Source organism: Pseudomonas sp. SDO524_S393 (assembly GCF_054071875.1).
The window spans coordinates 1-94,202 of record NZ_JBSVVZ010000019.1; the positions used below are offsets into that span (position 1 = coordinate 1).

At 60.8% G+C, this 94,202-nt stretch carries 100 protein-coding genes, 2 tRNA genes, 2 pseudogenes and 1 riboswitch; of the genes and pseudogenes, 52 read left to right on the top strand and 52 right to left on the bottom strand.

The window, feature by feature from the left end; all coding sequences use genetic code 11:
• Positions 1–350 precede the first annotated feature (350 nt).
• Both ACW9IB_RS10635 and pobA read right to left on the bottom strand, forming a co-directional pair.
• Positions 351–1,868 carry an MDR family MFS transporter gene (locus ACW9IB_RS10635; protein ID WP_457364646.1) on the bottom strand — a complete coding sequence of 506 codons (1,518 nt, stop codon included), beginning with the start codon at positions 1,866–1,868 and terminating at the stop codon, positions 351–353.
• 74 nt (positions 1,869–1,942) lie between these two features.
• Entirely contained in the window at positions 1,943–3,127 is a 1,185-nt protein-coding gene (gene pobA, locus ACW9IB_RS10640; protein ID WP_457413639.1) for a 4-hydroxybenzoate 3-monooxygenase, read from the bottom strand.
• 188 nt (positions 3,128–3,315) lie between these two features.
• Between pobA and ACW9IB_RS10645 the strand changes: the two genes are divergently transcribed.
• Complete coding sequence (locus ACW9IB_RS10645; RefSeq protein WP_457364647.1) at positions 3,316–4,203, top strand: helix-turn-helix domain-containing protein; 888 nt, start codon at positions 3,316–3,318, stop codon at positions 4,201–4,203.
• Here ACW9IB_RS10645 and ACW9IB_RS10650 read toward each other — a convergent pair.
• Both ACW9IB_RS10650 and ACW9IB_RS10655 read right to left on the bottom strand, forming a co-directional pair.
• Positions 4,196–4,372 (bottom strand): hypothetical protein, encoded by a 177-nt coding sequence (locus ACW9IB_RS10650; RefSeq protein ID WP_457364648.1) that lies wholly within the window; start codon positions 4,370–4,372, stop codon positions 4,196–4,198. The genes ACW9IB_RS10645 and ACW9IB_RS10650 overlap by 8 nt on opposite strands.
• A gap of 100 nt (positions 4,373–4,472) precedes the next feature.
• Positions 4,473–5,378, bottom strand: coding sequence for a LysR family transcriptional regulator (locus tag ACW9IB_RS10655; RefSeq protein WP_457413557.1), 906 nt, complete (start codon positions 5,376–5,378; stop codon positions 4,473–4,475).
• Between the two features lie 107 nt (positions 5,379–5,485).
• On the opposite strand from ACW9IB_RS10655, the gene ACW9IB_RS10660 reads away from it, so the two are divergent.
• Positions 5,486–6,352 carry an MBL fold metallo-hydrolase gene (locus tag ACW9IB_RS10660; RefSeq protein WP_457413558.1) on the top strand — a complete coding sequence of 289 codons (867 nt, stop codon included), beginning with the start codon at positions 5,486–5,488 and terminating at the stop codon, positions 6,350–6,352.
• A 34-nt stretch (positions 6,353–6,386) separates the two neighbouring features.
• A complete protein-coding gene (locus tag ACW9IB_RS10665; RefSeq protein ID WP_457413560.1) occupies positions 6,387–7,001 on the top strand; it encodes an NAD(P)-dependent oxidoreductase in 615 nt (204 codons plus the stop codon).
• A gap of 113 nt (positions 7,002–7,114) precedes the next feature.
• Here the strand turns inward: ACW9IB_RS10665 and ACW9IB_RS10670 are convergent, their stop codons facing one another.
• On the bottom strand, positions 7,115–7,993 hold the full coding sequence (locus ACW9IB_RS10670; protein ID WP_457413561.1) for a LysR substrate-binding domain-containing protein: 879 nt from the start codon (positions 7,991–7,993) through the stop codon (positions 7,115–7,117).
• 110 nt (positions 7,994–8,103) lie between these two features.
• On the opposite strand from ACW9IB_RS10670, the gene ACW9IB_RS10675 reads away from it, so the two are divergent.
• From ACW9IB_RS10675 to ACW9IB_RS10690, 4 genes are all read left to right on the top strand, one after another.
• Positions 8,104–9,729 carry a 5-guanidino-2-oxopentanoate decarboxylase gene (locus ACW9IB_RS10675; RefSeq protein WP_457413562.1) on the top strand — a complete coding sequence of 542 codons (1,626 nt, stop codon included), beginning with the start codon at positions 8,104–8,106 and terminating at the stop codon, positions 9,727–9,729.
• A complete protein-coding gene (locus ACW9IB_RS10680) occupies positions 9,726–11,168 on the top strand; it encodes an aldehyde dehydrogenase family protein (protein ID WP_457413563.1) in 1,443 nt (480 codons plus the stop codon). The genes ACW9IB_RS10675 and ACW9IB_RS10680 overlap by 4 nt, the downstream gene beginning before the upstream one ends.
• Before the next feature lie 107 nt (positions 11,169–11,275).
• Positions 11,276–12,463: a cyanate transporter gene (locus ACW9IB_RS10685; protein WP_457364655.1), complete on the top strand. Its 1,188-nt coding sequence runs from the start codon at positions 11,276–11,278 to the stop codon at positions 12,461–12,463.
• Between the two features lie 137 nt (positions 12,464–12,600).
• Positions 12,601–13,536: a LysR family transcriptional regulator gene (locus ACW9IB_RS10690; protein ID WP_457413564.1), complete on the top strand. Its 936-nt coding sequence runs from the start codon at positions 12,601–12,603 to the stop codon at positions 13,534–13,536.
• Positions 13,537–13,539: 3 nt separating this feature from the next.
• On the opposite strand, the gene ACW9IB_RS10695 is transcribed toward ACW9IB_RS10690, so the two are convergent.
• Together ACW9IB_RS10695 and ACW9IB_RS10700 are read right to left on the bottom strand one after the other, a co-directional pair.
• Positions 13,540–13,902 carry a 5-carboxymethyl-2-hydroxymuconate Delta-isomerase gene (locus ACW9IB_RS10695; protein ID WP_457364657.1) on the bottom strand — a complete coding sequence of 121 codons (363 nt, stop codon included), beginning with the start codon at positions 13,900–13,902 and terminating at the stop codon, positions 13,540–13,542.
• 55 nt (positions 13,903–13,957) lie between these two features.
• Entirely contained in the window at positions 13,958–14,881 is a 924-nt protein-coding gene (locus tag ACW9IB_RS10700) for a LysR substrate-binding domain-containing protein (protein WP_457364658.1), read from the bottom strand.
• A 60-nt stretch (positions 14,882–14,941) separates the two neighbouring features.
• On the opposite strand from ACW9IB_RS10700, the gene ACW9IB_RS10705 reads away from it, so the two are divergent.
• Positions 14,942–15,190 carry a hypothetical protein gene (locus tag ACW9IB_RS10705; protein WP_457413566.1) on the top strand — a complete coding sequence of 83 codons (249 nt, stop codon included), beginning with the start codon at positions 14,942–14,944 and terminating at the stop codon, positions 15,188–15,190.
• Positions 15,191–15,195: 5 nt separating this feature from the next.
• On the opposite strand, the gene ACW9IB_RS10710 is transcribed toward ACW9IB_RS10705, so the two are convergent.
• On the bottom strand, positions 15,196–15,342 hold the full coding sequence (locus ACW9IB_RS10710; RefSeq protein WP_457413567.1) for a hypothetical protein: 147 nt from the start codon (positions 15,340–15,342) through the stop codon (positions 15,196–15,198).
• Between the two features lie 198 nt (positions 15,343–15,540).
• Here ACW9IB_RS10710 and tcuC point away from each other — a divergent pair, with 198 nt between their 5' ends.
• Positions 15,541–16,845 carry a tricarballylate/proton symporter TcuC gene (tcuC, locus tag ACW9IB_RS10715; RefSeq protein WP_457364661.1) on the top strand — a complete coding sequence of 435 codons (1,305 nt, stop codon included), beginning with the start codon at positions 15,541–15,543 and terminating at the stop codon, positions 16,843–16,845.
• Positions 16,845–17,603 carry a substrate-binding domain-containing protein gene (locus tag ACW9IB_RS10720; protein ID WP_457413568.1) on the top strand — a complete coding sequence of 253 codons (759 nt, stop codon included), beginning with the start codon at positions 16,845–16,847 and terminating at the stop codon, positions 17,601–17,603. Before tcuC ends, ACW9IB_RS10720 begins: the two co-directional genes overlap by 1 nt.
• On the opposite strand, the gene ACW9IB_RS10725 is transcribed toward ACW9IB_RS10720, so the two are convergent.
• The gene (locus ACW9IB_RS10725; protein ID WP_457364748.1) at positions 17,595–18,497 is read right to left on the bottom strand and encodes a LysR family transcriptional regulator; all 903 of its coding nucleotides are present in this window, start codon (positions 18,495–18,497) and stop codon (positions 17,595–17,597) included. The two genes, ACW9IB_RS10720 and ACW9IB_RS10725, sit on opposite strands and share 9 nt — an antisense overlap.
• 343 nt (positions 18,498–18,840) lie before the next feature.
• Here ACW9IB_RS10725 and ACW9IB_RS10730 point away from each other — a divergent pair, with 343 nt between their 5' ends.
• From ACW9IB_RS10730 to ACW9IB_RS10745, 4 genes are all read left to right on the top strand, one after another.
• Positions 18,841–19,122: a ribbon-helix-helix domain-containing protein gene (locus tag ACW9IB_RS10730; RefSeq protein WP_457413569.1), complete on the top strand. Its 282-nt coding sequence runs from the start codon at positions 18,841–18,843 to the stop codon at positions 19,120–19,122.
• The gene (locus ACW9IB_RS10735; protein WP_457413570.1) at positions 19,119–19,436 is read left to right on the top strand and encodes a type II toxin-antitoxin system RelE/ParE family toxin; all 318 of its coding nucleotides are present in this window, start codon (positions 19,119–19,121) and stop codon (positions 19,434–19,436) included. Before ACW9IB_RS10730 ends, ACW9IB_RS10735 begins: the two co-directional genes overlap by 4 nt.
• A gap of 75 nt (positions 19,437–19,511) precedes the next feature.
• Positions 19,512–20,354, top strand: coding sequence for a hypothetical protein (locus tag ACW9IB_RS10740; protein WP_457413572.1), 843 nt, complete (start codon positions 19,512–19,514; stop codon positions 20,352–20,354).
• A gap of 128 nt (positions 20,355–20,482) precedes the next feature.
• Positions 20,483–20,695, top strand: a complete 213-nt coding sequence (locus ACW9IB_RS10745) for a cold-shock protein (RefSeq protein ID WP_457413573.1) — start codon at positions 20,483–20,485, stop codon at positions 20,693–20,695.
• Positions 20,696–20,787: 92 nt separating this feature from the next.
• Here the strand turns inward: ACW9IB_RS10745 and ACW9IB_RS10750 are convergent, their stop codons facing one another.
• From ACW9IB_RS10750 to ACW9IB_RS10760, 3 genes are read right to left on the bottom strand one after another with little or no spacing between them, the layout of a single operon-like run.
• Positions 20,788–21,813: a histone deacetylase family protein gene (locus ACW9IB_RS10750; protein WP_457413574.1), complete on the bottom strand. Its 1,026-nt coding sequence runs from the start codon at positions 21,811–21,813 to the stop codon at positions 20,788–20,790.
• Between the two features lie 10 nt (positions 21,814–21,823).
• Positions 21,824–23,053, bottom strand: a complete 1,230-nt coding sequence (locus ACW9IB_RS10755; RefSeq protein ID WP_457413576.1) for a Zn-dependent hydrolase — start codon at positions 23,051–23,053, stop codon at positions 21,824–21,826.
• A 13-nt stretch (positions 23,054–23,066) separates the two neighbouring features.
• Positions 23,067–24,386 (bottom strand): MFS transporter, encoded by a 1,320-nt coding sequence (locus tag ACW9IB_RS10760; protein ID WP_457413578.1) that lies wholly within the window; start codon positions 24,384–24,386, stop codon positions 23,067–23,069.
• 157 nt (positions 24,387–24,543) lie between these two features.
• Between ACW9IB_RS10760 and ACW9IB_RS10765 the strand changes: the two genes are divergently transcribed.
• Complete coding sequence (locus ACW9IB_RS10765) at positions 24,544–25,479, top strand: LysR family transcriptional regulator (protein WP_457413579.1); 936 nt, start codon at positions 24,544–24,546, stop codon at positions 25,477–25,479.
• A gap of 42 nt (positions 25,480–25,521) precedes the next feature.
• Here ACW9IB_RS10765 and ACW9IB_RS10770 read toward each other — a convergent pair whose 3' ends face one another.
• The gene (locus tag ACW9IB_RS10770) at positions 25,522–26,154 is read right to left on the bottom strand and encodes a hypothetical protein (protein WP_457413581.1); all 633 of its coding nucleotides are present in this window, start codon (positions 26,152–26,154) and stop codon (positions 25,522–25,524) included.
• Positions 26,155–26,431: 277 nt separating this feature from the next.
• Between ACW9IB_RS10770 and ACW9IB_RS10775 the strand changes: the two genes are divergently transcribed.
• Entirely contained in the window at positions 26,432–27,658 is a 1,227-nt protein-coding gene (locus ACW9IB_RS10775; protein ID WP_457413582.1) for an MFS transporter, read from the top strand.
• A gap of 83 nt (positions 27,659–27,741) precedes the next feature.
• Here the strand turns inward: ACW9IB_RS10775 and hepT are convergent, their stop codons facing one another.
• The 7 genes from hepT to dapA form a co-directional block, all read right to left on the bottom strand.
• Entirely contained in the window at positions 27,742–28,173 is a 432-nt protein-coding gene (gene hepT, locus ACW9IB_RS10780) for a type VII toxin-antitoxin system HepT family RNase toxin (protein ID WP_457413584.1), read from the bottom strand.
• Entirely contained in the window at positions 28,163–28,558 is a 396-nt protein-coding gene (mntA, locus tag ACW9IB_RS10785; RefSeq protein ID WP_457413585.1) for a type VII toxin-antitoxin system MntA family adenylyltransferase antitoxin, read from the bottom strand. The genes hepT and mntA overlap by 11 nt, the downstream gene beginning before the upstream one ends.
• A gap of 118 nt (positions 28,559–28,676) precedes the next feature.
• Positions 28,677–28,766, bottom strand: a tRNA-Ser gene (locus ACW9IB_RS10790).
• A gap of 83 nt (positions 28,767–28,849) precedes the next feature.
• Positions 28,850–29,563: a phosphoribosylaminoimidazolesuccinocarboxamide synthase gene (gene purC / locus ACW9IB_RS10795; RefSeq protein WP_010212191.1), complete on the bottom strand. Its 714-nt coding sequence runs from the start codon at positions 29,561–29,563 to the stop codon at positions 28,850–28,852.
• 27 nt (positions 29,564–29,590) lie between these two features.
• A complete protein-coding gene (locus ACW9IB_RS10800) occupies positions 29,591–30,349 on the bottom strand; it encodes an MBL fold metallo-hydrolase (protein WP_457413587.1) in 759 nt (252 codons plus the stop codon).
• Positions 30,350–30,353: 4 nt separating this feature from the next.
• Complete coding sequence (gene bamC, locus ACW9IB_RS10805; protein ID WP_457364676.1) at positions 30,354–31,469, bottom strand: outer membrane protein assembly factor BamC; 1,116 nt, start codon at positions 31,467–31,469, stop codon at positions 30,354–30,356.
• A 17-nt stretch (positions 31,470–31,486) separates the two neighbouring features.
• The gene (dapA, locus tag ACW9IB_RS10810) at positions 31,487–32,365 is read right to left on the bottom strand and encodes a 4-hydroxy-tetrahydrodipicolinate synthase (RefSeq protein ID WP_457364677.1); all 879 of its coding nucleotides are present in this window, start codon (positions 32,363–32,365) and stop codon (positions 31,487–31,489) included.
• A gap of 273 nt (positions 32,366–32,638) precedes the next feature.
• Between dapA and ACW9IB_RS10815 the strand changes: the two genes are divergently transcribed.
• Positions 32,639–33,199: a glycine cleavage system protein R gene (locus ACW9IB_RS10815; RefSeq protein WP_457364678.1), complete on the top strand. Its 561-nt coding sequence runs from the start codon at positions 32,639–32,641 to the stop codon at positions 33,197–33,199.
• A gap of 10 nt (positions 33,200–33,209) precedes the next feature.
• The gene (locus ACW9IB_RS10820; RefSeq protein ID WP_457413589.1) at positions 33,210–33,683 is read left to right on the top strand and encodes a peroxiredoxin; all 474 of its coding nucleotides are present in this window, start codon (positions 33,210–33,212) and stop codon (positions 33,681–33,683) included.
• A 69-nt stretch (positions 33,684–33,752) separates the two neighbouring features.
• Here the strand turns inward: ACW9IB_RS10820 and ACW9IB_RS10825 are convergent, their stop codons facing one another.
• Both ACW9IB_RS10825 and ACW9IB_RS10830 read right to left on the bottom strand, forming a co-directional pair.
• Positions 33,753–34,823: an AI-2E family transporter gene (locus tag ACW9IB_RS10825; protein ID WP_457413590.1), complete on the bottom strand. Its 1,071-nt coding sequence runs from the start codon at positions 34,821–34,823 to the stop codon at positions 33,753–33,755.
• Positions 34,824–34,854: 31 nt separating this feature from the next.
• On the bottom strand, positions 34,855–35,094 hold the full coding sequence (locus ACW9IB_RS10830) for a sulfurtransferase TusA family protein (RefSeq protein ID WP_010212198.1): 240 nt from the start codon (positions 35,092–35,094) through the stop codon (positions 34,855–34,857).
• 94 nt (positions 35,095–35,188) lie between these two features.
• On the opposite strand from ACW9IB_RS10830, the gene ACW9IB_RS10835 reads away from it, so the two are divergent.
• A complete protein-coding gene (locus tag ACW9IB_RS10835; RefSeq protein WP_457364682.1) occupies positions 35,189–36,622 on the top strand; it encodes a M48 family metalloprotease in 1,434 nt (477 codons plus the stop codon).
• A gap of 67 nt (positions 36,623–36,689) precedes the next feature.
• Here the strand turns inward: ACW9IB_RS10835 and ACW9IB_RS10840 are convergent, their stop codons facing one another.
• From ACW9IB_RS10840 to rpoE, 4 genes are all read right to left on the bottom strand, one after another.
• Positions 36,690–38,126 (bottom strand): DegQ family serine endoprotease, encoded by a 1,437-nt coding sequence (locus tag ACW9IB_RS10840; RefSeq protein ID WP_457413591.1) that lies wholly within the window; start codon positions 38,124–38,126, stop codon positions 36,690–36,692.
• A 234-nt stretch (positions 38,127–38,360) separates the two neighbouring features.
• Positions 38,361–39,323, bottom strand: a complete 963-nt coding sequence (locus ACW9IB_RS10845; RefSeq protein WP_457413593.1) for a MucB/RseB C-terminal domain-containing protein — start codon at positions 39,321–39,323, stop codon at positions 38,361–38,363.
• A gap of 16 nt (positions 39,324–39,339) precedes the next feature.
• The gene (locus tag ACW9IB_RS10850; protein ID WP_457413594.1) at positions 39,340–39,927 is read right to left on the bottom strand and encodes a sigma-E factor negative regulatory protein; all 588 of its coding nucleotides are present in this window, start codon (positions 39,925–39,927) and stop codon (positions 39,340–39,342) included.
• Between the two features lie 32 nt (positions 39,928–39,959).
• The gene (rpoE, locus tag ACW9IB_RS10855; RefSeq protein WP_123715030.1) at positions 39,960–40,541 is read right to left on the bottom strand and encodes an RNA polymerase sigma factor RpoE; all 582 of its coding nucleotides are present in this window, start codon (positions 40,539–40,541) and stop codon (positions 39,960–39,962) included.
• Positions 40,542–41,000: 459 nt separating this feature from the next.
• On the opposite strand from rpoE, the gene nadB reads away from it, so the two are divergent.
• Positions 41,001–42,605, top strand: coding sequence for an L-aspartate oxidase (nadB, locus tag ACW9IB_RS10860; RefSeq protein ID WP_457413595.1), 1,605 nt, complete (start codon positions 41,001–41,003; stop codon positions 42,603–42,605).
• Between the two features lie 547 nt (positions 42,606–43,152).
• Here nadB and ACW9IB_RS10865 read toward each other — a convergent pair.
• The 7 genes from ACW9IB_RS10865 to ACW9IB_RS10895 all read right to left on the bottom strand — a co-directional run bounded on the left by ACW9IB_RS10865 (position 43,153) and on the right by ACW9IB_RS10895 (position 48,863).
• The gene (locus ACW9IB_RS10865) at positions 43,153–44,166 is read right to left on the bottom strand and encodes a hypothetical protein (protein WP_457413597.1); all 1,014 of its coding nucleotides are present in this window, start codon (positions 44,164–44,166) and stop codon (positions 43,153–43,155) included.
• Positions 44,167–44,222: 56 nt separating this feature from the next.
• On the bottom strand, positions 44,223–44,615 hold the full coding sequence (locus ACW9IB_RS10870) for a hypothetical protein (protein WP_047281081.1): 393 nt from the start codon (positions 44,613–44,615) through the stop codon (positions 44,223–44,225).
• A 334-nt stretch (positions 44,616–44,949) separates the two neighbouring features.
• Positions 44,950–45,291, bottom strand: a complete 342-nt coding sequence (locus tag ACW9IB_RS10875) for a hypothetical protein (protein ID WP_016782041.1) — start codon at positions 45,289–45,291, stop codon at positions 44,950–44,952.
• A 15-nt stretch (positions 45,292–45,306) separates the two neighbouring features.
• The gene (locus ACW9IB_RS10880) at positions 45,307–46,095 is read right to left on the bottom strand and encodes a Rha family transcriptional regulator (RefSeq protein ID WP_457413599.1); all 789 of its coding nucleotides are present in this window, start codon (positions 46,093–46,095) and stop codon (positions 45,307–45,309) included.
• A gap of 187 nt (positions 46,096–46,282) precedes the next feature.
• Positions 46,283–46,813, bottom strand: coding sequence for a hypothetical protein (locus tag ACW9IB_RS10885; RefSeq protein WP_457413600.1), 531 nt, complete (start codon positions 46,811–46,813; stop codon positions 46,283–46,285).
• 75 nt (positions 46,814–46,888) lie between these two features.
• Complete coding sequence (locus ACW9IB_RS10890; protein WP_457413601.1) at positions 46,889–47,305, bottom strand: BRO-N domain-containing protein; 417 nt, start codon at positions 47,303–47,305, stop codon at positions 46,889–46,891.
• A 109-nt stretch (positions 47,306–47,414) separates the two neighbouring features.
• Positions 47,415–48,863 carry a tyrosine-type recombinase/integrase gene (locus tag ACW9IB_RS10895; RefSeq protein WP_457413602.1) on the bottom strand — a complete coding sequence of 483 codons (1,449 nt, stop codon included), beginning with the start codon at positions 48,861–48,863 and terminating at the stop codon, positions 47,415–47,417.
• Positions 48,864–48,906: 43 nt separating this feature from the next.
• On the opposite strand from ACW9IB_RS10895, the pseudogene ACW9IB_RS10900 reads away from it, so the two are divergent.
• Positions 48,907–49,098, top strand: a pseudogene (locus ACW9IB_RS10900) (L-aspartate oxidase); the annotation flags it as partial.
• Here the strand turns inward: ACW9IB_RS10900 and ACW9IB_RS10905 are convergent.
• The gene (locus ACW9IB_RS10905; protein ID WP_457413604.1) at positions 49,067–49,513 is read right to left on the bottom strand and encodes a protein YgfX; all 447 of its coding nucleotides are present in this window, start codon (positions 49,511–49,513) and stop codon (positions 49,067–49,069) included. The pseudogene ACW9IB_RS10900 and the gene ACW9IB_RS10905 sit on opposite strands and share 32 nt — an antisense overlap.
• The gene (locus ACW9IB_RS10910; RefSeq protein ID WP_176999181.1) at positions 49,497–49,751 is read right to left on the bottom strand and encodes an FAD assembly factor SdhE; all 255 of its coding nucleotides are present in this window, start codon (positions 49,749–49,751) and stop codon (positions 49,497–49,499) included. Before ACW9IB_RS10910 ends, ACW9IB_RS10905 begins: the two co-directional genes overlap by 17 nt.
• A gap of 140 nt (positions 49,752–49,891) precedes the next feature.
• Here ACW9IB_RS10910 and ygfZ point away from each other — a divergent pair, with 140 nt between their 5' ends.
• On the top strand, positions 49,892–50,833 hold the full coding sequence (gene ygfZ / locus ACW9IB_RS10915) for a CAF17-like 4Fe-4S cluster assembly/insertion protein YgfZ (protein ID WP_457413605.1): 942 nt from the start codon (positions 49,892–49,894) through the stop codon (positions 50,831–50,833).
• A gap of 36 nt (positions 50,834–50,869) precedes the next feature.
• Positions 50,870–51,691: an HDOD domain-containing protein gene (locus tag ACW9IB_RS10920; RefSeq protein ID WP_457364689.1), complete on the top strand. Its 822-nt coding sequence runs from the start codon at positions 50,870–50,872 to the stop codon at positions 51,689–51,691.
• Here the strand turns inward: ACW9IB_RS10920 and ACW9IB_RS10925 are convergent, their stop codons facing one another.
• Together ACW9IB_RS10925 and ACW9IB_RS10930 are read right to left on the bottom strand one after the other, a co-directional pair.
• Entirely contained in the window at positions 51,692–53,077 is a 1,386-nt protein-coding gene (locus tag ACW9IB_RS10925; RefSeq protein ID WP_457413606.1) for a sensor histidine kinase, read from the bottom strand.
• Positions 53,070–53,741, bottom strand: a complete 672-nt coding sequence (locus ACW9IB_RS10930) for a response regulator (protein ID WP_457413608.1) — start codon at positions 53,739–53,741, stop codon at positions 53,070–53,072. The genes ACW9IB_RS10925 and ACW9IB_RS10930 overlap by 8 nt, the downstream gene beginning before the upstream one ends.
• Positions 53,742–53,976: 235 nt before the next feature.
• Between ACW9IB_RS10930 and ACW9IB_RS10935 the strand changes: the two genes are divergently transcribed.
• From ACW9IB_RS10935 to ACW9IB_RS10955, 5 genes are read left to right on the top strand one after another with little or no spacing between them, the layout of a single operon-like run.
• Positions 53,977–55,269, top strand: a complete 1,293-nt coding sequence (locus ACW9IB_RS10935) for an OprD family porin (protein WP_457364692.1) — start codon at positions 53,977–53,979, stop codon at positions 55,267–55,269.
• A 48-nt stretch (positions 55,270–55,317) separates the two neighbouring features.
• Positions 55,318–56,301, top strand: a complete 984-nt coding sequence (locus tag ACW9IB_RS10940) for a Bug family tripartite tricarboxylate transporter substrate binding protein (protein WP_457364693.1) — start codon at positions 55,318–55,320, stop codon at positions 56,299–56,301.
• A gap of 60 nt (positions 56,302–56,361) precedes the next feature.
• On the top strand, positions 56,362–56,820 hold the full coding sequence (locus tag ACW9IB_RS10945) for a tripartite tricarboxylate transporter TctB family protein (RefSeq protein WP_457364694.1): 459 nt from the start codon (positions 56,362–56,364) through the stop codon (positions 56,818–56,820).
• Position 56,821: 1 nt separating this feature from the next.
• A complete protein-coding gene (locus ACW9IB_RS10950; RefSeq protein WP_457364695.1) occupies positions 56,822–58,336 on the top strand; it encodes a tripartite tricarboxylate transporter permease in 1,515 nt (504 codons plus the stop codon).
• Positions 58,329–59,366: an AbrB family transcriptional regulator gene (locus ACW9IB_RS10955; protein WP_457364696.1), complete on the top strand. Its 1,038-nt coding sequence runs from the start codon at positions 58,329–58,331 to the stop codon at positions 59,364–59,366. Before ACW9IB_RS10950 ends, ACW9IB_RS10955 begins: the two co-directional genes overlap by 8 nt.
• Positions 59,367–59,492: 126 nt before the next feature.
• Here the strand turns inward: ACW9IB_RS10955 and ung are convergent, their stop codons facing one another.
• Entirely contained in the window at positions 59,493–60,185 is a 693-nt protein-coding gene (gene ung / locus ACW9IB_RS10960) for a uracil-DNA glycosylase (RefSeq protein WP_457413609.1), read from the bottom strand.
• 136 nt (positions 60,186–60,321) lie between these two features.
• Here ung and ACW9IB_RS10965 point away from each other — a divergent pair, with 136 nt between their 5' ends.
• The gene (locus ACW9IB_RS10965) at positions 60,322–61,434 is read left to right on the top strand and encodes an enoyl-CoA hydratase/isomerase family protein (protein WP_457413610.1); all 1,113 of its coding nucleotides are present in this window, start codon (positions 60,322–60,324) and stop codon (positions 61,432–61,434) included.
• Here ACW9IB_RS10965 and ACW9IB_RS10970 read toward each other — a convergent pair.
• Positions 61,431–61,793 (bottom strand): hypothetical protein, encoded by a 363-nt coding sequence (locus ACW9IB_RS10970; RefSeq protein ID WP_457364699.1) that lies wholly within the window; start codon positions 61,791–61,793, stop codon positions 61,431–61,433. The two genes, ACW9IB_RS10965 and ACW9IB_RS10970, sit on opposite strands and share 4 nt — an antisense overlap.
• Positions 61,794–62,107: 314 nt before the next feature.
• Positions 62,108–62,209, top strand: a riboswitch (guanidine-I (ykkC/yxkD leader).
• 60 nt (positions 62,210–62,269) lie between these two features.
• On the opposite strand from ACW9IB_RS10970, the gene ACW9IB_RS10975 reads away from it, so the two are divergent.
• The 12 genes from ACW9IB_RS10975 (at position 62,270) to ACW9IB_RS11030 (ending at position 74,147) form a co-directional block, all read left to right on the top strand.
• The gene (locus tag ACW9IB_RS10975) at positions 62,270–63,337 is read left to right on the top strand and encodes a putative urea ABC transporter substrate-binding protein (RefSeq protein ID WP_457413611.1); all 1,068 of its coding nucleotides are present in this window, start codon (positions 62,270–62,272) and stop codon (positions 63,335–63,337) included.
• Between the two features lie 12 nt (positions 63,338–63,349).
• Positions 63,350–64,165, top strand: a complete 816-nt coding sequence (locus tag ACW9IB_RS10980) for an ABC transporter permease (RefSeq protein WP_457364701.1) — start codon at positions 63,350–63,352, stop codon at positions 64,163–64,165.
• Entirely contained in the window at positions 64,162–64,926 is a 765-nt protein-coding gene (locus tag ACW9IB_RS10985; protein WP_457413613.1) for an ABC transporter ATP-binding protein, read from the top strand. Before ACW9IB_RS10980 ends, ACW9IB_RS10985 begins: the two co-directional genes overlap by 4 nt.
• Positions 64,923–65,648, top strand: coding sequence for an urea amidolyase associated protein UAAP1 (locus ACW9IB_RS10990; protein WP_457413614.1), 726 nt, complete (start codon positions 64,923–64,925; stop codon positions 65,646–65,648). Before ACW9IB_RS10985 ends, ACW9IB_RS10990 begins: the two co-directional genes overlap by 4 nt.
• 9 nt (positions 65,649–65,657) lie before the next feature.
• Positions 65,658–66,287 (top strand): urea amidolyase associated protein UAAP2, encoded by a 630-nt coding sequence (locus ACW9IB_RS10995; RefSeq protein WP_457413615.1) that lies wholly within the window; start codon positions 65,658–65,660, stop codon positions 66,285–66,287.
• 177 nt (positions 66,288–66,464) lie between these two features.
• Positions 66,465–70,088, top strand: coding sequence for an urea carboxylase (gene uca, locus ACW9IB_RS11000; protein WP_457413618.1), 3,624 nt, complete (start codon positions 66,465–66,467; stop codon positions 70,086–70,088).
• A 47-nt stretch (positions 70,089–70,135) separates the two neighbouring features.
• Entirely contained in the window at positions 70,136–70,348 is a 213-nt protein-coding gene (locus tag ACW9IB_RS11005; RefSeq protein WP_457364706.1) for a cysteine-rich CWC family protein, read from the top strand.
• Entirely contained in the window at positions 70,348–71,040 is a 693-nt protein-coding gene (locus ACW9IB_RS11010; RefSeq protein WP_457413619.1) for a pseudouridine synthase, read from the top strand. Before ACW9IB_RS11005 ends, ACW9IB_RS11010 begins: the two co-directional genes overlap by 1 nt.
• Positions 71,041–71,343: 303 nt before the next feature.
• Positions 71,344–72,228, top strand: a complete 885-nt coding sequence (locus ACW9IB_RS11015; RefSeq protein ID WP_457364708.1) for an alpha/beta fold hydrolase — start codon at positions 71,344–71,346, stop codon at positions 72,226–72,228.
• Between the two features lie 228 nt (positions 72,229–72,456).
• Positions 72,457–72,530: transfer RNA gene (locus ACW9IB_RS11020), tRNA-Gly, on the top strand.
• A 754-nt stretch (positions 72,531–73,284) separates the two neighbouring features.
• Positions 73,285–73,749, top strand: coding sequence for an ImmA/IrrE family metallo-endopeptidase (locus ACW9IB_RS11025; RefSeq protein ID WP_457413620.1), 465 nt, complete (start codon positions 73,285–73,287; stop codon positions 73,747–73,749).
• Positions 73,746–74,147 carry a hypothetical protein gene (locus ACW9IB_RS11030; RefSeq protein ID WP_457413621.1) on the top strand — a complete coding sequence of 134 codons (402 nt, stop codon included), beginning with the start codon at positions 73,746–73,748 and terminating at the stop codon, positions 74,145–74,147. The genes ACW9IB_RS11025 and ACW9IB_RS11030 overlap by 4 nt, the downstream gene beginning before the upstream one ends.
• Positions 74,148–74,168: 21 nt before the next feature.
• On the opposite strand, the pseudogene ACW9IB_RS11035 reads toward ACW9IB_RS11030, so the two are convergent.
• A pseudogene (locus ACW9IB_RS11035) lies at positions 74,169–74,395 on the bottom strand (DUF2514 family protein); the annotation flags it as partial.
• 342 nt (positions 74,396–74,737) lie between these two features.
• Here ACW9IB_RS11035 and ACW9IB_RS11040 point away from each other — a divergent pair.
• From ACW9IB_RS11040 to ACW9IB_RS11050, 3 genes are all read left to right on the top strand, one after another.
• The gene (locus tag ACW9IB_RS11040; protein ID WP_457413622.1) at positions 74,738–75,127 is read left to right on the top strand and encodes a hypothetical protein; all 390 of its coding nucleotides are present in this window, start codon (positions 74,738–74,740) and stop codon (positions 75,125–75,127) included.
• Positions 75,128–75,443: 316 nt separating this feature from the next.
• Positions 75,444–75,725 (top strand): BrnT family toxin, encoded by a 282-nt coding sequence (locus ACW9IB_RS11045; RefSeq protein ID WP_457413623.1) that lies wholly within the window; start codon positions 75,444–75,446, stop codon positions 75,723–75,725.
• 3 nt (positions 75,726–75,728) lie between these two features.
• The gene (locus ACW9IB_RS11050) at positions 75,729–76,097 is read left to right on the top strand and encodes a BrnA antitoxin family protein (RefSeq protein ID WP_457413624.1); all 369 of its coding nucleotides are present in this window, start codon (positions 75,729–75,731) and stop codon (positions 76,095–76,097) included.
• A 74-nt stretch (positions 76,098–76,171) separates the two neighbouring features.
• Here ACW9IB_RS11050 and ACW9IB_RS11055 read toward each other — a convergent pair whose 3' ends face one another.
• Complete coding sequence (locus tag ACW9IB_RS11055; protein WP_457413625.1) at positions 76,172–77,365, bottom strand: MFS transporter; 1,194 nt, start codon at positions 77,363–77,365, stop codon at positions 76,172–76,174.
• Positions 77,362–78,525: an MFS transporter gene (locus tag ACW9IB_RS11060; protein WP_457413627.1), complete on the bottom strand. Its 1,164-nt coding sequence runs from the start codon at positions 78,523–78,525 to the stop codon at positions 77,362–77,364. The genes ACW9IB_RS11055 and ACW9IB_RS11060 overlap by 4 nt, the downstream gene beginning before the upstream one ends.
• A gap of 95 nt (positions 78,526–78,620) precedes the next feature.
• Between ACW9IB_RS11060 and ACW9IB_RS11065 the strand changes: the two genes are divergently transcribed.
• The 4 genes from ACW9IB_RS11065 to ACW9IB_RS11080 all read left to right on the top strand — a co-directional run bounded on the left by ACW9IB_RS11065 (position 78,621) and on the right by ACW9IB_RS11080 (position 80,956).
• Complete coding sequence (locus ACW9IB_RS11065) at positions 78,621–79,550, top strand: LysR family transcriptional regulator (protein ID WP_457413628.1); 930 nt, start codon at positions 78,621–78,623, stop codon at positions 79,548–79,550.
• Between the two features lie 17 nt (positions 79,551–79,567).
• Positions 79,568–79,885, top strand: a complete 318-nt coding sequence (locus tag ACW9IB_RS11070; RefSeq protein WP_457364714.1) for a hypothetical protein — start codon at positions 79,568–79,570, stop codon at positions 79,883–79,885.
• Positions 79,886–79,964: 79 nt separating this feature from the next.
• Positions 79,965–80,465 (top strand): methylated-DNA--[protein]-cysteine S-methyltransferase, encoded by a 501-nt coding sequence (locus tag ACW9IB_RS11075; protein WP_457364715.1) that lies wholly within the window; start codon positions 79,965–79,967, stop codon positions 80,463–80,465.
• Positions 80,466–80,545: 80 nt separating this feature from the next.
• Positions 80,546–80,956: a low affinity iron permease family protein gene (locus tag ACW9IB_RS11080; protein WP_457413630.1), complete on the top strand. Its 411-nt coding sequence runs from the start codon at positions 80,546–80,548 to the stop codon at positions 80,954–80,956.
• 56 nt (positions 80,957–81,012) lie between these two features.
• Here ACW9IB_RS11080 and ACW9IB_RS11085 read toward each other — a convergent pair whose 3' ends face one another.
• The 8 genes from ACW9IB_RS11085 to ACW9IB_RS11120 all read right to left on the bottom strand — a co-directional run bounded on the left by ACW9IB_RS11085 (position 81,013) and on the right by ACW9IB_RS11120 (position 88,140).
• On the bottom strand, positions 81,013–81,540 hold the full coding sequence (locus ACW9IB_RS11085) for a DUF4142 domain-containing protein (protein ID WP_457413631.1): 528 nt from the start codon (positions 81,538–81,540) through the stop codon (positions 81,013–81,015).
• Between the two features lie 119 nt (positions 81,541–81,659).
• Positions 81,660–82,301 carry a LysE family translocator gene (locus tag ACW9IB_RS11090; RefSeq protein WP_457364718.1) on the bottom strand — a complete coding sequence of 214 codons (642 nt, stop codon included), beginning with the start codon at positions 82,299–82,301 and terminating at the stop codon, positions 81,660–81,662.
• A 53-nt stretch (positions 82,302–82,354) separates the two neighbouring features.
• Positions 82,355–82,765: a fosfomycin resistance glutathione transferase gene (gene fos, locus ACW9IB_RS11095; protein WP_457364719.1), complete on the bottom strand. Its 411-nt coding sequence runs from the start codon at positions 82,763–82,765 to the stop codon at positions 82,355–82,357.
• 108 nt (positions 82,766–82,873) lie between these two features.
• Positions 82,874–84,205 (bottom strand): MFS transporter, encoded by a 1,332-nt coding sequence (locus ACW9IB_RS11100; RefSeq protein ID WP_457413632.1) that lies wholly within the window; start codon positions 84,203–84,205, stop codon positions 82,874–82,876.
• A gap of 59 nt (positions 84,206–84,264) precedes the next feature.
• Complete coding sequence (locus ACW9IB_RS11105; protein ID WP_457364721.1) at positions 84,265–85,206, bottom strand: hydroxymethylglutaryl-CoA lyase; 942 nt, start codon at positions 85,204–85,206, stop codon at positions 84,265–84,267.
• Positions 85,203–86,396: a CaiB/BaiF CoA transferase family protein gene (locus ACW9IB_RS11110; RefSeq protein ID WP_457364722.1), complete on the bottom strand. Its 1,194-nt coding sequence runs from the start codon at positions 86,394–86,396 to the stop codon at positions 85,203–85,205. The genes ACW9IB_RS11105 and ACW9IB_RS11110 overlap by 4 nt, the downstream gene beginning before the upstream one ends.
• A 158-nt stretch (positions 86,397–86,554) precedes the next feature.
• The gene (locus ACW9IB_RS11115; protein ID WP_457364723.1) at positions 86,555–87,466 is read right to left on the bottom strand and encodes a LysR family transcriptional regulator; all 912 of its coding nucleotides are present in this window, start codon (positions 87,464–87,466) and stop codon (positions 86,555–86,557) included.
• Positions 87,466–88,140, bottom strand: coding sequence for an NAD(P)H-binding protein (locus ACW9IB_RS11120; protein ID WP_457413633.1), 675 nt, complete (start codon positions 88,138–88,140; stop codon positions 87,466–87,468). The genes ACW9IB_RS11115 and ACW9IB_RS11120 overlap by 1 nt, the downstream gene beginning before the upstream one ends.
• A gap of 94 nt (positions 88,141–88,234) precedes the next feature.
• Here ACW9IB_RS11120 and ACW9IB_RS11125 point away from each other — a divergent pair, with 94 nt between their 5' ends.
• On the top strand, positions 88,235–89,422 hold the full coding sequence (locus ACW9IB_RS11125; RefSeq protein WP_457413634.1) for an MFS transporter: 1,188 nt from the start codon (positions 88,235–88,237) through the stop codon (positions 89,420–89,422).
• On the opposite strand, the gene yiaY is transcribed toward ACW9IB_RS11125, so the two are convergent.
• Positions 89,389–90,537, bottom strand: a complete 1,149-nt coding sequence (yiaY, locus tag ACW9IB_RS11130; protein ID WP_457413636.1) for an L-threonine dehydrogenase — start codon at positions 90,535–90,537, stop codon at positions 89,389–89,391. The genes ACW9IB_RS11125 and yiaY overlap by 34 nt on opposite strands.
• Positions 90,538–90,660: 123 nt before the next feature.
• Between yiaY and ACW9IB_RS11135 the strand changes: the two genes are divergently transcribed.
• Complete coding sequence (locus ACW9IB_RS11135; RefSeq protein WP_457413637.1) at positions 90,661–91,677, top strand: DUF4917 family protein; 1,017 nt, start codon at positions 90,661–90,663, stop codon at positions 91,675–91,677.
• A 138-nt stretch (positions 91,678–91,815) separates the two neighbouring features.
• Here ACW9IB_RS11135 and ACW9IB_RS11140 read toward each other — a convergent pair whose 3' ends face one another.
• Positions 91,816–92,343, bottom strand: a complete 528-nt coding sequence (locus ACW9IB_RS11140; protein WP_457364728.1) for a helix-turn-helix domain-containing protein — start codon at positions 92,341–92,343, stop codon at positions 91,816–91,818.
• A gap of 106 nt (positions 92,344–92,449) precedes the next feature.
• Between ACW9IB_RS11140 and ACW9IB_RS11145 the strand changes: the two genes are divergently transcribed.
• Positions 92,450–93,232: an aldolase gene (locus tag ACW9IB_RS11145; protein WP_457364729.1), complete on the top strand. Its 783-nt coding sequence runs from the start codon at positions 92,450–92,452 to the stop codon at positions 93,230–93,232.
• A 28-nt stretch (positions 93,233–93,260) separates the two neighbouring features.
• Positions 93,261–94,133, top strand: a complete 873-nt coding sequence (locus ACW9IB_RS11150) for a dihydrodipicolinate synthase family protein (protein WP_457413638.1) — start codon at positions 93,261–93,263, stop codon at positions 94,131–94,133.
• Positions 94,134–94,202: the final 69 nt, after the last annotated feature.

A 94,202-nucleotide genomic window follows, 5' to 3' on the forward strand; every position in this document is an offset into this window, starting at 1 on the left:
TTCGCGAGCAAGCCCGCTCCCACAATTTGGATCTTCTATATCAGGCAGATATCAATCGGCTCTGGCTTTTGATTTTGATCTTAAGCGCCCCATCAAACACGTTGGCCGGAATCTGACGGGAATTTGGGGGGTAAACCGGCAGGACGCCGGTTTAGCCGCCCCGCGCCATGGATGGCGCGTGGCGGCGGCCCCCCGAATTTCCGTCGGATTACGGGTACACCGAGCCTGAGCGAGGTGCCGAGTGTTGGGGCAAGAGCCCTTTTGGTTACTTTTGGGGCTTTTCCAAAAGTGACCCGCCGTAAGGGCGGAACCAATATCAGCCATCACCCAAATAACGGATATGCCCCCACTCAGCGCACCTTATCCTCACGCCCCCGCAACACCCGATTGGGCATGGCAACCGCCGCCGCCAACCCCAGCAAAGACACCCCCGCACTCACCCACAACAAATGTCGAAACGTCACCGCCAACTCCCCCCGCAGGGCATCCCGGGCCGGTCCCGGTGCAGCGTTGAGGCCATCGAGCAGCACATTGCCAGAGCCGCCCTCGACCATCAGCGAATCCCCGGCCAGGTGGGCAAAACTGGAGTCCTGCAACAGCGCCAGCAACAACGCCGACATGCACGCCACCCCCACTGCCCCGCCCAACGACCGAAACAGGTTGGTGGTGCTGGTGGCCACACCGATATCACGTTGCTCCACCGAATTCTGCGAACCCACCAGCGAGGTCGGAAACTGCATGCCGGCGGCGATCCCGCACAACAGCATGAACACGCCGGTCAGCCACACGTCCTGCGGAGCACTGAAGGCCATGCCGACAATCGCCAGCGGGCTCAGCAGCGCTCCGCCGAGAATCATCGGTTTATAACGCCCGGTCACGGAGGTCAGGCGCCCGGCGGTATACGCGCCGATCGGCAGGCCCATCGCCAAAGGCAACAGGTGCAAGGCGGCGCTGTCGGCCCCCGCCCCGGTCACGGTCTGAAAGCGCAGGGGCATCAGCACGGTCAGGGAAATCGCCTGGAAGCTGGTGAAGAAAATCGTGCACCAGCACAACACCGCACTGCGGTTGGCGAACAGGTGCATCGGCAGCAACGGCTCGCGGGCACGACGTTCGTGCCACACAAACACACTCAGGGCCACCAGCGCACACGCCAGCAAACCCAGCACCTCATCATCGCGCCAGGCATGGCCCTGGCCGATTTCGGTAATGCCCAGCAGCAACGCGGTCAAACCGATGATCATCAGCACCGTGCCGAGGTAATCGATGATCGGCTTGCGTTGCGGCATCGGCAGCCCTACCAGGGTGCGATGGGCCACATACCAGGCACCGGCGCCCAGCGGCAGGTTGATCAGGAACACCCAGCGCCAGGACAGGTATTCGGTCATGTAACCGCCCAGAACAGGACCGGCCACGCTCGCCACCGCGTACATGCTGCTGAAATAGCCCTGGTAACGCCCGCGCTCGCGAGGCGGGATGATGTCGCCGATGATCGCCTGGCTCACCGAGACCATGCCGCCGGCCCCGATGCCCTGGAGGACCCGCGCCAGTACCAGTTGTTCCATGCTTTGCGCCAGGCCGCAGAACAGCGACGCCAGGGTGAACACGCCCAGGCCGATGAGCATCATCGGGCGCCGTCCGTACAGGTCGCCGAGCTTGCCGTAGATCGGCACCGCCACCGTCATCGCCACCATATAGCCGGAGATCACCCAGGCCAGCAGGTTGACGTCATGGAATTGCGCGGAGATGGCGGGCATGGACACGGCGACGATGGTCTGGTCCAGGGCCCCCAGGAAAATGGCCATCATCAGGGCAGCAAGCACGCTGCGTACGGCGGGAAGAGGCTGGGCAGGCTGATTGAGGTTGGTCACGGCAGAACCTTCGAGCAGAGCCCGCGGGAAAGGAAAGGCCCGCGGGAATGCTCGCTATCTTACTCGATAGCTGGCTACTCGATAGCCTCGTAAGGAAGCCCGACGTAATTTTCTGCAATGGTTTTGCGACCCGCCTGCGAGTGGACGAAGTAATCCAGCTCGCTCTCGGCAATCCGCTGGCTAAAACCATCCGCCTCAGGAAAGCGATGCAGCATCGAGGTCATCCACCAGGAAAACCGTTCGGCCTTCCACACGCGTCGCAGGCAGATCGACGAGTATTTTTCCAACAATTCCACCCGCCCCTCGCGATACACCTTGAGCAGGATCCGGTACAGCGTACTCACATCACTCGCCGCCAGGTTCAGGCCCTTGGCCCCGGTGGGCGGCACGATATGCGCGGCATCCCCCAGCAGGAACAGACGCCCGTACTGCATCGGTTCCACCACGAAGCTGCGCAGGGGCGCGATGCTTTTTTCGATTGAAGGCCCGGTGACCAGCCCGGCAGCCAGTTCCTCGGGCAGGCGGGTTTTCAGTTCGTCCCAGAAACGCTGGTCGGTCCACTCATCCAGCGCTTCTTCGACCGGCACTTGCAGGTAATAGCGGCTGCGGGTCGGCGAACGCATGCTGCAGAGGGCAAACCCGCGCGGGTGTCGCGCGTATACCAGCTCGTCGTGCACCGGCGGCGTGTCCGCGAGCAGACCGAGCCAGCCAAAGGGGTAGACCCGTTCGAATACTTGCAGCGCTTCGCTTGGAATCGACTGACGCGCCACGCCGTGAAAGCCGTCGCACCCGGCGATGTAATCGCACTCCAGGCGGAACGCTTCGCCCTGGTGTTCGAAGGTCAGCCAGGGCTGATCGCTCTTCAGGTCATGGGGCTGCACCCTGGACGCTTGATAAAACGTGGTGATGCCAGCAGCGGCGCGGGCGGCCATCAGGTCGCGGGTGACTTCGGTCTGGCCGTAAATCATGACGGACTGGCCGCCGGTCAGGCCTTTGAGGTCGATGTGGATGCGCTGGCCATTCAACGCCAGCTCGAAGCCGTGGTGCACCAGCCCTTCGGTGTCCATGCGCTGGCTGACGCCGGCCTCGCGCAGCAGGTCGACCATGCCCTGTTCCAGCACACCGGCACGGATACGGCCCTGCACATGGTCGGCGCTCTGGCGTTCGAGGATCAGCGTCTGGATACCGGCGTTGTGCAACAACTGACCGAGCAGCAGTCCGGAAGGACCGGCGCCAATGATGGCGACTTGGGTTTTCAGCGTTTTCATTATTTTTATGGCCCGCAAGCTTCACCGAACGGATTGGGTGAAAGAGTTGTCATTGATCTGGTTGCTGGCATTTTTCACTTGAGTGGCCGGCATAAGAAGGTGAAAACTGAGACAAAGCCTGCGCTTTTCGCCAATCGGGGCGATTACCGAACCACTATCCTGAGTATCGGATTGAAACCATGACCAAAACTGCCAGTTCCGCGATTCCGGTCTTCAAGCTGTACGGGGAAAACCAGCAATGGCCCACCCCGGATTTGTTGCACTGCGAAACCATTTCCCGACGCAGCCGGGAATACCAGTGGGAAATCCAACCCCACCGGCACGCGGATCTGTGCCAGCTACTGTACGTGCACAAGGGTCAGGCCCAGCTGGAAATCGAAGGCCAGCGCACCACCCTGAACGAAGCCTCGCTGCAAGTCCTGCCGCCGTTGTGCGTGCACGGCTTTCGTTTTTCCGAAGACGTCGAAGGCTATGTGGTGACGTTGTCCGCGCCGCTGGTCAGCCATTTGCAGGCGCAGTTGGGCACCACGGTGGACGGCCTGCAAGCGCTGGGCAGCTACCCGGCGGGCAAGGACAGTGACTACCTCAACAGCCAGTTCGCCCGTTTGCAGGCCGAATACGCCGATGAACAACCGGCGCGAGACATGATGATGCACGCCCTGGTCAGCGTGCTGCTGGTATGGATCAGCCGCCAGGCCATCCAGCGCCGGCACCCGCGCGCGCCGCGTGGGCGCGAGTATTTCAAGCGCTTCACTCAGTTGGTCGAACAGCATTATCGCGAGCACCCGAAGATCGAAGACCTGGCCCATAAACTGGGGATCTCGGTGTCCCACCTGAACGGTACGTGTCGGGAGTTGGGCGGGCAGCCCGCGTTGCAGATCATGCATGACCGCCAATTGCTGGAAGCCAAGCGCCTGCTGACCTACACCAGCATGACCATCAACGAGATGTCGGAAGTGCTGGGGTTTTCCGACCCGACCAACTTCTCGCGGCTGTTCCGCCGACGCGTCGGGTTCTCACCCAAAGCCTTTCGCGAACAGTTGAAAGCGGAACAGGCGACTACCTGAGCGCGCTGAAACTGCCGGTGTGCGGAACGCAGTGATCCTGATGACAGCTGATCGCAAAGGTCGGCTGCATGCGGGTCTGCTCCACGCGGTAGGCCGCAGTGCCATACAGCGCACTGGCCAAGGCGCAGAGGGTGAAAATCATCAGGTACTTTCTGGTTTTGATGCCCATGGCGAAGACCTCTGAGCGGATCTACACGGTGCTGTTTAAAGCATAGGCCAGCCAGGGCGAGTTGCCATTATTGGACGACATTCAATCAGTTTATGTCGGCTCAGAGACCGATATCCCACGCCGGCTCGTCGGGAAAGCGCAGCACCAAAAAATCCAGCAGGCTGCGCAGGGCCTGGGGCATGTGTTTGCGCGATGCATACACCGCATAGATGTTCATCTGCCGGGGTTCGGCCTCGGGCAACAGGCGCACCAGTTCCCCGCGACGAATGTAATCTCCCGCCTGGTAACTGGGCAGCATCGCCACCCCTGCCCCGGCCAGGGTCACGTGCAACAGGGTGCTGGCCTCATTGGCCGTGATCGTACCGAGCACCGGCACCGACACCGGCTCACCGCCCTCCTCGAAATGCCACAGGCTGCGGCCGAAATAGGAATGGGTCAGGCAGTTGTGCTGCGTCAGGTCTTGTACGCTCTGCGGCGCCGGATGTTCCCGCAGATACGCCGGCGAGGCACATACCACGGAACGGCAGACCGTCAGGCGCCGAGCGATCAGATTGGGGTCCAGCTCGGTGCTGGTGCGGATGGCCAGGTCGATACGCTCATCCACCAGGTTGACGGTGCGGTCGAGCATTTGCAGGTCGACGGTCACCAGCGGATAACGCTTGACGTAGTCGGCAATGGCGCCGGCCAACTGGGCCTGGCCGAACGAGGTACTGACGCTCAGGCGCAGCAGGCCCCGAGGCGCTTCATCGGGTTCGCTGACGGCGGCCTGCATGTCACTGCACAGCTCCAGCAGTTGCCGGCAACGCGGCAAGGTTTCGCTGCCCGCCGCCGTGAGGCTCAGCTTGCGCGTAGTGCGGTGCAGCAGGCGCGCGCCAACCCAGTCTTCCAGCTCGGCCAGGTAGCGTGAAATCACCGGACGCGACAGGTCCAGATGGTCGGCGGCGGCGGACTGGCTACCCAGGTCCACCACCGTGACAAACACGCGCATTGCTTGAAGACGGTCCATGATTTGCCCGATTTTAGAAACAAACTATGTTCCAGCATCGCATTTTTAGTTGGGTTTGGTGCAACTAAGCTCTGTCCATCCTTTGAACCGATGGATGGAGCTGCCCGATGTTGTCCACCTTCAAACGCTTGACCCTGGCCACCGCCGCCCTGGCGTTCGCCGCCCATGCCGCCGCGGCGGACCTGACCCTCGACGTCTACAACCCTGGCGAAGCCGCGATCTTCCCGGTCACTTCGGTGCTGGTCAGCGGCGCCAGGGACGCGATCCTGGTGGACGCGCAATTCGGCAAAAGCCAGACCGAGCAAGTGGTGCAGAAAATCCGCGCCAGCGGCAAGCACCTGACCACCATCTATATCAGCCATGGCGACCCGGACTACTACTTCGGCCTCGACACCCTGACCGCAGCCTTTCCCGAGGCCAAGGTGCTGGCGCCCAAGCCGGTGGTCGATCACATCAATGCCACCGTGGCCGCCAAGCTGGAGTTCTGGGGCCCGAAAATGGGCGCCGACAAACCGGCGAAAACCCTCGTGCCCCACGTGCTGGAAGGCCACCGCCTGAACCTTGAAGGCCAGACGCTGGAGGTGATCGGCCTGGACGGCGCGCAGCCGGACCGCAGCTTCGTATGGATCCCGTCGATCAAGGCCGTGGTCGGTGGCGTAGTGGTCGCCCAGGGCATCCACGTGTGGATGGCCGACACCCAAAGCGCACAGTCCCACACAGACTGGCTGGATACCCTGGCGCGCATCCGGCAACTGAACCCGCGCACAGTGATCCCGGGGCACTTCCTGGGCACGCCGTCGCCAACCTCAGTCGGTTTCACCGCCGACTACATCAAGGCCTTCGACACCGAAACCGCCAAGGCCAAGGACGCCACCGCGCTCATCGCGGCGATGAACAAGCGTTACCCGAACCTGGCCGACGAAAGCTCGCTGGAGCTGAGCGCCAAAGTCGCCAAGGGCGAAATGAAGTGGTGAAACGTCTTACACCTTAACCGTACTGGAGAACGTCATGAGCAAGATTGCAATCATTGGGGCGACAGGCCGTGCCGGTCGCGAACTGCTGGAAGAAGCACTGCGCCGCGGGCACAGCGTGGTGGCTATCGCACGTCACGTCGAGTCCATCGCGGCAAAGCCGGGCGTTACCGTCAAGCAAGCCGACGCCTTGAATACCGGCGAGCTGCAACAGGCGATCAGCGGCAGCGACGTGGTGATCAGCGCCGCGCACTTTGCGACCGTGCCGCCCGAGTCCGTGATCGGCCCGGTGAAAAAAGCCGGCGTGAAACGCCTGCTGGTGGTGGGCGGTGCCGGTTCGCTGCTGTTGCCGGGCGGCGGTCGTGTGATCGACAGCGAAGGCTTCCCCGAGGAATACCGGGCCGAAGCCAGTGCGGGAGCGGCGTTTCTCGCGGTGCTGCGTGAAGAAAAAGAGCTGGACTGGAGCTTCCTCTCACCGTCGGCGGAATTCACCGAAACTGCGCGCACCGGCACATTCCGCCTGGGCCAGGATGATTTGCTGGTAAGCGGTGAAGGTCGCAGCTGGATCAGCTTTGCCGACTACGCGATTGCGTTGATCGATGAAGTGGAAGCACCGAAGCATTCGCGCCAGCGTTTCACGGTGGGCTACTGATCCAGCCCGCCTGAAACGGGCTTGCTCTCGTGAGGGGCTGCTTCGCAGCCCAGCGCGGGACAAGCCCGCTCACCACAATCAGCCCCACATTGATTGCTCCCATCGCTTGTCTTTCACTGACCTGCACATTGCGCCTGGTCGACCAACCACGCCATCAACGCTTCCAGCCCCGCCGAAGGCTTGGAGCCCGGCGGATACACCAGGTAATAACCCATCCCCGTCGGCACCCGCAGTCCAAACGGCATCACCAGGCGCCCGGCCTTCACGTCCTCGCCGATCAGTGCACTGTCGCCCATCGCCACGCCGGAGCCTTGGGACGCCACGGTCATCGCCAGGTCGAGCGTCTCGAAATGATGCCCCTGGGCCAGGTTGCTCAAGCGCGTGTTCGCCGCCGCCAGCCATAGCGCCCAGTCTCGCTCGTCGCGCGTGGGGTGCAGCAATACCTGTTGCTGCAGGTCCGCAGGTGTGTGCAGGGCGCCCAGCAGCGCCGGCGCGCAAACCGGGGTCAGTTGTTCATCGAACAAGTGCCGCGCCTCGGCCGATTGCTCGGCGATGGGCGCATAGATCACCGCCGCGTCGAATTGCTCCCGGCGAAAGTCCACCGTGTAGGCCACCGTGGTGGTCAGCTCGACCGGCACATCCGGGCGCTCCTTCTGCCACTGCATCAGGCGCGGCAACAGCCAGCGCATCACGCAGGTGGAGGCCTTGAGCTGCAAGGTGGCGCGACGGCTGCCGATCTGCTCCACCGCATCACCGATCAGGCCAAACACCTGTTGCGCACGCAAAGACCATTCGCGCCCCTCTTCGGTCAGGCTCAAGCCACGTGCCTGACGCTGGAACAAGGCGTAGCCCAAATGGCTTTCCAGCCCGGCAATCTGCCGGCTCACGGCACCCTGGGTGATATGCAGGCGCTCGGCGGCATGGGTGAAGTTGCAGCACTGGGCCGTGACCCAGAAAGTATGCAGCGCAGGCAAGGGAGGCAGGCGTTTCATCGGGCTAAGCCATGACGTGAGGACATGGCTAGTATGACTTTTTATCGATTGTTGCCGCTACGGGGCAGCCGGTCCAATACCGCCTCGAACCCATAACAAGAGCGACCTTTATGGCGACCTGCGGCGAAGTGTTGGTCAACCTGCTGGAAGGCTACGGCGTGGACCAGGTGTTTGGTATCCCCGGCGTACACACCGTGGAACTGTATCGTGGCCTGGCCCGTTCCAGCATCCGTCATGTCACCCCGCGTCACGAACAGGGCGCCGGCTTCATGGCCGACGGCTACGCGCGCACCAGCGGCAAACCCGGGGTATGTTTCATCATCACCGGCCCTGGCATGACCAACATCACCACCGCCATGGGCCAGGCCTATGCCGATTCGATCCCGATGCTGGTGATCTCCAGCGTGCAGTCACGCAGCCAGTTGGGCGGTGGGCGCGGCAAGCTGCACGAACTGCCGAACCAGGGCGCGATGATGGCCGGCGTGGCCGCGTTCTCGCACACCTTGATGTCAGCCGCAGAACTGCCCGGCGTACTGGCACGGGCGTTTGCCTTGTTCCAGGCCGGGCGGCCGCGCCCGGTGCATATCGAGATCCCGCTGGATGTACTGGTGGAAAACGCCGACGCCCTGCTCGGCAGCGAGCCGGTCAGCGTGACACGCGCCGGGGCGGCGCCCGCGGCGGTCAAGCAGATGGGCCAGTTGCTCGCGGCGGCCAGGCGCCCGCTGATCCTGGCCGGCGGTGGCGCCATCGATGCCGCGCCCGAGCTGACCCGCCTGGCCGAAACCCTCGGCGCGCCGGTGGCACTGACCATCAACGCCAAGGGCATGCTGCCCGCCGCGCACCCGCTGTTGATCGGCTCGACCCAGACCCTGGTCGCCACCCGCGCGCTGGTGGCCGAAGCGGATGTGGTGCTGGCCATCGGCACCGAACTGGCGGAAACCGACTACGACGTGACGTTCGCCGGCGGTTTCGAGATTCCCGGCGCGCTGCTGCGCATCGATATCGACCCGGACCAGACCGTGCGCAACTACGCACCGCATATCGCCCTGGTCGCCGATGCGCAGATCGCAAGCGCAGCCTTGCTGACCGAGCTGGGCAACAAGCCACTGGCACCACGCAACGCCGACTGGGGTGTCCAGCGTGTGGCGCGGCTGTGGGCCGAACTGGCTCCGTCATGGGACGCCGCCACCCGTGCGCAAACCCTGTTCCTTCATACCGTCCTGCAAGAACTGCCCAACGCCGTACTGGTGGGTGACTCCACCCAGCCGGTTTACAGCGGCAACCTCACGTTGAACCTCGACCATCCGCGTCGCTGGTTCAACTCCTCCACTGGCTACGGCACCCTGGGCTACGCGTTGCCTGCCGCCATCGGCGCCTGGCTGGGGCGTGGCGACGGGCAACCGGTGGTCTGCCTGATCGGCGATGGCGGCTTGCAATTCACCCTGCCGGAACTGGCCAGCGCCGTGGAGGCGCGAACCCCGGTCATCGTGCTGCTGTGGAATAACCACGGGTATGAAGAGATCAAGAAATACATGGTCAACCGCGCCATCGAGCCGGTGGGTGTAGACATCTACACACCGGACTTCATCGGCGCGGCCAAGGCCCTGGGCTGCGCCGCCGAAAGCATCCAGGGCCTCGCGCAACTGCGCAGCGCCCTGCGCGCCGCGGCTGATCGCCAGGGGCCGACGCTGATTGAAATCAAGCAGGGACATTGGATGAAGGAGGTGGCGGTATGAACGCAGTGTTGAACGGTGTGTACATCGGCCGCGAGTGGCGCGTGGGCCATGCCGTACTGGACGTGATCAACCCGGCCACCGAGGCCCCGCTGGCCCAGGTCAGCGTCGGCGATGCGAACGCCGTGACCCAGGCAGTCGACGCCGCCAGCGCGGCATTTATCGACTGGTCGAAAAGCACCGGCCGTGATCGTGGCGCGCTGCTGCGCAAGATCGCCCAAGGCGTGCGTGAGCAACGCGAACAGCTGATGCACGTGCAGGCGAGCAACAACGGCAAGCCGTTGTTCGAAGCGGGTATCGATGTAGATGACGTGATCGCCACGTTCGACTATTACGCCGGTGTCGCCGAGGCCATGGACGACGGCCAGGACGCTGCAGTGGCCTTGCCCAGCGACGCATTCAGTGCGCGCCTGCGCCGCGAACCCTGCGGCGTGGTGGGGCTGATCGTGCCGTGGAATTTCCCGATGGTGACCACCGCCTGGAAGCTCGCCCCGGCATTGGCCGCCGGCTGCTGCGTGGTGCTCAAGCCATCGGAGGTGACGCCGCTGGCAGAGTTGCAATTGGCGCACATCATCAACGCAGCCGGGCTGCCGGCGGGTGTGTTCAACCTGGTCTGCGGCACGGGCCTGGCGGTGGGCGCCCCGTTGGCGGCGGACCCTCGCGTGGCGAAGATTTCGTTCACCGGCAGCAATGCGGTGGGTGTGCAAGTGATGCAGCGCGCCGCCGAAACCGTCAAGGGTGTGAGCCTGGAATTGGGTGGCAAGTCCTCTTTGCTGGTACTGGCCGATGCCGACCTCGACCTGGCCGTTGAACTGGCCTGCGGCGGCGGTTTTTTCAACGCCGGGCAAATCTGTTCGGCCACCAGTCGTGTGCTGGTGGCTGACAGCCTGGCGGATGAATTTCTTGAGCGTTTGCAGGCGCGGGCTGAAGGCATTCGCGTCGCTGAGCCGTTTGCTGACGACGTCGAAATGGGCGCATTGATCAACCGCGCGCAGTATGAGCGCGTGCTCGGGCATATCCAGCGTGGCATCGCTGATGGCGCACGCCTGTTGTGCGGCGGCGAGCGCCCGGCGCAGCTGGAGAAAGGCTTTTTCATCCGCCCGACGGTATTTATCGATGTGCCGCTGGACAGCGCACTGTGGAACGAAGAAATCTTCGGCCCGGTGCTGTGCGTCCGCCGTTTTGCCACGGAGGAAGAAGCCATCGCCCTGGCCAACGACAGCGACTTCGGCCTGGTGGCCAGCGTGGTCAGCCGCCATGCGCAAACCAGCGAACGTGTGGCCAACGCCCTGCAGGCCGGGTTGGTGTGGATCAATGCACCGCAAGTGATCTTCCCGCAGACCGCGTGGGGCGGTTACAAGCAGAGCAGCATTGGCCGTGAACTGGGGCCGTGGGGGCTGGCGGCGTTTCAGGAGATCAAGCACGTGGTGCGGGCGGTCTGATGAGGTACATGAGCCGCTGCAATTTTTAGATGGCCCCTGCGATTTTCTCGTTTGCCCCCCTTCCCCCGGCGTGGCCTGATTCGCCCTTGATCCTTCAAGGCCCGCCCATGGAAAACGTTCACGCAAAACCCGTCACCGCCGTCTGGCTGATGATCAGCGTCGTGCTGGTCGCACTCAATCTGCGCCCGTCGATGGCCGCCGTCGGTCCGTTGTTGTCATCGATTCGTGGCGATGTGCCGTTGAGTTTCAGCAGCGCCGCCCTGCTGACCATGCTGCCGGTCATGGCCATGGGCCTGGCGATGTTTTTCGGCATGGGCCTGGCCAAGCGCTTGGGCGAGCATCGCAGCATTGTCGCGTCACTGCTGGTGATCGGTGTGGCCACGCTGTCACGGCTGTTCCTGGGGTCGGCGCTGGAGTTGATCGTCAGCGCCATCGCCGCCGGGGTGGGCATCGCGCTGATCCAGGCGTTGATGCCGGCGCTGATCAAGTCGCGGTTCAGCGACAACGTTTCACTGTTCATGGGCTTGTACGTCACCGCAATCATGGGCGGCGCGGCGCTGGCCGCCGGGTTTGCCCCGTTCGTGCAGGCGCAGACCGGCAGCTGGCGCATCGGCCTGGCCATCTGGACGGTGCTGGCAGTGCTGGCCCTGGTGTTCTGGCTGGCACAACGTTCGGCTTTGCCGCCCCTACCTCAGGCTGAATCCGGCCCTCAGGAAAGCTTTTTCGGCAACGCCCGCGCCTGGTTGCTGGCGATCTTCTTTGGCCTGGGTACGGCGTCCTACACCTGCGTGCTTGCGTGGCTGGCGCCGTACTACGTAGAGCACGGCTACAGCGAGCAACAGGCCGGCCTGTTGCTGGGTTTTCTGACGGCCATGGAGGTAGTGTCCGGCCTGGTCACACCGGCCCTTGCCAACCGCCGCCGGGATAAACGCGGGGTGGTGGCGGTACTGCTGGTGCTGATCATTCTCGGGTTCTGCGGGCTGATCATGAGCCCTTTGCACCTGAGCCTGGTGTGGACGTGCCTGCTGGGCCTGGGTATTGGCGGGTTGTTCCCGATGAGCCTGATCCTGTCGCTCGATCATCTGGACAACCCGCGTCGTGCCGGTGGTCTCACCGCTTTCGTGCAAGGCATCGGCTACCTGATTGCGGGCCTTTCGCCGTTGATCGCGGGGATGATTCGCGACCGCTCCGGCAGTTTCGAAGGCGCCTGGTGGTCGCTGACAGCGGTGATCGTCGTGATGCTGTTGATCGTCACGCGCTTCAATCCAGCGCATTACCCACGGCACATCCGCTGACGTCGTGTTGCAAACATTATTTGTCCCACGTCACACATAGAAACGCCCTACGGCGCTTTCTATTGGCACGCCCGTTCCGTTAAGCTTTTGCGCTGGCTTGTACTGAGTTCGGTACAAAGCGTTGACGGACGGAACCGATGCTAAACAGTAACTTGCTCAGAAAGCTGGATATGCAGGACTTGATGGTGTTTATCGCCGTCTACGACCAGAGCAGCGTTACCGACGTGTCTGAAACGCTGTTTGTCAGCCAGTCCACCGTGAGCTACAGCCTCAAGAAGCTGCGCACCAGTTTTGAAGATGAGCTGTTTATCAATACCCGGGCGGGCATGCGGCCGACCGACAAGGCCACCACCATGTATGGCCACGTGCAGAAGATCCTCGAAAGCATCAACCTGTGCCATGCCGGTGGCCCGGCGTTCGACCCGACCCGCACGGCGGTGACCTTCAATGTGTGCGCGCCGGAATACTTCGAGCAGTTGATCCTGCCACGCCTGCTGAAGAACTTTGACCGCGCCGACCTGCCGGTAATCGTCAATGTGCAAAAGCTGGAAACCGACATCCCCGCCGACGACTTGCGCGAAGGCCGCCTCGACCTGGTGATCTGCTTCGGCCCGCACTTTCACCGCGCCCATAAAGACTTCAAGACCCGGATGCTGCTGGAGGATGATCTGGTGTGCGTGTTCGATAAGCGCGCAGCGCCCCGGGAGCCGGCGTTCAGCCTGCAATCCTTCGTGGAACGGCGCCATGTGTTCCCCACGCCGTGGACATCCGACACCAACATGATCGACGGCTGGCTGGCGCGCCAGGCGCACAAGCGCCAGATCATCGCCCGCGCCAACAGCTACAGTGCGGCGCTAAAGATGATTACCGGCACCGACTTTATCGTCACCCTGCCCCGCCGCGTGCAGAGGTTGCTGGCGCCGGAGCCGGTGTTCGGCCATTGCGAGGCGCCCAATGGGCTGCCGGGCTTCACCCTGGATATGCAGTGGAATGAATCCAGCGGGCAGGACAGCGCCAACGCCTGGTTTCGCGAACAAGTGGTGAAGGTGTGTGCCGATCAGGGGTTGTTGTAGCCCTTAGCCGACGGCGACCTTGCTGTAGGAATCACGGTCGATGTCCAGCAGTTCCACGCTCAATTGGACTTGCATGCCCTCCGGCCACGGGCCCAGGTCCTGCAACACGGCCAGCAGGCTTTCCGACAGTTGTTTCTTGACCTGCGGCGAGCGTCCACTGAGCAAGGCCAGGCGAACCGCAACGAACCCACGGAGGTTCAGGCCCGTGCCCACGCGAAAGCTTTCGACCTTCACCGAACGGCTCTTGATATCGAACTCGGCGCCGAACTGACCAGACGCCACCAGCGCGTGGTTCAAACGCAACAGGGCCTTGTCGGTGTCCAGTTGCGTCAGGTTGGCGGTGTATTCCAGGTGCAGGTGCGGCATGGGATTCTCCGAGGCTTACGTGGGAAAGCGCGTACATATACCACGGAAAGAAACCTCAGACCTTGTTCGCCAAGTCGCGATCACTCATGAACGCCTCCAGCCGCGAACGCACCCAGCGTTCGGCGGGATCGGTGTCCACATGGCTGAGCCAGACCATGGACAGGTCCAGGGTCGGCGTCTGGAAGGGGAACGGCTCACAGAACAGGCTGCCCGACAGTGCCATGGCTTCGGCGGTGTAGTCCGGCAGGCTGGCGATCAGGTCGGTACCGGCCAGCAGCGCCGGCAAAGCGCTGTATTGCGGCACCGACAGCACCACATGGCGCTTGCGACCGATTTCCGCCAGCCACTCATCGGCAAACCCGGCCACGTTGGCGGTGTGGGACACCAGCACATGGGGCCGCGAGCAATATTCATCCAGGGTCAACGGGGTGTCCGAGGCATCGGCCCGCAGGATTCGCGGATGGATATGGCGCAGCAACTTGCGCTTGGCATTGGCCGGCAGGCCGCGGGTCTGGGTGATACCCACGGTGATATCACCGGAAGCAAGCAGGTCGGGGATGCGCCAGTAATCCACATGCTGTACCACGAACACCACTTGCGGCGCTTCCCGGCGCAAGCTGCGCAACAAGGGCGGCAGCAGGCCGAACTCGACATCGTCGGACAGGCCGATGCGGAAGGTCATGGTGCTGATGGACGGGTCGAAATCGTGGGTCAGGCTCAAGGCCGAGGACAGCGAATCCAGGGCGGGCGACAGGTGCTGGATAATCTCTTCGGCCCGCGCGGTAGGCTCCATGCGATGGCCGACGCGGATGAACAGGGGGTCGTTGAACAGGGTACGCAAGCGGTTGAGGGCCGAGCTGATGGTGGGTTGGCCGAGGAACAGTTTTTCCGCGACCCGCGTGACGTTGCGTTCGAGCATCAGTGCTTCGAAGACCACCATCAGGTTGATGTCGGCCTTGCGTAATTCGTTGCGATTCATCGGCGCCTGCCCCTTCCCCAAGAACAAGCCGCAGTTTAGAAAGCCGGTGGGACCGCGTCTATGTGCGCACTGTTCATCGCGCGGCTTTGGGACTATAAATCAGCTCTCGAAGGTCGCAGGAACACCACCGTGCTGGTCATTCTCGCCCTGGCCACTCTCGTGGCGGGGTTCTGTCTCTGGGTTATCCGGTTTGTCGCCCACCCCACCGCCCGCACGTTGTTGCGGGTGTTCGTCGGGTTGTGCCTGGCGGCGGTGGTGGCCTTTCTGGTGTTAGCGTCGGGCTTTCCTGTTTCGTTATTAGTCTCCTGAAACATTCATGGCTTCAGCGGGCGTTCCTGGTCCCTCTCGGAAAGCTCCGTACCGTCGTCCGGATGCTTCCAGGTCTGCGGTTTTTCCTCTTCATGACGATGCCGGGGTTGCTCACGCTCCGGCTCGCCCTCGCGCTTGCGTTCATCAGCCATTGCCACCTCCTGTCCGTAAGAATGGGTCACAGGTTCAAGCATAGAACAGGGCCTGTATTTTGGACGGCCCGAACGATTGATAGCCTGTACGCATCAATACTTCCAAATAACTCACTTAACATTTCTAAATGTGTCAGCCACTATCGAAGGTCTTAAGCGAAACAAGCACTTCAAAAAGAACGCTGGAGACACAAAACCATGACTAGCCCTTCCCGGCCCGACTCTGCCCGCTCGAAAGTTGGTGCGGTATTCCGCGTTACTTCGGGCAACTTCCTCGAACAGTTCGACTTCTTTCTGTTCGGTTTCTACGCCACCTACATCGCTGCCGCGTTCTTTCCTGCCGCCAATGAGTTTGCGTCATTAATGATGACCTTCGCCGTGTTCGGTGCAGGCTTCCTGATGCGCCCACTGGGCGCGATTATTCTGGGCGCCTATATCGATGACGTCGGTCGTCGCAAAGGGTTGATCGTGACCCTGTCGATCATGGCCAGCGGTACGCTGTTGATCGTGTTGGTTCCCGGTTATCAGACCATCGGCCTGTGGGCCCCGCTGCTGGTGCTGCTGGGTCGTCTGTTGCAAGGGTTCTCGGCCGGTGCGGAACTGGGCGGCGTCTCGGTCTACCTGGCTGAAATGGCCACTCCGGGTCGCAAAGGCTTCTACACTGCCTGGCAATCGGGCAGCCAACAGATTTCCATCGTGGTGGCCGCCGCACTGGGTTACGGCCTGAACGTATGGATGGCACCGGCGGTGGTAGCCGATTGGGGCTGGCGCATTCCGTTCGCCATTGGCTGCGTGATCATCCCGTTCATTTTCATCCTGCGTCGCAACCTGCAGGAAACCGAAGAGTTCGCCAGCCGCAAGCATCGCCCGACCATGCGTGAAGTGCTGGCCACTCTGGCCAAGAACTGGGGCGTGGTGATCGGCGGCATGTTGATGGTGGCCATGACCACCACCGCGTTCTACCTGATCACCGTGTACGCACCCACCTTTGGCAAGACCGTGCTGCAATTGAGCACCTCCGACGCCCTGCTGGTGACCTTGCTGGTGGCCCTGTCGAACTTCGTCTGGCTGCCGATCGGCGGCACCCTGAGTGACCGCTTTGGCCGCAAGCCGGTGTTGCTGGTGATGACTGCTCTGACGGTCATCACCGCTTACCCGGCGCTGTCGTACGTGGTGAATGCGCCGAGCTTCGGCCACATGCTGGAAACCCTGCTGTGGTTCTCGTTCCTGTACGGCATGTACAACGGCGCAATGATTCCGGCCCTCACCGAAATCATGCCGGTGGAAGTGCGCGTGGCGGGTTTCTCGCTGGCCTACAGCCTGGCGACCGCGATCTTCGGCGGCTTCACCCCGGCCATCTCCACCTGGTTCATCCACGTGACCGAAGACAAGGCTTCGCCGGCCTACTGGATGATGTTCGCCGCCGCCTGCGCGCTGTGCGCGACCCTTGCGCTGTACCGCCGCGCCAGCAACCGTGGGCAGGCAATGCAGGGGGCCGCGTGATGAAACCTCTGCTCAAGGCCCTGACGGCCCTGGCCCTCGGCGCTCTGGCGCTGACGGCCCAGGCCGAGCAACTCAAGGTGATGACCTCGGGCGGCTTCACCGCTGCCTACAAGCTGCTGGGCCCGCAATACGCCAAACAGAGTGGCGACACACTGGACACGATCCTCGGCCCGTCGATGGGCAAGGCGCCGGAAGCGATTCCCAACCGTCTCGCCCGGGGCGAGCACGCCGATGTGGTGATCATGGTCGGCTATGCCCTGGATGACTTGATCAAGCAGGGCAAGGTCGACAAGGCGTCCCGCGTGGAACTGGCGGATTCGCGTATCGGCCTGGTGGTCAAGCAAGGCGCCGCCAAGCCGGCCATCGGCACCGACGCCGAACTCAAGGCCGTGCTGAGCCAGGCAAAGTCCGTGGCGTACTCCGACAGCGCCAGCGGCGTGTATGTCGAGAAAGAGCTGTTCAAAAAACTCGGCATGCCCGCCAAGGGCACCATGATCGAACGCCTCCCGGTGGCCGAACAGGTCGCCAAGGGGGATTACGAAGTGGGCTTGCAACAGGTGGCGGAATTGCTGCCGGTGCCGGGCGTGACCTATGTGGGCAAGATTCCCGAGGACGTGCAATCGGTAACGCGTTTTGCGGCAGGTATTCCGGTGAATGCCGAACACCCGGAACAGGCCAGGGCGCTGCTGCACTACCTGGCCTCCCCCGAGGCGCAACCCGTGGTGCAATCCACCGGCCTGGATTCGGTTTCACGCTGACCGGAACGGCATTTCCCGCACCAATCGTTCCAACTCCAGCGCCGCCGGCGGCAGTGTCCGCCCGCGGCGTTTGATCAAGCCCACATTGCGCATGACCTGCGGTTCCACCAGCGGCACGCTGACCAGAATCGGGTGCTCTCCCGCCGGCATGGCAATCGACGGCACCATCGCCACGCCCAGCCCCGCCTCCACCAGCCCGATCATGGTGGTCACGTGGTGCGTCTCGCAGATACTCGGCTTTTTCACCCGCACGCCGCGCAGGGCCTGGTCCAGCAGGAAGCGGTTGCCTGAGGTTTTGTCCACGGTGATGTAGTCATGCTCGTAGGCTTCGGCCCAGCTCACGCTCTCACGCTCGGCCAACGGGTGATCACGGCGACAGGCAAGCACGTAGCGCTCTTGCAACAGCAACTCGAACTCCACCTCATCGGCCAGGCTGCCGCTGAAGCTGACGCCGAAATCGGCCTCGCCACTCTCCACCGCGTTGCACACCTCGCCAGCGCTGGCGTCCAACACCCGCAGGCGAATTTTCGGATAGAGCTTGTGGAATTCGGAAATCACGTGGGGCATGAAGTAATACGCCGTGGACGGCACGCAGGCGATGGTGACATTGCCCATGCGCGTCGAGGCGACGTTGCTGATGCCCATCAGCGCGACATCCAGGTCATCGAGCATGCGCTCGACCTGCGGCAGGAAGGCGCGGCCCACCATGGTCAGGCTGACCCGCCGCGTGGTGCGCTCGAACAACTTCACATCGAGGGCGGACTCAAGCTTTTCGATACGCCGGCTGAGGGCCGGCTGCGAAATCCGGATGGCTTCGGCGGCGCCGCGAAAACTGCCCTTGTCTACCACGGCGCGAAAAGCCTGGAGGTCGTTGAGGTCGAAGTTGATGATCACGGCGATGGCCAGGTTGGTCGAGGGGATGGGCATTATCATATGGCGTGCGGGCCGGCGCCATGCGTGGCGGCGCCGGTAGTGTCGAATAACCCTGCTACACATATGAAGTCATACTTATCAGGGACTTATTCGCTGGCCGGCGCTACGCATTTTTTGGAAAGGAACAATACTTCCAGCTTCACCCGACCACACAGAGTCATTGCCGCTCATGGAAACCTGCCAGCACTCAAGCCCTTTTTGGGCTGACGACGAAACACCGGACATCGGTATCGACCAGTTGCTCCTTGCATCACGCCAGTGGTCGAGTAGGATTGAATCCTACCCACTCTCGGCGGACCTCTCGATGCGCTCAACCCAACAAATGAGCATTACCCTGCCTGTGGAAATGGCTGCCATGGTCAAGGCCAGGGTCGCTGCCGGCGAATACGCCAGCGAAAGTGAAGTCATACGCGATGGCCTACGGGTGTTGCTGGCCCGTGATCGCGCCATGGAGCAATGGCTGCACGACGAGGTGATCCCCTCCGCAGTCGCCCTTGAGACTAACCCCGCTCGGGCACTCACCACCGAACAGGTACGCGAACACATGATGGCCAAACGTAAGCGAAAAGGCATTTCCAGGCCGTGAGCTACGCGGTCATCTTTTCGCCCGAGGCCCTGGCACAGCTTGATGCACTTGAAGACTACATCAGCGAAAACGGTTCCCCTCACGTAGCGACGCGCTTTATCGACCACCTCATCGACTACTGCGAAAGCCTTTCCCTGTTCCCTCTACGCGGCACCTGTCGCGATGACCTGCTACCCGGGCTGCGCGTCACTCATTTTCGACACGCCACGGTCATCGCGTTCCGAGTTGACACCCACACCCAGACGGTGTCGATCCTGGGAGTGTTTCATGGCGGGCGTGATTACACGACACTGTTGCACGACGATGCGCGCTAGCTTCGCACTTGCATCCCCACAGCCGGACCAGAGTAATCAATGACGAAAACAACCAGAAAAATGCAAGGCTTTCGCATGCTGAGGCGAGCACTGTGGGGCGTCAGCCTGCTGTGCATCGCCTGCCTCGGCTTTTTCGCCTGGCAGAGCTTCTACCCGGTCAGCGCTGCCGCCGGCTGGAGTGTGCAGGTGGTGCATCGCGACGTACCCAAGGTCGCCTCGCTGATGCCGTTGCCGGATGGCTCATTGATGGTCAGCCAGGAACTCGATGACGCCAAAGGCAGCATCGTGCGCCTGCACCTCGACGGCACACGCGAAGTGGTGGTGGGCAACCTTTCCAAGCCCGATGGCATGTTCGCGACCCGGGGTGGTTGGGTATTCAGCCAGGAGTCCGGTGGAGCGCCCGTCAGCTTTCTCAAGGACGGCAAGGTCACTGAGCTGTTTCGCGGCGAAAACGTGCAGGGCCTGTGGGATGAAGGCGATGATCTGTACGCCATCGAAGACCGCCGGGATGAAGGCCGGATCCTGCGTTATCGCTGGAGTGACCAGTCCCTGAGCGTGCTGCGCGACCGCCTGGAGGAAGGCGAGTCCATCGTGCGCTGCACGGATGGCCGCATGCTCTACACCGAGAAGAAAAAAGGCGTGGTGCGCGAACTCACCGACGACGGTCACGATCCTGTGGTGCTGAGCGGGTTGAATCAGCCGACGTTTCTGATGTGCGATGAACGTGGCTTATGGGTCAACGAAGACGCCACACACCGCGCGCGCTTGCTGCTCATCGATAAACAGGGGCACCAACAGACGATTCTTTCGTTCCTCAAAGCGCCACAGTCGATTGTCCCCACGGGCCGGGGGAGCTACCTGTTGGCCGAAGGCGGCCGGGACCGAGTGCTGGAACTGCGTTCCTCGGAACAGCCCTGATGAATGTCGGCCTACCGCTGGTCTCCCGACGCGTTGACGAGTCGAAGCTTCGAGACTTTCATTAAAGTGACCGCATCCGGCAATTCGTCGGCGTGCAGCGGGATACAAGGGTTTCGAGGATACGAAGAATGAGCGAGAGACAAAACGGCACGGTGAAGTGGTTCAACGACGAGAAGGGCTACGGCTTCATCACACCGGAGAATGGGGCTGACCTGTTCGTCCATTTCAGGGCGATCGAAGGCAGTGGATTCAAGACATTGAAAGAAGGACAGAAGGTCACGTTTGAAGCGGTGCAGGGCCAAAAAGGCCAGCAGGCCGACAAGGTACAGGTGGTGACCTGAGGAGCGTGTCATCCACAGTGTAAAAGCCTGCCGAACATCCGGACCAGCAGGCTTTTACAAGTTCACGTACCGTCAAGTTGCGCCGAGCAGCCTTATTTGACCCACGCCTGCGGGTGGCTGAAAAACGCTTGGGCGTTGCTGTCCAGCGTTTCGAGGTGATAACCGCCCTCCTGTACGATCACACAGGGCAAGCCAAGCTCGCGGATCCGCTCACCCAGGCGGGCAAACCCTTCGCGCGTCACCGCTACCTTGCTTTGCGGATCCAGCTCGTAGATATCGAAACCCAAAGACAACACCAGCACCTGCGCCGAAAAATTCTTCACCGCCGCCAACGCGCGCTCCAGTTGTTCGAAGAACACTGCTTCGCTTGCACCGTGAGGCATCGGCAAGTTCAGGTTGAAGCCTTCACCGGCGGCGCTTCCCCGCTCATCGGCAAAGCCGGCAACGCCAGGGTAGAAGTTGGTGGGGTCGCCATGGATCGACACGTACAGCACATCGTCGCGCTCGTAGAAAATTTCCTGGATACCCTGGCCGTGATGCATATCGGTGTCGAGCACGGCCACCCGCTGGAAACCTTCGCGTAGAACCTGCGCCGCGACGGCGGCGTTGTTGATGTAGCAGAAACCACCTGCCGCATCGAAACGAGCGTGGTGACCCGGCGGGCGGCACAGGGCATAGGCAGCCGGTGCGCCATCGAGAATATCCCGGGCGGCGGCGACGGCACTCTGGGCCGACCAATAGGCAGAGCGCCAGGTCAGCTCGCCGACCGGACAACTGCCATCCGCCAGGTAACGCGCGGCTTGGGCGAGAATGCCGCGCAGCGCATTGGGCTCGCGCACGAAAATATTGGACATGACTTCATCGCCCCAGTCTTCGGGGATTTCCTTCCAGCGCGCGTGCGCTTCCTGGAGGAAGGTCAGATAGGCCGCACCGTGTACCGCCAACAGCGGGTCGAGGCCATGATCCAGCGGTTGAAGAATCTCGAACCCCAGGTTTTGCGCAGCCTGCAAGAGGTTACGGGCACGCTCGGGGACTTCCTGGGGCGTGCGCATCTGGCCACGGGAGTAATAGCTGCGCGGATGATGCAGCAGTTGTTCGGGGTGGAAAAACGTACGCATGACACTCTCCTTACTGAACCTGACCGGCGCGCTTCAATACCGCGTTGAGCAACACATCGGTGCCCTGACGTACGTCCTCGGGCAATACATCTTCGGCTTCGTTGTGACTCAAGCCGCCCACGCACGGAATGAAGACCATCGCGGTGGGGCAATAGCGGGCCAGGTGAATCGCATCGTGGCCGGCACCGCTGACGATGCGTTGCTGGCTGTAGCCCAGCGTATCCACCGCGTCCTGCACACAGGCAACGCATTCGGCGTCGAAGGGTGTAGCCGGGCTGATCCAGTGCGGGCTAACCGTCACGCTCAGGCCACGGTGTTCGGCGATAGCCTGCAACCGCTGGCGTACCTGTTGCTCCATGGCGTCGATCTCAGCGTCGCGATGGTGGCGCAGATCGATCGTGAAACTCAGCAATCCGGGAATGGTGTTGCGCGAGGATTTGGCGATGCTCAACTCGCCCACGGTGGTCAGGCCCTCCGGGGCAAAATCCGTCGCCAGCTGTTCCACCGCCTGGATCATCTGCGCGGCGCCGTACAAGGCATCCTTGCGCAGCGGCATCGGTGTGGTGCCAGCATGGGCCGCCATGCCATCGACCCGCACGTCGAGCCAGCGAATCGCCTGGCCACCGGTGACCACGCCGATGCTCTTGGCGTTGTCTTCCAGGATCGGACCCTGTTCGATATGGGCTTCGAAGTAAGCATCCACCGTACCACCCAATGGGCGTAAACCGTTGTAGCCCGTGGCCTGCAGCGCCTGGCCAACGCTGATGCCGTCGACGTCCGCTGTGGCCAGCGCCTTGTCCAGCGCCAGGGTACCGGTGAATACCGCCGAACCGAGCATGGCCGGAGTAAAACGAGCGCCTTCTTCGTTGGTCCAGACCGCGATTTCCAGCGGCTTTCGCGTGCGGATCCCGTGATCATTGAGGCTGCGGATCACTTCCAGACCAGCCAGCACACCGTAGACACCGTCGAAACGCCCGCCTTCGGGCTGAGTGTCGAGGTGGCTGCCCATCATCACAGGGGCTGCATCAGGCTCGGTGCCGGCCCGGCGGGCAAACAGGTTGCCGATGGCGTCCACGCTCAGGGTCAGCCCGGCGGCGTTACACCAGTGGCTGAACAGTTCGCGTCCGGCCTGGTCTTGCGCGCTCAACGCCAGGCGGCAACTGCCGCCGCGCGCTGTGGCACCGATCTCGGCCATGGCCATCAGGCTTGCCCACAGGCGCTCGCCATTGATCTTCAACATCACTCACTCTCCTTCAAACACTGTGGGCCATTTCGTGACGATGGGCAGTGGCGTGGCGGCGCGACAACGCCAGTACACACACCAGCGAGACCGTCGCGATCAAGCTGTAAAACACTGCCATTGGCCACCACTGGCCCTGATATTCATGGGCCAGCCAGGTGCCGATCAACGGCGTCAGACCCCCGGCCAGCGCACCGCACACCTGATAGGCCAGGGAGATCGCGGTGTAACGCACGCGGGTTTCAAACAGCCCGCTGACAAAGCCCGCGATCACTGCGTAAAACGACGCCATGCACACCACCGCCAAGGCGATGCCGAGGATGATCAAGGGCGCCTGGCCGCTGCTGACCAGCACGAACATCGGATAAGGCGAGGCCATGGCCAGCAGCGTCATCGCGCACAGAAAGCGTGTGGCGCCGACCTTCTCCGCCACCCACGCCGCCAGGGGCTGGACGCAGAACTGGATAATGGCCACGAAGAACAGACACTCCAGAATCAGCGAACGCGGCAGGCCCAGTTGCTGGGTGCTGTAGGCAATCATGAAGGTGTTGGTGAAATACACACCGGCGATGCCCAGGGTGTTGGCGCCGATGCACAGCAACAGTGGACGCCAGGCGCTGCGCAGCACCTCGATCACCGGGGCCTGGTCCTGCTTGATCGCACGGGCTTTTTCCGCCAAGGCCTGGTCTTCGAGGAACTCCGGCGATTCATTCACGCCCAGGCGAATCGCCAGGCCGACGATCAACAACAACGCGCTGGCAAGAAACGGCACGCGCCAGCCCCACGACAGCAAGTCGTCTTCGGGCAAACGGGTTACCGCGCTGAACGCCAGCAGCGACAGGATCAAACCCGCCGGGCTGCCCAACTGGGCGAATGAGGCAAAGAAGTTGCGGCGCCCCTTCGGCGCATGCTCACCGGCCATCAACACCGCCCCACCCCACTCTCCGCCGACCGCGATGCCTTGCACCACGCGCAGCAAGATCAACAGCACCGGCGCGGCCATGCCGATTTGCGCATAGGTCGGCAACAGGCCGATGCACACCGTGACCACTCCCATCATGACCAGGGTGATTACCAGGGACTTCTTGCGACCAATACGGTCGCCGATATGCCCGAACACAATGCCGCCCAACGGCCGAGCGAAGAACCCTACGGCAAAGGTGCCGAAGGCAGCCATGGTGCTGAACAGTTTGTCTTCGGACGGGAAAAACAGTTGGCCGAACACCAGCGCGGCGGCGGTGGCGTAGATGTAAAAGTCGTACCACTCGATCATGGTGCCGATAAAGGCGGCGGCCGCAGCACGGCGTGGCTGGGGCGAAGCGGAAGGCTTCATGGGACGGGCTCCTTTGGTTATTTTTCTGGCAGGAGAAAGGTCAAACGCATGCGCTCTGGTGGCGCTTGTCAGGGGTGATTTATCGGCCCGGGGCTATGATTAGTCAATTTTCTATTTATTATTCAAATTATAAATCATGCTTATTATTGGGTTATCCATGGCTGAACCCCGCCGCGACATTCACCCCCTGCTCAACGATCGCCTGGATTGGAACCTGCTGCGCACCTTCCGTGTGATCGGCCAGGAACTGAGCATCAGCCGCACCGCCGCGCGCCTGCACCTGACCCAGCCCGCCATCAGCCAAGCGCTCAAGCGCCTGGAAGAACAGCTCGACTGCCAACTGATCGCCCGCCGTGGCCCACGCTTTGTACTCACTGAAGCCGGCGAGCAGATCTTTGCCATCGCCGGCGAGATGTACGGCCAGGTCTCCCAAATGAGCAACGCCTTGCAGAAACCCGGTGACGAAGTGATCGGCAAGGTGCGTTTGTTGATGATCAGCCGGATCAACTCGGACATCTTCGATGAATGCCTGGCGAACTTTCACCGTGAACATCCGCGCGTCGACCTGGAAGTCGAGGTGATGCGCAGCTCGGACATCGTCGCCGCGCTCCTGGAAAAAACCGCCACCCTGGGTCTGAGCCTCAATCGCAGGGCTCAGCCACGCCTGGAACAGCACCTGTTCCTGCGCCAGCGCTACGCATTTTTCTGCGGGCGGCACCACCCGCTGTTTGGCCGCAGCGGCCTGGCCGAGGGGGATTTGCAGTCAGAGAACTTCGTGAGTTTCACCAGCGACCAGATCGGCGGGATGCTCTCGCCGCTGACGATCTTCCGGGATCAACAAGGGTTCAGCGGACGGATCGTCGCGTCATCCTCCAGCCTGGAAGAGGTCCGGCGCCTGGTGATTGCCGGGTTTGGCCTCGGCTGCCTGCCCATTCATGTGGTGGCCGAGGATGTGAAAAACGGCCTGCTCTGGCGCTTGCCGCCGGATGAAGGGATAGCGGACGTGGATATCCACCTGCTGTGGAACCGGGAACAAAAGATGAGTCGGGCGGAGACGGTGTTCATCGAAAGTATTTTGCCGCGGCTGAAGTGATTGGCAGCCGCTCCGGCAACCTGCGCAAGCGTTTATCGGACCTCAGGCATCGACCATCAGGCTGGCGAGCCCACGGTTCAACGTCACCTCGCTTGTGACCAGATCGAGCTTTTGGGGCTGGGTGACAATCTTCCAGCCGCCGTTTCTGTAATAAAGAAAATTAAACCCGTTAGGCGCAGGCAAGGTTCCGGTGTTCCTGCCGTAATCTTCAAACACAACCATTGATTGAATCGGCTGCCCCTGATTACTGATGTGCTGGTTGACCGCCGCCTGGGTGGGATGTTGATTGTGGTAAACCCGGATCCTGGAGTTGTCCCCTGGGGTTGGCGTCACCACCAGCGCGCAGCCATTCATGGCGGCGGTGAACATGAAAGGGTATTCGGGGTTGTATTTCGGCAGATCGACGAATCCGGGCATGCCCATGCCCTGGATGAAAGGACACCAGTAAGCACCGATGCCTACGTCAGCGTGACTGACATTGCCCACCGGCGTTAACACCACCTGCTTCGCTTCATTGCCTCCAACGAAGTCAAAAGTGCCCATTTTCATCATGTTCAGCACAGTGGTTCTCTGACCCGACAGCGCATCCTTCTGGAAGAAAGAGACACTGTTGATGGCGGTGTCCCTGATGTAGACCAAGGGGTTGGCCCTGAAGGCTGCGTTATGATTATTCATGGTGTGCACCTCGTGGTTCAGATGATAGGAGTGAGGATCGCGCGCTACACCCCTTCCTGAAAAACACCCCGGTGAATCGATTTATTCCCGTCCTGGGCACACCTTCTGCACGACTCGGCACCGCTTCAGAGCGGCTGCACCAGAGCATCGCATCGATTGCACTGATGATTACTATCGAAACGGTCACCTGCATTTTTTCAAAAATGGATTCCTATAATCGCCTCCTGATTTCCTCTCCATCGCTTTTCAAGCGACATTCACCTTGGAACCCAACACCATGCCAAGTGCCAGCCAGGCCCCTCGTGGCCGTCCCGAACATAATCAACAGAGTGTCAAACAGCAGTGGCTGGCGATTCTCTCGGTCGCCGTGGGGGCCTTCGCCCTGGTGACCAGCGAGTTTCTGCCGGTGGGCGTGCTCAACGACGTTGCCAGCGACCTCAACATCAGTGCCGGTCATGCCGGCCTGATGGTGACCCTGCCGGGCATCATGGCCGCGCTCGCTGCGCCGTTTCTTTCGGTGGTCATTGGCGCCATGGACCGTCGCTACCTGCTGATCGGCCTGACGCTGATCATGATCATCGCCAACACCGTGGTGGCCTTTGCCAGCGACTTCAGCCTGCTGTTGTTCGGTCGCGTGCTGCTGGGCATCAGCATCGGCGGTTTCTGGGCGACGGCAATCGCCCTGAGTGGTCGCCTGGCGCCCAGGGGCGTGGACGTGGCCAAGGCCACCTCGATCATCATGATGGGGGTGACTCTCGCGACCGTGCTGGGCGTGCCGGTGGGCACCTGGCTCAGCGGCCTGATGGGCTGGCGCATGACCTTCCTGGTCACTGCATTGGTGGGCGTGCCGGTACTGCTGGCACAGGTGTTCCTGCTACCGCGACTCGACCCGGAAAAGGCGATCCTGATCAGTGACCTGCCGGCCTTGTTCATCAACCCACGCGCCCGGGTGGGGTTGATCGCCGTATTGATGATCGGCCTGGCGCACTTCGCCGCGTACACCTATGTGGCGCCGTTCTTCAAATACAGCTCCGGCTTCGACGGCCCGACCATTGGTTCGCTGTTGCTGCTGTTTGGCGTAGCCGGGGTGTTCGGCAACATCTTTGCCGGTTTCGCCGCCAACCGCAGCGTGCGCCACACCCTGTTGCTGGTGGCCCTGATGATCGGCACCGGCACCGCGCTGTTCCCCTACTTCGCCACCGGCATGACCGGCGCAGCGATGCTGATCGGACTGTGGGGCTTCGCCTTCGGAGCCTTCCCGGCCTGCGCCAGCATCTGGATGTTTGTCGTGGCACCCAAGGATGTCGAACGCGGCATGCCGCTGTTCGTCGCCCTGTTCCAGGTGATCATCGCACTGGGTTCGTTCTTCGGCGGCCGCATCGTCGACCAACTGGGCAGCTCGGTACTGTTGAGCCTGGCCACCGCGCTGGTGGGCTGTGGGTTTGTGACGGTGCTGGTGCTGGGGCGCAATGTGAGTAACAGCCTGGCGGCTCAGCCGGCCTGAGTGAACTGCAATGACTAGAAAGCCTGCTGAGCGTCGAGCTCGGCAGGCTTTTTCAGTTTATGGCCATCAGTCGCCTGGAGTGTCTACGGCGGCGCCGGCTGGCTCGCATCCTTGGTAAGGATAAAGGCGCTGAATGCCAGAAAATCATCCAAGTGCTGAGTGATGATTGCCACCGTGATCGGCAATTGGAGGGTTTGATACTCGTGCACCGCAATATTGCGAAAGCCAACCATGTTCTTCAGGCTGGTCAGCAGGCTCGAACTGACCCACCCGCTTCGGGACAGTAATTCGAACACGTCCCGCGCACTCTGGGGAACGCCCAACCGCTCACGACGGATCAGATGCTGCCCCATATCCAAGGCTGCTTCGCACGCACGTTGAATATTCAAAATCGCCGCATCCTGACGGGTGAAGTCAGTCGCAAAGCTGGCCGGGTCCTTTTCATACTCCTCGCGGGCACGAGCGACACAACGCTCGATGCTCGAGGCTTTGTTGATGAGCACATCATCGACCATGCACTTTCCCTTCCTTTTGAATATCGGCCAACAGCCCTGCCCTTGCGGTGTCCAGAGCAGTTTTTTCACTGAGGATGTAGCTCTCGAAGATACCTGCCTCGCTATCCTTCTTCCAAAGCTGACGCCCGGTTGTGATGACCTGATATTGCATGACCGTGGAGGCTGCCCGCAGGTCCAGCAAATCGACAGGCACTTTCACAATGTCAGCGAGCTCCCCAGCTACCTGCCACAACAACAGCGGGTCTAAAGGGCCAGCTGACAGTACGGCCAGGTCGAGGTCGCTGTCAGCATGCGCGTCCCCCGTCGCCTGGCTGCCAAAGACATAGACAGCCATAAGATCAGGAAGCCCCACCAATAAATGCGCCAGCACCGGTTCAACGTTCATTCTGCGATTCACCTGTCATCTGATGAATGACCGTAGCAGAATTCATTCTGAAATTTCTGCCCCAAACAAAAAACCCCCAACAACAATTAAGTTATCGGGGGTTTTTCATTTTCAATAATGGCGGAGAGATAGGGATTCGAACCCTAGGTACCCGCGAAGGTACAACGGATTTCGAATCCGTCCCATTCGGCCACTCTGGCATCTCTCCAACGGCGCGCATCATAACAGCGTGACTCAGGAAAGCAAAGCGCCGAAGCGATTTTTTTCCGTGCTATCAGATGCTTGCGTCGATTAAAGCGGTACGCCCAGACGGTTGGCGACTTCTTCGTAGGCTTCGATGACGTCACCGAGGCCCTGGCGGAAGCGGTCCTTGTCCATCTTCTTCTTGGTGTCCTTGTCCCACAGACGGCAGCCGTCCGGGCTGAATTCGTCGCCCAGGACGATGGAGCCGTCGTGGAACACGCCGAATTCAAGCTTGAAGTCCACCAGCAACAGGCCGGCGTCGTCGAACAGCTTGCTCAGCACGTCGTTGACCTTGAGGGACAACTCCTTCATGCGCGCCAGTTGCTCAGCGGTGCCCCAGCCGAACGCCACAACGTGGGATTCGTTGATGAACGGATCGCCCTTGGCGTCGTCCTTCAGGAACAGTTCGAAGGTATAAGGGTTGAGCTTGAGCCCCTCTTCCACGCCAAGACGCTTGACCAGGCTGCCCGCGGCGTAGTTACGCACGACGCATTCCACCGGGATCATGTCCAGTTTCTTGACCAGGCACTCGTTGTCGCCCAGCAGCTTGTCGAATTGGGTCGGGATACCGGCCGCTTCGAGTTTCTGCATGATGAAGGCGTTGAACTTGTTGTTCACCATGCCCTTGCGATCGAGCTGTTCGATGCGCTTGCCGTCGAACGCCGAGGTGTCGTTGCGAAACAGCAGGATCAGGCGGTTGGCGTCGTCGGTCTTGTACACCGACTTGGCTTTACCGCGGTAGAGTTCTTCACGTTTTTCCATGATGGGCTCCGCTTGCTAAAGGGTGGGCTAGGCGATGTGTCGCCAGTCGAGCCCTGAATCTTGATCGGCCAGTTGCAGCCAGTCCGGGTCGCACCCGAGGGTGTCGACAAAACATTGCCGGGCCAGCTGCGGCAGGTTGTTCTTGCTGCTCAGATGGGCCAGGACCAGGTGTTGCAGGTCTTGCCAGCCCAACTCATACACCAGGTACGCCGCCTGGTGGTTGTTCAAATGTCCCAGGTCGCCACCCACCCGCTGCTTGAGAAAGTACGGGTAATGACCACGCGCCAATAAATCCCGGCAGTGGTTGGACTCGATCATCAGGGCATCGAGATCCCGGTAACCGTCCAGCACCCTGGAGCAGTAGGAGCCCAGGTCGGTGAGAACGCCAAAACGCCGCTCTCCGTCACTGAACACATACTGAGTCGGTTCCTGGGCGTCGTGCGCCACCGCAATCACGTCAATGCTCAACGCGCCGATCCGTAACGTCTCGCCACCGGCCAGGAAACCTGCGGGCTCCAGAGGTTGGCGCATCCCGCGCAAAGTACCGCGGCTCAAGTACACCGGCACATTGTAGCGTCGAGACAGCAAACCCACGCCATGCACATGATCGGCATGTTCGTGGGTCACCAGAATCGCGCTCAACTGCGCGGGATGAACGCCAAGGCGCAACAGGCGCCGCTCGGTTTCTTTCAGCGAGAAACCACAATCCACCAGCACGAGCGTATCGTCGTGGGCGACCAGCGTGCCGTTCCCTTGACTACCGCTGCCGAGAACGGCAAAACGCATCGGATCAGCCCAGATTGTCCTGAATCACGCCCAACACTTTGCGCGCGGTTTCAGCCGGCGCAACGGTATTGATGTTCTTCTCGACGGTGACTTGCACGTTGTCGCCAACTTTGCTCAGACGTACCTGATAACGCTCGGCACGGGTCTCGATCTCTTCCTTGGTCGGCTGGCTGCCGAACAATTTGCCGAAGAAACCAGGCTCGTCGTCCTTGCGCTCGGCCTTTTCAGCCACGTTGATGTAGTAGAGACCCAGGCTGCGGTTGATGTCTTCGACGCGCCATGGCCCCTGTTCCAATGCGCGACCGACACTGGCCCAGGCACGGTCCAGATCTTCGCCCAGGTTCAGCACCACGTTGCCGCTGCCGTCCTCGGTGAGGCTGACACGGCTCGGCGTATCGTAATCACGTGCAGCGAGCAGGGAAACCGAACCGCCCTTCTCGGAGATACGGCTCATGCTGGCCAGCATCTCGTCAACCAGTGCCGAATCGACTCCGGTATTGACCGAGCGGTTGGTGAAGTCGACGTTGGCGGTGCTGCCGGCTGGACGCTCGGCGCTGACCACGTAGACCTCACTGGTGTTGCGCTGCACACCCGGCTCGATACGCACGCGCACGCGGGCTTCGCTGTCGGCGGCTACACCGCCGGCCTGCAGGCGCTTGGCCATGGTGGCGGACAGTTCACTGCTGTGCTGCCAGGCGGTGGTGAATTCACCGGTCTGCGGGCGCTGCTCATCAAGACGGAAACCGTTGTCCTGGAAGAATTGCACCGCCACTGGCCAGACTTCGGCAGGTGGGCGCTGAGCCACGATCCAGCGGGAGTCGCCACTCTTCTGCAGGCTGTAATCGCTGGCATCCGCCACGGCCGAGATCGGCTGTGGACGTGGCACCACGTACTCACCCTTGGTGGTGTCGTCAGCCACGTTGCGCGGAATCGGCAGCAACGGGTCAAGGCGCTTGGCGACATTGACGTTCGGCGGCAGTTGCATCGGTTTGGTTGCTTGTGCTTCCAGGTAATCGCTGCCGCGGTCACGGAAGTAACCTTCCGGGCCCCAGATCCAACCGCAGCCACTGGTGCTGGAGATAATCAAGGCAAGTGCGGACAGTCCGGCCAATCGCTTCATGCGTAGTGCTTCCTCAATTAAACCAGGACGCCGGACTGGCGCAGGGCCTGTCGCAGCGGTTCGTGACAGGTTTCGCTCAGACGGGTGAGCGGCAGACGGATACCGTCCGGCATCAGGCCCATCTCGAACAGCGCCCATTTCACGGGAATAGGGTTGGATTCGATAAACAGTGTCTTGTTGAGCGGCATCAGCTTCTCGTGGATCGCGCGGGCGGTGGCGGCATCACCGGCGATGGCGGCGGCGCACATTTCGCTCATGGCACGCGGCGCCACGTTGGCGGTCACGGAGATGTTGCCCTTGCCACCCAGCAGGATCAACTCGACGGCAGTGGCGTCGTCACCGGAGTACACCAGGAAGTCGCTGCTCACGCCGGCCAGGATGTCCTTGGCGCGCTGCAGGTCGCCGGTGGCTTCCTTGATGCCGATGATGTTCGGCACGGTGGACAGGCGGATCACGGTCGCGGCCTGCATGTCGCATGCGGTACGGCCTGGAACGTTATAGAGGATCTGCGGGATGTCGACGGCTTCGGCAATGGCACGGAAGTGCTGGTACAAACCTTCCTGGGTCGGCTTGTTGTAGTACGGGGTCACCAGCAGACAGGCGTCTGCACCGGCCTTTTTGGCGTTGCTGGTCAGCTCGATGGCTTCGCGTGTCGAGTTGGCGCCGGTACCGGCGATCACGGCAATGCGGCCCGCAACACGCTTGACCACGAATTCGATGACCTGAATGTGCTCATCCACATCAAGGGTGGCCGACTCACCGGTGGTGCCGACCGCCACGATGGCGTTGGTGCCTTCTTGCAGGTGGAAGTCCACCAGTTTGCCAAGGCTGTCCCAGTCGAGATGACCTTGTGCATCCATGGGTGTGACCAGTGCCACCATACTGCCCGCAATCATGCAACCGCTCCTGCCGGAAAAAGAGAGCCGTAATGGTACTGGCGCCAAGATGCTTGTACAAGCGAAGTACCGCGTGAGGATGCGTTCTGGATCAACTAAACGACGGGCAATGCCATCATTGGGCCAAAGCGCGGCTTGACGCGGTGTTGCCTCCAACCGCCCACGCAATGAAAACGCCACCTCCTAGCCCTTGGCGACGGTTTTCGCTACCCTTCACCCTTTGATCGATACGGCCCACACAGTATCGACCGCTCATCGCTTTAGGAAGGCTGCATGTCCACCCCCACAGTTCGCGAACAATTCCTTGTTATCAGTGCCCTCGGCGCCAACCCCATGGAGCTGACCAACGTCCTGTGCCGCGCCAGCCATGAGAACCGCTGCGCCGTGGTGACTTCCCGCCTCACCCGCCATGGCGAGTGCAGCGCGCTGGTCCTGCAGATTTCCGGCACCTGGGATGCCCTGGCACGTCTGGAAACCGGCCTGCCGGGTCTGGCCAAAAAGCACGCTTTCACCGTCAACGTGGTGCGCAGTGCCGCTCTGGAGAATCGCCCCCAGGCCCTGCCTTACGTGGCGTATGTCAGTTCGGCTTACCGCTCGGACATCGTCAACGAACTGTGCCAGTTCTTCATTGACCACAATGTAGAGCTGGAAAACCTGACCTGCGATACCTATCAGGCGCCACAAACCGGCGGCACCATGCTCAACGCCACGTTCACCGTGACCTTGCCGGCCGGCGTGCAGATCAGTTGGCTGCGCGACCAGTTCCTGGACTTCGCCGATGCGCTGAACCTCGATGCGCTGATCGAACCGTGGCGCCCACAGAACCCAATGTAAGGAAGCCCTCATGGCGGTTGTGATCGACCAATCCGTAGCAGATTTCGAAGCCCAGGCCACCAGCGGCCAGACCTTCAGCCTTGCCGCGCTGAAGGGTAAACAGGTGGTGATCTACTTCTATCCGAAGGACAGCACACCGGGCTGCACCACTGAAGGCCAGGGGTTTCGTGACCAGTACAGTGCATTCAAGGCGGCCAACACCGAAGTGTTCGGCGTATCGCGCGACAGCGTGAAGTCCCACGAAAACTTCAAGGGCAAGCAGGCGTTTCCCTTCGAGCTGATCAGCGACAAGGACGAAGCTGTTTGCCAGTTGTTTGATGTGATCAAGCTGAAAAAGCTCTACGGCAAGGAATACCTGGGCGTGGACCGCAGCACGTTCCTGATCGATCGGAACGGCGTGCTGCGCCAGGAGTGGCGCGGCGTGAAAGTGCCGGGCCACGTGGATGCGGTTTTGGCAGCGGCGCAGGCATTGAACAAGGCCTGATATCAAGGTTTGTATTGACAGGCTTTTGTAGTGAGCGGGCTTGTCCCGCTCACCACACATATCGTGCAGCTACAACAGAGGGGCGACGACTGGCTCCTGCCGTGGCCAGGCATCCAGCACCGCCTTGAACAGCGTCGCCAAGGGAATCGCGAAGAACACACCCCAGAACCCCCACAACCCACCAAATAACAGTACCGCGCAGATGATCGCCACCGGGTGCAGGTTGACGGCTTCCGAGAACAGCAAAGGCACCAGCACGTTGCCATCAAGCGTCTGGATAATGCCGTAGACCGCCATCAGGTAAATGAACTGATCGCTCCAGCCCCACTGGAACAAGGCAATCAACATCACGGGCACGGTCACCACCACCGCGCCGACGTAGGGCACCACTACCGACACCCCCACCAGCAGGGCCAGCAACGCGGCATAGTTGAGCCCAAGCGCGACGAAGCCAATGTAGGTCACACCACCACAGATGAAGATTTCGATGACCTTGCCGCGGATGTAATTGGCGATCTGCCGATTCATCTCCTCCGCCACCCAGGTGATCAGCGCACGCTCACGCGGCAGGTACCCCCGCACCCAGCGACCGATCATCGCGCGATCCTTGAGGAAGAAAAACACCAGGATCGGCACCAGCACCAGGTAGATCATGATGTTGACCAACAGTGGCAGGCTGGACAGGGAGAGGGTCAATGCCCATTGCCCGAATTTTCCGATCTCGCCGCGCGCCACTTCAATGGCCTGCAGCACCTGCTCATCCGACACCAGGTGCGGATAGCGCTCCGGCAACAGCAGCAACAGGGATTGCCACTTGGCAAGCATGCCCGGCAATTCGTTGAACAGGGTAATCAACTGGTGCCACAACAACGGCAGCACCACCACGATGAACACCACCAACAAGCCCATGAACAAGGCGAACACCAGCCCCACGGCCGCCCCGCCCGGCAAGCGAAGGCGTTCCAGGGTGGTGACCAGGCCTTGCATCAGGTAGGCCAGCACCATGCCCGCCAGCACCGGCGCGAGCATGCCCCCCAGGGTGAGCACGGCGGTAAAGGCCAGAAACAACAGGACCGCCAGCACCACGGCTTCCTCATCGGAGAAGTAGCGCTGAATCCAGTCTCGTAACACTTTGAACATCAATCAACCTCGGGTGGTAGGGGCGAACGGTTCAGGCTTTGCGCAACCAGTATCGGTACACACCGGCAGCGTCTTCTTCATGCAAGAGAGTGTGGCCGGCCAGCTTGGCGAAGGTACGGAAATCACGCTGGGAACCCGCGTCGGTGGCGATCACCTTGAGGACTGCGCCGCTGGCCAAGCGATTGAGTTCCAGTTTGGCCTTGAGCAAAGGCAAGGGACAATTGAGGCCGCTGGCATCGAGCTCGGCATCAAAGGCTACAGCGTCGGTCATGGTTTACTCCGGGCACGCGGGTGGGGGGCATAGAATATCTGGTCCGAAGCTCAGTGTCCGGCTACAGTAACCTCTTTGTCGAAAGGCTTTGTGCATGACTTTTTTGCGCCCCACCCTGCTGACGCTGGCTTGCCTGCTGGCCTCTCCAGGCTTCGCTGACGACCTGCCGTCACTTGGCGACGCCAGTTCTGCCATTGTCTCGCCACAACAGGAATTCCAGCTGGGCCGGGCGTGGCTGGCCTATCTGCGCGGCCAGGTCTCGCAACTCAACGACCCGCAGCTCAAGGACTATGTCGAAACCAGCGTATACAAGCTGGTTGAGACCAGCCAGGTCAATGACCGGCGCCTGGAGTTCATCCTGATCAACAGCCCACAGTTGAACGCCTTCGCCGCTCCTGGCGGCATTGTCGGCGTCAACGGCGGTTTGTTCCTCAATGCCCAGACCGAAGGCGAGTACGCCTCGGTACTTGCTCACGAACTGGCGCATTTATCCCAGCGTCACTTCGCTCGGGGCGTGGAAGCGCAATCACGCATGCAGATCCCGATGATGGCGGCGCTGCTCGGTGGCATTATCGCCGCAGCCGCCGGCGCCGGCGATGCAGGCATTGCTGCGATTGCCGGCTCCCAGGCTGCGGCGATCCAGGAACAGCGCCGGTTTTCTCGCCAGAACGAACAGGAAGCCGACCGCATCGGTATCCTCAATCTGGAAAAAGCCGGGTACGACCCCCGCTCCATGCCGACCATGTTCGAACGCTTGATGCGCCAATACCGTTTCGACGCCAAGCCGCCTGAGTTCCTGTTGACGCACCCGGTGACCGAGTCACGGATCGCCGACACCCGTAACCGTGCCGAACAGGCCAAGCTTGGCGGTAAGGAAGACAGCCTGCGCTATCAGTTGATTCGTGCACGGGTGCAACTCCAATACGAAGACACACCGGGCCTGGCCGCCAAGCGTTTCCAGGCACAGCTGGATGAAAATCCAAAAAACGACGTGGCGCGCTATGGCTTGGCCATCGCTCAGATCAAGGGCAGCCAATTCAAGGAGGCTCGGGAAAACCTGGCACCGTTACTGGCCAAGTCGCCCAACGACATTACCTACAACCTGGCGCAGATCCAGCTGGACATGGACAACAGCCGCTTGCCCGATGCCCAGCAACGCACGGACCGCATGTTGACCCAGTACCCCGGCAACTATCCGCTGAACCAGGTGAGGGTCGACCTGTTGCTGAAACAGAACCGGACGGCCGATGCGGAAAAAGCACTGGATGGGTTGCTGAAGTCCCGCCCGGACGATCCGGATGTGTGGTATCAGGTTGCCGAAACCCGTGGTTTGTCGGGCAACATCATTGGCTTGCACCAGGCCCGGGCCGAGTACTTTGCATTGGTCGGCGATTTTCAGCAGGCTATCCAGCAACTGGATTTTGCCAAGCGTCGCGCCGGCAGCAACTTCCCCCTGTCTTCACGCATCGACGCGCGACAGCGTGAGTTGATCGAACAGGAGCGGCTGGTGAAAGGGATGATGAGCTAAAACAGGCACCCACAAAAAAGCCCCGCCTTCGTTTAACGAAAGCGGGGCTTTTTATTGCTCTGGCGGGTTACTCGGCCAGTTTGAAAGTGATGAAGCTGGCACGCCCTTCACGCAGAACCCGCATCGACACGGTACGGTTCTTCGGCAGCGCCTTGGCGATATCGGTAAATTCCTTGGTGGAGTTGATCGCCTGGTTGTTCAGGTGGGTAATCACGTCGCCTGGCTGCAAGCCGATCAGCGCAGCAGGACCATCCTGAACTTCCTTGATCACGACACCGCTCTTGAGGTCGAAGGTTTTCTTCTGCTCATCGGTCAGTTCCGCAACCGCAATGCCGAGACGGTTGCTGCTGCGCTCGGCGCCCGGTTTGGTATTACCCAAAGCATCCAGCGTTGCGCCTTCTTCCGGGATCGCACCGACCGTCAACTCAACAGTCTGACGCTTGCCTTCACGAATGACTTCCAGCTTGGCCTTGCTGCCCGCCTTCAGCGCACCGACCAAATGTGGCAGGTCGGCTGACATGATGATCGGCTGACCGTTCATGCTCAGAATCACGTCACCCACCTGCAGGCCACCCTTGGCAGCCGGGCCATCGTCCTGGATCTGTGCAACCAGCGCACCCGCCGGCTTGTCGAGACCGAAAGACTCAGCCAGATCTTTGTTCACTTCCTGAATCACCACCCCCAGCCAGCCACGGCTGACTTTGCCGCCGTTTTTCAGCTGATTGGAAACATCCATGGCCACATCGATCGGGATGGCGAAGGACACGCCCATGAATCCACCGGAGCGGGTGTAGATCTGCGAGTTGATCCCCACCACTTCACCGGCCAGGTTGAACAGCGGACCACCGGAGTTACCCGGGTTGATCGGTACGTCGGTCTGGATGAACGGCACGTAGTTTTCGTTGGGCAGGCTGCGACCGATGGCACTCACAATGCCTTGGGTCACCGTATGGTCAAAGCCAAACGGAGAACCGATCGCCACGACCCACTGGCCGGCCTTCAGGTCCTGGGATTTACCCAGCTTCAATACCGGTAAGTCCTTGCCGTCGATCTTGAGCAAAGCCACATCCGAACGCGGGTCGGTGCCCACCAACTTGGCCTTCAGTTCGCTGCGATCAGCCAGACGCACGAGGATTTCGTCAGCGTCAGCGATCACGTGATTGTTGGTCAGGATGTAGCCGTCCGACGAAATGATGAAACCCGAACCCAGGGATTGGGCCTCGCGCTTGCCACCGCCGCTACGGGGAGCACGCTGCTGCGGCATGCCACGCTCGAAGAATTCGCGCAGCATCGGCGGCAGACCTTCCAGGTCGGGCATCTGCTGGTTGGAGACTTTGCGATCCGGCAGTTTCTGTGTGGTGCTGATGTTCACCACGGCAGGCGAAGCCTGCTCCACCAACTGGGTGAAGTCAGGTAGTTCGGCCGCTTGCGCAGGCAGGGCCTGCCCCAGCACCAATACCGTGGCGACGATGGATAAATAGGACTTCAAGCGTGGTATCGACATACAGCTCCCGTTACGACGAGCAGGGTTGAGCGACAGGGTTCAAGAAACGCCGAAAACTTCGACCGACATCTTTGTTCCGCGAACAAAACAAGGCCAGAACCGACAAGTCCTGACCTATAAAAAACATAAGGATTTTTTGCAAGTGAAAATACTGATCCAGACATTTCATGTTCTCGCTAGCCGACCAGGCATCGGCTTACATTGAAAGGTCAGGATGAACATAGGATTAACGACTCACGGCTTGGCGGCTGGCTTTTTTTCACCACGCACCGACAGGGCGATACGCTCAGCGGTACCCAAGGGAATCTCACCCACGACCGTCACCATCATTTCACCGTCCACCGTGTTGAGACGGCGGGATACGGCAACCGTTGGGCCCAATTGGGTGCGGGTTTCGGTTACGTTTGCGTCGCTGACAGGCTCTAGGAACACCGAAAAACGCGCCAGTCCATCACTGTACATCAGGCTGTCGACAGTGGCCTTGGTCTGGACATCTTTGCGCGCATTGCTGCTGGTGAGCTGAAAGCCAGGCGGCAGCCATTCAAGGTGCCAGGCCTCAGTGGTATCGACTTCCGGAGCCTTGCTGTTGGCCACTGCAATGGGTGTGCATTCATTGGTGGGTTGCAGATCGCGGTCACCGGGTATCACTGAAGTGTTCAGACGAGTGAACTGAAAGCGCTCCAGTAACTGACCTTGATCGTTCAGTAACAGAGACTTGAGGGGCAGCGCCGTCTCGCGGTCCAGATGCAACTCAAACCCATAGCGGAAGGCGTCACGCGGCGTAATCGATACGATCACAGCCTCACGACCGGCCACGCGGGATTTGCCGATAACGGCAAACTCATACCATTGAGAGAGTTTTTGGGGATCGAGGGCGCGCGAAGGGGCTTCGCGTGAATTACCCAAGCCTGCGACAAGCGCGCCACTGACGCACTGAGTCCGACCGTCTACCCGTACTACTTCCTGGGCAGAACCATCGAGTTGCAGGAGACGCTCACGAACCTGACCATTCTCGACACGGTGCCAGATGTCATGGGTAGAAAAACTACCGTTACGCTCGTAGACGAACGTCCCTTCGAAGCTTTGCTGCTGCTCTGCACGCCCAAGTCGAGTGAGCCAATCCTGAGCGTCATCGGCGTGGGCGGGGAGCGCTAACCAACCACTGAGCAAAACCGTAAGGAGCGATATGGCGCGCATAGGGCTCCTTGACGATTTAGCGGTTTTCCAAGCTTGCAGCGCGGGCGTATGGCAGAGCACTTTCAGTGCCTTTCAGAGCCGATTCCTGTGCGTGCTGGCGCAGGTAGCCTGGAAGACGCTGATCTTGCCAGCCGGACTGCCCTTGCAATACGCCGTTGGCCATAGGGCCAGTGGCGTCAGAGCTTTCCTTGTAGCCAGCCAACACAGCAGGGCCTTTGACTTGCGGACCGGCCATGACCGGTTGCTGAGTCTGCTGGGCCAGCTCGGCACCCGCAATTTCGTCCTGGTTGTACAGACGAACACCCGCCAGCACAGCAACGGTTACCGAAGCAGCCACTGCCAGGCGGCCAATGCTCCGCCAAGGTCCGCGTGCAGCTTTTGCCGGAACGGCTTCATCAGCCAGCGCAGCAGAAACGGCCGCAGCAATATCCAGACGAGGGATTAGGAGATCCTTGTGCATCGCCGCCCGAGCGACTTGGTAACGAGACCAGGTATCACGGGTTTCGACATCATCAAATGCGTTGAGCACTCGACGAAGTTCCAGTTCATCCGCTTCGTTATCCATCACTGCGGACAGCGATTCCTGCAGGGCATCACGACTCATGGCGGTTCCTCTCTTGGCTGTCGCCGCTGTCTTTAGTTTTCCTGCAACAACGGTTGCAAGGCTTTATCGATGGCTTCCCGGGCCCGGAAAATCCGTGACCTTACAGTCCCCACCGGACACTGCATGACGCTCGCAATGTCTTCGTAACTCAGACCATCGAATTCACGTAAAGTTAACGCGGTACGTAAATCTTCTGGCAGTTGCTGAATGGTGCGATGGACGGTGCCCTCGATCTCGTCGCGCAGCAATGCTCGCTCCGGCGACTCGAGATCCTTGAGGCCGTGATCACCATCGTAAAACTCTGCATCTTCTGAACTAACATCGCTATCCGGTGGGCGGCGTCCGCGAGACACCAGATAGTTCTTCGCCGTGTTGATGGCGATGCGATACAGCCACGTGTAGAACGCACTGTCACCGCGGAAATTCCCGAGTGCACGGTACGCCTTGATAAAGGCTTCCTGTGCAACGTCCTGCGCTTCATGGGTGTCGTGCACAAATCGCACGATCAACCCGAGAATTTTGTGCTGGTATTTCAGCACTAGCAGATCAAAAGCTCGCCTGTCGCCGCGTTGAACGCGCTCGACCAGCTGCTGATCCTCTTCCTGGGTTAGCATGAACACTCCTCGTTGTACTTGAAGGAGGCTTGCATAACTAAACGATCAGGCTTGCAAACATAGACTCGGACTTTTCGCAAAAGTTCTCCCCCTTCAAGCAAGTTTCCGGCATGCACTGAATTGGCACACACGAAAAACGCAGCGCGGTTGATACCGACTGCGCGAATAATCTTGTCGCCGGTTTTCTGACGCGTCCGATGCTCCCGACGGGCCAATAAACTCAACGTTTTCCCAGCTTTCGGGCAACCTGCTATTGAGTCGGGGCCCATGCAAAAAGTTCCCGTTTCAATAACTGGCCGATTTTACGCTGGCGCGCACCGTAATCTCACATTGCCACGAACGCCCGCTATTGTGCCGCTCCCCCCCTCTATATACTAGTGGCCCGTGTGACCCTTTGATTCGCCGATCCAGGCGTCCTGTTTGCGCCCCCTTTGGATCGCTTTTTGCGGAATCCTTCAAATGAGCCAACAGTTTCAACACGATGTCCTGGTGATAGGCAGCGGCGCGGCCGGCTTGAGCCTCGCACTCACCCTCCCCGGCCACCTGCGGATCGCAGTCCTGAGCAAGGGCGACCTGGCCAATGGCTCGACATTCTGGGCCCAGGGTGGTGTCGCCGCCGTGCTGGATGACACCGACACCGTACAATCCCACGTCGAAGACACCCTCAACGCCGGCGGCGGCCTGTGCAACGAAGAAGCCGTGCGCTTCACCGTGGAGCATAGCCGCGAAGCCATCCAATGGTTGATCGACCAGGGCGTGCCCTTCACCCGCGACGAGCAGGCGGGCAATGACGACGGTGGCTTTGAGTTCCACCTGACCCGCGAAGGCGGCCACAGCCATCGCCGCATCATCCATGCGGCCGATGCTACCGGCGCTGCCATTTTCAAGACTTTGCTCGAGCAAGCCCGCCAACGCCCCAACATAGAACTGCTGGAGCAACGCGTTGCTGTCGACCTGATCACCGAAAAACGCCTGGGCCTCGACGGCGAACGCTGCCTCGGTGCCTACGTGCTCAACCGCAGCAGCGGTGAAGTCGATACCTACGGTGCACGGTTCACCATTCTGGCGTCGGGCGGGGCAGCCAAGGTCTACCTCTATACCAGCAACCCCGACGGTGCTTGTGGCGATGGCATCGCCATGGCCTGGCGCTCGGGCTGTCGGGTGGCCAATCTGGAATTCAACCAGTTCCACCCCACCTGCTTGTATCACCCGCAGGCCAAGAGCTTTTTGGTCACCGAAGCGCTGCGCGGCGAAGGCGCGCACTTGAAGCTGCCAAACGGCGAACGCTTCATGCCGCGCTTCGACCCACGCGCCGAGCTGGCACCACGCGACATCGTCGCCCGCGCCATCGACCATGAAATGAAGCGCCTGGGCATCGACTGCGTCTATCTCGACATCAGCCATAAACCCGAAGCCTTCATCAAGACACACTTCCCCACGGTCTACGAGCGCTGCCTGGCCTTCAACATCGACATCACCAAAGGCCCTATCCCCGTGGTGCCGGCGGCGCACTACACCTGCGGCGGCGTGATGGTCGACCAGCATGGCCGCACCGACGTGCCCGGCCTGTACGCAATCGGCGAAACCAGCTTCACCGGCCTGCACGGTGCCAACCGCATGGCCAGCAACTCGTTGCTCGAATGCTTCGTCTATGCGCGTTCGGCAGCCGCCGACATTCTCGACCAACTGCCGAACATCCCGGTGCCCGCCACCCTGCCCCGCTGGGACGCCAGCCAGGTTACCGATTCGGACGAGGATGTGATCATCGCGCACAACTGGGACGAACTGCGCCGCTTCATGTGGGACTACGTGGGCATCGTGCGCACCAACAAGCGCCTGCAACGCGCGCAACACCGGGTACGGTTGCTGCTGGACGAGATCGACGAGTTCTACAGCAACTACCGAGTAAGCAGAGACCTGATTGAATTGAGGAACCTTGCCCAGGTAGCGGAACTGATGATCAGGTCTGCCATGGAACGTAAGGAATCTCGGGGTCTGCACTACACGCTGGACTATCCAGGGATGCTGCCAGAGGCGAAGGATACGATCCTTACACCGACCTGATGAGGCACGTTAGGAGCCCATAGCGTAGCACCATAGGACCTCGATTTGTAACAGCTTTGGCGCACATTTGTCTCAACGCTGGGGTCCTTATCGCCTGCCCGCAAGGGTCCTTATCGTGCGCCTGAGCGAGCGTGCGAGGGCCTACGGGGGTAAGCGCGCCCAGAGAGTATTAAAGGCGATCGCTCAGATTTTTCTCTCAAATTCTAAAGGGACCTCAAGGAGTTCCTGTGTGAAATCTGAATAACCTGCGAGCCAAGAACCACTGCGAATTCATACATGGGCGCCCTACATAGCTGTCATTACATCGCTCAACAGATCGTGGGTAAGCTCAATGAGCCCCTCAGGCACGGCGACCCCACTGACTATGGCAATCATGGCGACTACCTTCCAGAAGCTGGGAGATTTAACGATAGCCTTGAGGACAGCTAACCGAACATCTTTCGCATGGTCATAGGGTCCTCCTTGAACCAGCCAATTAAAGCAATGAAATAACGTATCACTAAAAGAACCCAAGACTCCTCATAGGGAGCCTCAGGACTTCATCCATCTATTCGCCCAGCGTCACACGAGTGACCATTGGGAAATCTACCAGCTCAACTTGGAGCTTCTCGGCTGGGTCGGCTGGGTTTGCCAGCTTGAGCTGAACCTTGGCCTGAGCCATTACATCAGCCACACCAATGATCTCTACGTCCCATGCTGCTGCATTGGCGTTACGGGTCGCATGGATCTGCCACACATCGCCATCACCATCTTGGCGGAAGCTCAAAGAGGCCATGTCTTTAGGAAGCATAAAGATGCCGAGGTCTTCACCAGAATAGAACTGCGTACCACAACCCAATAGCTCCTCTACATCCGACAGACCAGCTCGTTGAGCAGCACGCTCAAGACCAGCGACTTCCTTTGCAGGAATCAGCAACACAAAGTCAGACAGCGAAGTGCCAACGGCTTGGTTGATGTTCATGGTCAGGCCGTCGATGATGTCCTCTGCGCGTTCTCGTGGGTTCTTCGACAAGCCAGTCAGTGCCTTGGTCTCGGTGGATGCAGCACTGGTCAGGATCTTCGCAATGGTCGCCCCACAGGACAGCTCAAAGTCTTTCAGCATCTTCTCGGCCATCTGACCCATGCCATTGGCAGTGAAGCCAGCCATCATGTGGTGGTCGAAGAACGTTTGACGGAAAGAGAACAGAGCGGCGTGCGGGGTCGCCTCACAGAACAGGAAGTCACCAGCGACTGCCTCACCCTTCTCAAAGGTCGAGTCATCGTAGATGGATTTACGGGGATCGAACTCAACGCTACGGTCTTGCATCAGCATAATCTGCTGTGTGGTTGGCTCAGTGCCCTTAGGGCGGAACTCACAGGGGATTGCGTCCTCTGCCGCCGCTTCCCAGTCACCGCCGTTAAAGTAGTCGTCAAGGCCCTCTGTAAGGATCTCAACGAACGTCTCAGCGCCAGTCGCGCCGTTGTCCTTTACCTCAGCCGAGGAGTTAAAACGGATGATGCCGCCTTGCTCAGTGAGAGCGGTAGACCAGTTGGTGGGCTTGATGTATTCGTTAGTTTTCATGTGGGATCTCCTTGAGTTGTTCGAAGTGATGTTCTTTGTGGACCGCTTAGCTGTTGTCAATTACGACGAGCTGCGCGAATGGCCGCACCGTGTGCCCGGATGTCTGCTGCTCGTTTCTCTTTGGCTTCACGAGCCCGAGCCACTTCAAGGCGTGTAGGTGCCTGATAGGAAGCGCATCGGTCTGCGTGGAACTGAGCGTCACGGAGCTGAGCTGCTCGAAGGTCTTCACCTGCTTTGATCTCTTGGCGGGCCAGCGAGGTCTGCTCAGGGAATGCTGAGGTACTGAGACCAGCTTCGATGTACTGGCGCACGATGGCCGTGATCGAACTGTGATTCTTACCAGCAGCAGCGATAAGACCTGCAAGCATTACGCCCTCGGCATAAGCCTTGGTCACGGGTTGGCCTTGAACGGTCAAGGAGTTGTCACTGAGTTGGATGTCGAGCTTCATATTGGGGTTCTCCTTTGAGAGACCTTTAAGCAAACCTTGCCGCCATGATCGCGTGACCAATGGGGAAAGGAGACCCGCACGGGATCAACAAGGTTTGCTTAAAGGTATTGGATTGAATGTGGTTTCACAGTCCTGTGGGGTTAACTTGGCGGGGACTGTAGGAGCGCCTCTGTGCTGAATGGCGGACAGCGAGGAGGTTCCGGTGTGGTGCATAGATTGCCCACTACTGACGCTTAGGGCGCCTCGTGGGACTTTGAGGAGACCATGGGTGACTGATTCCCGTGGCCTTAGTGAGGGTTTTTACGACACCAATGTTTACTGGCCCAAAGGGACCTCAGCAAGCATCCTTGTAGGCCACGACGATTGGCTGATTAGACATCGGGATCTGTAGGTCACAGCGGATCAGAGTCTTGAGTGGCAGACCAGCCTCAAGGGCTTCTTTGAGAGCGCCCGTGAAGGACGTACCCATAGTGCGATCGGTGTATGCATAGACCACATCCATGTCATAGATGGTGCCCAACTCAGGACAACGAGAGCGGCCCGGTGCGGTAGCCTTTGTGAGTGCTGTGCGTAGCTCAATGAGGCGGGAGCGGCGTGGCTTAATGAAGAACTGATTGATGATGCTCAAATCAGCTTCAGTTGGAATGGTCTTGCCGTAGTTCAATTGGGCAGTCATAGGGATCTCCTTGAATTAATGAATGGCCTTTGTGGTCAAGCCTTCGGTGTTGTCGCCTGTGATAGCGATCGTATAGCCATGCTCATCGACTACAGCCTTAGGGCGGCTCGCTGTGTTGACCGCTGCGTTGATTTCACCGGCATTCGCTGAGAGCCACTCTGTGAGGCCCTTGGAGGTGACCTTGAATAGGTGCCCACCATTTGCCTTTACGACCAGATTGGAAGGCTTGAGTACAGTCACGTAGCCTTTCTTAACGTAGCCTGGGTTGATCTCAGTGTGCCCGTGGAGATTCCTTCGGGCCTTCTTTAAGCGGATCATAAGGGCTAAGAACTTGTCGGGGTGTTCAATGCCAGCGAGTCGACATGCTTCACGCCAGCTATAGCCAACTGAGCGACCCTTTCGGACGTGCTCATCGTAGGCTGGGGCCATTGCATCGACTCGTGTTTGTAGGTCAATGAGGGTCGCAGTGATGGCCTGAGAGGCGAACGCTGGGTTAGCTGCTTGCTCCAATTCGATCCATCGACCAATGACTGTGTAACGCAATGCAGTGTCGTAGCCGGTGATGAGCGTGAAGACCAGATGCTTATTGAGGACCAGCATTCGATATTGCTTACCTCGGTTCTCAAAGGTTCCTTCAGTTGCGTCTACGTCCTTACTTTCAATTTGGCTCCCCAGATTTGGGGCGCGAGATTTCATGACCAGTTCAATAGCCCGGTCTGCATCCCGAAGTACGTGGTCGTGTCGCTTGCCTGTCATTGCGGCAATCTCAACGGTGGTCATGGTGATCGTGTTCAAGGTGGTCATGGTGTTCTCCTTATGTGCTCAAGGTTCTCTCTTAGAGGTCCTCTTAGAAAGAGGGTGATATTCATCACTAACCCTCTCTCAATGAGACTGGTCGATAAGTGGTCGATGCTCCTCCTCAATGAGACTGGTCGATAAGTGGTCGATGCTCCTCCTCAGAGGGTCCTTTAGTTTTAACAGTATGCGGCATTTAATCAGCAGTGCTTTCCGTGCCCAGCGTCCTTAGGTCGTAATGCAGCTTTGCGAGAACTTCGGGGCTTGGTGGCTCAAGCTGGTCTTCCCAGTCGTTTGAGCGGGTCGATTCCTTTAGGAAGCCGTAGTGCATCTCGTGGATAAGATCACCTGGGCGACTCTTGAGTAGGTACGGCATTGCCAGTTCGATTGCCTTCACATAGCGCTGAGCCTGCCGAAGACCCAGCCTGTATTGAGCTGTAACGGTGGCCGCAGAGACAACCTCAAGGTCCGCAAGGATCGCCACGAGGCGCTTAACGGACAACGGCTTAGATGAACCGCCTACGCCAATAGCCCGGTCATGCCAGTCAAGTCGAGCGATGCCCGCAAGGATGTCCATAGCGAATTTTGGATATTGACCCCAGTATGTGTGGGGACCAATGAAGCCATGGAATAGGTTATTGATGATCTTGGTTGGGCGGCCACGTCCGCGCTTGGTGGTCTCAATGGTGGTAATGGGTTCATGTAGAGCAGGGTCATAGCTGGTCATGGTGTCCTCCTAAGGTCAGTTGGTGTGCTGTAGCCTTAGTGAGTTCTTTTAAATCCTCCCCCCAGTTTCCTACTATCATGTGCCCGTATTCATTGACCCAAAGGGACCCATTGCGATTGGGTTGGTGGACTCCTCAGCGTTGTAGGAGCCGGTCTTGCGGATGGTTGGTAGGACCTCCTCTGTGACCCACTTGCGGAATGGCTCAGTCTGAGGTGCTCGTGACCTGAGCAGCATTGCGTACACTTCGGGCTCAATGAACATGACCGTATTGCAGCGCAGGCAGCGGCCCAGGTGGTCCTCTGGGCGGCTAATGGGTGAATCACCCATCAGTGCCTCAAGCATCCTCCCGTGCCCAGACCCGTGCTTAGTCTTTCGGTGGTCCCGTACTGCGACAGATGGGTCTTTCAAGCCAGCCGCTCGGGCCACTTGCGTCGCCACGAACAGCAGCTCATGCTCAGGGTGTCCAACCAGAACGTCCAGTTCGATGCCCATAAAGTTGCGCTTAAAAATCCTGCCTAACTTTATAAGTAATTGTCATCGACAAGTATTAGTTCAAGCGTAGGCTTAGACTTAACGGGATTAGTTTCCATACAAGTATCTCTCAATTGTTGTCTGTCAGCTTAAAGGATTTGCTCAACGCCTCAGCCATCCGTTCTACCTGAACGGCGCTGCCAGATCCATACAGATCATAACTAATCGACCCCGACGAATGCCCCAAGATTGCCTCAGCGGTCCCCACAGGCACCTCAGCGGCCTTCAAGGCACCGGCCAGCGAGTGACGTAACGAGTGGAAGGTCTGAGTCCGATCAGCGTTTAGATTCAAGACATCCCTCAGGGCTCCATTAAGCACGTTTGAGAACTGACCAGCGCCTAACGTGAACAGCCGAGAGTCGGAGCTATCGACAAACGCAAGGAACGCTTTTAGGTCAAAGCCATAGGCCTTATCGGTCAACGGTACGACACGCAGAGCATTCCTGGTCTTGGCTGTCTTGCCATCGTTCCTATTTATGTCGATGACCCACAGGCCCCCAACCTGCTTAACGTCCGCCTTGGTCAACTGTCTAAGCTCCTCGATGCGAGTCCCAGTGATGACCCCAAGGGACAACGCCCAGCGCTGCCATACATCAGCAGTTAGGCCGTTAGCGTAGGACATAAGCAACTGGACCTGATCCTGAGAGAACGCCTCACGCGAGCTGTCAGCATCCTTGGATAGCTTCAACCCCTTATCGAAGCTCTTGTCGAGGTAGCCGTTATGAACAGCCCAATCCATGACAGTTGATAGCCGGGTGAGTAGCTTGTTCACAGTGGAACCTTTGCGGTCCTCAAGGAGTTTTGCCTTGAGTGCCACCATGTCAGCCCGAGTGTGCCCTTTTAGGTCGAGCTCTCCCAGAGCAGCACTAATAGCAGCACAAGACGACTTAACGTCTCGCATAGTGCTGGCCTGTACGTTGTCCTTTTGCTCCGCCATATAGAGCCCTGAGAGATGCTCGAATGTCAGAGCCTCAGAAGCGTTTACAGATAGGGACAGACAAGGGGCTACAGGCGTGCCACAAGGAACACCTCTGAGTTCCTCAACGATCCCAACCAGCTTGCCCGGCCTCCCCTTCAAGCGCTCCTGAGCGGCCTCAAGGATGTCCTCGGCTTTACTCGCTGCCCTTTGTTGATCAATGGTCATTGGCCCCTTAGCTGATGCCTCGCGAAGCGACAGACGTAGTTCGTCATAGATCATCTCGTAGGCCACCAGTGAGTCATCACCATGAGCCATGGTCAGGCACTCCTCAGCGATGTCTGCCAATCGCTCTCTGAGCTCATCCCACGTCGCCTCTGGGTTATCCAAGTGGAAAGCAGCGAGCGTCTTGAGGATGTCCTTGGAGATGGTCATAGCAGTGGCCTTGTCTGTGGTTCTGAGCGATAGCGTATAGAAACCCTTAGCGGTTCCTTGAGGGCGAAGGCGAAGGTAATAGCGACCAGACCGGCGATAGTGGTAAGGCTTGGCGAGCGCAGTTTGTAACAGGTTTGTCCCAGTTAGGGAGCGTTGGTTGGTGGTCATCGGCTGAAACCCCTGTATCCATTGGGTTTAGCCTCATAGGGTCGAGTTCTACAGCAACTACAAGGTCAGCCGCGACCTGATCGAGCTGCGCAACCTGGCCCAGGTGGCGGAGCTGATGATTCGCTCGGCCATGGAACGCAAGGAAAGCCGCGGCCTGCATTACACCCTCGACTACCCGCAGATGCTGCCCGAGGCCCGCGACACTATCCTGGTGCCAGCCACCTACGGCGGCTGAACTTCAGGCGTACGCGCAGCCGCCGATGCAGGTCGGCGGCCTGTGAATCCTTGGGCACGCAGATCGAACGCACCCGCCACTCGCCTGGCAGCCGATAGCGCAGCACCACGATCAGCGGTAGCGCGAGGCTGTCAGGCCGCAGTTGCACGCTGTGCCAGCCCCGCTCGGCAGAGAATAACTGCCAGCCGTCCTCGTCGCGGCGCAGGCCACGAACCGACGAACGGTGACTCAGCAGAATATGCCGCGGCAGAACCCAGGCGGCATGCGCCAGGCACACAAATGCGCCGAGGCTTGAATAGGGTAAATCCACAAACAAACATGCACCCAGCGCGACCAGCTGGGCAAAGAGATACGCCGCCAGCAATAGCCGTGAGGCCTGCCAGCGGCATTCAAAACGATTACTTGGGCTGGACACGGTCCAGAATCATCCGAACCATGCGCTGCAGCTCTGGATCTTCCGATTCGGAGCGCTCCATGAACCAGCCGAACATGTCCTGATCTTCGCAGGTCAGCAACCGGACGTAGAGGTCGCGATCGACCTGGTTGAGCGTCGCGTATACCTCTTTGGTGAACGGCACCAGCAACACATCCAACTCCAGCATGCCACGACGGCTATGCCAGAAGAGGCGATTGATTTCTACATCTTCGACCATGGAGCGCTCCTCAAATAGGCGGCAAGTATACAGGCCCGACGGCACCGGAACAGTCGGCTTTGGTCGCGCCATACGGAAACTATCCATTTGCCGGGCGCCCCTCTATGATGCACCCATGACTTTTTGACCTGCGATGACCCATGGCTGACTCTGCTTTCTTCTGCCCCCTGTCCCACGAAGGCGTTCTCGCCGTCCGCGGCGCCGACGCTGCCAAATTCCTGCAGGGCCAATTGACCTGCAACCTCAATTACCTGAGCGATGCCCAGGCCAGCCTTGGTGCGCGCTGCACGCAAAAAGGGCGCATGCAGTCGAGCTTCCGCATCCTGCTGCAAGGCGACGGCGTGTTACTGGCCATGACCACCGAGCTGCTGGAACCGCAACTGGCCGACTTGAAAAAGTACGCCGTGTTTTCCAAATCCAAACTCACCGACGAAAGCGCCGCCTGGGTGCGCTTCGGTCTGACGAATGCGGATCAGGTCCTGGCCAGCCTTGGCCTTGAACTGCCCGCCGAGACCGATAGCGTCGTTCGCAACGATACGTTGATCGCCATCCGTGTCTCTCCTGGCCGCGCAGAACTCTGGGTGCCTGCCGAGCAAGGCGACGCCGTACGCGGCCAATTGGCTGCACGCCTTGAACAAACCGGTCTGAACGAATGGCTGCTGGGGCAAATCCGCGCCGGTATCGGTCAGGTCATGCCGCAAACCCGCGAACTGTTCATCCCACAGATGCTCAACCTGCAAGCCGTAGGCGGAGTCAGCTTCAAGAAGGGCTGCTACACCGGCCAGGAAATCGTCGCGCGCATGCAGTACCTGGGCAAACTCAAGCGCCGCCTGTACCGCTTGAACCTCGACGCACCTGACATGCCCGAACCAGGCACCCCGCTATTTTCTCCCAGCCACAACAGCTCGATCGGCGAAGTGGTGCTTGCCGCAAAAGCGGACCAAACCATTGAACTTCTGGCCGTGTTGCAAGCCGAAGCTGCCGATAGTGGCGATGTGCATTTAGGCACCCTGGAAGGCCCCGGCCTGCAATTGCTTGACCTGCCTTACACGCTCGACCGTGATCGAGAGATCCAGCGCTGATCGCCGTACCTTTTTGCAACACCCTAGAGAGCATGAATGAACAAGCTGGCGGAAAAAGTCCAACAGGCTTTGGTTGCGGCCATCGACAACGATGACCTGGTTCTGCCGACATTACCGGAAGTGGCCCTGAAGATTCGTCAAGCCGCCGAAGACCCGGATATCAGCATCAGCCATCTGAGCAAAGTGATCGGTCGCGATACCGCGCTGTCGGCACGCCTGATCAAAGTGGTCAACAGCCCGTTGCTGCGCGCCACCCAGGAAGTCACCGACCTGCACACCGCCATTACGCGACTGGGCACCAACTACAGCAGCAACCTGGCCATCGGCCTGGTCATGGAGCAGATTTTCCACGCCCGCTCCGAGGCGGTCGAACAGAAGATGCGCGATGTCTGGCGCCGCAGCCTCGAAGTGGCGGGCGTGAGCTATGCCCTGTGCCGCGGCCACACCCAACTCAAGCCGGACCAGGCGGCCCTCGGCGGCCTGGTGCACCAGATCGGCGTCTTGCCCATCCTCACCTATGCCGAGGATCACTACGAGTTGCTCTCGGACCCGGTCAGCCTCAACCACGTGATCGACAGCATCCACCCGGTATTGGGCGACCAACTGCTGCGCGGCTGGGATTTCCCCGAGTCATTGGTCAACCTGCCCGGCCAATACCTGAACCTGGAGCGCGAGTCGGCCACCCTGGACTACATCGACCTGGTACAAGTGGCCGTGCTGTATTGCCATCGCGGCACCGACCATCCCCTGGCCGATGTGCCGGTGTTCAACCTGCCCGCGATCAAAAAGCTGCGGGTCGACCCTTACAGCGACAAATTGCGCACCGAACTGGATGAAGCGCGCTCGATGTTCTACTGATCAACCCGCGATAAAACTCACGCGTACTTTCAAACCCGCCTGCTCGCCATCGTGCAGGCTGATCTGCGCCAGATGCGCCCGACAAATCTCGCCGACGATCGCCAGCCCCAGGCCCGAGCCCATGCCCTGCTGGCTGCGTCGATAGAAACGCTCGAACACCCGGTCACGCTCATTGAGCGGAATGCCCGGGCCGTCATCTTCCACCTCCAGCACAGCCGGTGCGGTCACCCGCAGAATCACATTGCCGCCGGACGGTGTATGCGCCAGAGCGTTATCCACCAGGTTGCTCAACAGCTCATTCAACAGCGTCGGCTCACCCCGCAACCACACCGGCTCATCAGCCTCCAGGGCCAGCGCCACGCCCCGCGCATGGGCCAAAGGCGCCATGGCCATGCCCAGTTCGCGGGCCAGCTGGCTCAAGTCCAGCAATTGCGCGCCGCCTTCGGCAATCGCCCGGGCGCCGTTTTCGATGCGCGCAAGGGACAGCAATTGATTGGCCAGGTGAGTCAGACGGTCGGTGCCCTGGGCGGCAGTCTCCAGCGTACTGCGCCACGTAGCCGGCTCTTCGGCGCGCAAACCCAGTTCCAAACGGGCCTTGAGCGCTGCCAGCGGCGTGCGCAGTTCGTGGGCCGCATCGGCGATGAACTGCGCCTGGCGTTCGAACTGCCCACGCAGACGCTCAGTGAAGTGGTTGAGAGAGCGCACCAACGGGCCGAACTCGTGTTGCACCTCCACCAGGGGCAAGGGTCGCAGGTCATCGGGCTGGCGTTCTTCCACCGCCGTGCGCAGCCGTTCCAGCGGACGCAGCGCCGCACTCACGGCGAACCACACCAGCAACAACGCCCCGACGGCGAGCATGCCCAATCGCAACAAGGTGTCGGCCATCAGGCTGCGAGCCATGCTGACCCGCGCCTCATCGGTTTCGGCCACGCGGATTTCCGCCATGCCATTCATGTTCGGTTCCGATACCGCCTTGAGCAGGCTGACCACGCGCACCTGCTGGCCTTGATAAATGGCGTCATAGAAACGCGCCAGCGCCGGATAGTCATCGGTGCGTGGCGTGCCGGGTGGTGGGCCGGGGAGGTTTTCGTAACCGGAAATGAGCTTTCGGTCGATGTCATTGACCTGATAGTAAATACGCCCGGCACTGTCATAAGCGAAGGTGTCCAAGGCCACGTAGGGCACGTTGGCGCTCAAAGTGCCGTCCACCTGAGTCAGGCCTGCGGCGATGGTGCGCGCCGACGCCAGCAGCGTACGGTCGTAAGCGGTGTCGGCGGCCTCGCGGCCATTCCAGTAGGCGCTCATGCCGCTGGCGAACATCAGCACCACCAGCAACAGCGCCAGGTTCCACAGCAGGCGCCAGCGCAGGCTGCTGGGCTTATGCATCGCGCGCTTCCAGCAGGTAGCCGAGGCCACGGAAGGTCACGATGGCGATGGGCTGGCCGTCGAGTTTCTTGCGCAGTCGGTGCACATAGATTTCGATGGCATCCGGGCTGGCCTCTTCATCCAGGCCGAACACCTGGGAAGCCAGCTGTTCCTTGCTCATCACCCGCCCCGGGCGCGCGATCAGCGCCTCGAGTACCGCTTGCTCACGGGAGGTCAGCGTCATCAGCTCGCCCGCGACGGTAAACCGCCGGGTGTCGAGGTCATACACCAGCACCCCGCAGGTCTGCTGGCGTTCGCCGCCCAACACGCTGCGCCGTAGCAGCGCCTTGACCCGCGCCTCCAGCTCGGTCAGCTCGAACGGTTTGGCGAGATAGTCGTCAGCCCCCAGGTTCAGGCCGTGCACTCGGTCCTTCACGTCACTGCGTGCGGTCAGCATCAGCACCGGCAGGTTTTTCCCGCGCGCCCGCAAACGGGCCAGCACCTCGAAACCGTCCATCCGCGGCAGCCCCACGTCGAGGATTGCCGCCGCGTACTCCTCGCTGCTCAAGGCCAGGTCCGCCGCCACCCCATCGTGCAGCACATCGACGGTCAACCCCGTGCTCTTGAGCGCCTGGGCAACACTTTCGGCGAGTTGCAGATGGTCTTCAACCAGCAAGACACGCATGGATTTCTACCTCAGTCAGGGGTGGTCGACGCCACGCTTTGCCGGGCAGTTTACAGGCGCCGCCTGCCCTGTGAAGCCCGAAAACATTGAAAGGCAACTGAAAGGTTAGTGAAAGCTTCGCCCTTTAGCATCCCTTCACGGTGGGTCATGCCCATCGGGCTGCCTGATCCGTGGCCACCGAAAAACGCCTCGATGCGTTTTCGCCAAAATAAGAACAATAACGGAGTACACAACGATGCTGTCGACACAGCCCCAGGCCGCCTCGCCTGTTGGTTTTTCCCGCCTTGCCCAGACCGCCCTCGCCAGTGCCGCTGCCCTTGCAGGCTTTTCGCCGCTTGCCCAGGCTGCCTTCTTCGAAGACAGCAGCGCGACCCTGGAAACCCGCAACATGTACTTCAACCGTGACTTCCGCGACGGCACCAGCGCACAGCAATCCAAGCGCGACGAATGGGCCCAGGGCTTCATGCTCAACCTGCAATCGGGCTACACCGACGGCACCGTCGGCTTCGGCGTGGATGCGCTGGGCATGCTTGGGGTCAAGCTCGACTCCAGCCCCGACCGCACCGGCACCGGCCTGTTGCCCACCCACGACGATGGTCGCGCCGCCGATGAATACTCCAAACTGGGCCTGACCGGCAAAGTGAAGATCTCGGCCACCGAGCTGAAGATCGGTGCCTTGATCCCCGAACTGCCGATCCTCAAGCCCAACGATGGCCGCATCCTGCCGCAGACCTTCAACGGTGGCCTGCTGACCTCCAAGGAGTTCAAGAACCTGGTGTTCACCGGTGGCCGCCTCGACAAGGCCAAGGATCGCGACGACAGCAACTACGAAGACATCGGCCTCAACAACAAGAACAGTCGTTTCCTCAGCGGCGCCACCGGCAAGCACTTCAACTTTGGCGGCGTCGACTACAAGTTCGCCGACAAGATCACCGGCAGCTACCACTTCGCCGAGCTCGACGACGTATACCGCCAGCACTTCCTCGGCCTGGTAGCCGCCCGCCCGCTGGGTCCCGGCACCTTCGCCGCCGACCTGCGCCTGGCCATCAGCGATGACACCGGGGCCGCCCGTGGCGGCAAGATCGACAACACCTCTCTCAACGGCCTGTTCAGCTATGCCCTCAATGGCCATAAGCTCAGCGCCGGCTACCAGCACATGTCCGGCGACAGCGCGTTCCCCTATGTGGATGGCAGCGATCCGTACCTGGTCAACTTCGTGCAGATCAACGACTTTGCCGGCGCCGAAGAGCGCTCCTGGCAGGCACGCTACGACTACGACTTCACCAAGCTGGGCATTCCCGGCCTGAGCTTCATGAGCCGTTACCTGTCGGGTGACAACATCAAGCTCAGAAACGGCGATACCGGCAAAGAGTGGGAACGCAACAGCGAGATCAAATACGTGGTGCAAAGCGGCACCTTCAAGGATGTGGCCGTGCGCCTGCGCAACGCGACCTACCGCTCCAACTATTCAGCCCGTGATGCGGATGAAATGCGCCTGCTGGTGAGCTACAGCATTGCGCTTTGGTAAGTGCGCCTCGAAAAGCAGCAATCGATAACAACAATGACGGAGAAACCCATGACCCTTTCACTGCGTAAATTGGCCCTCGCCGCCGGCTGCATGCTGTTCGCCGGCCAACTGCTGGCCGCCGACGAACCCAAGCGTCCGGAATGCATTGCCCCGGCCTCGCCGGGCGGTGGCTTTGACCTGACCTGCAAACTGGCGCAAAGCGCACTGGTCAACGAGAAACTGCTGACCAAGCCGATGCGTGTGACCTACATGCCCGGCGGCGTCGGTGCGGTGGCCTACAACGCGGTGGTCGCCCAGCGCCCGGCCGATGCCGGCACCCTGGTGGCCTGGTCCAGCGGTTCGCTGTTGAACCTGGCCCAAGGCAAATTCGGTCGCTTCGATGAAAGCGCGGTGCGCTGGCTGGCAGCCGTCGGCACCAGCTACGGGGCCATCGCGGTGAAAGCCGATTCGCCCTACAAGACCCTCGACGATCTGGTCAAAGCCCTGAAGAAAGATCCGGGCGGCGTGGTAATCGGTTCCGGCGGCACCGTCGGCAGCCAGGATTGGATGCAGACCGCGCTGATCGCCAAGGCCGCCGGGATCAACCCGCGCGAGCTGCGCTACGTGGCGCTGGAAGGCGGCGGCGAGATCGCCACCGCCCTGCTCGGCGGTCACATCCAGGTGGGCAGTACGGATATTTCCGACTCCATGCCGCATATCCTGAGCGGTGACATGCGCCTGCTGGCGGTGTTCTCCGAGCAGCGCCTGGACGAGCCGGAAATGAAGAATATTCCGACCGCCAAAGAGCAAGGCTACGACATCGTCTGGCCGGTGGTGCGTGGGTTCTACCTCGGGCCAAAAGTCAGCGATGCCGACTATGCCTGGTGGAAAGAAGCCTTCGACAAACTGCTGGCCTCCGACGAGTTCGCCAAACTGCGTGACCAGCGCGAGCTCTTCCCGTTCGCCATGACCGGCCCCGAGCTGGACACCTACGTGAAGAAACAGGTGGCTGACTACAAAGTGCTGGCCAAAGAGTTCGGCCTGATCCAGTAAACGCCCCTCTCTAATGTGGCCACGCCCTCCTGAACCGGGCGCGTGGCCCAGGAGTTTCACATGCTTTTACAACGCATTTTCGCCTGCGTGATGCTACTGGTCTGCGCCGGCCTGGCACTGATGGCCTGGCCGTATCAGGCCTCGTTTTCCTACGAGCCAGTGGGGCCTCGCGCCTACCCGCTGCTGATGCTCGGGCTGATGAGCCTGGGCCTGATCTACATGCTGTTTCGCCCGCAGCCCACCAAACACACCGAAGACGAACCGCCGCTGGACCGCGAGACCCTGATCAAGATCAGCATCTGCGTGGCGCTGCTGATCGTGTTTGCCGGCACCTTCGAACCCTTGGGCTTCATCCTCAGCAGCATGCTGATCGGCATTCCCATGGCCCGTCTGTATGGCGGCCGCTGGTTGCCGAGCGTGGTGATCGTCACCTTGATGGCCATCGGTCTTTACCTGCTGTTCGACAAAGCCATGGATGTACCGCTGCCCCTCGGCCTGCTCGACGTTCTGGAGAACTGACATGGATACTTTCAGCTACTTGGGTCAGGGCTTCGGCGTTGCACTGTCCCCCTACAACCTGGTAACCGCACTGTGCGGCACGTTGATCGGCACCGTGGTCGGCCTGCTGCCGGGCCTGGGCCCGATCAACGGCGTGGCCTTGCTGATCCCCATCGCCTTCGCCCTGGGCCTGCCGCCGGAGTCGGCACTGATCCTGCTCGCTGCCGTGTACCTGGGCTGCGAATACGGCGGCCGTATCAGCTCGATCCTGCTCAACATCCCGGGCGAAGCGTCCACCGTGATGACCACCCTCGACGGCTACCCGATGGCCCGCAAAGGCCTGGCCGGCGTGGCGCTGTCGTTGTCGGCGTGGAGTTCGTTCATCGGTGCGTTCATCGCCACCTGCGGCATGGTGCTGTTTGCGCCGCTGCTGGCCAAGTGGGCAATTGCCTTCGGTCCCGCGGAATATTTCGTACTGATGGTGTTCGCGATTGTCTGCCTGGGCGGCATGGCCGGTGACAAACCGCTGAAGACCTTCGTGGCGGCCCTGATCGGCCTGTTCCTGTCGGCGGTGGGCATCGACGCCAACAGCGGCGTGTACCGCTTTACCGGCGACAACATCCACCTCACCGACGGCATTCAGTTCGTGGTGCTGGTGCTGGGCCTGTTCTCCATCAGCGAGATCCTGTTGCTGCTGGAAAAAACCCACCGTGGCCAGGAAGCCGTGAAAGCCACCGGGCGCATGCTGTTCAACCTCAAGGAAGCCTCTGCGGTGTTCGTGGTGAACATCCGTTGCGGGCTGCTGGGTTTCATCATGGGCGTGTTGCCCGGTGCTGGCGCCACCCTGGCCTCGGCCGTGGCCTACATGACCGAAAAACGCCTGGCCGGTGCCGGCGGTAAATTCGGCCAGGGCGACATGCGCGGCCTCGCCGCCCCAGAAACGGCCATCGGTGCTTCTGCCTGCGGCGCCCTGGTACCGATGCTGACCCTCGGCGTTCCCGGTTCGGGCACCACGGCGGTGATGATCGGCGCGCTGTCGCTGTACAACATCACCCCGGGCCCGCTGCTGTTCCAACAGCAACCGGACATCGTCTGGGGCCTGATCGCGTCGTTGTTCATCGCCAACATCATGCTGGTGATCCTCAACATCCCGATGATCCGCATCTTCACGCGTATCCTCGCCGTGCCGAACTGGGCGCTGGTGCCGGTGATCGCCATCATCACCGCGATTGGCGTTTATGCCGTGCACGCCACCACCTTCGACCTGTTCCTCATGGTCGGCATCGGCATCTTCGGCTACATCCTGCGCAAGCTCGACTTCCCGCTGTCGCCGGTACTGCTGGGCTTTATCCTCGGCGGCCTGATGGAGCAGAACCTGCGTCGTGCGCTGTCGATTTCCAACGGTGCGCTGGACATCCTCTGGTCGAGCCCGATCGCCTTTGGCGTGTGGGTACTGACCGCGCTGATGCTGGCCTTCCCGCTGGTGCGCATCTACCGCAAGCGTGCCCTGCAGCGTCGTGCCCTGGCCGATGTCTGAGGTCACCTTTAAACAATGGTGGGGAACACCGCTGGTCGGCCTAGCCGGCGGTTACCTGGCCAGCCTCGTCGGCTGGCCATTGCCGTACATGGTCGGCTCGTTGCTGGCGATCATCCTGGTGCGCTGCCTCACGCCGTGGCAGTTGGCGGAGATTCCCGGCGGGCGCAAATGCGGCCAATGGGTGGTGGGCATCGGCATCGGCCTGCACTTCACCCCGGTGGTGATCGAGCAGGTGCTGAGTCACTTCGGGCTGATCTTCTTCGGCGCACTGGTCACCAGCCTCTCAAGTATCGTCGGCGTGTGGTTGATGCGCCGCAGCGGTGAAGACCGCGCCACTGCGTTTTTCTCGAGCATGCCGGGCGGTTCCGGTGAGATGGTCAACCTCGGCGCGCGCAATGGCGCAGTGCTCAGCCGCGTCGCGGCGGGGCAAAGTCTGCGCGTGCTGGTGGTGGTGTTGTGCGTGCCGGCGATCTTCAAATATTTGCTGGGCGGCGGCGCTCCGCAGTTTCATCCGGCGCCAGTCAGTTGGCCATGGCTGTTCGCGCTGTTTCCGATCGGTGCGCTGGTGGCCTGGGGATGGCAGCGCCTGCGCCAGCCGAACCCGTGGCTGTTCGGGCCGCTGCTGGTCAGTGCGACTGCCAGTGTGGTGTGGGACCTGCATATCGGCCTGCCCGATGGCGGCAGCCAGATCGGCCAGTGGCTGATCGGCAGCGGCCTGGGTTGCCACTTCAACCGGCAGTTCTTCCGCCGGGCGCCGTCGTTCATGGCGCGCACCCTGGTCGGCACCGCGCTGACCATGGCGCTGGCCACCTTCGCGGCAGTCGGCCTGAGTGCCCTGACCCACCTGGACTTGCGCTCACTGACCCTGGGCATGATGCCCGGCGGCATTGCCGAGATGAGCCTCACCGCCGAAACCTTGCAACTGTCGGTGCCGCTGGTGACGGCGATGCAGGTGATGCGGTTGTTGTTTGTGTTGTTCTTGGCAGAGCCGTTGTTCAGGCATTGGAATCGCCAGCCCGAAAAGGTTTAACGCTCCGACACCGTTCAAAATGTGGGAGCTGGCTTGCCTGCGATGGCGGTCCATCAGCAAATGAACCTGTGAGCTGACATACCGCCATCGCGGGCAAGCCCGCTCCCACAGTGGCTGAGGTGAGGCTTATAGCGGCGGCAACCGCCATTCGATAGGCGTCTCGCCGTTCTGCTCAAGGTACTTGTTGGTGCGACTGAAATGCCCGCACCCCAAAAACCCGCGATACGCCGACAACGGCGACGGATGCACCGAGGTCAGCACCAGGTGCTTGGTGGCGTCGACCAGCTTCTGCTTGCTCTGTGCATGGGCGCCCCACAGCAGGAACACCAGGTGCGGCTGATGCTGGCTGGCCACTTCGATAATGCGGTCGGTAAAGAACTGCCAGCCCTTGCCCGCATGGGCGTTGGCGTTGGCGCGCTCCACGGTCATGGTGGTGTTGAGCAGCAGCACGCCTTGGTCAGCCCAGCTTTGCAGACAGCCGTGGTTGGGGATGTCGATGTTCAGGTCGCGCTTGAGTTCTTTATAGATGTTGACCAGTGACGGCGGCGTCGGCACGCCCGGTTGCACCGAGAAGCACAGGCCGTGGGCCTGGCCGGGGCCGTGGTACGGGTCCTGGCCGAGGATCACCACCTTGACCTTATCCAGCGGCGTGGAATTGAGCGCATTGAAAATCAGCGGGCCGGGCGGGTAGATCTCCTTGCCGGCGGCATGTTCCTGGCGCAGGAACTCGCGCAACTGGGCCATGTAAGGCTTGTCGAACTCGTCGCGCAGGGCGTGTTTCCAGCTGGGTTCGAGTTTGATACGGTCGCCGTCAGTCATGAATAAATCATCGTGTAAAAAAAGAATGGGCGAACCCTAGGAAAGCCGACCCCGCTTGTCAATTGATCTGACACGCTACCGGCACTTTCCCGCGAAGGGATCATACTGATCCTTCACTCCCCCGAATGAGGTCATGATGAACCTGCACTTCGAAGAGCTGACCGGCAGCGACGGCGCCCGCATCGGCATCGCCAGCCTCGACGCCGAAAAGTCCCTGAATGCCCTGTCCCTGCCGATGATCCTGGCCCTGAGCGAGCGCCTGGACAGCTGGGCCAGAGACCCGAACATTGTGTGTGTGCTGCTGCGCGGCAATGGCCCCAAAGCGTTTTGCGCCGGTGGCGAAGTGCGCAGCCTGGCCCAGGCCTGCCGCGAACAACCGGGTGAAGTGCCGGCGCTGGCCGGGCAGTTCTTTGCGGCGGAATACCGCCTGGACTATCGCCTGCACACCTTCCCCAAACCGCTGATCTGCTGGGGCCACGGTTACGTGCTGGGTGGCGGCATGGGCCTGTTGCAAAGCGCGGCGGTGCGCATCGTCACACCGAGCAGCCGGTTGGCCATGCCCGAGATCAGCATCGGCCTGTACCCGGACGTGGGTGCCAGTTGGTTTCTGTCACGTCTGCCCGGCAAGCTGGGGCTGTTCCTCGGCCTCACGGGCGCGCACATCAACGGGCGCGACGCGTTGGACCTGGGACTCGCCGACCGCTTCCTGCGGGACGATCAACAAGACGAACTGCTCGACGGTTTGCTGCAACTGAACTGGCAGGAACAGACCGCGATGCAGCTCAACAGCCTGCTCAAAGCCCTGGCCCAGGAAGCCGCCAACCAGCAACCCGAAGCGCAATGGTTGCCGCGCCGTGCACTAATCGACGAATGGTTGGACGTGGGTGACATACGCTGCGCCTGGCGGGCCTTGAGCCTGCTGCAAGATCACGCTGACCCACTGTTCCAGCGCGCCGGTAAAACCTTGAGCGAGGGCTGCCCGCTGACCGCGCATCTGGTGTGGGAACAGATCCGACGCGCCCGGCATTTGTCCCTGGCCCAGGTGTTCCAGATGGAATACACCCTGAGCCTCAACTGCTGTCGCCACCCGGAGTTCAGCGAAGGGGTGCGCTCGCGGCTGATCGACAAGGACCACAAGCCCCGTTGGCATTGGCCGGATATCAACACGATTCCCGACGCCGTGGTGCAAGCGCACTTTCACAAGGCCTGGGAAGGCCGCCACCCGCTGGCGGATTTGTCCGACGTTTAGCGATGCCCACCGCCGTGGCCGCCATGCCCGTTGCCGCCCTGGTTATGCCCGCCGCCGTTGCCCCAGCGGCCGTTCCAGCCCTGGTTCGGATAAGGCCGGTAACCGGGTCGAGGGTAATAACGCGGCGCCGGTTGGTAATAGCGCGGCGCCGAGTAATAACGCGGTTGCGGGGCGTAGTAACGCGGTGCGGGGTAGTAGTCGCGGCGGTATTGATACGCCGTGCCGCCGCCGTAGTAATACACCGGCGCCGGCGCGGTGTAGACCTCGGAGCGGTAATAGCTCTGGCCGCCGTCGTAATAGGGCACACACGCGGATAGGGTCAGACCGAGTAAAGCGCTGAGCAGCAGTCGTCGATACATGGCGGCCTCCCGGACCGCGGAAGAGCACCTCCAGCGACGCTGGAGGGCGGCATTCATCTTTCAGTGAATGACGAAATATCTGACATCAAAAACCGAATCTGGTGCGTTTCTGACATAGGTTGAAACATCTGTTTCAGACGAAGCGAGCGCCTCATTGCAGTGCGGGCGCGCACCAGCACAACGCACATCCCTTCCCGCCGCCACAGGCGCCACTGCGCAAACCCGCGCGCTACACGCTTGCCCGCCACTTGGCACGACTCTCGCTTTGTCTCTGGGCGTGCAGGACTGAAAACAGATTCGTGGCACCACAATTTGCAATGGCCGACTAGGGTTCCGGCTCGCGAAACGCGAGTGGCTGGTCCGAGAGTCGGCGACCTCCAGTTGAGGTTACACGGCGGGATAAAAGCCCGGGAGACAAGCCACCGTTCACGGTGCCGCGTTGTTCCTGCCCGCCCCTGATCAACTGGAGAAGCCCCATGCCCTCACTGCGTTTACCCGCCTTGCTCGCCGCCGCGTTTGCCGCCGTGCTGAGTGTTCAAACCCAAGCCGCCCCCAAAGACCACTTCAGCGTGTGCTGGACCATTTACGCCGGCTGGATGCCGTGGGAATACGCCGGCAGCCAGGGCATCCTCGACAAGTGGGCGAAGAAGTACGGCATCACTGTCGACATGGTCCAGCTCAATGACTATGTCGAGTCCATCAACCAGTACACCGCCGGTCAGTTCGACGGCTGCACCATGACCAACATGGACGCGCTGACCATTCCCGCCGCCGGCGGCGTGGACAGCACCGCGCTGGTGGTCAGCGACTTCTCCAACGGCAACGATGGCGTGGTGATCAAGGGCAGCGGCAAGACCGTGGCCGACCTCAAGGGCATGAACGTCAACCTGGTGGAACTCTCCGTGTCCCACTACCTGCTGGCCCGCGCGCTGGAGTCGGCGGACTTGACGGAAAAAGACCTGAAAGTGGTCAACACCTCCGACGCCGACATCGCTGCCGCCTTCAACACCGACCAAGTGCAGGCGGTGACCACCTGGAACCCGATGCTCTCCGAGATCAAGGCCAAGCCTGGCGTAACCGAAGTGTTCGACTCGAGCAAAGTGCCCGGCGAAATCATGGACATGATGGTGGTCAACACCCAGGTCCTCAAGGACAACCCGGCCCTGGGCAAAGCCCTGACCGGTGCCTGGTTCGAAACCGTCGCGCTGATGAACGCCAAGGGCGCGGCCAGCAGCGAAGCGTTGGCGCATATGGCCAAGGCCTCCGGTACTGACCTCAAGGGTTTCCAGGCACAACTGGACACGACCAAGCTGTTCGCGACGCCCCAGGAAGCCCTGGCCTTCGCCACCAGCAAACAGTTGCCCGCCACCATGCGCAAGGTGGCCGAGTTCTCCTTCGAACACGGCCTGCTCGGTGAGGGCGCCAAGGACACCAGCGCCGTGGGCATGAGCTTCGCCAACGGCGTGACCAGCGGCGACACCGCCAACCTCAAGCTGCATTTCGACCCCAGCTACGTGCAGATGGCCGCCGACGGCACGCTGTAAGAGGAGCTGGCCATGCGCCTGATCAACCGTCATCCGCACCGCTCCAGCCGCCTGCTGTTGGTGCTGCTGCCGTTCGCGTTACTGCTGTTCGCCTACTTCGTGGGCTCGGCCGAACGCCTGGCGGACAACCCCAACGACAAGCTGCTGCCCAGCGCCGCCCAAATGGGCGATGCGGTGAAACGCCTGGCGTTCAGCGCCGACGCCCGCACCGGTGAATACGTGCTGTGGCAAGACAGCGCATCGAGCCTGCGCCGTCTGGGCCTGGGCCTTGGCGTCGCGGCCCTCGCCGGCCTGTGCCTGGGCATCGCCGCCGGCACCTTGCCGCTGTTCGGCGCGCCGTTGTCACCCTTGCTGACGGTGCTGTCGATGGTGCCACCGCTGGCGATCCTGCCGATCCTGTTCATCGTGTTCGGGCTGGGGGAATTGTCCAAAGTGATGCTGATCGTGATCGGCATCACCCCGGCGCTGGCGCGGGACCTGGAACAACGTGCGCGGGAAATTCCCGTCGAGTTGCTGGTCAAGGCGCAGACCCTCGGCGCGTCGACCTGGACCCTGATGCTGCGCGTGGTGTTGCCGCAATTGCTGCCGCGCCTGCTGATCTCGCTGCGGCTGATGCTGGGCTCGGCGTGGTTGTTTTTGATCGCCGCCGAAGCCATCGCCTCCACCGACGGGTTGGGTTACCGGATCTTTCTGGTACGCCGCTACCTGGCCATGGACGTGATTGTGCCTTACGTGGTGTGGATCACCCTGCTCGCCTGGTTGATGGACTGGAGCCTCAAGGCCCTGACCCGACGTGCGTTCCCCTGGTACGAAGGAGCGCGTCCATGAGTTTTATCAGCGTCAACAATGTGTGGCAGCGCTATGGCGACCAGGTGGTGCTCGAAGGGCTCGACCTGCAAGTGGCCGAAGGGGAATTCTGCACGCTGGTGGGCACCTCCGGCTGCGGCAAGTCCACCTTCCTGCGCCTGCTGCTGGGCCAGGAAACCGCGAGCAAGGGCCAGATCCTGCTCGACGGCAAACCCCTCGCCAGCGAGCCCGATGCCAGCCGTGGCGTGGTGTTCCAGCGCTATTCGGTGTTCCCGCATTTGAGCGTGCTGGACAACGTTGTCCTAGGCATCGAATTACCGCGTTCACGCCTGCTGGGTCGCCTGTTCGGCACGGCGAAAAAAACCGCGCAGGAACAGGCTGCCGCACTGCTGCACAAGGTGGGTCTTGGCCACGCCCTCGACAAGTACCCGGCGCAACTCTCCGGGGGCATGCAACAGCGCCTGGCCATCGCCCAGGCGCTGATCATGAAACCCCGCGTGTTGCTGCTGGACGAACCCTTCGGCGCGCTCGACCCGGGCATCCGCAAAGACATGCACCAGTTGCTGCTGGAACTGTGGCGCGAAACCCGGTTGACGGTGTTCATGGTCACCCATGACCTCAGCGAAGGTTTCAGCCTGGGCACGCGCCTGCTGGTGTTCGACAAGGTCCGCGTCGACCCCCACGCCCCTGGCGCCTATGGCGCCCGCATCACCTACGACATCCCTTTGAACAGCGAACGCCGCAAGGCGCTCGCCGCAGAACCCGGAGTGACTGCCCCATGACCGATTCCACTCAACTGTTCCCGCCCTTCGCCGAAGAAATGCTCCCCGGCGGTGGCCACCGTTCCTTCGTGCTCAAGCGCGGCCAACTGTTGCGCCTTACCGACCTGCGCGGTGGCGCCAACGTCAGCCTGACGCTGCTCAACGCCAACGAAAAAACCGAGCGCCTGAACCTGCCCGACAGCCTCAAATGCCAGCACACCGCCAAGCTCACCAGCGGTCACTGCCTGTACTCGGACATGGGCCGCGTGCTGGCCGCCATCACCGCCGACACCTGCGGCTGGAGTGACAGCCTTGGCGGTGTGCTGTGCGCCGCCGAAGTCGCCGAAAAATACGGCCAGGGCCGCTACCAGGAACTGCGTAACGGCTTCTTTCGCAACGGCACCGACAACCTCCTGGTGGAACTGGGCAAGTGGGGCCTGGGCCTGTCCGACCTGCTGATGACCCTCAACCTGTTCAGCCGCGTCAATGTGGACAGTGAAGGCGGTTTGCATTTCGTGCCGGGCAATTCCAAAGCCGGCGACTACATCGAACTCTATGCACCAATGGACACCCTGGTGGTGCTCACCGCCTTGCAACACCCCATGGACCCCAACCCCGACTACGCCCCGCAACCGCTGAAACTCAGTTGGATGAACGCCGACCCCAGCGTCGCCGAACACTGCCGTACCTCGCGCCCCGAAAACGAGCGCGGCTTTATCAACACCGACCGCCTGTTTGCCTGAGGAGCCGCCATGTCTACTGCACTGAAACAACCGGAAGCTGCGGTGTACCGCGCCACCATTCCCGCCGGCGAGCCGTGGCTGATGGAGGTCAAGGCCGGGCAGACCCTGCGCATCCTCGACCTCGAGGGCAACCAGGCCGTCGACACGCTGTTCTACAGCCTCAAGAACCCGCGCGAACGCTACGACGTGCAACGCACATTGCGGCGGCAGAACAGCGTGTACCTGGGCACCGGCAGCGTGCTGTATTCCAACCTCGGCCAGCCGATGCTGACCATCGTCGATGACACCTGCGGGCGCCATGACACCCTCGGCGGCGCCTGCGCCCAGGAGAGCAACACCGTGCGCTACGCCCTGGAAAAGCGCTACATGCACAGTTGCCGCGACAACTACCTGCGTGCCTGCGCCCACGATGGTCGGCTGGACAAAGGCGACATCGGGCCGAACATCAATTTTTTCATGAATGTACCGGTCACGGCCGACGGCGGGCTGACGTTCGAAGACGGCATTTCCGCCCCCGGCAAATACGTCGACCTGCGCGCGGAGATGGACGTGATCGTGCTGATTTCCAACTGCCCGCAACTGAACAACCCGTGCAACGCCTACAACCCGACCCCTGCGGAGCTGCTGGTATGGAACTGAAAATGAAGCGGCTGCGTCGCTGGTTGTTTGCGCTGTGCCAATCCAGAGCCGGGCAGTGCCTGCGTAAGCCATGAGGCCCAAGTGTGGGAGCCAGCTCCCGCATTGATTCCAGAGATTTGCGCCGTGGACGACCTTGGCGCTTGCCCCATTGTGCGGGACGACCCGCAGGGTTTTGCCATGTTCGAAAAACTCTTGATCGCCAACCGTGGCGCCATCGCCTGCCGCATCCTGCGCACCTTGCGCGACCTGCACGTCAAGAGCGTCGCGGTGTACGCCGAAGCCGACGCCGCCAGCCTGCATATCCAACAGGCCGACGAGGCCTACAGCCTGGGTGAAGGGGCGGCGGCGGGCACTTACCTGGCGGTGGAAAAAATCCTCGCCACCGCCAAAGCCAGTGGCGCCACAGCGATTCATCCGGGCTACGGCTTTCTCTCGGAAAACGCTGCCTTCGCCGAGGCCTGCGAAAACGCCGGCATCGCCTTTGTAGGGCCGACGCCGGAACAACTGCGCGTGTTCGGCCTCAAGCACACCGCCCGCGCCCTGGCCCGGCAACACCGGATCCCGCTGCTCGAAGGCACCGAACTGCTCGACAGCCTCGACGCCGCCTTGCTGGCCGCCGAACGCGTGGGCTACCCGGTGATGCTCAAAAGCACCGCCGGCGGTGGCGGCATCGGCATGCGCGTGTGCCGCAGCGCGGCGCAATTGAGCGAGTGCTTCGAGGCGGTCAAACGCCTGGGGCAGAACAACTTCAGCGACGCCGGCGTGTTTATCGAGAAATACATCGAGCGGGCCCGCCACCTGGAAGTGCAGGTGTTCGGCGACGGTGCCGGTGAAGTCATCGCCCTGGGCGTGCGCGATTGCTCCGTACAACGACGCAACCAGAAAGTCCTCGAAGAAACCCCGGCGCCCAACCTGCCCGAAGGCATGGCCGAGGCTCTGTGTGCGGCCGCCATCACCCTGGCAAAAGCGGTGAGTTACCGCAGCGCCGGCACCGTGGAATTTATCTACGACAGCGCCGACGGGCGCTTCTACTTCCTCGAAGTGAACACCCGCCTGCAAGTCGAGCACGGCGTGACCGAACAAGTGTGGGGCGTGGACCTGGTGCGCTGGATGGTGCAGTTGGCGGCAGGTGAACTGCCGCCTTTGTGTGGGTTGGTATTGAAGCCCCACGGCCATGCGATTCAGGCGCGTTTGTATGCGGAGGACCCGGGGCGGGATTTCCAGCCGAGCCCGGGGCTATTGACCCAGGTGGACTTCCCGGTGGCCGAAGGCTTGCGCATCGACACTTGGGTGGAAGCCGGGTGCGAAATCCCGCCGTACTTCGATCCGATGATCGCCAAGCTCATCGCCTGGGCACCCACCCGCGAACAGGCGCGCCTGGAGCTGCACCAGGCACTCAGCGACAGCCAGCTCTATGGCGTGGAAACCAACCGCGACTACCTGCGCCAGATTCTGCTCGCCCCGCCCTTCGCCAGCGGCAAGCCCTGGACCCGCTGCCTGGAAGACCTGGTCTATGTCGCGCACACCTTCGAGGTGCTCAGCGCGGGCACGCAAACCAGCGTGCAGGACTATCCCGGCCGCCTCGGTTACTGGGCGGTGGGCGTACCGCCGTCGGGGCCGATGGACAGTCGCGCGTTGCGTCTGGGCAACCGCCTGCTGGGCAATGCCGAGGGCGAGGCCGCGCTGGAAATCACCATGAACGGCCCGGTGCTGCGCTTCAACTGCGCAGCCGTCATCGCCGTCACAGGCGCCGAAATCCCGCTGTTACTGGATGACCGAACGGTGCCGATGAACACCACGCTGGCGGTCGAGGCCGGTTCGGTACTGAGCCTGGGCCACATCAGCGGTGCCGGTGCCCGCAGTTACCTGTGCCTGCGCGGTGGGCTGCAAGTGCCGGCGTATCTGGGCAGTAAAAGTACCTTCACCCTGGGCCAGTTTGGCGGGCACGGCGGGCGGGCGTTGCGTGCCGGGGACGTGCTGCATCTGCTGCCCCTGGCGGACAGGCAGGCGGGCCAGCAATTGATCGCTGAACCGCTGCCGCCAACCCGCACGTTGCGGGTGATCTACGGGCCCCACGGCGCGCCGGAATATTTTCTGCCCGAGTACATCGACACCTTCTTCGCCACCCAGTGGGAAGTGCATTTCAACTCCAGCCGCACCGGCGTGCGCCTGATCGGGCCCAAACCCGCCTGGGCGCGCACCGATGGCGGCGAAGCGGGACTGCACCCGTCGAATATCCATGACAACCCCTACGCCATCGGTGCGGTGGACTTCACCGGCGACATGCCGGTGATCCTCGGGCCGGACGGGCCGAGCCTGGGCGGGTTCGTCTGCCCGGTGACGGTGATCGAGGCGGATCTGTGGCAGCTGGGGCAACTCAAGGCCGGCGACAAAATCCGCTTCGAACCGGTCGACCTCAAGACCGCCCGGGATCTGGCCTTGGAATGGGACCAACGCAGGGAGCCGGGCTTGCCCGCGATGCAGGCAACTCGGTCTCACAGCCATACCGAGGTGATGCCATCGCGGGCAAGCCCGCTCCCACAGTTGAACGAGTTTCCTGTGGTGCTGGATATCGGTGAAGACAGCACCCGCCTGGTCGCGCGCCTCGCCGGCGACACCCACTTGCTGCTGGAAGTCGGCGCCCCCGAGCTGGACCTGGTACTGCGCTTTCGCGCCCATGCCTTGATGCAGGCGCTTGAAGCCCGTGCCCTGCACGGTGTGATCGACCTGACACCGGGCATTCGCTCGCTGCAGGTTCACTACCAGCCCGAGCAATTGCCCTTGACCGACCTGCTCGCGTTGATCAGCCGCGAATGGAGCGCAGTGTGCGCCACGCAGAACCTGCAAGTGCCGTCGCGCATCGTGCACTTGCCGCTGTCGTGGGATGACCCGGCGTGCCAACTGGCCATCGAGAAATACATGACCACCGTGCGCAAGGACGCGCCGTGGTGCCCGAGCAACCTGGAGTTCATCCGTCGCATCAACGACCTGGCCAACCTCGATGAGGTACGCCACACAGTCTTTGATGCAAGCTACCTGGTGATGGGCCTGGGTGACGTGTACCTCGGCGCGCCGGTGGCCACGCCGCTGGATCCGCGCCATCGCCTGGTGACCACCAAATACAACCCGGCCCGAACCTGGACCGCCGAGAACTCGGTGGGCATCGGCGGCGCCTACCTGTGCGTGTATGGCATGGAAGGTCCCGGCGGTTATCAGTTCGTGGGCCGGACCTTGCAGATGTGGAACCGCTACCGCGACGTGGCGGCGTTCGACGGCAAACCGTGGTTGCTGCGCTTCTTTGACCAGATCCGGTTCTACCCGGTGAGCGCCGATGAACTGGTGCGGATTCGTCGGGACTTCCCGCTGGGGCGTTTTGAGCCGGGCATCGAACACAGTCAGTTGAACCTGGCCGACTACCAGGATTTTCTGGCGCGGGAAGCGGCAGGCATCCAGGCGTTTCGCGAGCACCAGCAGCACGCCTTCAACGCCGAACGCGAACGCTGGATCGCCAGTGGCCAGGCGCATTTCGACAGTGAGGAACAGGTGACGCCCCCGGCACAGGACACGCCGTTGCAGGCCAACGAGTACAGCATCGACAGCCCTGTCGCGGGCAATCTCTGGCAGGTGCAGGTGGCTGCCGGTGAGTCGGTGGCCGCCGGGGAAGTGCTGGTGATTCTGGAGTCGATGAAGATGGAGATTCCGGTGCTGGCGCCGTTTGCCGGGCGCGTGCGGGAAATCCCCGTGCAACCGGGCAGTGCCATCGGTGCCGGTCAGCGGGTCGCGGTGCTGGAACGGGACTGACCGGAGCTGTATCGTGCAGGGAATTCCGCGCCCTGCACGATACGACCATGACCACACCCTCCCTCTGTCCCGCCTGCGGCGCCCGCAATGACTGCAGCCTGGCCGACCCGCGCACGGCCGATCAGGCCTGTTGGTGCTACAGCGTCACCATCGACCCCGCAGTGCTCGAAGCCTTGCCCGATGAGCTGCGCAACCGGGCGTGCCTGTGTCCGCGTTGCGCGCGGGTGGACGAGCAATTGCGTGGAGCCGGGCAGCGGTAATGCGCGTCGACCGATTCCTCAGCAACCTGCCCCGTTTCAATCGCCAGCAAGTACGGCTGTTGCTGGTGGCGCGGCGGGTCACGGTGGATGGCGTGGCGGTCAGCGACCCTTACCACGAGGTGCGGGAGTTCAGCCGGGTGTGCGTGGACGATGAGGTGTTGCAAGCCGGCAAACCGGCGCGGTATTTCATGCTGCACAAGCCCAGGGGCTGCGTCAGCGCCACGACGGATCCACAACACACGACGGTACTCGACCTGCTGGATGAATCCGACAAAGACGAGCTGCACATTGCCGGTCGTCTGGACTTCAACACCACCGGCCTGTTGCTGATCACCAATGACGGCCAATGGTCACGGCGCCTGACGCAACCGCAGACCAAGTTGCCCAAGGTTTACTGTGTAGAAACCGAACAGGTGATCGGCCCAGAGTACGCAATCACCTTTGCCAAGGGCCTGTATTTCGCCTTCGAAGACCTCACCACCCAACCCGCCGAGCTGGAACTGCTGGGGCCCAGGACCGCGCGGTTGAGCATCATCGAGGGCCGTTATCACCAGGTAAAACGCATGTTCGGGCATTTTGACAACAAGGTGATCGGCCTGCACCGGGAGCGAATGGGTCCGCTGGCACTGGATGCAACCCTTGCACCGGGCCAGTATCGAGCACTGACCGACGACGAAATAAAGCAGGTCTGACGACCGTTCAGCCGGTGATGGCAAAAACCCATGGCGACGGCTTGCGACATCCCGGGTCTGCTGCTTGAATCAAGATCACCGGTTCTGCCATGACCGGCGAGTCATCTATAACCTCCAAGAAACACCTTGCCCCGCCCGCGTTCGATCCACGGGCCTCTCAGGCAAACAGCCCGCCATAACAACACCCGCCGGCCAGCCGTATCGGACCGACATGGGCCTCCTTTTCCAGGCGTATGCCTACCTGTCACAAAGCTCGTGCAGAGTTATCTGCGCGCCATACCCGCTTGCCAGGAGTCTTACGACATGAGGCCAGAAATCGCTGTGTTGGATATACAGGGTCAATATCGGGTTTACACGGAGTTCTATCGTGCGCAAGTGCCTGCAAAGACCATCATTCTGGTCAACGGCTCGATGGCCACCACGGCCTCCTTCGCCCAAACCGTGAAAAACCTGCACCCGCAATTCAATGTAGTTTTGTACGACCAGCCCTACGCTGGCCGCTCAAAGATCCATAACCGCCATGAGCATATGCTGACGAAAGAAGTGGAGGGCCAGATCCTGCTGGAACTCATCGAGCACTTCGCCGCCGAACATGTGCTGTCATTTTCCTGGGGCGGCGTGGCAACGCTCATCGCGCTCGCCCAACGACCCCGTCGCGTGGAAAAAGCCGTGATCAGTTCGTTCTCCCCGGTGATCAACGCGCCCATGCGCGACTACCTGGAGCGCGGTGTCGACTACCTCGGCAACCTCGACCGCGACCGCGTCGGTCATCTGGTCAACAGCACCATCGGCAAACACCTGCCGTCGCTGTTCAAGCGCTTCAACTACAAACATGTGAGCAGCCTGGCCGAGCATGAATACGGGCAGATGCACTTCCATATCCACCAAGTGCTCAACAGCGACCGCCTGTGCTATCTCAAGGCCGCTCGGCAGATCGATATTCCGGTGCTGTTCGTGAACGGCGAATGGGACGAGTACACCAGTGCCCAGGACGCCAGGCTGTTCGGCCAGCATGTGGTCAACAGCAGCTTCAGCACCGTGCAGGCCACCGGGCATTTTCTGGACATGGAACACAAGGCGGCCTGCCGGGATACCCGCGCGGCGGTAGTCGGTTTTCTGGAAGGGCAGCGGCCGGCGAGTCGATTGCGCTATCACCCGGGCCAGACACAGCATGCGTTTGCGATTTGAAAGGGAGTATCGGAGGGGGGGGGCTTATGTGGGGCCAGGCTTGCCCGCGATGCAGGCGCCTCGGTGTGTCAGTCACACTGGGGTGAAGCGATCGCCGGCAAGCCAGCGCCTACATTTGCATGCGTCGAGCCTGGTTCGGTTTGCCTTGCCCAAGGCACGTAAACCACACATTTTTGAAGAAAAACTTCAAATCCCGGCGAACATCTGGTACAAAGTCAGCCGCTTTGAGCGGGTATAGTTTAGTGGCAAAACGAAAGCTTCCCAAGCTTTAGTTGAGGGTTCGATTCCCTCTACCCGCTCCATACAGCGCTCTCCGCAAGACCTCAAGCCCAGCAATATGGCGCTTACACCTTATAAACACCAATATTCATACCCCAACAAGAGTGGTCGGAAATCGACCTTGAGAAGGGGCTGTATGCACATACAAAATTTGAGTTAATCCAGTGTCAATGTCGACAAAAACAATTGCGAGTAGCTTGGCATCCCCACGCCTCTGGAGATGCGCCAGCACCACGGTCTCTTGCTGGAAAACGAGATCCAGAAACTGAACCTGCTACTGCGCAAAGTCCGCGAAAATATCTATGGCCTGGTCAAAATAAATGATGGTCTGGTTGCCGAAAATAAGCCGTTCAGGGGCTACCTCATTACCAGCGGCGCTAAGTCGGCAGAGTTTCACCAGGAAATACGTCGCTCGCGAACCTGGCTTAAATTTACAAACGCGCGGCCGATGAGCTTCGCAGAATGCTGGAAGGCACGGCGCTCCCTCCCAGCCTCTCAACGGGCCATCGCATTACTTTGTCAGAGCCCTTTCATATGCCTGGCAGGCACTCAACGCGATCAATCCTTGGTCGTCGGCGCTGGTGGCGGAGATAATTCGTTGAATGAACATGTGCCGTGGCAAGTCGCGCTCGCGAGGGGGCATGAACCACGCCGACAGAGACAAACGAAAAGATAGATCAAAATTTGTTCACAAATGCTAAGTTGACTAATGTGACTTCAGGATCATAATCAGCCGTCTAATCGGCACCCACGAGATTACTGTCTGAGGAGGCTCGCATGAGATACAGCACCGCGCTTGACGTCCTCAAGGCGCATTGGGACTTCAAGCTCCCTGTAAACCCAAAGATAATCGCCGAGAAAATGGGCATAGAGGTCAAAGCCGCAGCAGCAGGTGCTCGCGAAAGTGGACATTACCTGTATCGTGACGGAAATCCACTGATCACGTTCAATCAGTCGGAAACTACTGTACGTCAGCGCTTCACCATTGCCCATGAAATCGGTCACCATGTTAATGGGGATCTAGATGCTCCACGTGATACTGATCGACAGATGAGTGCCGGCGCTAGAGATCCTCGCGAGGTTGCTGCCAACCGCTTTGCAGCAGCTCTGCTAATGCCTGCTGCACTGGTTAAACATATGATCTTTGAAGAGAAGGTTACGGACCTTCAAAGGCTTGCTAACACTTTTGGCGTGTCCACCGCTGCCATGGAATTTAGACTTAAAAATATTGGGATTTTATGAGCCAGGAAGGCGAAGGGTTAGCAGGAGGCGAAAGTAGTATTGATGAGGCACTCTTATCTCGCTATCTGACAAAAGAAGTCTGGCGCTACAAATGGGAACAAGGTCTGGCCAAGCTTGCGCTAGGCCTGATCCTGTCGTTCTATGCCCTGCTTGTAGGCTTCATATTTCTAGGAAACGGCAGGATCGTAATAGGGAAGTGGTATTTCCTTATTAGTTTTAAATCGCATGAAGTCACTGACTTACCAATTATCTTGGCACTCGCCTCAATACCTACCATTTTGCTTATCGCTCTTTTACGATACTTCCATTATCGGGATAAGCCGTCTGACTCGCAGGAATCTTTGCTTCCGCCAAGCCTACAAACGGCGAAAGACGTAATGGATATGCTTAATAAGTAGTAATTCTCGAGAGTTACAAGCTTAGCGCCCTCCTCTACTCAATATCCAATAACTCCGCTCACAGGTCAGACCGGCTATTCTGGCGCGGTCGTATGCCGCTGCCAACTCCCCCACTTTTTTGTCAGCCCCTGGAGCAGTTCGGAGAGCATCATTGCGGCGCGGGTGGCTGACGCACCTCGCTGGGTAGCTCGGGTATCGCAGCAGGCAGTGGCGGCAAGCTTATTATCATCTGCCTGCAACCTATCGCCGATCTGAGCAAACTGTGAGCCGAGGATACGGCCTTCCCAAACCGAGCTAGACGAGCGACAGACCCGGCCACGTTACGACACTGCCGAGATCGTGGGATGGATCGCGTCGAAGAAAAACTCCAGATCTTCTGCTACTTCAGACTAGTAGCTACGCATCAGATATAGTCTGATAAACAAATGTGAGTTCTATGAGGATAAATAATGGAATGGGGATCAGTAGCTGACTGGGTATCAGGTATAGGATCATTCCTCGCCGTTGCTACTGCTCTATATCTGTCCCGCGCAGCGCAACGAGTTCGCCTTACGGGATACTGCGGACACCGTATTGTCGTGAGCCAGGGAATGGATCCAGTAGACCTTTTTTCTGTAAGCGTCACCAACGTAGGGGCGAGAGCAACAGTCGTTAGCGGTATATGGATAAGGGTTGGAGTCTTCAGAAAAAGGCACGCCATGCTTGTTCTAAATGCTGACGAATACTCTGTTGGCATCCCTAAGACGCTATCCGATGGTGAAACGGCGCATTGGGGGGTGCCTCTACAGACCGACCGCTCATGGGTGACAAGCCTTTGTGCTGATTTTGTAAAGTCCCAATTCGACGTGGCCACTTTTCGGGTGACGGTCAACACCACAAACGGTGGGAGTTTTACTTTGAACCCGGGCAAGCCATTCAGAAAAATAATGAGTGAGACCCTGAAAAAGAATGCAGACATCACCAATAGTGAATCGGCATAGCTCTATCGACCTTGTATGGCGATGTGTATGGAAAACAAGACTACCCTTATAGATCTGTCATATTTACTGATTGGTTAGACTCTCTGCCCGCTCCACATAGCGTCCACTCTAATGTCAGTTTTTTGACGAGCAAGTTAAAAAACCGGTCCTTGGTGACCGTTTTTTTATGGGTGGGATTTGGCATACCCACGTCCCTACACACGAAACCTCCCTCCCCTACGTACGTTATTCACGCGAGCGGACAGACTTAAACACGCATGACTCTGAAGATCAGCGGTTCCTTCAACCGCTTTTTTATACATATAAAATATGCATAATGAAAACCTTCAGAATTCAATATGACACCACGAAAAATACCCTGAACAAAATGAAGCACAAGGGCGTAAGCCTGGCAGATACAGAGCCGGTGTTTTATGACGAAGCGGCGCTCGTATGGCAAACCCATGATCATGATGAACATCGCTGGTGCATCATCGGAAAAGACGCAACCGGAAGAATATTGGTGGTCGCGTACACCTACCGGGACCCGAACTTTGTAAGGCCTATCAGCGCAAGGCTCGCGTCCAAAAATGAACGAAGGAAATACCTGGAGGCTTGAATCATGAAAAACGAATATGACCTCGGCAAGGCCAAGCGCGGCGCTGTAGCCAGCAACAAAGGCAAAACCCGGATCACCATCATGCTGGATGACGCAGTGATTGGGGCCGCACGGGAACGTGCCGAAAACGCAGGCACCGGTTATCAGACCGTCATCAACAATATTCTTCGCCAGGCGCTGATTTCTCAGGAAATTCATGAGCTGGCGCCAGCGCCGAAAAAGAAAGCCAAAACACTTCAGGTCATCAATAACCTGATCAGCCAGTCTGAAATAGAAGCGCTGGAACAGCAATTGATCGCCGTCGCCGGAGAGCTTCACCGGGTACTGGGCGCAGCCAATAATGACGAACAGAAACCCAAGCCCACTGTGTGATGTCTCATCATCCCCCCTCCAGATACTCGTACCGAAGGGCTAGGTTGATAGACAAAGTACCGCGCCAATTGCGTTCAAACATTCGCACGCAAAGCGCTGTTAACCCCCCACGCCAGCGGCAACGTCACCAGCAGCAACCCCGCCAGCACCATCACTGCCACCGGCACACCCAGCGTATCGCCGACGGCCCCAAACACCACCGGCGCCAGCGCCCCGCCGCCGATGGTGCCGGTATAAAACAGCGCGAAGGCCTGCTCTCGCTTGCCCGCACCGGCCAGGTCCGGTACCGCGCCGTACAGCACCGAGGACGTGCCATTGAGCGCCAGGCCCAGCACCGGCAGCAGCATCATCAACCCGCTCAAAGGCAGGTAGACCGCAGCCACGATCAACAAGGCCGTGGTGGTTTCCGTCAGCCACACCGTCTTCATCATGCCGATGCGCACACCGAGATAACCGCAGAACAATTTGCCAAAGGCGCCGCCGATAAACAGCATCGTCAGCGCCAGCCCGATACCGGCGGTACCGGCACCTTTGGCTTGCAGCAAAAACGGCAGGAAGGTGAGAAACCCCATGCGCACGGCGCTGTCGAGGGTACCGGTGAGGATCAGCGCGCGCAGGCCGCCGGCAGAACCGGTGCCGCCCAAGGGCGTGGGTTTCTGACTCGCCATGGCGTTGTCGGCCTGGCGGGGAATCAGCCACCACAACAGCCCCGCAGCTGCCAATCCCAGCAACCCAAGCAGCGTGGCGCTGGCACGCCAGCTGATCACGGTGAGCAGCAACCCGACGAGGCCAGGGATCAGGGTTTTGCCGATGTCGCCAGAAAAGTTGTATTGGGACAGCGCCTGTTTGACGCCGCCACCGGCTTCATAGGCGTCGGTAATCATGGAGGACGCCAAAGGATGTTGGGCACTGGCCCCCAAGCCCCCCAATAACAACGCCAGCAACAACACCCCCAACCCGCTGGCTTGTCCCGCCAACAGGTAGGCTGCTCCTGCCAGCGCCGTGCCGCCTATCAACAACGGCGCACGGCCCCAGCGCTTCGCTGCGCGGCTGGCCATAAGTTGCAACACCGCCATCGTCCCGGAATAGGCGCCGCGCAGTAGTCCTATCTGAGCGTAGGACAGCGCAAACTGAGCCTGCCAGATCGGCAGCAACACGTAGATGACATCGGTGAGGCCGTCATGCACGGCGTGGGCGCTGCAGCCCGCGAACAACGCGCGGCGGCGGGTGGATGTTTCGGCTGTGGGCAGGATGACAGTGGCGTTCATGGTGTCGGGGTCGCTTCAGGTTCAGGGGGCTTCCAGCCGGTCAGGGCGATCAGCAGGGTCAGGAGCTGGAAGGCGATGATCAGCACCACACAGCCCGTCCACCCCCAGCGCTCCCAGAGCAACGCAGGCACAACGGCACCGCCACTGCCACCCAGGTAATAACACGTGAGGTAGACGCCAACGGCAGCGGCCTTGTTGCCGCGGGCCGTGGCCGTGGTAAAGGCATTGGCGGCAGCCTGGGCCAGAAACACGCCGGTGGAGCTAAGGGCCAGGCCCGCCACGATGCAGCCCAGGGAGGGCACCAGGGTCAGGGCGGAACCACTGACGCCGAGCACCGCGGCCACCGTCAGCAGTTCGGCATGGGGCCGTGCCTTACTGAGACGCCCGGCAATGGGAATCACGATCAGGGCCAGCAGGAACACCATGTAAAGCGTGCCCAAGGCCGCAGGCCCCAGGTTGAACGGAGGCAGTCCAAGATACAGGCCGGCGTAGGTAAACGCCGCGACCTGGGAGAACAACACGCAAAAACCCACGGCATACGCAGCCAACAGGGGCTTGCGAAACACACCTGAAACACCGACGTTGACCCGCTTCGTTTTCGCACGACTGGCCGGCAACAGGAACTGGATGAACCCACCCACCATCAGGCTCAGTGCCGCGAGCCATTCAAAGGCTTCGCGCCAGCCTGCATACTCGGTCATCACGCCGGTCACAAAGCGCCCGGCGAACCCGCCCAACACGGTGCCCGCCACGTACAGACTGGTGACTTCAGTGACCGTCGCCCCGCTCCATCGGTCGCCGATGTAGGCCACGCTGGTGGCAAATACCACCGGGATCAACATGCCTTCGACAAACCGCCAGGCGAGCACTTCGGCAAAGCTGCCGGCATGGGCCGTCATCCACGCTGGTACTGCCAGCAGCAGCGCCGCCACCGAAATCACCCTGCGCGGTTCGAAACGCCCGGTCAGGCGACCGACAAAGGGGGCCGTCATGGCGACTGCCAGGGTCGTCACGGTAATGCTCCACCCCGCCGCCCTGGCGCTGATCTGAAACTGTGCGGCAAACGTCTGCAGGATGCTCTGGGTAGCATAAAGGTTGAGAAACGCCGCGCAGCCACACAGAAACAGGGCCAGGCGGGCACAATGCAAGCGCGGTTTCATGAAACCTCTCGTTTTATTTTGTGCGGTCTTTATAGAATGACTGGCGGCGCTTGAACCAATACCGATTTCGAACCGATCAATACCCAGGGACCAGGATGCTCGACCTACGCAAGCTGCGGTACTTTCTGACGGTCGCCGAAGAACTGCACTTCGGCCGCGCCGCCCAGCGACTGCACCTGGCCCAGCCACCGCTGACCCGACAGATTTCCGCGCTGGAAACGGAGCTGGGCTTCAAGCTGTTCGATCGGACCAGCCGCACCGTAACGCTGACGGCCCAAGGTCGATCATTCCTGCCCTACGCCCGGGGGGTGTTGGAACAGGTCGAGTTGGCGCAGGTGATTGCCGGCAAACTGGCCGCCGGCACTGCCGGGCAACTGGCATTGGGGTATGTCAGCTCGATTGCCCTGTCGGATCTTTTCAGTCAGGCCATCCAGCTGTTTTCCCAGCGTTTTCCCGATGTGCAATTGACCCTGGTGGAATGCGCCTCCGGCAGCCTGGGCGCACAGGTCGCTGACGGGCGGCTGGATATCGGCTTGAGCCGCAGGCTACCGCAAGATGATGCGGTGCAAGCGCTGTCCCTGGGCGAAGAACGCCTGGTCGCTGCCGTGTCCAGCGACAGTCCCCTGGCCGACCAGGCGCAGCTAAGCCTCACGCAACTCAGTGCTTATCCGCTGATCCTGTTTCCAGCCGATTACGGGTCGGGGTTGAACCAGTCCATCGAACAGCTTTACCGGCACCACGGGCAACCCTTGCGCGTCGGCCCGACCGGGCGGCAAATCACCTCGATCATTGCGCTGGTGGCCGCCGGACAAGGCGTTGCCCTGGTGCCCGAATGCACGCAGAGCCTGATGAACAAAGGCGTGACATACAGGCCGTTGGTCGAGGTGGATGCTTGTGCGAAGTTGTGGGTACTGACGCGCCAGGAAGCGCGACCTAGTGTACGGGTGGAGGCCTTTTTGTCGGTGATCAAGCAAATACCGACAGCCAACGCGGGCGCTAACCTGAATACTGAAGTTTTCAGTTGATGACACAGGAGTTCAGGATGATCCTGCTCGATCCCGGCCACTCAAGACGGCCCGTCTATAAAGTTTTAGGCCTGGTCTTGATCGTGCCACTGATGATATCGCTGATGAAGTTGGGCACCACCGGCGTGATAGTCGCCCTTGCTTCATCAGTCTACGGTGTCTGGTTCGCCGCCCACCACGCCAGCAAGGGGTTAACGGTGATGGCCGCGATCATCAGCGGGCTCAATCTGGTTTCAACCGTGATGTTCTCGACCTCTTCAGTGCTTATCGCCCTCGGCCACATAGCGTGGCTTTACGCTTACCCGCCGCTTTCTGAATGGCGGTACTGGCTCTGAATTTAACCGCAAGAAACGTAGTTTGCCGGTACGCCCACTCCGACAGACTTAAACCACTGCCCCCCTCAGGAACCCACCCATGCCCTACGAATACAAGCTCATGCCCTCCCCCGTCGGCCAGCTCACCCTCGTGGCGCGCAATGGCAAGCTCAACGCAATCCTCTGGGAGGTCGAACGGGCCAACCGGGTACGCCTGGGAGAGTTGCACGAGGCCAATGACAGCCCGGTGCTGCTGGAAACCGAGCGTCAGTTGCAGGAATACTTCGCCGGCACCCGCCATCGGTTCGATGTGGAGCTGGACTTCACCGGCACCGACTTTCAGAAACAGGTCTGGCAAGCGCTGCTTACCATTCCCTTTGGCGAAACCCGCAGCTACAGCCAGATCGCCCGGCAGATCGGCAACCCCAAAGCCGTGCGCGCGGTGGGTGCAGCCAATGGGCGCAATCCAATTTCAATCATTGCGCCGTGTCATCGAGTCATTGGTGCATCGGGCGGCTTGACCGGGTTCGCCGGGGGGCTGGAAGCCAAGCAGTATTTGCTCGCGCTGGAAGGGCCGAATCAAGCCGAACTCGCGCTCTAAGCCAAACAGGCAAATGTAAAAAGAAATTTCAAGGATTCACCGCGGTCCATTATTTCATCACCCCCTCCAAGGAAACGGTCATGAAATTCTCCGCAGTCTCGCAAACGCTGTCGCGCTGGGCAGGCAGCCCCCGCACGTTCTTCACGGCCGTTGCACTGATTTTCGTGTGGGGCCTGAGCGGGCCGTATTTCCACTACAACGATACCTGGCAACTGATCATCAACACCTCGACCACCATCATCACGTTTCTGATGGTGTTCCTGATTCAGAACACGCAGAACCGCGACAACGACATCCTGCATATCAAGATCGACGAACTGCTGCGCGTCACCAAGGACGCCCATAACGCCGTACTCAGCCTGGACGGCCTGGACCTGGATGCGCTGGAAAAACTGCGCAAGGAATACCGTAGCATCGGCGACGCCGACACCATGCACCTGACCAACACCGGCAGTGCAGAATCGACCAGGACCGACTTGAACCAGGCATGAAAAAACGGCGGTGGGAACCTCTTCCCACCGCCGTTTCTTTACTTCACGCGATCATCTCAACCGTCGCCCTGATGGCCTTTGCCGTAGGTCGAGGCCAACGCGCGGGCCTTGTGCAGACGCTCCTCCAACTTGGGCAGCGTCTCATCGACCAGCGCTTTAATCTCCGGCACCTGCGACGCTGCGCCTTCCTGTTTGAACAGCGCAATCGCATCCTCGTTTTCCTTGACCTGTTGCGCGGTGTAGGCCGCGTCAAAGGAGTCGCCGTCCTTGAGTTCGGGCATCAAGGTTTCGGCCTTGTCGACGATCTGCTCGCGCGGCGCGACAGGCAGGTCAAGCTTCTTGGCGATGGCTGCCAGGTGCTGGTTGGCCAGGGTGCGCTCGTTGATCACCTCGATGGTGTAGTCCTTGATTTCCTGGGACGAGGTCTTGGCGTGGGCCATGCGACTGGTCTCGATATCGGCCATCCCTTTGGCCGAAGCCTGCTCGATGAACTCGGCAGGCGACTGGGCGAAAGCATTGCTGGCGCCGAGGCCCAGCAGCATCGCAAAACTGGCGGTGCGTAACCGGATAGCCATACGGCTCATGATGGGTTCCTCCAGAGCAAAAATAAGTGCGGGAAGATACCCCCCGCCCTGAATTCGAATTTTCAGGGCGGCAAAGGTTTAGAAAAAACTGCCCGGAGCGACGAACGGTCGTCGTTGATTCAGGCCGGCTTACTGCCAAACAAACCCGGCAGCGCGTGCGCCAGCGCATTGATCGCAAAGCCGATAAACATCACGCCACACAGCTTGGTGATGAGGATTTCGTGACGCTGGTACACCGTGCGTACCCGTTGCGCGCCGACCACGCCGATCAGGATCGCGTAGGCCAGCAGGCCACCGACGAAACTCAGGAAGATCAACGACGGCAGCATCGACCAGGTCAGCAATTCAGCACGGCTGGACAGCAGCGCGGTGAAGGTCGCGACCGCCACCGGGTACGCCTTGGGGTTGGTCAGGCCGAACAGAATGCCGTGCCAGAACGGATGCCGCGCCGCGCCCTGGGGCGCATCGCTGCTGCGGCGCTGGGTACGGATCGCACGCCAGCCGAGCCAGAACAGGTACAGGCCGCTGAGCACGCCGAGGATGTCGAAAGCGCTGCTGCCCACTTCGCGCGCGCCCACAATCGCGATCAGCGCGGTGCTGCACCAGATCACATCCCCCAGCAGATGCCCGCACAGGAAACCCGCACCGGCCCGGCGACCGCGCGCGGCGCCGATGCCGAACACGGCCAGCACACCGGGACCTGGCGTGATCCCGTAGATAAAACCCGAAGCGAGAACGGCAAGCAGCAAGGATGGGGTCATGGCGCAACTCTGGAAGACGGTTGAGAGGTGGAGGGATTCTGCACCTTCCCGCGCTACGGGTAAAACTTCATTCCAGCGTAGGGCTTGGCGCGACAGGCTTGCAGACGCGACGCCAGGTCGCCGACATGGGCTTCGAGCTTATGGCCGTCGGGGTCGAGAAAATAGAACGACGCGCCTTCGCTGCGGTTGTCGCGCCACTCCTGTACACCGGCGGCGCGCAGGCGTGCGACCAGCGCGGTGAAACCTGCCGCATCGACGCTGAACGCATAGTGGGTGTAGTCCGCCGCCGGCAGCGAAGCCCGCGACGGATCGAACGAAAGACACAACCACAGACCCGGCAACGACAGATAGGCGCCTTGGTCCCAGGTCGCTTCGAGCGTCAATTGCAGCAACGCGTGGTAGAAACCCACGCTGCGATGCACATCGCTCACCGCCAGGGTCAAGTGGTTGAAACCTGAAAGCATCGTGTCGGTCCTGTCATCGGTGGCTGTCGGAAAGGACACCCTGCACCTGTCCTGCCAGCCACCGCAAGCCCCGCCCCGGCAAATACCACACGGGCACCGTCGGGCCGATCAGCCCTTATCGAGAGTCCGCAGCTTTTGCGGCAGGCCCCACAGCAACAACGCCGCCGCCAACAACGCGCATACGCCAATCACATACAGCGCGGGCGTGGTGCTGCCGGTGAGGTCCTTGATGCGCCCCACCATCACCGGGCTGACGATGCCACCGAACTGACCCAGGGTATTGATCACCGCGATACCGCCGGCCGCACCGGCACCCGCGCCGGCCAGCAGCTTGGGTGGCAGGGTCCAGAACGTCGGAATGGAGGCGATGATCCCGGCGCCCAGCATGCCCAGGGCGATGATCAGGAAGGTCGTGTGGTCGGCAAAGATGCCCGCACTGAAAAAGCCCACCGCGCCCAGCAGCACCAGGCCACTGACAAACTTGCGGCGTTCGCCGGTGGCGTCCGACAGGCGCCCGATCACCACCATGCTGATGGCGCCGCACACATACGGAATCGCCGTGAGCAGGCCGATCATCACCGGGCTCTGGGTACCGGCGCTGCGAATCAGCTGCGGCGCCCAGAAGTTCAGGCCGTATGACGCCACCTGGATCAGGAAGTAGATGAAGCCCAGCATCAAAAAACCCGGAATGCGCATCGCCGACAGCAACGAGCCGCCGTGCTGATGCGGCTCATGTTTGGCGATTCGACTGGACAACAAGGTCTTCTCCGCTGGCGTCAACCACTGCGCGTCTTCGATACGGTCCTTGAGCATCGTCAGCACCAGAAACCCCAGGCCGATGCACGGCAAGCCGCCCAGCAGGAACAACCAATGCCAGCCGCGCATCTGTAGCACGCCGTCGAGGTGTTCCAGCACCAGGCCGGAAAATGGCGCCCCCACCAGACCCGCAAACGCCGAGGCGAGAAACAGCATCGAGGTGATGCGCCCACGGAAGTGCTGCGGGAACCACAGGGTCAGGTAATACAGCACGCCGGGCGCAAAGCCCGCCTCCATGGCGCCGATGAGGAAACGCAGGCCATAGAACTGCCATTCCGCCGTGACAAACACCATGGCCGCCGTGGCCAGGCCCCACGACATCATGATCCGCGCGATCCAGCGGCGCGCGCCGACCTTGTACAGCATCATGTTGCTCGGCACTTCGAACAACACATAACCCACCACGAACAACCCGGCGCCCAGGCCATAGGCGGTGTCGCTCAAGCCCAGGTCGGATTGCAGCTGGAACTTGGCGAAGCTGATGTTGATCCGGTCAAAAAACGCGAACAGGTAACACACCATGATCAACGGCATCAGGCGCCAGGCGACCTTGCTGACCAGGGCTTTTTCGGCATCGATTTCAGCAGCCGGGCGCGCGCCGGCCTCTAAGGCATTGGTGTTCATGCTTTCTCTCCAGCGGACTGCTCACAGGCGTCCGATTGTTTTTGTTGTCTGGTGCGGCGTTACAGCGTGGCGATGTAAGCCGGTGGGGGATGCAGGTCGCAGTTGCGCCCGGCCTTGGCCACCTGGCCGGGCAACTCATGGCCGAGCAGGGCCGGCAGGCGGCGGGACATTTGCAGCAGGTGCGGCAGGTCGATGCCGGTGGGAATACCCACCTCTTCACAGAGGTTCACCAGATCTTCGGTGCAGATATTGCCCGACGCTCCCGGCGCAAACGGGCAACCGCCCAAGCCACCCAGCGCCGCGTCGAAACGACGGGCGCCAGCCTCGTAGGCGGCCAGCACATTGCACAGCCCCAGGCCACGGGTGTTGTGGAAATGCAGGGTCAGGTCACGGGCGGATACGCGTTGCAACACGCGCTTGACCAGACGCTCCACTTGGCGCGGGTTGGCCATGCCGGTGGTGTCGGCCAGGCTGATGCCCTGGATGCCCAGTTCAAGGTAGGCATCGACGATCTGCAACACACGGTCTTCATCGATCCTGCCCTCGAACGGGCACCCGAAAGTGGTGGCGATACTGCCGTTGAGCCGCACCGGATAGTCGCCGGCAACGTTGACGATATCGCCAAACGCCGCCAGGGAGGCCTCGCAACCCATGCGCATGTTCGCCAGGTTGTGGGTCTGGCTGGCGGACATCACCAGGTTCAGCTCGTCGGCGCGGGACTCGATGGCCCGTTGCGCGCCCTTGAGGTTGGGAATCAGCGCCACATAGATCACCCCGGGTTGGCGCTTGATGCCCTGGAACACCTGCTCGCCATCACGCAGCGCCGGAATGGCCTTGGGCGAGACGAACGAACCGGCTTCGATCCGCGAAAACCCGGCGAGGGAAAGCTGGTCGATCAGGGCGATCTTGTCAGAGGTCTCGACCCAGGTCGGTTCGATTTGCAGGCCGTCGCGCGGGGACACTTCCTGCACGATCAGCGCGTCGGAATAATCAGCGATCATTGCACCACTCCCGAAGCTTTCAAGCGTTGGATATCGGCACCGGTCAGGCCCAGGCCGCCAAGGATGTCATCGGTGTGCTGGCCCAGGGTCGGCCCCTGCCAGTTCACGCCGCCGGGGGTTTGCGAGAGTTTGGGCACGATGCCCGGCATCTTTACCGACACCCCGCCGGGCAACTCGGCATCCAGCAGCATGTCGCGCGCCTGGTAATGTGGGTCGCTGACGATATCCGCCACCGAGTAGATACGCCCGGCCGGCACTTCGGCGGCCTCCAGCGCGGTGAGCACCTGATCGATCGGCAGGCTGCTGGTCCAGTGGGTGATCGCCGCGTCAAGCAAACCACTTTGGGCGGCACGGCCATCGTTGTGGGCGAACTCGGGCGCTTCGGCCAGGTCGACGCGGCCGATGGTGGCCATCAAGCGTTTGTAGATCGGGTCACTGTTGCCGGCGATCACCACGTAGGCGCCATCGGCGGTCAGGTAGGTATTGGAGGGTGCAATCCCCGGCAAGGCGCCGCCACTGCGCTCGCGCACATGGCCGAGCATGTCGTATTCCGGCACCAGGCTTTCCATCAGGTTGAACACGCTTTCGGCCAGGGACACATCGACGATCTGCCCGTCGCCCTGGCCGGTCTTGACCCGCAGCAACGACATCAGCGCGCCGATCACACCGTGCAGCGACGCCAAGGAATCGCCCAGGCTCACGCCGACCCGCGCCGGCGGCGAATCCGGGTTGCCGGTGGTGTAACGAATGCCGCCCATGGCCTCGCCGATGGCACCGAAGCCAGGGCGGTCGCGATACGGGCCCGACTGGCCGTAGCCCGAGATGCGCACCAACGTCAGCTTGGGGTTGATGGCGTGCAGCACGTCCCAACCCAGCCCCAGTTTTTCCAGGCCGCCGGGGCGCAGGTTTTCGATGAGCACGTCGGCATCGCCAAGCAATTGCTTGATCAAACCCAAGCCTTCGGACGACTTGAGATCCAGCGCCAACGACTTCTTGTTACGCGATTGCAGGTACCACCACAGCGACGTGCCTTCATGCAGCTTTCGCCATTTGCGAAGTGGGTCACCCTGCCCCAGGGCTTCGATCTTGATCACCTCGGCGCCAAACTCGGCCATCATCCGGGCGGCGAATGGCGCGGCAATCAGGGTACCGATCTCGATCACCTTGATACCGCTCAGGGGAGCCGTCATGGGGTGTTCCTCTTGTTCTTGGAATGTGAGCCAAGGCTAGAGGACAGCCGCAGGAGAAATCCAACCGTCAGTTGGCAACGAGCGTTCGCCAAACACGAACGACCGCGGAATCATCTGTAGGAGCCGGCTTACCCGCGATGAGGCCGACAGGGTTTCAGTTACACCAGCGCCTTGCGCAGGTAGTCGAAAAGCAGGCGGCTGACCGGCGACAGTTGCGCCTCATCGCGCACCACCAGGATCAGGCTGCGATCCGACCAGGCATCCGTCAACGGCACCGCGTGCAAGCCCAGCGCCCGGCCGAACAACTCATAGGCCTTGTGCGGCAGGATGCCAATGCCCATGTTCGCCTGGACCATCCGGCACATCGCATCGAACCCCGGCACATGGATACGCAGGCGCAGCATCCTGCCCGCCTCGCGCGCGGCGGCGTGGGTGCGCATGTTGATCGAACTGGCGGCGTGCAAGCCGACATAATCGCTGTCCAGGGTCTCGGCGAACGCCAGGCTGTCGCGCGTGGCCAGCGGATGATCGGCAGGCATCAGCACCACCAGTTTGTCGAGGCGATAGGTCACGCTGGGCAAGCCCTTGGTGTCGGTGTCACTGGAACAGATGCCCAGGTCGGCCACGCCATCCAGCACGCCTTGCACCACGCCGTTGCTGGGACGCTCTTCCAGGTCGGTTTTGACTTCGGGGTGCAGCTCGGAAAAATCCCGCAGGTCTTCGGGCAGGAACTGAATGATCGCCGACAGATTGGCCAGCATGCGCACATAGCCGCGTACACCGTGGCTGTGTTCGCCCAGTTCCAGGCCCATTTTTTCGACGTTGAACAGCATCTGCCGCGCATGGTGCAGCAGGGTTTCGCCCGCCGCCGTCAGGTCCATGCCCTTGGCCCGACGCACGAACAGACTCACACCCAGTACCTGCTCCAGCTCCATCAGGCGCTTGCTGGCCGCCGACACGGCAATGGCCTCGCGCGCTGCGGCGCGGGTAAGCGTGCCCTCTTCGAACACCGCCACGAACAGTTGCAGGGTGATCAGGTCCAGTCGGCGCACCAGGCTTCGGTGCAGCATCAGTGACGCTCACGGGCCAGGCGGTTGATCTCGGCCTGTTCCACCACCGGTTGCGGCGCGCCCCGGCTCGCCACCTGCAACATCGCCCGACCGACGGTCTCGGTACTCACCACCCAGCTCGGCTTCATCCGCCGAAAAAACGACAACAACGGGCCCAACACGCTGTAGAAGGACTGGTACAACGGCGTTTTCGAACGCACGCCGTGCAATGGCTGGATCACCCCGGGCCGAAACAGGTACACCGCCTTGAACGGCAACCGCAGCAAGGCATTCTCGGTCTTGCCCTTGACCCGCGCCCACATCGACTTGCCCGCCTCGGAACTGTCGGTACCGGCGCCGGACACATACACAAACGTCATCTGCGGGTTGAGCCGCGCCAGGGTGCTGGCAGCGACCAGGGTGAGGTCATAGGTGAGGTGGGTGTACTTGGTTTCATTCATCCCGGCCGAGGAAACGCCGAGGCAGAAGAAGCAGGCGTCGAAGCCTTGCAGCAGGTTTTCCAGAGGTTGGAAGTCCAGCATGTCGCTGTGCAACACCTGATGCAGCTTGCCGTGCTCCTGGGTCAACGGCGTGCGACCGACGGCGACCACTTCCTGCACATCGGTCGCCAGGAGGCATTCGCGCAAAACGCCCTGGCCAACCATTCCAGTGGCGCCGAATAATAGAACTCTCATGGGGTGGTTCCTTGGTGACAAACGATTAACCGCACGTTAGAAACAAATACACTATCTGCCGGTAGTTTACCGCTGAAAAAGGAAAAGCCTGTTTTTGAACAATACCACCACCCTCGCACTGGCCTGCGCCGCCGCATTCCTCGCCCAAGTCGGTATCAGCAGCTACCTTCCCGCCGTTCCCGCCATCGCCCACGCCCTCCCCGCAGCCGAAGACCGTGTTGCGCTGGCTTTGGCGATCTATCTGGTCGGCATGGCATTGCCGATGTTGCTGTGGGGTAGCCTGGGTGAGCGGTTTGGCCGCAAGCCTGTGCTGCTGGCGGCACTCGCCTTGTATGCATTGGCGAGTGCTGCGATTCCTTCGGCGTTCAACGTTGAATCCTTCCTGTCATTGCGGCTGATCCAAGGCTTGGGGGCCGGTGGTGTTTCAGTGATGGCGCGGGTATTGGTGCGTGACAGTTTCAGTGGTGCCTTGTTGGCCAAAGGGCTGTCATGGCTGGGAATGACGTTTGTGGTCGCGTTGGGTATCGGCCAATTCGCGGGTTCGTTGCTACAGGTGGCTTTCGGCTGGGAGGCGATTTTTTACGGCTTGGCGATTGGGTCGGTGGTGCTGATGCTGGTGCTTCATCGGGTGGAGTTTGCGCTGTTGGCGAAAACCGACTCCTCGCTGTCCACAGGGCACATCTACGCCACAATTGTGCGACATCCGCCTTTCTTGCAGGCTGCTCTGACAGGTGGTCTGGGTTATGGCGTAATCATCGCCTTTAACACGTGTGCACCGTTGATCCTTCAGGGGCGTTTCGAGTGGAGCGCCGCGCAATACGGCTGGCTGGGCTGGCCGATCAGCGCTGCTTACCTGGCGGGAGCGGTGATGGTCAATCGCTTCGTCGCTCACACAGGGCGATTGAGGATGATGGGCTGGGGAGTGGCGTTGGTGGTGGCGGGAACGGCCATGATGTTGCTGGGCAGTGTGTTTGCCAGCGGGCTCGCCGTCTTGCTGTGCTTGCCGTATTGCCTGGCGGTGCTCGGCCAGTCGATGAGTTATCCGATCAGTTTGTCACTGGCCAACGACACGTCACCGATAAGCGGCTCCTACGCCATGGCATTGAGCGGTTTCATGCATCAGTTGATGGCTGCATTAATCGGCGGTGTGGCCAGCCTGTTGGTGAGTCAGCAAGCGTGGCCATTTGCGCTGTTCTGTGTCGGGCTGGCGAGCGGCGCGGGGCTGTGCGTCGCCCTTTGCAGCAGGGGTCAAAACGCGCTGCGAAAAATCTCCTCGATCTGACGCTGATCCGCCCGCCGTGGGTTGGTCAGCCCGCAGGCATCTTTCAAGGCGTTGGTGGCCAGCCGCGGGATGTCTTGCAACTTGGCACCCAGTTCACGCAGGCCGGCGGGGATGTCCACGTCATGGGCCAGGCTGCGAATGGCGACGATGGCGGCCTGGGCGCCCTCTTCCGGTGTGCGGCCCTTGATGTCGGCGCCCAGCGCGCGGCCCACGTGGCTCAAGCGTTCGGCGCTGACGCTGGCATTGAAGCTCTGCACATGGGGCAGCAATACCGCGTTGCACACGCCGTGGGGCAAGTCATACAGACCGCCCAACTGGTGGGCCATGGCATGCACGAACCCCAGGGACGCGTTATTGAAAGCCATGCCCGCCAGGAACTGCGCATACGCCATGTTTTCCCGCGCGGCGAGGTCGCTGCCGTCGCGCACGGCCAGGCGCAGGTTGGCACTGATCAGCTCGATGGCCTTGAGCGCGCAGGCGTCGGTGATCGGTGTGGCGGCGGTGGACACGTAGGCTTCGATGGCATGGGTCAGGGCATCCATGCCGGTGGCGGCGGTGAGGCCCTTAGGCATGCCGGCCATCAACGCCGGGTCGTTGACCGACAGCAGCGGCGTGACGTTGCGGTCGACAATCGCCATTTTTACATGGCGGGTTTCGTCGGTGATGATGCAGAAGCGCGTCATTTCGCTGGCTGTGCCGGCAGTGGTGTTGATGGCCACCAGCGGCAGTTGCGGCTTGCTCGATTGGTCGACGCCTTCGTAGTCGCCGATATGCCCGCCGTTGGTGGCGCACAGAGCGATGCCCTTGGCGCAGTCGTGGGGCGAACCACCGCCCAGGGACACCACGAAATCACAGGCGCTCTGTTGCAGCAATGCCAGGCCTTTCTCGACATTCGCCACGGTGGGGTTGGGCTTGGCGCCGTCGTAGATCACCGAGTCGATGTCCTGCATCGCCAGTTTTTCGGCAACCATCCCCGCCACGCCAGCGTCGGCCAGCCCGGCGTCGGTCACGATCAATGCCTTGCGAAACCCGTAGTTGCGGATGGCGCCCATGGCGTCATCGAGGCAGGCGATGCCCATGATGTTGACGGCGGGAATGAAGAAGGTGCTGCTCATGGTGAGTCCTCAGAGGCGGTATGCCCACAGCATCGACCGGTGACGGGCACCGCATCTTGATCAGGATCAACGCTTGCCCGTGATAAAGTCCCTCTTCCGCCGATTTCGAGTAGACCCGCCGCGATGAAGGATTTCCAGGATATTGACGCCCACCTTGAAGACTGGAGCGCCCTGCGCAGTGCCATCGACTTCAACGGGATTCTGATCGGCAACGGCGCCAGCCGTACGATCTGGGAAGACTTTGCCTACGACTCATTGTTCGAAAACGCCCGCACCGTCGAAGAAAAACCCCTGAGCACGTCCGAGCTGAGCGTGTTCGACGCCCTGCAAACCCGCAGTTTCGAGCAGGCCCTGGGCGCGTTGAAAACCACCAGCCGGGTCAACAAGGCCCTGGCGGTCAGCTCGGCGGCACCGCGCAATCGCTACTACGCGATCAAGGAAGCGTTGATCAACACCATCCACAGCGTGCACATTCCGTGGCGCCTGGTGCAGCCTTCGACGCTGGCGACCATCAACCATGAGCTCAAGCAATACTCGACGGTATTCACCAGCAACTACGACCTGCTCAACTACTGGGCAACCCTGCATGCGCCGGGCATCGACGACCTGTTCCGCAGCGCCGACGCCAGCTTTGACCTGCGCAACACCCGCACCGACGCCACGCGCATTCTCTACCTGCACGGCGGCCTGCACCTGGTACGCAACCTCGACGGCACCGCGCGCAAGCTGCCGTCCACCGACAGCACGCTGCTCAGCAGCTTTGCCATCAACAACACGCTCAAGACCCTGGACGACGTGCCGCTGTTTGTCAGCGAAGGCACTGTCGAGGAGAAGCTCAAGACTATCCGCAGCTCGGATTACCTGTCGTTCTGCTATGAGCAACTGCTGACCCATGAGGGCGCGCTGTGCCTCTTCGGCCATGAGCTGGGAGCGCAGGACAAGCACCTGGTAGATGCGATTCGCCAGGCCGGGCTGACGACGTTGGCGATTTCGGTGTCGGGGCGCAGTGACGGGTTTATTCGTCAACAGAAGCGGCGGTATTCGGCGCTGTTCGAGGGCACGGGTGTGCAACTGAGATTCTTTGCGGCACGCACCCATGCGCTGGGCAACCCGGCCTTGTCCGTGCCGGTCGAACGCTGATCTTGCGAACAAAGGAGATCAACTGTGGGAGCTGGCTTGCCTGCGATACCGGCAACTCGGTCTGTCAGTTGAATCGAGGTGATGCCATCGCAGGCAATCCAGCTCCCACATGGATCGCATTTCAGGCAAACATCAGTGTCATTCTTCGGCGCTGTGCACCACCACCAACAATTGCGCCTGCACATCACCGACTGATCTCAGTCGATGCGGTTTCTGCGCATTGAAGTGCAACGCGTCGCCGCGCTCCAGGATCACTCGTTCGTTCATGAAGTCCACCTCCACCTGGCCTTCATGCACAAACAAAAATTCCTCCCCCAGGTGTTCCTTGAAGCTCTTGTCGGTGAACTCCGTCGGCGGGTAGATGATGAACGGCAGCAGGCTGCGCTCGCTGACCTGATGGGCGAGCACCGCGTAACCCGGTGACGTGTCCGGCCGTTCATGGCTGCGCACCAGGCTGTAGCTGTCGAGGCCCGCACGGTCTTCACTGAACAGCTCTTCGACCTTCACGCTCAAGGCCTTGGCCAGTTTCAGCGCGGCGGCAATCGACGGCGTGTTGAGCCCGCGCTCGACCTTGGAGAGGTAGCTCTTGGTCATCCCGGTTTTTTCAGCCAGGACCTCCAGCGTTACGCCAAGTTTTTTTCTCAATACTTTCAAACGGATAGACATGCTTTGCGGTTAATCCCTGCCGAAAATCAAAAGCTGCGCTTGCGAATGACACAAAGTGTCATATAGGATCTTTAGTGTCATTTGCTCTAACCCAAAGGACACAGACATGGCCAAGACATTAGCACTCCCCAAAGACCAGTTGGTCAAGCAAGCCCTGATCCAGATGCAAAACACCCTGGCGGATAATACGTGGACCGACCGGCAAAAGCTGGCGCTCACCTGTCGCATTCTGTTCGAGAACGGCCATGACTCCGGCCTGGCCGGGCAGATCACCGCGCGCGGGCCTGAAGCCGGTACCTATTACACCCAGCAACTGGGCCTGGGTTTCGATGAGATCACCGCCGGCAACCTGCTGCTGGTCAACGAAGACCTTGAAGTACTCGAAGGCCATGGCATCCCCAACCCGGCCAACCGCTTCCACAGCTGGGTGTATCGCGGGCGGCCGGATGTGAACTGCATCATCCATACGCACCCCACTCATATTGCCGCGTTGTCGATGCTGGAGGTGCCGCTGCAGGTATCCCATATGGATCTTTGCCCGCTCTACGAAGACTGCGCCTTCCTGGAGGCCTGGCCCGGCGTGCCGGTGGGCAATGAAGAGGGTGAAATCATCACCACGGCACTGGGCGACAAGCGCGCGATCCTGCTGTCGCACCACGGTCAGTTGTCCACCGGGGCGAGCATCGAGGAAGCCTGCGTGATCGCCCAATTGATCGAGCGCGCGGCCAAGTTGCAATTGCTGGCGATGTCGGCGGGCACGATCAAGCCGATTTTGCCGGAGCTGGGACGCGAGGCCCATGACTGGATCTCCAAGCCCAAACGCTTTGGCGCCGCGTTCAATTACTACGCCCGGCAGAACCTGCGCAAACACGCCGATTGCCTGAACTGATCCGCCCCTTTTCGACCGGAGACTTTCCATGTCCAGCCCAACCATTCACGGCATCATCGGCTACACCATCACCCCGTTCAGCGCCGACGGCCAACGCATCGACCTCGACGCGCTGGGGCGCTCCATCGACCGCTTGATCGACAGCGGCGTCCACGCCATCGCGCCCCTGGGCAGCACCGGCGAAGGCGCCTACCTGAGTGATGCCGAGTGGGACGAAGTCAGCGCCTACAGCATCGAAAAAGTCGCCCGGCGCGTGCCGACCATCGTCAGCGTGTCCGACCTGACCACCGCCAAGGCCGTGCGCCGCGCGCGTTACGCCGAAGCTCATGGGGCCGACGTGGTGATGGTGCTGCCGGCCTCCTACTGGAAGCTCAGCGAAGCGGAAATCCTCGCCCACTACGCAGCGATCGGCGACAGCATCGGCGTGCCGATCATGCTCTACAACAACCCGGCCACCAGCGGCACGGATATGTCGGTGGACTTGATCCTGCGCATCGTCAAGCAGGTCGCGAACGTGACCATGGTCAAGGAGAGCACCGGGGACATTCAGCGCATGCACCAGTTGCGGCGCCAGAGCGACGTGCCGTTCTACAACGGCTGCAACCCGCTGGCGCTGGAGGCTTTCGCGGCCGGTGCGAAAGGCTGGTGCACGGCGGCGCCGAACCTGATCCCGCAGCTCAACCTGGATTTGTACGACGCGGTCCTGGCCAATGACCTGGCCACGGCGCGGGCGTTGTTCTATCAACAACTGCCGCTGCTCGACTTCATCCTCAAGGGCGGGTTGCCGGCCACCATCAAGGCGGGGCTGCGCCTCACGGGGCTGGAAGCAGGTGATCCTCGGCTGCCGGTTTTTCCGCTGGGTGAAGCGGCGATCGAACAGCTGAAAACATTACTGCGCTAACCCACAATCCCCTGTGGGAGCGGGCTTGCTCGCGAATGCAGTGCGCCAGTCAATGGATAAATCGACTGA

Coding starts and splice junctions, on each gene's coding strand:
- ACW9IB_RS10710 (WP_457413567.1), bottom strand. CDS start 15,342: ATGGCTGATGAACGCAAGCGCGAGGGCGAGCCGGAGCGTGAGCAACCC.
- ACW9IB_RS11145 (WP_457364729.1), top strand. CDS start 92,450: ATGGCCAAGACATTAGCACTCCCCAAAGACCAGTTGGTCAAGCAAGCC.
- ACW9IB_RS10660 (WP_457413558.1), top strand. CDS start 5,486: ATGTTGTCCACCTTCAAACGCTTGACCCTGGCCACCGCCGCCCTGGCG.
- ACW9IB_RS10870 (WP_047281081.1), bottom strand. CDS start 44,615: ATGAAGCTCGACATCCAACTCAGTGACAACTCCTTGACCGTTCAAGGC.
- mntA (WP_457413585.1), bottom strand. CDS start 28,558: ATGAACGTTGAACCGGTGCTGGCGCATTTATTGGTGGGGCTTCCTGAT.
- ACW9IB_RS10835 (WP_457364682.1), top strand. CDS start 35,189: ATGACTTTTTTGCGCCCCACCCTGCTGACGCTGGCTTGCCTGCTGGCC.
- ACW9IB_RS11090 (WP_457364718.1), bottom strand. CDS start 82,301: ATGACCCCATCCTTGCTGCTTGCCGTTCTCGCTTCGGGTTTTATCTAC.
- rpoE (WP_123715030.1), bottom strand. CDS start 40,541: ATGCTAACCCAGGAAGAGGATCAGCAGCTGGTCGAGCGCGTTCAACGC.
- ACW9IB_RS10745 (WP_457413573.1), top strand. CDS start 20,483: ATGAGCGAGAGACAAAACGGCACGGTGAAGTGGTTCAACGACGAGAAG.
- nadB (WP_457413595.1), top strand. CDS start 41,001: ATGAGCCAACAGTTTCAACACGATGTCCTGGTGATAGGCAGCGGCGCG.
- ACW9IB_RS10985 (WP_457413613.1), top strand. CDS start 64,162: ATGAGTTTTATCAGCGTCAACAATGTGTGGCAGCGCTATGGCGACCAG.
- ACW9IB_RS11050 (WP_457413624.1), top strand. CDS start 75,729: ATGAAAAACGAATATGACCTCGGCAAGGCCAAGCGCGGCGCTGTAGCC.
- ACW9IB_RS10910 (WP_176999181.1), bottom strand. CDS start 49,751: ATGGTCGAAGATGTAGAAATCAATCGCCTCTTCTGGCATAGCCGTCGT.
- ACW9IB_RS10690 (WP_457413564.1), top strand. CDS start 12,601: ATGCTAAACAGTAACTTGCTCAGAAAGCTGGATATGCAGGACTTGATG.
- purC (WP_010212191.1), bottom strand. CDS start 29,563: ATGGAAAAACGTGAAGAACTCTACCGCGGTAAAGCCAAGTCGGTGTAC.
- ACW9IB_RS10940 (WP_457364693.1), top strand. CDS start 55,318: ATGACCCTTTCACTGCGTAAATTGGCCCTCGCCGCCGGCTGCATGCTG.
- ACW9IB_RS10815 (WP_457364678.1), top strand. CDS start 32,639: ATGTCCACCCCCACAGTTCGCGAACAATTCCTTGTTATCAGTGCCCTC.
- fos (WP_457364719.1), bottom strand. CDS start 82,765: ATGCTTTCAGGTTTCAACCACTTGACCCTGGCGGTGAGCGATGTGCAT.
- ACW9IB_RS10880 (WP_457413599.1), bottom strand. CDS start 46,095: ATGACCACCTTGAACACGATCACCATGACCACCGTTGAGATTGCCGCA.
- ACW9IB_RS10955 (WP_457364696.1), top strand. CDS start 58,329: ATGTCTGAGGTCACCTTTAAACAATGGTGGGGAACACCGCTGGTCGGC.
- ACW9IB_RS11025 (WP_457413620.1), top strand. CDS start 73,285: ATGAGATACAGCACCGCGCTTGACGTCCTCAAGGCGCATTGGGACTTC.
- ACW9IB_RS11015 (WP_457364708.1), top strand. CDS start 71,344: ATGAGGCCAGAAATCGCTGTGTTGGATATACAGGGTCAATATCGGGTT.
- ACW9IB_RS11100 (WP_457413632.1), bottom strand. CDS start 84,205: ATGAACACCAATGCCTTAGAGGCCGGCGCGCGCCCGGCTGCTGAAATC.
- ACW9IB_RS10895 (WP_457413602.1), bottom strand. CDS start 48,863: ATGACCACCAACCAACGCTCCCTAACTGGGACAAACCTGTTACAAACT.
- ACW9IB_RS11060 (WP_457413627.1), bottom strand. CDS start 78,525: ATGAAACCGCGCTTGCATTGTGCCCGCCTGGCCCTGTTTCTGTGTGGC.
- ACW9IB_RS10830 (WP_010212198.1), bottom strand. CDS start 35,094: ATGACCGACGCTGTAGCCTTTGATGCCGAGCTCGATGCCAGCGGCCTC.
- ACW9IB_RS11040 (WP_457413622.1), top strand. CDS start 74,738: ATGGATCCAGTAGACCTTTTTTCTGTAAGCGTCACCAACGTAGGGGCG.
- ACW9IB_RS10995 (WP_457413615.1), top strand. CDS start 65,658: ATGTCTACTGCACTGAAACAACCGGAAGCTGCGGTGTACCGCGCCACC.
- ACW9IB_RS10950 (WP_457364695.1), top strand. CDS start 56,822: ATGGATACTTTCAGCTACTTGGGTCAGGGCTTCGGCGTTGCACTGTCC.
- ACW9IB_RS10945 (WP_457364694.1), top strand. CDS start 56,362: ATGCTTTTACAACGCATTTTCGCCTGCGTGATGCTACTGGTCTGCGCC.
- ACW9IB_RS10820 (WP_457413589.1), top strand. CDS start 33,210: ATGGCGGTTGTGATCGACCAATCCGTAGCAGATTTCGAAGCCCAGGCC.
- ACW9IB_RS10825 (WP_457413590.1), bottom strand. CDS start 34,823: ATGTTCAAAGTGTTACGAGACTGGATTCAGCGCTACTTCTCCGATGAG.
- ACW9IB_RS10885 (WP_457413600.1), bottom strand. CDS start 46,813: ATGACCAGCTATGACCCTGCTCTACATGAACCCATTACCACCATTGAG.
- ACW9IB_RS10970 (WP_457364699.1), bottom strand. CDS start 61,793: ATGTATCGACGACTGCTGCTCAGCGCTTTACTCGGTCTGACCCTATCC.
- ACW9IB_RS11120 (WP_457413633.1), bottom strand. CDS start 88,140: ATGAGAGTTCTATTATTCGGCGCCACTGGAATGGTTGGCCAGGGCGTT.
- ACW9IB_RS10740 (WP_457413572.1), top strand. CDS start 19,512: ATGCTGAGGCGAGCACTGTGGGGCGTCAGCCTGCTGTGCATCGCCTGC.
- ACW9IB_RS11135 (WP_457413637.1), top strand. CDS start 90,661: ATGAAGGATTTCCAGGATATTGACGCCCACCTTGAAGACTGGAGCGCC.
- ACW9IB_RS11140 (WP_457364728.1), bottom strand. CDS start 92,343: ATGTCTATCCGTTTGAAAGTATTGAGAAAAAAACTTGGCGTAACGCTG.
- ACW9IB_RS11110 (WP_457364722.1), bottom strand. CDS start 86,396: ATGACGGCTCCCCTGAGCGGTATCAAGGTGATCGAGATCGGTACCCTG.
- ACW9IB_RS10645 (WP_457364647.1), top strand. CDS start 3,316: ATGACCAAAACTGCCAGTTCCGCGATTCCGGTCTTCAAGCTGTACGGG.
- ACW9IB_RS10665 (WP_457413560.1), top strand. CDS start 6,387: ATGAGCAAGATTGCAATCATTGGGGCGACAGGCCGTGCCGGTCGCGAA.
- ACW9IB_RS10775 (WP_457413582.1), top strand. CDS start 26,432: ATGCCAAGTGCCAGCCAGGCCCCTCGTGGCCGTCCCGAACATAATCAA.
- ACW9IB_RS10980 (WP_457364701.1), top strand. CDS start 63,350: ATGCGCCTGATCAACCGTCATCCGCACCGCTCCAGCCGCCTGCTGTTG.
- bamC (WP_457364676.1), bottom strand. CDS start 31,469: ATGAAGCGATTGGCCGGACTGTCCGCACTTGCCTTGATTATCTCCAGC.
- ACW9IB_RS11105 (WP_457364721.1), bottom strand. CDS start 85,206: ATGATCGCTGATTATTCCGACGCGCTGATCGTGCAGGAAGTGTCCCCG.
- ACW9IB_RS10705 (WP_457413566.1), top strand. CDS start 14,942: ATGTGCGCACTGTTCATCGCGCGGCTTTGGGACTATAAATCAGCTCTC.
- ACW9IB_RS10695 (WP_457364657.1), bottom strand. CDS start 13,902: ATGCCGCACCTGCACCTGGAATACACCGCCAACCTGACGCAACTGGAC.
- dapA (WP_457364677.1), bottom strand. CDS start 32,365: ATGATTGCGGGCAGTATGGTGGCACTGGTCACACCCATGGATGCACAA.
- ACW9IB_RS11065 (WP_457413628.1), top strand. CDS start 78,621: ATGCTCGACCTACGCAAGCTGCGGTACTTTCTGACGGTCGCCGAAGAA.
- ACW9IB_RS10925 (WP_457413606.1), bottom strand. CDS start 53,077: ATGCATAAGCCCAGCAGCCTGCGCTGGCGCCTGCTGTGGAACCTGGCG.
- ACW9IB_RS10755 (WP_457413576.1), bottom strand. CDS start 23,053: ATGTTGAAGATCAATGGCGAGCGCCTGTGGGCAAGCCTGATGGCCATG.
- tcuC (WP_457364661.1), top strand. CDS start 15,541: ATGACTAGCCCTTCCCGGCCCGACTCTGCCCGCTCGAAAGTTGGTGCG.
- ACW9IB_RS11055 (WP_457413625.1), bottom strand. CDS start 77,365: ATGAACGCCACTGTCATCCTGCCCACAGCCGAAACATCCACCCGCCGC.
- ACW9IB_RS10965 (WP_457413610.1), top strand. CDS start 60,322: ATGAACCTGCACTTCGAAGAGCTGACCGGCAGCGACGGCGCCCGCATC.
- ACW9IB_RS10800 (WP_457413587.1), bottom strand. CDS start 30,349: ATGCGTTTTGCCGTTCTCGGCAGCGGTAGTCAAGGGAACGGCACGCTG.
- ACW9IB_RS10770 (WP_457413581.1), bottom strand. CDS start 26,154: ATGAATAATCATAACGCAGCCTTCAGGGCCAACCCCTTGGTCTACATC.
- ACW9IB_RS11150 (WP_457413638.1), top strand. CDS start 93,261: ATGTCCAGCCCAACCATTCACGGCATCATCGGCTACACCATCACCCCG.
- ACW9IB_RS10650 (WP_457364648.1), bottom strand. CDS start 4,372: ATGGGCATCAAAACCAGAAAGTACCTGATGATTTTCACCCTCTGCGCC.
- ACW9IB_RS11080 (WP_457413630.1), top strand. CDS start 80,546: ATGAAATTCTCCGCAGTCTCGCAAACGCTGTCGCGCTGGGCAGGCAGC.
- ACW9IB_RS11030 (WP_457413621.1), top strand. CDS start 73,746: ATGAGCCAGGAAGGCGAAGGGTTAGCAGGAGGCGAAAGTAGTATTGAT.
- ACW9IB_RS10765 (WP_457413579.1), top strand. CDS start 24,544: ATGGCTGAACCCCGCCGCGACATTCACCCCCTGCTCAACGATCGCCTG.
- ACW9IB_RS10890 (WP_457413601.1), bottom strand. CDS start 47,305: ATGGGCATCGAACTGGACGTTCTGGTTGGACACCCTGAGCATGAGCTG.
- ACW9IB_RS10845 (WP_457413593.1), bottom strand. CDS start 39,323: ATGCGCGCCATATCGCTCCTTACGGTTTTGCTCAGTGGTTGGTTAGCG.
- ACW9IB_RS10920 (WP_457364689.1), top strand. CDS start 50,870: ATGAACAAGCTGGCGGAAAAAGTCCAACAGGCTTTGGTTGCGGCCATC.
- ACW9IB_RS10930 (WP_457413608.1), bottom strand. CDS start 53,741: ATGCGTGTCTTGCTGGTTGAAGACCATCTGCAACTCGCCGAAAGTGTT.
- ACW9IB_RS10990 (WP_457413614.1), top strand. CDS start 64,923: ATGACCGATTCCACTCAACTGTTCCCGCCCTTCGCCGAAGAAATGCTC.
- ACW9IB_RS11010 (WP_457413619.1), top strand. CDS start 70,348: ATGCGCGTCGACCGATTCCTCAGCAACCTGCCCCGTTTCAATCGCCAG.
- ACW9IB_RS10875 (WP_016782041.1), bottom strand. CDS start 45,291: ATGACTGCCCAATTGAACTACGGCAAGACCATTCCAACTGAAGCTGAT.
- ACW9IB_RS10675 (WP_457413562.1), top strand. CDS start 8,104: ATGGCGACCTGCGGCGAAGTGTTGGTCAACCTGCTGGAAGGCTACGGC.
- yiaY (WP_457413636.1), bottom strand. CDS start 90,537: ATGAGCAGCACCTTCTTCATTCCCGCCGTCAACATCATGGGCATCGCC.
- ACW9IB_RS10720 (WP_457413568.1), top strand. CDS start 16,845: ATGAAACCTCTGCTCAAGGCCCTGACGGCCCTGGCCCTCGGCGCTCTG.
- ACW9IB_RS10700 (WP_457364658.1), bottom strand. CDS start 14,881: ATGAATCGCAACGAATTACGCAAGGCCGACATCAACCTGATGGTGGTC.
- ACW9IB_RS10760 (WP_457413578.1), bottom strand. CDS start 24,386: ATGAAGCCTTCCGCTTCGCCCCAGCCACGCCGTGCTGCGGCCGCCGCC.
- hepT (WP_457413584.1), bottom strand. CDS start 28,173: ATGGTCGATGATGTGCTCATCAACAAAGCCTCGAGCATCGAGCGTTGT.
- ACW9IB_RS10730 (WP_457413569.1), top strand. CDS start 18,841: ATGCGCTCAACCCAACAAATGAGCATTACCCTGCCTGTGGAAATGGCT.
- ACW9IB_RS11005 (WP_457364706.1), top strand. CDS start 70,136: ATGACCACACCCTCCCTCTGTCCCGCCTGCGGCGCCCGCAATGACTGC.
- ACW9IB_RS11115 (WP_457364723.1), bottom strand. CDS start 87,466: ATGCTGCACCGAAGCCTGGTGCGCCGACTGGACCTGATCACCCTGCAA.
- ACW9IB_RS10670 (WP_457413561.1), bottom strand. CDS start 7,993: ATGAAACGCCTGCCTCCCTTGCCTGCGCTGCATACTTTCTGGGTCACG.
- ACW9IB_RS10680 (WP_457413563.1), top strand. CDS start 9,726: ATGAACGCAGTGTTGAACGGTGTGTACATCGGCCGCGAGTGGCGCGTG.
- ACW9IB_RS10750 (WP_457413574.1), bottom strand. CDS start 21,813: ATGCGTACGTTTTTCCACCCCGAACAACTGCTGCATCATCCGCGCAGC.
- uca (WP_457413618.1), top strand. CDS start 66,465: ATGTTCGAAAAACTCTTGATCGCCAACCGTGGCGCCATCGCCTGCCGC.
- ACW9IB_RS11045 (WP_457413623.1), top strand. CDS start 75,444: ATGAAAACCTTCAGAATTCAATATGACACCACGAAAAATACCCTGAAC.
- ACW9IB_RS10975 (WP_457413611.1), top strand. CDS start 62,270: ATGCCCTCACTGCGTTTACCCGCCTTGCTCGCCGCCGCGTTTGCCGCC.
- ACW9IB_RS10850 (WP_457413594.1), bottom strand. CDS start 39,927: ATGAGTCGTGATGCCCTGCAGGAATCGCTGTCCGCAGTGATGGATAAC.
- ACW9IB_RS11075 (WP_457364715.1), top strand. CDS start 79,965: ATGCCCTACGAATACAAGCTCATGCCCTCCCCCGTCGGCCAGCTCACC.
- ACW9IB_RS11070 (WP_457364714.1), top strand. CDS start 79,568: ATGATCCTGCTCGATCCCGGCCACTCAAGACGGCCCGTCTATAAAGTT.
- ung (WP_457413609.1), bottom strand. CDS start 60,185: ATGACTGACGGCGACCGTATCAAACTCGAACCCAGCTGGAAACACGCC.
- ACW9IB_RS10685 (WP_457364655.1), top strand. CDS start 11,276: ATGGAAAACGTTCACGCAAAACCCGTCACCGCCGTCTGGCTGATGATC.
- ACW9IB_RS10655 (WP_457413557.1), bottom strand. CDS start 5,378: ATGGACCGTCTTCAAGCAATGCGCGTGTTTGTCACGGTGGTGGACCTG.
- ACW9IB_RS11085 (WP_457413631.1), bottom strand. CDS start 81,540: ATGAGCCGTATGGCTATCCGGTTACGCACCGCCAGTTTTGCGATGCTG.
- ACW9IB_RS10840 (WP_457413591.1), bottom strand. CDS start 38,126: ATGTCGATACCACGCTTGAAGTCCTATTTATCCATCGTCGCCACGGTA.
- ygfZ (WP_457413605.1), top strand. CDS start 49,892: ATGGCTGACTCTGCTTTCTTCTGCCCCCTGTCCCACGAAGGCGTTCTC.
- ACW9IB_RS10865 (WP_457413597.1), bottom strand. CDS start 44,166: ATGAAAACTAACGAATACATCAAGCCCACCAACTGGTCTACCGCTCTC.
- ACW9IB_RS10935 (WP_457364692.1), top strand. CDS start 53,977: ATGCTGTCGACACAGCCCCAGGCCGCCTCGCCTGTTGGTTTTTCCCGC.